Source organism: Serratia silvae, from assembly GCF_023282985.1.
Taxonomy (GTDB): Bacteria; Pseudomonadota; Gammaproteobacteria; order Enterobacterales; family Enterobacteriaceae; genus Chania; species Chania silvae.
In genome coordinates this window covers 1-112539 of the sequence record NZ_JAGQDC010000009.1, presented here as the reverse complement: position 1 = coordinate 112539, position 112539 = coordinate 1, and the positions used below count along the sequence as shown (strand labels likewise).

The 112539-nt window shown below is 51.8% G+C and carries 114 protein-coding genes and 6 pseudogenes (1 of these 120 only partly in view); 73 read left to right on the top strand and 47 right to left on the bottom strand.

Annotation, left to right across the window (positions count from 1 at the left end):
• Positions 1-97, top strand: the final stretch of a protein-coding gene (locus KAJ71_RS13010; protein ID WP_248946118.1) for a substrate-binding domain-containing protein. Its footprint begins 635 nt before the window's first position; only the last 97 of its 732 coding nucleotides appear in the window; its start codon lies beyond the left edge, outside the window; its stop codon occupies positions 95-97.
• A gap of 121 nt (positions 98-218) precedes the next feature.
• Here the strand turns inward: KAJ71_RS13010 and KAJ71_RS13005 are convergent, their stop codons facing one another.
• The 3 genes from KAJ71_RS13005 to yajD all read right to left on the bottom strand — a co-directional run bounded on the left by KAJ71_RS13005 (position 219) and on the right by yajD (position 1806).
• Positions 219-524 (bottom strand): hypothetical protein, encoded by a 306-nt coding sequence (locus tag KAJ71_RS13005; RefSeq protein ID WP_248946117.1) that lies wholly within the window; start codon positions 522-524, stop codon positions 219-221.
• Positions 521-1156, bottom strand: a complete 636-nt coding sequence (locus KAJ71_RS13000; protein ID WP_248946116.1) for a division plane positioning ATPase MipZ — start codon at positions 1154-1156, stop codon at positions 521-523. Before KAJ71_RS13000 ends, KAJ71_RS13005 begins: the two co-directional genes overlap by 4 nt.
• A 308-nt stretch (positions 1157-1464) precedes the next feature.
• Entirely contained in the window at positions 1465-1806 is a 342-nt protein-coding gene (gene yajD / locus KAJ71_RS12995) for an HNH nuclease YajD (protein ID WP_021180444.1), read from the bottom strand.
• 156 nt (positions 1807-1962) lie between these two features.
• On the opposite strand from yajD, the gene KAJ71_RS12990 reads away from it, so the two are divergent.
• Positions 1963-2556: a LysE family translocator gene (locus KAJ71_RS12990; protein ID WP_248946115.1), complete on the top strand. Its 594-nt coding sequence runs from the start codon at positions 1963-1965 to the stop codon at positions 2554-2556.
• Here KAJ71_RS12990 and KAJ71_RS12985 read toward each other — a convergent pair.
• Positions 2532-3347, bottom strand: a complete 816-nt coding sequence (locus tag KAJ71_RS12985; protein ID WP_248946114.1) for an AraC family transcriptional regulator — start codon at positions 3345-3347, stop codon at positions 2532-2534. The two genes, KAJ71_RS12990 and KAJ71_RS12985, sit on opposite strands and share 25 nt — an antisense overlap.
• A gap of 78 nt (positions 3348-3425) precedes the next feature.
• On the opposite strand from KAJ71_RS12985, the gene KAJ71_RS12980 reads away from it, so the two are divergent.
• Positions 3426-3890, top strand: coding sequence for a methyltransferase family protein (locus tag KAJ71_RS12980; RefSeq protein ID WP_248946113.1), 465 nt, complete (start codon positions 3426-3428; stop codon positions 3888-3890).
• 43 nt (positions 3891-3933) lie between these two features.
• Here KAJ71_RS12980 and KAJ71_RS12975 read toward each other — a convergent pair whose 3' ends face one another.
• Together KAJ71_RS12975 and amyA are read right to left on the bottom strand one after the other, a co-directional pair.
• Complete coding sequence (locus KAJ71_RS12975; protein ID WP_248946112.1) at positions 3934-4785, bottom strand: PA4780 family RIO1-like protein kinase; 852 nt, start codon at positions 4783-4785, stop codon at positions 3934-3936.
• Between the two features lie 121 nt (positions 4786-4906).
• A complete protein-coding gene (gene amyA / locus KAJ71_RS12970) occupies positions 4907-6397 on the bottom strand; it encodes an alpha-amylase (protein ID WP_248946111.1) in 1491 nt (496 codons plus the stop codon).
• A gap of 247 nt (positions 6398-6644) precedes the next feature.
• Here amyA and KAJ71_RS12965 point away from each other — a divergent pair, with 247 nt between their 5' ends.
• A complete protein-coding gene (locus tag KAJ71_RS12965) occupies positions 6645-7943 on the top strand; it encodes an SLC13 family permease (RefSeq protein WP_248946110.1) in 1299 nt (432 codons plus the stop codon).
• A 59-nt stretch (positions 7944-8002) separates the two neighbouring features.
• Here KAJ71_RS12965 and bhsA read toward each other — a convergent pair whose 3' ends face one another.
• Complete coding sequence (gene bhsA / locus KAJ71_RS12960) at positions 8003-8260, bottom strand: multiple stress resistance protein BhsA (RefSeq protein ID WP_248946109.1); 258 nt, start codon at positions 8258-8260, stop codon at positions 8003-8005.
• Between the two features lie 431 nt (positions 8261-8691).
• Between bhsA and KAJ71_RS12955 the strand changes: the two genes are divergently transcribed.
• Positions 8692-9339 carry a TetR/AcrR family transcriptional regulator gene (locus KAJ71_RS12955; protein ID WP_248946108.1) on the top strand — a complete coding sequence of 216 codons (648 nt, stop codon included), beginning with the start codon at positions 8692-8694 and terminating at the stop codon, positions 9337-9339.
• 47 nt (positions 9340-9386) lie between these two features.
• Here the strand turns inward: KAJ71_RS12955 and KAJ71_RS12950 are convergent, their stop codons facing one another.
• Positions 9387-9830 (bottom strand): acetyltransferase, encoded by a 444-nt coding sequence (locus KAJ71_RS12950; protein ID WP_248946107.1) that lies wholly within the window; start codon positions 9828-9830, stop codon positions 9387-9389.
• Positions 9831-9937: 107 nt separating this feature from the next.
• Between KAJ71_RS12950 and KAJ71_RS12945 the strand changes: the two genes are divergently transcribed.
• The 4 genes from KAJ71_RS12945 to trpS all read left to right on the top strand — a co-directional run bounded on the left by KAJ71_RS12945 (position 9938) and on the right by trpS (position 13835).
• The gene (locus tag KAJ71_RS12945) at positions 9938-10822 is read left to right on the top strand and encodes an oxygenase MpaB family protein (protein ID WP_248946106.1); all 885 of its coding nucleotides are present in this window, start codon (positions 9938-9940) and stop codon (positions 10820-10822) included.
• A 125-nt stretch (positions 10823-10947) separates the two neighbouring features.
• Positions 10948-12051: a suppressor of fused domain protein gene (locus tag KAJ71_RS12940; RefSeq protein ID WP_248946105.1), complete on the top strand. Its 1104-nt coding sequence runs from the start codon at positions 10948-10950 to the stop codon at positions 12049-12051.
• A 45-nt stretch (positions 12052-12096) separates the two neighbouring features.
• Positions 12097-12624: a cysteine hydrolase family protein gene (locus KAJ71_RS12935; RefSeq protein ID WP_248946104.1), complete on the top strand. Its 528-nt coding sequence runs from the start codon at positions 12097-12099 to the stop codon at positions 12622-12624.
• A gap of 203 nt (positions 12625-12827) precedes the next feature.
• Positions 12828-13835: a tryptophan--tRNA ligase gene (trpS, locus tag KAJ71_RS12930; RefSeq protein WP_248946103.1), complete on the top strand. Its 1008-nt coding sequence runs from the start codon at positions 12828-12830 to the stop codon at positions 13833-13835.
• Between the two features lie 37 nt (positions 13836-13872).
• Here trpS and KAJ71_RS12925 read toward each other — a convergent pair whose 3' ends face one another.
• Together KAJ71_RS12925 and KAJ71_RS12920 are read right to left on the bottom strand one after the other, a co-directional pair.
• Entirely contained in the window at positions 13873-15102 is a 1230-nt protein-coding gene (locus KAJ71_RS12925) for an MFS transporter (RefSeq protein WP_375540737.1), read from the bottom strand.
• A gap of 338 nt (positions 15103-15440) precedes the next feature.
• Positions 15441-16346: a GntR family transcriptional regulator gene (locus KAJ71_RS12920; protein WP_248946101.1), complete on the bottom strand. Its 906-nt coding sequence runs from the start codon at positions 16344-16346 to the stop codon at positions 15441-15443.
• Positions 16347-16490: 144 nt separating this feature from the next.
• Between KAJ71_RS12920 and KAJ71_RS12915 the strand changes: the two genes are divergently transcribed.
• From KAJ71_RS12915 to KAJ71_RS12880, 8 genes are all read left to right on the top strand, one after another.
• Complete coding sequence (locus KAJ71_RS12915) at positions 16491-17516, top strand: zinc-binding alcohol dehydrogenase family protein (RefSeq protein ID WP_248946100.1); 1026 nt, start codon at positions 16491-16493, stop codon at positions 17514-17516.
• 70 nt (positions 17517-17586) lie between these two features.
• The gene (locus tag KAJ71_RS12910) at positions 17587-19044 is read left to right on the top strand and encodes a tagaturonate reductase (protein ID WP_248946099.1); all 1458 of its coding nucleotides are present in this window, start codon (positions 17587-17589) and stop codon (positions 19042-19044) included.
• Between the two features lie 146 nt (positions 19045-19190).
• Positions 19191-20024, top strand: a complete 834-nt coding sequence (gene phnC, locus KAJ71_RS12905) for a phosphonate ABC transporter ATP-binding protein (RefSeq protein WP_248946098.1) — start codon at positions 19191-19193, stop codon at positions 20022-20024.
• Between the two features lie 37 nt (positions 20025-20061).
• Positions 20062-20994, top strand: coding sequence for a phosphonate ABC transporter substrate-binding protein (phnD, locus tag KAJ71_RS12900; RefSeq protein ID WP_248946097.1), 933 nt, complete (start codon positions 20062-20064; stop codon positions 20992-20994).
• Between the two features lie 95 nt (positions 20995-21089).
• Positions 21090-21953 (top strand): phosphonate ABC transporter, permease protein PhnE, encoded by an 864-nt coding sequence (phnE, locus tag KAJ71_RS12895; protein ID WP_248946096.1) that lies wholly within the window; start codon positions 21090-21092, stop codon positions 21951-21953.
• Positions 21953-22840: a phosphonate ABC transporter, permease protein PhnE gene (gene phnE, locus KAJ71_RS12890; RefSeq protein WP_248946095.1), complete on the top strand. Its 888-nt coding sequence runs from the start codon at positions 21953-21955 to the stop codon at positions 22838-22840. Before phnE (KAJ71_RS12895) ends, phnE (KAJ71_RS12890) begins: the two co-directional genes overlap by 1 nt.
• Before the next feature lie 130 nt (positions 22841-22970).
• Positions 22971-23435, top strand: a complete 465-nt coding sequence (locus KAJ71_RS12885; protein ID WP_248946094.1) for a YehS family protein — start codon at positions 22971-22973, stop codon at positions 23433-23435.
• Positions 23436-23570: 135 nt separating this feature from the next.
• Positions 23571-24509, top strand: coding sequence for a cation diffusion facilitator family transporter (locus KAJ71_RS12880; RefSeq protein WP_248946093.1), 939 nt, complete (start codon positions 23571-23573; stop codon positions 24507-24509).
• Between the two features lie 4 nt (positions 24510-24513).
• Here KAJ71_RS12880 and sseA read toward each other — a convergent pair whose 3' ends face one another.
• On the bottom strand, positions 24514-25359 hold the full coding sequence (sseA, locus tag KAJ71_RS12875) for a 3-mercaptopyruvate sulfurtransferase (RefSeq protein WP_248946092.1): 846 nt from the start codon (positions 25357-25359) through the stop codon (positions 24514-24516).
• A gap of 94 nt (positions 25360-25453) precedes the next feature.
• Between sseA and KAJ71_RS12870 the strand changes: the two genes are divergently transcribed.
• Positions 25454-25876, top strand: a complete 423-nt coding sequence (locus tag KAJ71_RS12870; RefSeq protein ID WP_248946091.1) for an NUDIX hydrolase — start codon at positions 25454-25456, stop codon at positions 25874-25876.
• Here the strand turns inward: KAJ71_RS12870 and KAJ71_RS12865 are convergent.
• Positions 25847-26356 carry a 2-thiouracil desulfurase family protein gene (locus KAJ71_RS12865; protein ID WP_248946090.1) on the bottom strand — a complete coding sequence of 170 codons (510 nt, stop codon included), beginning with the start codon at positions 26354-26356 and terminating at the stop codon, positions 25847-25849. The genes KAJ71_RS12870 and KAJ71_RS12865 overlap by 30 nt on opposite strands.
• Positions 26357-26599: 243 nt before the next feature.
• Between KAJ71_RS12865 and KAJ71_RS12860 the strand changes: the two genes are divergently transcribed.
• The 7 genes and pseudogenes from KAJ71_RS12860 to KAJ71_RS12830 all read left to right on the top strand — a co-directional run bounded on the left by KAJ71_RS12860 (position 26600) and on the right by KAJ71_RS12830 (position 32800).
• Positions 26600-27730 carry a Gfo/Idh/MocA family protein gene (locus KAJ71_RS12860; protein WP_248946089.1) on the top strand — a complete coding sequence of 377 codons (1131 nt, stop codon included), beginning with the start codon at positions 26600-26602 and terminating at the stop codon, positions 27728-27730.
• 24 nt (positions 27731-27754) lie between these two features.
• Positions 27755-28054, top strand: a pseudogene (locus KAJ71_RS12855) (fatty acid desaturase); the annotation flags it as partial.
• Between the two features lie 32 nt (positions 28055-28086).
• Complete coding sequence (osmF, locus tag KAJ71_RS12850; RefSeq protein WP_248946088.1) at positions 28087-29016, top strand: glycine betaine ABC transporter substrate-binding protein OsmF; 930 nt, start codon at positions 28087-28089, stop codon at positions 29014-29016.
• A gap of 142 nt (positions 29017-29158) precedes the next feature.
• A complete protein-coding gene (locus tag KAJ71_RS12845) occupies positions 29159-30313 on the top strand; it encodes an ABC transporter permease (RefSeq protein ID WP_248946186.1) in 1155 nt (384 codons plus the stop codon).
• Positions 30310-31245 (top strand): ABC transporter ATP-binding protein, encoded by a 936-nt coding sequence (locus KAJ71_RS12840; protein ID WP_248946087.1) that lies wholly within the window; start codon positions 30310-30312, stop codon positions 31243-31245. The genes KAJ71_RS12845 and KAJ71_RS12840 overlap by 4 nt, the downstream gene beginning before the upstream one ends.
• The gene (locus tag KAJ71_RS12835) at positions 31242-32012 is read left to right on the top strand and encodes an ABC transporter permease (protein WP_248946086.1); all 771 of its coding nucleotides are present in this window, start codon (positions 31242-31244) and stop codon (positions 32010-32012) included. Before KAJ71_RS12840 ends, KAJ71_RS12835 begins: the two co-directional genes overlap by 4 nt.
• A gap of 5 nt (positions 32013-32017) precedes the next feature.
• A complete protein-coding gene (locus tag KAJ71_RS12830) occupies positions 32018-32800 on the top strand; it encodes a phosphate/phosphite/phosphonate ABC transporter substrate-binding protein (protein WP_248946085.1) in 783 nt (260 codons plus the stop codon).
• Positions 32801-32806: 6 nt separating this feature from the next.
• On the opposite strand, the gene KAJ71_RS12825 is transcribed toward KAJ71_RS12830, so the two are convergent.
• Positions 32807-32983, bottom strand: a complete 177-nt coding sequence (locus tag KAJ71_RS12825; RefSeq protein WP_166734524.1) for a YohO family small membrane protein — start codon at positions 32981-32983, stop codon at positions 32807-32809.
• A gap of 240 nt (positions 32984-33223) precedes the next feature.
• On the opposite strand from KAJ71_RS12825, the gene KAJ71_RS12820 reads away from it, so the two are divergent.
• Positions 33224-34144: an Rpn family recombination-promoting nuclease/putative transposase gene (locus tag KAJ71_RS12820; RefSeq protein WP_248946084.1), complete on the top strand. Its 921-nt coding sequence runs from the start codon at positions 33224-33226 to the stop codon at positions 34142-34144.
• A gap of 115 nt (positions 34145-34259) precedes the next feature.
• Here the strand turns inward: KAJ71_RS12820 and yedA are convergent, their stop codons facing one another.
• Together yedA and KAJ71_RS12810 are read right to left on the bottom strand one after the other, a co-directional pair.
• The gene (gene yedA / locus KAJ71_RS12815; RefSeq protein ID WP_248946083.1) at positions 34260-35174 is read right to left on the bottom strand and encodes a drug/metabolite exporter YedA; all 915 of its coding nucleotides are present in this window, start codon (positions 35172-35174) and stop codon (positions 34260-34262) included.
• 134 nt (positions 35175-35308) lie between these two features.
• Positions 35309-35962, bottom strand: coding sequence for a helix-turn-helix transcriptional regulator (locus KAJ71_RS12810; protein WP_248946082.1), 654 nt, complete (start codon positions 35960-35962; stop codon positions 35309-35311).
• Positions 35963-36065: 103 nt separating this feature from the next.
• Between KAJ71_RS12810 and KAJ71_RS12805 the strand changes: the two genes are divergently transcribed.
• From KAJ71_RS12805 to KAJ71_RS12790, 4 genes are all read left to right on the top strand, one after another.
• The gene (locus tag KAJ71_RS12805; RefSeq protein WP_248946081.1) at positions 36066-37520 is read left to right on the top strand and encodes an MFS transporter; all 1455 of its coding nucleotides are present in this window, start codon (positions 36066-36068) and stop codon (positions 37518-37520) included.
• Between the two features lie 30 nt (positions 37521-37550).
• Positions 37551-38396, top strand: coding sequence for an AraC family transcriptional regulator (locus tag KAJ71_RS12800; RefSeq protein ID WP_248946080.1), 846 nt, complete (start codon positions 37551-37553; stop codon positions 38394-38396).
• A 70-nt stretch (positions 38397-38466) separates the two neighbouring features.
• Entirely contained in the window at positions 38467-39174 is a 708-nt protein-coding gene (locus tag KAJ71_RS12795; RefSeq protein WP_248946079.1) for an AzlC family ABC transporter permease, read from the top strand.
• The gene (locus KAJ71_RS12790) at positions 39171-39482 is read left to right on the top strand and encodes a branched-chain amino acid transport AzlD family protein (RefSeq protein ID WP_248946078.1); all 312 of its coding nucleotides are present in this window, start codon (positions 39171-39173) and stop codon (positions 39480-39482) included. The genes KAJ71_RS12795 and KAJ71_RS12790 overlap by 4 nt, the downstream gene beginning before the upstream one ends.
• Before the next feature lie 46 nt (positions 39483-39528).
• On the opposite strand, the gene KAJ71_RS12785 is transcribed toward KAJ71_RS12790, so the two are convergent.
• Positions 39529-40365 carry a GNAT family N-acetyltransferase gene (locus tag KAJ71_RS12785; protein WP_248946077.1) on the bottom strand — a complete coding sequence of 279 codons (837 nt, stop codon included), beginning with the start codon at positions 40363-40365 and terminating at the stop codon, positions 39529-39531.
• Between the two features lie 192 nt (positions 40366-40557).
• Positions 40558-41652 carry a porin OmpC gene (gene ompC, locus KAJ71_RS12780; RefSeq protein ID WP_248946076.1) on the bottom strand — a complete coding sequence of 365 codons (1095 nt, stop codon included), beginning with the start codon at positions 41650-41652 and terminating at the stop codon, positions 40558-40560.
• 367 nt (positions 41653-42019) lie between these two features.
• Between ompC and dinG the strand changes: the two genes are divergently transcribed.
• Positions 42020-44221 (top strand): ATP-dependent DNA helicase DinG, encoded by a 2202-nt coding sequence (dinG, locus tag KAJ71_RS12775; protein ID WP_248946075.1) that lies wholly within the window; start codon positions 42020-42022, stop codon positions 44219-44221.
• A 73-nt stretch (positions 44222-44294) separates the two neighbouring features.
• The gene (locus tag KAJ71_RS12770; protein WP_248946074.1) at positions 44295-44924 is read left to right on the top strand and encodes a LysE family translocator; all 630 of its coding nucleotides are present in this window, start codon (positions 44295-44297) and stop codon (positions 44922-44924) included.
• Between the two features lies 1 nt (position 44925).
• Here the strand turns inward: KAJ71_RS12770 and KAJ71_RS12765 are convergent, their stop codons facing one another.
• Entirely contained in the window at positions 44926-45756 is an 831-nt protein-coding gene (locus KAJ71_RS12765) for a helix-turn-helix transcriptional regulator (RefSeq protein ID WP_248946073.1), read from the bottom strand.
• A 98-nt stretch (positions 45757-45854) separates the two neighbouring features.
• Here KAJ71_RS12765 and KAJ71_RS12760 point away from each other — a divergent pair, with 98 nt between their 5' ends.
• From KAJ71_RS12760 to KAJ71_RS12740, 5 genes are all read left to right on the top strand, one after another.
• Complete coding sequence (locus KAJ71_RS12760; protein ID WP_248946072.1) at positions 45855-47273, top strand: MFS transporter; 1419 nt, start codon at positions 45855-45857, stop codon at positions 47271-47273.
• 247 nt (positions 47274-47520) lie between these two features.
• Positions 47521-48153 carry an FMN-binding negative transcriptional regulator gene (locus KAJ71_RS12755; RefSeq protein WP_248946071.1) on the top strand — a complete coding sequence of 211 codons (633 nt, stop codon included), beginning with the start codon at positions 47521-47523 and terminating at the stop codon, positions 48151-48153.
• Positions 48154-48190: 37 nt separating this feature from the next.
• Entirely contained in the window at positions 48191-49144 is a 954-nt protein-coding gene (gene ybiB, locus KAJ71_RS12750; protein ID WP_248946070.1) for a DNA-binding protein YbiB, read from the top strand.
• 143 nt (positions 49145-49287) lie between these two features.
• Entirely contained in the window at positions 49288-50253 is a 966-nt protein-coding gene (rlmF, locus tag KAJ71_RS12745) for a 23S rRNA (adenine(1618)-N(6))-methyltransferase RlmF (protein ID WP_248946069.1), read from the top strand.
• A gap of 283 nt (positions 50254-50536) precedes the next feature.
• On the top strand, positions 50537-51841 hold the full coding sequence (locus tag KAJ71_RS12740; RefSeq protein WP_248946068.1) for a methyl-accepting chemotaxis protein: 1305 nt from the start codon (positions 50537-50539) through the stop codon (positions 51839-51841).
• Between the two features lie 58 nt (positions 51842-51899).
• Here KAJ71_RS12740 and glnQ read toward each other — a convergent pair whose 3' ends face one another.
• From glnQ to KAJ71_RS12710, 6 genes are all read right to left on the bottom strand, one after another.
• Entirely contained in the window at positions 51900-52622 is a 723-nt protein-coding gene (gene glnQ, locus KAJ71_RS12735) for a glutamine ABC transporter ATP-binding protein GlnQ (protein WP_248946067.1), read from the bottom strand.
• Positions 52619-53278 carry a glutamine ABC transporter permease GlnP gene (gene glnP, locus KAJ71_RS12730; RefSeq protein WP_024527506.1) on the bottom strand — a complete coding sequence of 220 codons (660 nt, stop codon included), beginning with the start codon at positions 53276-53278 and terminating at the stop codon, positions 52619-52621. Before glnP ends, glnQ begins: the two co-directional genes overlap by 4 nt.
• A gap of 230 nt (positions 53279-53508) precedes the next feature.
• Complete coding sequence (glnH, locus tag KAJ71_RS12725) at positions 53509-54252, bottom strand: glutamine ABC transporter substrate-binding protein GlnH (protein ID WP_248946066.1); 744 nt, start codon at positions 54250-54252, stop codon at positions 53509-53511.
• A gap of 337 nt (positions 54253-54589) precedes the next feature.
• Positions 54590-54856, bottom strand: coding sequence for a DksA/TraR family C4-type zinc finger protein (locus KAJ71_RS12720; protein WP_248946065.1), 267 nt, complete (start codon positions 54854-54856; stop codon positions 54590-54592).
• A 146-nt stretch (positions 54857-55002) separates the two neighbouring features.
• Positions 55003-55506: a DNA starvation/stationary phase protection protein Dps gene (gene dps, locus KAJ71_RS12715; RefSeq protein ID WP_248946064.1), complete on the bottom strand. Its 504-nt coding sequence runs from the start codon at positions 55504-55506 to the stop codon at positions 55003-55005.
• 568 nt (positions 55507-56074) lie between these two features.
• Positions 56075-57082 (bottom strand): LacI family DNA-binding transcriptional regulator, encoded by a 1008-nt coding sequence (locus tag KAJ71_RS12710; protein ID WP_248946063.1) that lies wholly within the window; start codon positions 57080-57082, stop codon positions 56075-56077.
• Between the two features lie 245 nt (positions 57083-57327).
• On the opposite strand from KAJ71_RS12710, the gene KAJ71_RS12705 reads away from it, so the two are divergent.
• The 4 genes and pseudogenes from KAJ71_RS12705 to KAJ71_RS12690 all read left to right on the top strand — a co-directional run bounded on the left by KAJ71_RS12705 (position 57328) and on the right by KAJ71_RS12690 (position 61403).
• The gene (locus KAJ71_RS12705) at positions 57328-58569 is read left to right on the top strand and encodes an MFS transporter (RefSeq protein ID WP_248946185.1); all 1242 of its coding nucleotides are present in this window, start codon (positions 57328-57330) and stop codon (positions 58567-58569) included.
• Between the two features lie 18 nt (positions 58570-58587).
• Positions 58588-60021: a glycoside hydrolase family 32 protein gene (locus KAJ71_RS12700; protein WP_248946062.1), complete on the top strand. Its 1434-nt coding sequence runs from the start codon at positions 58588-58590 to the stop codon at positions 60019-60021.
• A 108-nt stretch (positions 60022-60129) separates the two neighbouring features.
• Positions 60130-60417: pseudogene (locus KAJ71_RS12695) on the top strand (carbohydrate porin); the annotation flags it as partial.
• A 23-nt stretch (positions 60418-60440) separates the two neighbouring features.
• Positions 60441-61403 carry a PfkB family carbohydrate kinase gene (locus tag KAJ71_RS12690; RefSeq protein ID WP_248946061.1) on the top strand — a complete coding sequence of 321 codons (963 nt, stop codon included), beginning with the start codon at positions 60441-60443 and terminating at the stop codon, positions 61401-61403.
• A gap of 153 nt (positions 61404-61556) precedes the next feature.
• Here the strand turns inward: KAJ71_RS12690 and nanQ are convergent, their stop codons facing one another.
• Both nanQ and rhtA read right to left on the bottom strand, forming a co-directional pair.
• Positions 61557-62024 (bottom strand): N-acetylneuraminate anomerase, encoded by a 468-nt coding sequence (nanQ, locus tag KAJ71_RS12685; protein ID WP_248946060.1) that lies wholly within the window; start codon positions 62022-62024, stop codon positions 61557-61559.
• Positions 62025-62165: 141 nt separating this feature from the next.
• Positions 62166-63053 carry a threonine/homoserine exporter RhtA gene (gene rhtA / locus KAJ71_RS12680; RefSeq protein WP_248946059.1) on the bottom strand — a complete coding sequence of 296 codons (888 nt, stop codon included), beginning with the start codon at positions 63051-63053 and terminating at the stop codon, positions 62166-62168.
• A gap of 392 nt (positions 63054-63445) precedes the next feature.
• Here rhtA and ompX point away from each other — a divergent pair, with 392 nt between their 5' ends.
• The gene (gene ompX, locus KAJ71_RS12675; RefSeq protein WP_248946058.1) at positions 63446-63964 is read left to right on the top strand and encodes an outer membrane protein OmpX; all 519 of its coding nucleotides are present in this window, start codon (positions 63446-63448) and stop codon (positions 63962-63964) included.
• 128 nt (positions 63965-64092) lie between these two features.
• Positions 64093-64425 (top strand): annotated as a pseudogene (locus tag KAJ71_RS12670) (LysR substrate-binding domain-containing protein); the annotation flags it as partial.
• Here KAJ71_RS12670 and KAJ71_RS12665 read toward each other — a convergent pair.
• The 6 genes from KAJ71_RS12665 to ltnD form a co-directional block, all read right to left on the bottom strand.
• Positions 64408-64938 carry a GNAT family N-acetyltransferase gene (locus tag KAJ71_RS12665; RefSeq protein WP_098928031.1) on the bottom strand — a complete coding sequence of 177 codons (531 nt, stop codon included), beginning with the start codon at positions 64936-64938 and terminating at the stop codon, positions 64408-64410. The pseudogene KAJ71_RS12670 and the gene KAJ71_RS12665 sit on opposite strands and share 18 nt — an antisense overlap.
• Positions 64939-65037: 99 nt before the next feature.
• Complete coding sequence (locus KAJ71_RS12660) at positions 65038-66408, bottom strand: GntP family transporter (protein ID WP_248946056.1); 1371 nt, start codon at positions 66406-66408, stop codon at positions 65038-65040.
• A gap of 111 nt (positions 66409-66519) precedes the next feature.
• Complete coding sequence (locus tag KAJ71_RS12655) at positions 66520-67296, bottom strand: HPr family phosphocarrier protein (RefSeq protein WP_248946055.1); 777 nt, start codon at positions 67294-67296, stop codon at positions 66520-66522.
• 3 nt (positions 67297-67299) lie between these two features.
• Positions 67300-67938 (bottom strand): 3-oxo-tetronate 4-phosphate decarboxylase, encoded by a 639-nt coding sequence (gene otnC / locus KAJ71_RS12650; RefSeq protein ID WP_248946054.1) that lies wholly within the window; start codon positions 67936-67938, stop codon positions 67300-67302.
• Positions 67935-69197, bottom strand: a complete 1263-nt coding sequence (gene otnK, locus KAJ71_RS12645; protein ID WP_283106751.1) for a 3-oxo-tetronate kinase — start codon at positions 69195-69197, stop codon at positions 67935-67937. The genes otnC and otnK overlap by 4 nt, the downstream gene beginning before the upstream one ends.
• Positions 69197-70111: an L-threonate dehydrogenase gene (ltnD, locus tag KAJ71_RS12640; protein WP_141131728.1), complete on the bottom strand. Its 915-nt coding sequence runs from the start codon at positions 70109-70111 to the stop codon at positions 69197-69199. The genes otnK and ltnD overlap by 1 nt, the downstream gene beginning before the upstream one ends.
• 260 nt (positions 70112-70371) lie before the next feature.
• Here ltnD and ygbI point away from each other — a divergent pair.
• Positions 70372-71115 (top strand): annotated as a pseudogene (ygbI, locus tag KAJ71_RS12635) (DNA-binding transcriptional repressor YgbI); the annotation flags it as partial.
• On the opposite strand, the pseudogene KAJ71_RS23640 reads toward ygbI, so the two are convergent.
• Positions 71094-71141 (bottom strand): annotated as a pseudogene (locus tag KAJ71_RS23640) (hypothetical protein); the annotation flags it as partial. The pseudogenes ygbI and KAJ71_RS23640 sit on opposite strands and share 22 nt — an antisense overlap.
• Positions 71142-71577: 436 nt before the next feature.
• Between KAJ71_RS23640 and ecpA the strand changes: the two are divergent.
• The 6 genes from ecpA (at position 71578) to KAJ71_RS12605 (ending at position 78452) form a co-directional block, all read left to right on the top strand.
• Entirely contained in the window at positions 71578-72168 is a 591-nt protein-coding gene (gene ecpA / locus KAJ71_RS12630) for a common pilus major fimbrillin subunit EcpA (RefSeq protein ID WP_248946052.1), read from the top strand.
• 73 nt (positions 72169-72241) lie between these two features.
• Entirely contained in the window at positions 72242-72910 is a 669-nt protein-coding gene (locus KAJ71_RS12625; RefSeq protein WP_248946183.1) for an EcpB family pilus assembly chaperone, read from the top strand.
• A gap of 98 nt (positions 72911-73008) precedes the next feature.
• A complete protein-coding gene (locus KAJ71_RS12620) occupies positions 73009-75516 on the top strand; it encodes a fimbrial biogenesis outer membrane usher protein (RefSeq protein WP_283106757.1) in 2508 nt (835 codons plus the stop codon).
• Positions 75517-75527: 11 nt separating this feature from the next.
• Positions 75528-77165, top strand: a complete 1638-nt coding sequence (gene ecpD, locus KAJ71_RS12615; protein ID WP_375540736.1) for a fimbrial adhesin EcpD — start codon at positions 75528-75530, stop codon at positions 77163-77165.
• Between the two features lie 62 nt (positions 77166-77227).
• Positions 77228-77821, top strand: a complete 594-nt coding sequence (locus KAJ71_RS12610) for a fimbria/pilus periplasmic chaperone (RefSeq protein WP_446033331.1) — start codon at positions 77228-77230, stop codon at positions 77819-77821.
• A gap of 325 nt (positions 77822-78146) precedes the next feature.
• Positions 78147-78452 carry a hypothetical protein gene (locus KAJ71_RS12605; RefSeq protein ID WP_248946049.1) on the top strand — a complete coding sequence of 102 codons (306 nt, stop codon included), beginning with the start codon at positions 78147-78149 and terminating at the stop codon, positions 78450-78452.
• 78 nt (positions 78453-78530) lie between these two features.
• Here KAJ71_RS12605 and KAJ71_RS12600 read toward each other — a convergent pair whose 3' ends face one another.
• Positions 78531-79997 carry a HAMP domain-containing sensor histidine kinase gene (locus KAJ71_RS12600; protein ID WP_248946048.1) on the bottom strand — a complete coding sequence of 489 codons (1467 nt, stop codon included), beginning with the start codon at positions 79995-79997 and terminating at the stop codon, positions 78531-78533.
• A gap of 3 nt (positions 79998-80000) precedes the next feature.
• Positions 80001-80714: a winged helix-turn-helix domain-containing protein gene (locus KAJ71_RS12595; RefSeq protein WP_248946047.1), complete on the bottom strand. Its 714-nt coding sequence runs from the start codon at positions 80712-80714 to the stop codon at positions 80001-80003.
• Positions 80715-80864: 150 nt separating this feature from the next.
• Here KAJ71_RS12595 and KAJ71_RS12590 point away from each other — a divergent pair, with 150 nt between their 5' ends.
• From KAJ71_RS12590 to KAJ71_RS12580, 3 genes are read left to right on the top strand one after another with little or no spacing between them, the layout of a single operon-like run.
• On the top strand, positions 80865-81464 hold the full coding sequence (locus tag KAJ71_RS12590) for a cytochrome b/b6 domain-containing protein (RefSeq protein ID WP_248946046.1): 600 nt from the start codon (positions 80865-80867) through the stop codon (positions 81462-81464).
• A 10-nt stretch (positions 81465-81474) separates the two neighbouring features.
• Complete coding sequence (locus tag KAJ71_RS12585; RefSeq protein ID WP_248946045.1) at positions 81475-82263, top strand: molybdopterin-dependent oxidoreductase; 789 nt, start codon at positions 81475-81477, stop codon at positions 82261-82263.
• Between the two features lie 60 nt (positions 82264-82323).
• On the top strand, positions 82324-82614 hold the full coding sequence (locus tag KAJ71_RS12580; RefSeq protein ID WP_248946044.1) for a pentapeptide MXKDX repeat protein: 291 nt from the start codon (positions 82324-82326) through the stop codon (positions 82612-82614).
• 77 nt (positions 82615-82691) lie between these two features.
• Here the strand turns inward: KAJ71_RS12580 and KAJ71_RS12575 are convergent, their stop codons facing one another.
• Together KAJ71_RS12575 and KAJ71_RS12570 are read right to left on the bottom strand one after the other, a co-directional pair.
• Complete coding sequence (locus KAJ71_RS12575) at positions 82692-83282, bottom strand: helix-turn-helix transcriptional regulator (protein WP_248946043.1); 591 nt, start codon at positions 83280-83282, stop codon at positions 82692-82694.
• Between the two features lie 21 nt (positions 83283-83303).
• Positions 83304-84020 carry an EAL domain-containing protein gene (locus KAJ71_RS12570; protein ID WP_248946042.1) on the bottom strand — a complete coding sequence of 239 codons (717 nt, stop codon included), beginning with the start codon at positions 84018-84020 and terminating at the stop codon, positions 83304-83306.
• 472 nt (positions 84021-84492) lie between these two features.
• On the opposite strand from KAJ71_RS12570, the gene KAJ71_RS12565 reads away from it, so the two are divergent.
• From KAJ71_RS12565 to KAJ71_RS12550, 4 genes are all read left to right on the top strand, one after another.
• The gene (locus KAJ71_RS12565) at positions 84493-85050 is read left to right on the top strand and encodes a fimbrial protein (RefSeq protein ID WP_248946181.1); all 558 of its coding nucleotides are present in this window, start codon (positions 84493-84495) and stop codon (positions 85048-85050) included.
• Between the two features lie 169 nt (positions 85051-85219).
• Positions 85220-85951, top strand: a complete 732-nt coding sequence (locus KAJ71_RS12560) for a fimbrial biogenesis chaperone (protein WP_248946041.1) — start codon at positions 85220-85222, stop codon at positions 85949-85951.
• 74 nt (positions 85952-86025) lie between these two features.
• Positions 86026-88584: a fimbria/pilus outer membrane usher protein gene (locus tag KAJ71_RS12555; RefSeq protein ID WP_248946040.1), complete on the top strand. Its 2559-nt coding sequence runs from the start codon at positions 86026-86028 to the stop codon at positions 88582-88584.
• A complete protein-coding gene (locus tag KAJ71_RS12550) occupies positions 88581-89612 on the top strand; it encodes a fimbrial protein (RefSeq protein WP_248946039.1) in 1032 nt (343 codons plus the stop codon). Before KAJ71_RS12555 ends, KAJ71_RS12550 begins: the two co-directional genes overlap by 4 nt.
• Positions 89613-89711: 99 nt before the next feature.
• On the opposite strand, the gene KAJ71_RS12545 is transcribed toward KAJ71_RS12550, so the two are convergent.
• The 5 genes and pseudogenes from KAJ71_RS12545 to KAJ71_RS12525 form a co-directional block, all read right to left on the bottom strand.
• Complete coding sequence (locus KAJ71_RS12545) at positions 89712-90155, bottom strand: helix-turn-helix domain-containing protein (RefSeq protein WP_248946038.1); 444 nt, start codon at positions 90153-90155, stop codon at positions 89712-89714.
• A 218-nt stretch (positions 90156-90373) separates the two neighbouring features.
• Positions 90374-91786, bottom strand: a complete 1413-nt coding sequence (phoA, locus tag KAJ71_RS12540; protein WP_248946037.1) for an alkaline phosphatase — start codon at positions 91784-91786, stop codon at positions 90374-90376.
• Between the two features lie 144 nt (positions 91787-91930).
• Positions 91931-92632, bottom strand: a complete 702-nt coding sequence (locus KAJ71_RS12535; RefSeq protein WP_248946036.1) for a glutathione S-transferase N-terminal domain-containing protein — start codon at positions 92630-92632, stop codon at positions 91931-91933.
• 56 nt (positions 92633-92688) lie between these two features.
• Positions 92689-92781: pseudogene (locus tag KAJ71_RS12530) on the bottom strand (transcriptional regulator); the annotation flags it as partial.
• 2 nt (positions 92782-92783) lie between these two features.
• Positions 92784-93053, bottom strand: a complete 270-nt coding sequence (locus KAJ71_RS12525; protein ID WP_248946035.1) for a hypothetical protein — start codon at positions 93051-93053, stop codon at positions 92784-92786.
• A 103-nt stretch (positions 93054-93156) separates the two neighbouring features.
• On the opposite strand from KAJ71_RS12525, the gene KAJ71_RS12520 reads away from it, so the two are divergent.
• The 12 genes from KAJ71_RS12520 (at position 93157) to KAJ71_RS12465 (ending at position 103220) form a co-directional block, all read left to right on the top strand.
• Positions 93157-93504 (top strand): antibiotic biosynthesis monooxygenase family protein, encoded by a 348-nt coding sequence (locus tag KAJ71_RS12520; protein ID WP_248946180.1) that lies wholly within the window; start codon positions 93157-93159, stop codon positions 93502-93504.
• 206 nt (positions 93505-93710) lie between these two features.
• Entirely contained in the window at positions 93711-94535 is an 825-nt protein-coding gene (locus KAJ71_RS12515; protein ID WP_248946034.1) for a winged helix-turn-helix domain-containing protein, read from the top strand.
• A gap of 2 nt (positions 94536-94537) precedes the next feature.
• Entirely contained in the window at positions 94538-95026 is a 489-nt protein-coding gene (locus KAJ71_RS12510) for a FidL-like protein (protein WP_248946033.1), read from the top strand.
• A gap of 355 nt (positions 95027-95381) precedes the next feature.
• Positions 95382-95939 (top strand): fimbrial protein, encoded by a 558-nt coding sequence (locus KAJ71_RS12505; RefSeq protein WP_248946032.1) that lies wholly within the window; start codon positions 95382-95384, stop codon positions 95937-95939.
• Between the two features lie 79 nt (positions 95940-96018).
• On the top strand, positions 96019-96525 hold the full coding sequence (locus tag KAJ71_RS12500) for a fimbrial protein (protein WP_248946031.1): 507 nt from the start codon (positions 96019-96021) through the stop codon (positions 96523-96525).
• A 68-nt stretch (positions 96526-96593) separates the two neighbouring features.
• A complete protein-coding gene (locus KAJ71_RS12495; protein ID WP_248946030.1) occupies positions 96594-99077 on the top strand; it encodes a fimbria/pilus outer membrane usher protein in 2484 nt (827 codons plus the stop codon).
• 15 nt (positions 99078-99092) lie between these two features.
• Positions 99093-99812 (top strand): fimbria/pilus periplasmic chaperone, encoded by a 720-nt coding sequence (locus tag KAJ71_RS12490; protein ID WP_248946029.1) that lies wholly within the window; start codon positions 99093-99095, stop codon positions 99810-99812.
• Between the two features lie 41 nt (positions 99813-99853).
• Positions 99854-100399, top strand: coding sequence for a fimbrial protein (locus KAJ71_RS12485; RefSeq protein WP_248946028.1), 546 nt, complete (start codon positions 99854-99856; stop codon positions 100397-100399).
• A 35-nt stretch (positions 100400-100434) separates the two neighbouring features.
• On the top strand, positions 100435-100923 hold the full coding sequence (locus tag KAJ71_RS12480) for a fimbrial protein (RefSeq protein WP_248946027.1): 489 nt from the start codon (positions 100435-100437) through the stop codon (positions 100921-100923).
• Between the two features lie 15 nt (positions 100924-100938).
• Positions 100939-101460 carry a fimbrial protein gene (locus tag KAJ71_RS12475; protein ID WP_283106750.1) on the top strand — a complete coding sequence of 174 codons (522 nt, stop codon included), beginning with the start codon at positions 100939-100941 and terminating at the stop codon, positions 101458-101460.
• A 59-nt stretch (positions 101461-101519) separates the two neighbouring features.
• Complete coding sequence (locus KAJ71_RS12470) at positions 101520-102140, top strand: helix-turn-helix transcriptional regulator (protein ID WP_248946025.1); 621 nt, start codon at positions 101520-101522, stop codon at positions 102138-102140.
• A 69-nt stretch (positions 102141-102209) separates the two neighbouring features.
• Positions 102210-103220 (top strand): fimbrial protein, encoded by a 1011-nt coding sequence (locus KAJ71_RS12465; RefSeq protein ID WP_248946024.1) that lies wholly within the window; start codon positions 102210-102212, stop codon positions 103218-103220.
• A 94-nt stretch (positions 103221-103314) separates the two neighbouring features.
• On the opposite strand, the gene cynS is transcribed toward KAJ71_RS12465, so the two are convergent.
• Together cynS and KAJ71_RS12455 are read right to left on the bottom strand one after the other, a co-directional pair.
• On the bottom strand, positions 103315-103785 hold the full coding sequence (cynS, locus tag KAJ71_RS12460; protein WP_248946023.1) for a cyanase: 471 nt from the start codon (positions 103783-103785) through the stop codon (positions 103315-103317).
• A 24-nt stretch (positions 103786-103809) separates the two neighbouring features.
• A complete protein-coding gene (locus KAJ71_RS12455; RefSeq protein WP_021180560.1) occupies positions 103810-104463 on the bottom strand; it encodes a carbonic anhydrase in 654 nt (217 codons plus the stop codon).
• Positions 104464-104581: 118 nt separating this feature from the next.
• Between KAJ71_RS12455 and cynR the strand changes: the two genes are divergently transcribed.
• The 3 genes from cynR to KAJ71_RS12440 all read left to right on the top strand — a co-directional run bounded on the left by cynR (position 104582) and on the right by KAJ71_RS12440 (position 108004).
• Positions 104582-105469, top strand: a complete 888-nt coding sequence (cynR, locus tag KAJ71_RS12450) for a transcriptional regulator CynR (protein WP_248946022.1) — start codon at positions 104582-104584, stop codon at positions 105467-105469.
• Between the two features lie 387 nt (positions 105470-105856).
• On the top strand, positions 105857-106774 hold the full coding sequence (locus KAJ71_RS12445) for a hypothetical protein (protein ID WP_248946021.1): 918 nt from the start codon (positions 105857-105859) through the stop codon (positions 106772-106774).
• 264 nt (positions 106775-107038) lie between these two features.
• Positions 107039-108004: a PIN domain-containing protein gene (locus KAJ71_RS12440; RefSeq protein WP_248946020.1), complete on the top strand. Its 966-nt coding sequence runs from the start codon at positions 107039-107041 to the stop codon at positions 108002-108004.
• Between the two features lie 89 nt (positions 108005-108093).
• Here KAJ71_RS12440 and KAJ71_RS12435 read toward each other — a convergent pair whose 3' ends face one another.
• The 3 genes from KAJ71_RS12435 to KAJ71_RS12425 form a co-directional block, all read right to left on the bottom strand.
• Positions 108094-110619, bottom strand: a complete 2526-nt coding sequence (locus tag KAJ71_RS12435; RefSeq protein ID WP_248946019.1) for a DEAD/DEAH box helicase — start codon at positions 110617-110619, stop codon at positions 108094-108096.
• Positions 110609-111511: a HamA C-terminal domain-containing protein gene (locus KAJ71_RS12430; RefSeq protein WP_248946018.1), complete on the bottom strand. Its 903-nt coding sequence runs from the start codon at positions 111509-111511 to the stop codon at positions 110609-110611. The genes KAJ71_RS12435 and KAJ71_RS12430 overlap by 11 nt, the downstream gene beginning before the upstream one ends.
• A gap of 89 nt (positions 111512-111600) precedes the next feature.
• Positions 111601-111813: a helix-turn-helix domain-containing protein gene (locus KAJ71_RS12425; protein ID WP_248946017.1), complete on the bottom strand. Its 213-nt coding sequence runs from the start codon at positions 111811-111813 to the stop codon at positions 111601-111603.
• Positions 111814-111966: 153 nt separating this feature from the next.
• Here KAJ71_RS12425 and KAJ71_RS12420 point away from each other — a divergent pair, with 153 nt between their 5' ends.
• On the top strand, positions 111967-112455 hold the full coding sequence (locus KAJ71_RS12420) for a hypothetical protein (RefSeq protein ID WP_248946016.1): 489 nt from the start codon (positions 111967-111969) through the stop codon (positions 112453-112455).
• Positions 112456-112539: the final 84 nt, after the last annotated feature.

Below are 112539 nucleotides of genomic sequence, written 5' to 3'. Positions count from 1 at the left end.
TGAGGAGTGTGTGGCTGCACAGGCGTTGGTGGCCTTTATTCTGGGCGCTCAGGGACAGAGGGTTTTACAACGTATGGGCATGTTGGCGTTAGACTAATGCTTTACTATCAACAACATTAAGTTGCTAGCTTAATAACTTACCTGCTTGGTAACTTGTTTGTTAAGCTTGCCAGCTTGCTGGTTAATTAACTTATTAAGCTGGCAAGTTGTTGAGTTACTCAGATCTTCTTTAGCAGGGCCAGCAACTGGGCCTCGCTCTTCTCGGCCAAACTGTCGATGGCCAATTTGATCACATCGGAACGGGTGATGCGCACGATGCCGTTACGTGCCGCATGACCGATCACTTCGTCGATCATCTCCACGTGATTGTCCGTCAGGCTGACGGACAGCGCTTTATAAATGCGCTTACGGCCTTGGGGCTTTTCGGCAGATGCGGCAGGGGGGGGAACAATCAACGTATGCGAAGTGGCGCTGTTGATAAATTCATCTTCCGACATGCGGTGGGTGGGCGTACGTTTTTTCACAGGATCACCTCTGTTACCAGGCTTTCGATTTCGTGCTGGGCCTTTTCATTGTGTGCTTCGTGCACGGTTAAAGCTTCACCCCAGGCATCGCGGTAAATTTTGCGATCGCACAGACGGTTGTTCACCAACTTCAGTTCCGGGTATTCACTCAGCACTTCGGCCGCTTCGTTAGCCTCGTTAATGAAGATATTGGTTGGGCACAGGTTGAGCACAATGTGGCCTTTTACCTTTTCATTGTATTCCTGGGCGGTGGAGAACATCTCGGACAGGTAGCCGATGGTATCCAGGTCCATCTGCGAAGGGCGCAGCGGCGAGATAAACAGATCGGCAGCCAGCAGACCGGAGCGTAATTCTGCGCTGTCGCGGCCTGCGGTATCGACAATCACATAATCGTAGTGGCGATTCAGTTCCAGCAGTGTTTCTTTGATCTTGCCTGAGGCGGCCACCACTGGGATCTGCGGGACATCTTCGACATTCTGGCGGTCGTTGAACCAGGTCATGATGGATTTCTGGTCATCGGCATCGACGATGATGGCCGTTTTTTTCTTTTTGAGGATCAGATATCCGGCGATGTTTACCGCCATGGTCGATTTGCCGACGCCGCCTTTTTGCGAACCAATCAAAACAATCATGCTGCCATCTCTCAAGTTGCCAAGCGGATAACTCATTAAGCAACTAACTTAATAAGTTAATGCGCTTGTTAGGTTGGTAGTTAAATGAGTTAACAAGTGCGTATGACGACAATATGCCCCATTGGCGGCGGCTTGCCAAGTAGTGAAAGTCTTAACTTGTGGGTTTATTTGTTTGTTAACTTACTAACTTGATAAGTTATTGTTGAGGGGAAAGGAGGCTAGGTTTGATGGTAAAGCAGCTAATCAGGAGCGACATGCCGTTAATCGGGCACAGCATGAAGCGCCCCTACGTATTGCGATCTGCGGTCTTATTTCTTCATCATGTTTTTCAGATTGGCGAAGGGGTTATGTGTAGCTAACCCAACGTCTTTCTGTGCGTCTTCACCGGCGACCACCGTGGAGCCATACTGATCGGCTTCGGTGTATTTGGAGTGTTCATGATCGTGGCAGTACAGGCACAGCATTTCCCAGTTGCTACCGTCTTCCGGGTTGTTGCTGTGGTCATGATCGATGTGATGCACCGTTAGTTCACGCAGATTGGAGTAAACAAATTCGCGTGAGCAGCGTCCGCAGACCCACGGGAAGATTTTCAGTGCTTTTTCGCGGTAACCGGTTTCTAGTCTCGCGTAGTTTTTTGGAATGTATGCCATGTGGGCACCTACTGGATCAGAATAATATTGCGCTCAATATTACCACAAACCACCGACCTAGCTGCCAGATAGATGATTCAGGGCAATTTCCTTCAATACTCCCCTGCTGTAACCCGGCACGCTGGCACCTGTAATTTTCTTCTACAGGTGCTGACTATGACGCTTTACCTCTCTATGGCCGCTTTTGCATTGGCTTCCTCTATTACTCCTGGTCCGGTAAACATCGTGGCACTGAGCTGTGGCGCGCAGTTTGGCTTTACGACCAGCCTGCGGCATGTGACCGGTGCGACCTTGGGTTTCACGTTACTACTGGTGTCGGTTGGCTTGGGAATGCATGAAGTGCTTACCTTATGGCCGGGGCTGACCACCGTGATCCTTTGGGGCGGCGTGGCCTTTCTGCTCTATATGGCCTATCAGCTTGCAGCGGATGACGGGAAACTCAGCCAAGGTAATCGGCAACAAACGCCTTCTTATTGGTATGGTGCCTTGTTGCAATTGTTGAACCCCAAGGCTTGGCTGGCTTCTGTTGCCAGTATGGGAGCCTTTGTCGGTGATGGGGAGATGCGGCTGCTGTGGCAATTTGCCGCGCTCTACTTTGTGATTTGCTACCTGTCGATAGCCTGTTGGGCCTACGCTGGGGCGATGCTTAGCGGCCTGTTGCAGCGGGCGCATAATCTGCGGCGCTTTAACCGTTTGATGGCGCTGCTGCTGGCGTTCAGCGCCTGTTACTTGCTGGCAGAGGGGATCTGATACTGGCCGGGGGTGGCTGCTAGCAACTGCTTGAAGGTGCGCTGAAAGTGCGCCTGATCGGCAAAACCGCTTTCGTTGGCGGCGGCGGCAATGGAGAAGCCCTGTTTCAGTAGCCGCTGGCCGTGCTGCACGCGCTGATTGACCAGGTAGGCATGAGGCGTCATGCCGTAGCGCTTCTTGAAAGCGCGGATCAGATAAGAAGGGGAGAGTGCCGAGGCTTGGCAGATCGCCTCCAACGTCAGCGATTGGGTACAATGAGCACGGATAAACGCCGCAGCCATTTCCAATTTAGGGGTCATATCCTGCTGTAAAACCGGAGACTCGCCAAGTAACTGCGGCAGGTTACTGAAGTAATCCACCAGGGCGATCTGCTTTTCCAGATGGCAACAGAGTGGATCGGTCAGTACCCCATACAGTTGATTCAGGCCGCTAAACAGCGCCTTATCCTGGCTGATAATCTGCTTGAATGGCACAAAGCCGCCGCCAGGCTCTTGTTGCAGCGTTGCCAACCAGTGCTGGTCGATATAAAACATGGTATAGGCCCAGCGCTGGTCGCCAATGGGGTTGCAGCCGTGCGCCTGCTGCGGGTTGATGATCACGACGTCACCGGTTTTAACCTGTAGGTGCTGGTCGCCGTTAACATAGGTGCTGGTGCCGGCGGTGATGGTACCAATACAGAAGAACTCGTGGCTATGCAATGCATAACAGAGCTTGCGGCCATCTTCGACGTGGCGGGCCTCAACGAACGGCAGGCGCTCATCGCGCCAGAATTGTGGGGCGTATTGGTTCATCGTCTCTTCTCTGGCGTCGTTACGGGGAGAGCTTGTTATAGCGCAAATAGCGTTGCGTGGTCGAGAGGGAGCAAGAAAATGGTAGCGTGGTTGCAGCGGCTGGTTTTGCCGCCGATGGTGATGGTGGTTTGTGCTGCGGGGATGGCGGTAACCCGCTGGCTAGCTGTGGGGGGCTGGCAAGATAGCCTGTTTATTCTCTTGGCCGCTGGCGTATTGGTGGTGGCTTCCGTGATAATTATGTTGAGTGCCAGTTATGCTTTTCACCGGGCTGGCACCACGTTGCATCCACAAAAATTTCAGCGGGTCAGCGCGTTGCTGGTTAACGGCGTTTTCCGTTTCAGCCGTAATCCGGTGTATCTGGGGCAGGTCCTGCTGTTGGCGGCTTGGGGACTGTTGCTGGGAGGTATCGGCGTCTGGTTAGGGTGGGGGTTATTTTTTGCCTATCTGGATCGCGTGCAGATCCCGCGTGAAGAGACGTTCCTACGAGCCAACTTTGGGCAAGACTACGATGTGTTTTGCCGTCGGGTAAGGCGTTGGCTTTGAGGCCCCTCACCCTTTGGGTGAGGGGGCATTTTGATGCTGGATCTCAATCTTCTTCTTCGTTACGAGCCATCAGTTGCCGCTGGTGCTCATCGCTGGCTGCCTGGATCTCTTCCAGCACCGAGTCAACGTCGGCCCGCTTGCTGATTTCAACAAACTGACCGGTCAACTCCGTCTCCGGCGTCAGGTTACCTTCCTGATACAGCGCCCAAATCTCTTTGGCATACTTGCTGCCCAGCAGCTGCGGCGCATACTGGCCGTAGTAGTGAGTCATATTGTTGATATCGCGTTCAAACATGCTTTTGGCATGGTTGTTGGCGGCGGCATCGACCACCTGCGGCAAATCGATAATCACCGGCCCGTCTTTATCCATCAGCACGTTGAACTCTGACAGATCGCCGTGAACCAGCCCAACACAAAGCATGCGGACGGCATAGTTCATCATCAAGGCATGATCGTTCAACGCCTGTTCTGGCGTTAACGTGACGTCACTCAGGCGTGGGGCTACCAGACCTTCTTCATCGGTGATCAGCTCCATCAGCAGTACGCCATCCAGGCAGATATCCGGCTGCGGTACACGCACGCCAGCCTTAGCCAGCAGGTATAACGCGTCCACTTCTGTATTCTGCCAAGCCTCTTCCTGCTGTTGGCGGCCAAATTTGGAGCCTTTGCTCATGGCTCGAGCGTCGCGGCTATTGCGCACCTTGCGGCCTTCCTGGTAGTTCACGGCCTGCTTGAAGTTACGTTTTTCGGCTTCTTTATACACTTTGGCGCAACGGATCTCATTACCGCAACGCACGATAAATACGTCGGCTTCTTTGCCACTTTTCAAACGGCGGATGACGTCGTCGATTAAACCATCATCTACCAATGGCTGGAGTCGTTTTGGAATTTTCATGCAGCCTTGTACCCTATTTAGGCTCCGCTGTGAATAATTGCTTACGGTCTTAGCGAAAATTAGACCAAAAAGGCAAAAATGGGTTTTACCGCCGGGGGGTACATTGCCTCCCCAGAGGACCTTACTCTGCTTCGGCCATGACCCAGACGCTAACGCTGCCGCCGTTGACCGGGAAGGCTGCGCTACCGTGCTCATCCGTCATGATATCGTCCTCGCGGTTGCCGAGGAAGTCGCACCAGGATTTATGAGCAAAATTTTCTCCCAGCACGATGGTTTTACTGCTTTCGGCCCCGTTGGTCATCACTACCACGCAGCCCGGCTGCTCGGCAGTGCCGCTGCGGCTGAAGGCAATACAGTGCGGGTCATCAAAATAGTCGTGCTGCTCGCCGTTGGCAAAGCGTTGACGCGCCTGGATCAGCTTATCCAGCTCGGCAATCACCGGCATTTCAATCTGGTATTGCTGGCCGTCATCGCCTTGATCGGTATAACTGGCACCGTACAGGTCCGGGTAAAACAGGCAAGGAACGCCTTGTTCACGCAGCAGGATCAGGGCGTAGGCCAGCGGTTTGAACCAGGGTTCGACCGGCGCTTCGAGCGACTGCAACGGCTGAGTGTCATGGTTTGCCACCAGGGTTACCGCATGGGCAGGATCGACGGCGACCAGTGTATCGGTAAACAGTTGTGACATATCGTAAGCATCGCCCTGTTTTGACGCCAGATGGAATTTCAGCTGTAGCGGCACGTCGAACAGCATCACCTTACCATCGACCCGTGCTAAATACTGTTGTAATGCCGCCAGATCGTGTGACCAGTATTCGGCGACGATAAACAGATCGCGCTGTGCCGCATCGCGCACGTGATCTGCCCAGTCTTTAAAGAACCAGGCAGGAATATGTTTGGTGGCATCCAACCGAAATCCGTCACAAGGCAGGGTTTCCATCAACCAGCGCGCCCAGTATTTTAGCTCTTCGACGACGGCGTGGTTACGAAACTCCACGTTGGCCCCCATCAAATAGTCAAAGTTACCGTTTTCGTCGTCAACCTGATCGCTCCAACCCTCTTCGCCATAGTCATTAGCAATCTTGAAAATGCCTTTATCGTCCGGTTGCTCGATATAATCGACACCGCTAAAGCAGGTGTAGTCCCAGAGAAATTCAGAATAGGTACCTTGCCGCCCAGGGAAGGTAAAGCGGGTATAAGCCTGCGCATCGATGCCAACCTCTGCGATATCGTTACGGTTATTTTCATCAACCTTATAGACATGCACCTGCTCTTTTTCATCAGCGCCGATCTTGTGGTTGAACACCACGTCATAGATCACCCGGATTTGGTGTTCGCGCAGACTATTAACGGCCTGCGTCAACGCCTCTTTGTCACCATATTTGGTGGCACGGGTGCCTTTTTGATCAAACTCCCCCAGATCGAACAGATCGTAGCTGTCATACCCCACCGAATAGCCACCAGCAGCCCCTTTATAGGCCGGTGGCAGCCATAGATCGGTCACGCCTAGCTCGGCTAGGGTGGGGGCTCGTTCAGCGACCTCCTGCCATAGCCTGCCACCATCCGGGTAGTACCAATGGAAAAACTGTAGCAGTGTGGTCTTTTTCGTCATTAGTACAGTACCCCGATTCGTCAGTAAACGTGTGCTAAATGCTCGCCCCTCTAAGCATGGGCCACTTTTGGCAAAAGGGAAAATAGGTAGCGCTAACCTGTAAGCAGAGTAACCTCTTGGCGCAGGGAGAGTATGGCCGATTTGGCCGCCGCCTGTGAATTGTGAGCCGTTTCACCGTTCGGGCGTTTCTGTTATGTGAAGATGTAACTAGTTGATAACAAAATACTAACGATGGCAGGGAGTAGGGATGATGGATTACCCGATGGGTGTTTCTGCACTGGTCACTTTGGTGGTGATCGCCTTATGGGCAACGTCGCGTTTGCCGGAGTATCTGGTTGCGCTGCTGTTTTTTGCTACGGTGATGGTGTTGCAGTTGGCACCGACGGCGGTGGTGTTCTCTGGCTTTGCCTCATCGGCATTCTGGCTGGTGTTGAGCGGTTTTGTGCTGGGGACAGCCATTCGCTCTACGGGGCTGGCCGATCGGTTGGCCAACCGTATTTTGCCGCTACTGGCCGGTTCCTGGCCACGGTTGGTGGGCGGGGTGGTGGCCATCAGCTATGCGCTGGCCTTTATCATGCCGTCGAATATGGGGCGTATTACCCTGCTGATGCCGATCATTATGGCGTTAGCCGAACGTGCAGGGTTGGCGGAAGGATCGCGTGGCCGCTATGGCCTGGCGTTGGCGGTGGGGTTTGGCACCTTCCAGCTTTCGGCCAGCATTCTGCCCGCCAACGTACCTAATCTGGTGATGAGTGGGGCGGCAGAGAGTGCCTATGGCATTCACTTCACCTATCTGGCTTACCTGCTGCTACATGCGCCGATCCTTGGGCTGGCAAAAGGTGCGTTGCTCACGTTTTGCATCTGCTGGCTGTTTCGTGCCAAACCACAACCGGTGGAAAAAAACACCGAGCAAAGTGCGCTTAGCGCGGCGGAATGGCGGCTGATCGCGCTATTGCTGATCACGGTGCTACTGTGGATCACCGATAGCTGGCACGGTATCGCTCCCGCCTGGGTAGGGCTGACTGCCGCTTGCATTTGCCTGTTGCCGCGTATTGGTTTCCTGACGGGGGAGCAGTTCGCTGCTGGTGTCAACATTCGCACTTGTCTCTATGTGGCAGGGATCCTTGGGTTGACGGCTTTGGTGAGCCATTCCGGGTTGGGGGATTGGTTAGGCAGTGCGTTGCTGAACGTCATACCGCAAACCCAGGATCGGCCATTTACCGCTTTTGGCATGTTGATCGGTATTACGACGCTGTTGAATTTTGTCGTGACGGCCAATGGCGTACCCGCGTTGTTTACGCCGCTGGCGCAGGTTCTGTCAGAGGGGAGCGGCTTGCCGCTAACCACGGTATTGATGACTCAGGTCATTGGTTATGCCACGCCGCTGCTGCCGTATCAGGCATCACCGATTGTGGTAGCAATGGGGATGGGTAAAGTTCCACCGCGTGAAGGACTGAAACTGTGCCTGCTGCTGGCCCTGTTAACCTTTGGGTTGTTGGTACCGCTGGATTATCTGTGGTTTGGACTATTGGGTTGGTTTGGTTGAGGGGAGAAAAACAAAAGGCGGCATCTTGGCCGCCTCTTTGCACAAAACCGTTTTAACGATTAGTTATAGATAATCGCTGTGCCGTGCAGTTTATTGCTACCGGTTGTTGCGATGATCTGGAAGGATTTAGCCCCTGCTGCATCCGCTTTGGCTGCCAGTTTGTTTTCCAGTGAGGTCAGGTTAGAAGCGCCACTCACCGAGATCACCCCGGATTTTTGCAGATCAGCAGGTTGGCTGTTGACCAATTCTGCGGCGAAACTACCGAAAGATACAGAAGCGAGTGCGATGGCTGCGATAGTCATTTTCAGGTTTTTCATAATGTTGTTTCCTAGCTCTAGATGAGCAATAAAGGTTTTTGTGTATCCCGTTTAATTACTTAACGGTCGATAATTTAATGGTAGGCTCCTGCTTGGGAGATTGCAAACATTTTTTTAGTGGTTGTTAATTAATTCGTTCGATTCCGCTCAAGCCGCTGGCAGATGGGGAAGGAATGTCAGGATGTGATTTTTGATTAACTTATTGTTATTTAATATTTATTTTTAAATTCACTCGTATTTTCGCAACCGTGTAGCAAGATGAAACCTGGATTGAGCGCTGTTTGCTGCCCGGCAGGAGGCGTCATTGGCAGCATTGCTTACCGATCGCTAATTAAAAGTTGCTCGCTTATCATCGGCGGCGTACTATTTTTTGTACCGATCGATAATTTAATTATTGTGCCCGAGTTGGGCCACCGGGAAAGTGAGGGTCTATGAGTATCAATAATGAAGAAGCATGCGCGAAGAAATCACGCGGCAGGCCGAAGCAGTTTGATCGCGATCAGGCCGTCGAGCAAGCGCTTGAGCTGTTCTGGCGCCATGGCTATGAATCCACCTCGTTGGCCGATCTGGTGGACGCGACCGGGGCTAAAGCGCCTACGCTGTATGCGGAGTTTGGTAACAAAGAGGGGCTGTTTCGTGCTGCGGTTGAGCGCTATCTGAGCCGCTACGTTGAGTGTTACAACCGCCTGCTGGCCCAGGAGTTACCGATCGCCGACATTGTCGAAACCTATCTGCGCACCTCGGCAGAGGTATTTACCGATCCGGAAAACCCAGCGGGTTGTTTTATGGTTTGTGCCAACGCCGCCTTGTCCTCCTCTTCAAACGATCTGGCTGAGATGCTGCGCAACAAGCACCATGCGCAGGAAACCAGCCTGAAAATCTGCTTTGATCGTAAGGTAAAACAAGGGGAGTTGCTGGCGCGAACCGATACCGCGTTGTTGGCAAAATACATTATTTGCCTGATTGAAGGGATGTCCGCCCAAGCGCGTGAAGGGGCCAGCCGTGAAGACTTATTCGGGCTGCTGGATACCACCATGATGGTGTGGCCACGTTTGAGCCAGGTCGGCAATAAAGTTTGATCCGCCGTTAGACAGCCCCTCTCTGATCGTGGGAAAGGGGCCTGTTTTTATTGCGCTGCCAGCAACATATGCAGTAATGGGAAAGGCTTGCCTTGGCCATCCAGCTCGCTGCGGCCCGTCACCACAAAACCGTAATGTTGATAAAACGCCAATGCCTGAGGGTTTTGCTCGTTGACGTCCAGCAGCAGTTCCTGATGTATGGCTTCAACCTCGGCCAGTAGGGCTTTGCCAATACCTTCGCCGCGGCGCTCGGCATCAATAAACAGCATTTCTACCTTGTTTCCATCCAGGCCGATAAAACCGCATAGCTGCCCTGCAGCGTCTTCGGCTACCCAGACGCTTACCGCCGGGAGATAGTCGTTGAGGATCAGCGGATACAGGTGCGCAATATCCTCTTCGGCCAGGAAATGATGGGTGGCGCGCACCGAACGCTGCCAGATTTCTACTAGCTGCACGTTATCCGCAGCCACACGCGTTCTTATCGTTATCATCGACATTCTCAATCTATTGTCATTTAAGCTATCCACATAGCGAGTTGAGCAGTCTCAGACTCAGCCCCTCACTATGATAAACTGCGCCATAGGCCGTGGACAGGGGGATGGAAGTGATACGCGCAGCGATAGAGAAACAGGTGCTCAGCTTGACCGGGCTGGCACTCGGCGGGATCGATTTTGAAAATCCGGCGGGCGATCCGGGGCTGTTTGGCCCGCAGTCGGTCACTTGGCAAGTGCATGGTGACTTCACCTCCATGCTTTGTGGCGGCGTCAGTGCGCTGCTGTTGCAGATGTTGCATCCGTTGGCCTTGGCAGGCGTGTGGGATCATTCCAACTTCCGCGAGGATATGCTGGGCCGCCTGCGTCGTACCAGCCAGTTTATCTCTGTCACCACGTTTGGCCCCAGTGCAGAGGCGCAACGCCTGATCGCCAAAGTCAAAGCCATCCATTTACAGGTCAACGGTACTGATAATAACGGCCAGCCTTATGCCGCCAGCGATCCGCATCTGCTCACCTGGGTCCATGTCGCCGAAAGTAGCCGTTTCCTGGCCTCGCACCTGCGTTACCGCAATCCGCACTTATCCCTTGCGCAACAGGATACTTATTACCGTGAAGCGGCTCGCGTAGCGGAAGCCTTGGGCGCGCGCGATGTCCCAAAATCCTGTGCGGCGGTTGATGATTATCTGCACCAGATGCGCCCGCAGTTGGTTTGCGATGAACGCACGCTGGAAGTGGCGCGCATTCTGCTGGCGGCCCCGGCTCCCAGCACGCTGGCGCGACCGTTTGGCGCATTGGTGATGCAGGCAGGGATCGATCTGTTGCCGGACTGGGCGCAGCAACAGTTGGGATTCACCCCAGGAGCGACCCGGCGGAGGTGCGTGCGTATTGGCGTTGGTGGCGTTGGAAGGGTGCTGCGCGCTTCGGTACGCAATGGCTCCTACCACCGGGCGGTGCGGCGCATGAATAAGAGCATCTCAACGCAATGTTAGCCAGCGCTGCCACTTTTGAGACGATTGCACGTGATCCCGATTGACGATGCGTTCTACACTGGCCCAGAGAAATACTCTATTTTAGTGTGCAGCCTACTTCTGCGCCGGCAATCCCTTGAGGTGATATGAACGAGTCAAACGTACTTGCTGAAGTGAATAACGAGAACCAAACGCTGGTCGCGGTGGTTCAGCAAGATAGCCGAGCCGCCTATTTTTATATCTACCCAACGGAAGAATATAGCGAGCGTTTTCAGGTGCGTGCCTGCTGGCTGCGCAACCTGGCAACGGCTCCGCAGCAGGAAGATCGCGCCGCTCTGGAAGCAGGTCTCCCCCCAATGCTGGCGGCCGAATATTGCCGTAATCTGGAAGGCGAAGCGCCATTGGATCCCGCAGGGCTGATGGTGATCTGGACGGAAAGCGACGACGGGGCTGCCCTGTGGTATCACGGGCAGCTACTAGCCGTGATACCCGGCTGGAGTTTATACATCGATCACTCGGTCTGTTATTCCGCCAGCTGCATCAAAGAGAATCCATTGGCCTATCCGCTCGGCTCCGCGTCCACCAATACGCAATATGCGTTGGCAGAAAATACCCGGCAGTTCTGGCGTAGCTGGCAGCGGGAAGAGGGCAATCCCTGGCCAAAAATGCAGAGTGATTACCAGGCACAATACGAACAACACTTTGGCCCTTCAGTGAAGTATTACGCTATCGATCAGGGCAAATGGCCGCCGATGGCCATCACCCAGCATGAGCGCGACGGGGTTTACTATTTCCTTACCATGGGGGCCAGCATCCGGCCGATGCCGTGGGTAGAGATTATGTTCAGTGACGATGCTGCCAGGTTCCGCCGGATGGAGATGGCGATAGCTATTGATGGTCAGTTTATGACCGAAGAAAATGCGGTGCAGATGGCCAGTGCGCTAGCGGGATTTGCCCATGTGCCCTGGGCAAATATCACCTGGTTTGGCGAAGGGCATACGCTGGCGTCGGCGGTGGCTCCGCAGGGCTATGAAGGCTATGTGCTCTCTTCGTCATTTTATCCCTACAGTGAGCACTTGGTATTGCCTAAACAGTATGGCGATACGGTGAATATCTTCTGGGCCAGCCCGGTGTTTGCCGCCGAACGGGAATTGGCGCAGGCCACGCCTAACGGTGGTCACGATCTGGTGAGGAATATGCGTGAGCAGGGCGTCGATCATATCTTCCGCCCACGCCAGCCTTTTGTTTAACGAGTACCGGCACTGTCTATTTAACGATCGCTTTTGGAGCCAGCTATGAAGTCAGCGTTGTTAGTCATCGATGTGCAGCAAGGGCTGTTTAATCCCCCGCCAGCAGAGGCTGAGCAGGTGCTCGCGCTGATTAATCAACTGAGCGAACGTGCCCGACAGGCTGGCGCGCCGGTGATTTTTATTCAGCATCAAACGGCTCATGAGGAACTGCCGCACGGCAGCGAAGCGTGGCAAATTCATGCTGGGTTACAGGTGGAAAACGGCGATCATCGGATAGACAAAACCACACCGGATTCTTTTTTACGCACCTCTCTGGGCAAGTTGCTGATTGCCGAAGGAGTTACACAACTGGTGATCTGTGGCTACTCCACGGAATACTGCGTCGATACCACCACCCGCCGGGCTGCTGGCCTGGGTTATCCGGTGGTACTGGCGGCAGATGCCCATACCAGCCACGACAAACCCCACGCCAGCGGGCTACAGATCCGTGCCCACCATAATGCCACCTTGTCGAGTATCGAAAGTTTTGGCGTGGCGATCCGCGCTGTGCCTACTGCCGAGGTGAGTTTCTGAGCCGGATTCCGCCCTTGACGTGGTTCTGAGCGGGGTGTAACGTAGCTGGATGAATATCTTCCCGCAGTTCACATCTTGTTTTAGCTGGTGGCGCCTTTTCTAAGGGCGGCACGGGTATTCATCCCTCTTTTTTAATGCCGCCGGTTTTGGCGGCATTTTTATAGCGTTGATCCGGCGGTCTGTTTACTTCCAGGAGCAAGGTTATGAGTTACACCATTCTGACTGGCGATCGCGCCACCGGTTCACTGCATTTGGGTCATTACGTCGGTTCACTGCGCCAGCGCGTTGAGTTACAGCATCATCACCAGCAAACGGTGATGGTGGCCGATTTGCAAGGGTTGACCGATAACGGCAGTAATCCGCAAAAAATCAGTGCCAACGTGCTAAACGTGGTGGCCGATTATCTGGCGGTAGGTATCGATCCCGCCAAAACCACGCTGTGCCTGCAATCGGCGCTCCCGGCGCTGGCAGAACTGACGATGTATTACCTCAATCTGGTCACCGTAGCCCGGTTGGAGCGCAACCCCACGGTGAAAAGCGAAATCATCGAGAAAGACTTTTCACGCAGCCTGCCTGCCGGATTCCTGATTTACCCGGTCAGCCAAGCTGCGGATATCACTGCCTTTGGGGCTACCCATGTGCCGGTTGGGGAAGATCAGTTGCCGATGCTGGAGCAAACCAACGAAATTGTCCGGCGCTTTAACCGCATCGTCGATCGCGAGGTGTTGGTGGAGTGCCAGCCGTTGCTGAGCCGAGTGGGTCGGCTGCCGGGGCTGGACGGGCAGGGTAAGATGTCCAAGTCACGTGGCAATACCATTATGCTGGGGGCCAGCGCTGACGAAGTGCATAAGGCGGTCATGAGCATGTTTACCGATCCCAACCATCTGAACGTCAGCGACCCCGGCCAGGTGGAAGGCAATATGGTGTTCACCTATCTGGATGCGTTTTGCGAGGATGCGGCGTTGGTGGCACAGCTGAAGGATCACTATCGTCAGGGCGGGTTAGGTGACGTGAAGATTAAACGGTTGCTGGAGGAGTGCCTGCAAACGCTGTTGGAGCCTATCCGCACCCGGCGGGCCGAGTACAGCGCCGATAAGGGCGAGCTGATGCGTATCCTGAGAGAGGGCAGCCAGCGGGCAAATCAGGTGACCCAGGGCACCTTGGCACAGGTCAAATCCGCGCTGGGTCTGAATTTTTTTGCCCTGGATTGAAGGCCCCTCTCCGGTTGGAGAGGGGGATATCTGAAGATCAGGCAGCGCTGTCGGTGATCGGGTGTTTGACGATAAACACGTAAGACAGTGCACCGATCAGGGTAACGCAGGAACAAATGGTCAGTGCCAGGCTGAATGAGTTGGTGGTATCCAGGATCCAGCCGGTAATCACCGGGGCAAACGAAGCGAACACAAAGCTGGCAAAGTTTTGAATGCTGCCCACCGAGGCGGTCATACGGGAAGTGACCGCTACGTGGATCAGCCCCCAGCAGGAGGTGCCGGCAAAGTGGATACAGAACAGTGCCATACTGATTAATGCCACCGCGCTGGTGGTGGTGGTCGCCTGTGCCACGACGGAGGTAAAGCCAGCGGAAAGCAGCATACCGGCGACGATACAGATTTTACGGCTCTTGAGCGGAGCCATGCCCCGGCGCACCAGGAAGTCGGTGACAAAGCCGTTTGACAACATCCCCGCCGCACCAAACAGGAACGGGATTGCCGCCAGCATACCGGTACTTTTCAAATCCAGATGGTAGGTGGTCTGCAGGTAGCCCGGCAGCCAGGCCAGATACAGCCAGGCGGTGTAGTTGATGCCGCTAAAGCCGATCATCATTCCCCACATGGTGCGGTTCTTGAACAGCGATCGCCACTCCTTGAAGTCCATCGGCTCACGGCGTGCGCTGACGCTTCCAGCGTTGAGATAGCTTTGCTCCTGCTCGCTGAGCTTGATGTCTTCGCGGTTGCGATACCGCATGTACCAACCGATGGACAGGACAATGCCCAGTAAACCGATGGTGATGAACATCCCGCGCCAGCCTAATAACAGCATCATGGCGGTGAGGATTGGTGGGCTGATGGCTAACCCGATGGTGGAGGCCGAGTTAAAGATCCCCATCGGCATGCCGCGATCTTTGATGTTGAACCAATCGTTGATAACTTTCACACCGCAAGGGTTCATGGGGGCTTCGCCGATCCCCAAGCCAATACGCACCCAGATAAACTGGGTAAAGTTGTGGATCATGCCAGACATCGTCTGGAACGCAGACCAGACAAACATCCCCAGGCCGAGCATGATACGTGGGCCTTTGCGATCCAGCAGTGGCCCACAGGGTAATTGGGCTATCCCATAGGCCAGCGAAAAAGCGGAAAGCAGCAGGCCAATCTCGGTACCGCTCAACCCCATTTCTTCACGAATGGTGGAGTTGGCGACGGAAAGCGAACTGCGATCGAGAAAATTAATCACGGCAGCGAAAAATAACAGGATCATTGCCGTAGTCTGGATTTTTTTAATTCTTGCAGAGCGCTCTGCTATGCCGCCTTTGGGGATGGGATTAATATTGTCTGAATAACTGTCCGCCTGTTCTTTTCCAGTGCTCACGGTGGTTATTTTTTCCATCACTCGCCTCTATATTCCGTATTAATAATAGTTATTTTTCCGGGGCATGGCCCTGGGTCGGTGTTAATAACGGTATGAATCAGGCTTTGAGCCTAGGCGGCGAAAATGTTTCATGGTTCCTTTTTTAACCGGTTCCGTGCGGCGGTTACGATTTTGCTGTTTTTAATCGGTTTTAAATCCCGTTTCACACGGTTTTTTATCAATAAAAATCAGCAGGCATCCTGTTTGATGGAACGGATCATCGACTGTTTGGCGGTATCAAGATGGCGGTGCAGTTCACGGGCGGCCTCCTGATCGTTGCGACAGATCAAGGCGCTCAAAATGGCCATATGCTCTTCAATCGCAATAATATTTCTTTGCTTCAGGTCGGTTTCATCCCATTGATAGTGGAAGTGAAAAATCACCGAAATGATTTCCAGCGACTGATTGAAAAATGGGTTGTTGGCGGCCGACAGAATCAGGGTATGGAAGTCACGATCCAGCTGAGAGAACAGCCGATAATTGTCGCTGATGGTGTCGCGCAGCTCGCGATGGCGGTTCAACAACTCCTTGGCTTGCAACCAGCGGCTATCCTGTGCGGGCAGGTTGATAAAGCGTGACAGCGCGTGAGTTTCCAGCATTTGCCGTAGTTCAAACAGCTGTTCGGCATAGTTCTGATCAAATTTTTTCATGCTCCATTGGCCGCGGCGCACGTTGTCGATAAGGTCAAAGCGGCTAAAGCGCAGCAGGAATTCCCGCACCACGACCGGGCTGACGTTAACTGCGCGCGAAAGCTGCAATTCGGTGAATGAATCCCCTGCGCGTAGCTGCTTTTGGTTAATCATTTGATAGAACGCTTTTTCAAACAGTTTGCCTTGCTCGTCCAGCGATTGGCTCATGCATTCAAAGCCGTCTTCTGCCAGCGGCAGGCGCAGGATCACATAATCATCATTGACCTTCTCCAGTACCCCGCGTTGATGGAGGTGCGCAAGCGTGTGGCGTACCGTGGTGCGGCTGATGTTATACATTTCTGCCAGCGCCGCCTGGGAAGGCAGCGGTGAGCGGAGGTGGCCCTTGATAATGCCGTCGATCATCTGATTAACCACATTTTGGCGGAGGTTTTGCGTTCTGCTCATTGGCCCTCTCTATGAAATGTTTTTTAAGCATTTAAAACCCATTTAAACCGGTTTAATTTGTGCTGACTCACAAATTCCTCTCATCAGCTCAATACGCAGGTTCTTTTTGCGGGATAACAGCGCCACATCACAGGAGGAGGGATCATGACCACAATGAATACGCTAGTTTGTCTGGAGCCGACCCGGCTGGTTTACCAACAAAGGCCGGTACCGCAGCCTGCGCAGGACGAAGCGGTGCTAAAAATAGTGACGGTAGGCATTTGCGGTACCGATATCCACGCCTGGTCTGGTCAGCAACCGTTTTTCAGCTACCCACGGGTACTGGGGCATGAAATATGCGGCGAGATTGTCAGCGTCGGTAGCCAGGTTAGTGAATTGCGCGTCGGCCAGCGTGTGGCGGTGATCCCTTATGTCTCCTGTCATCACTGCGGAGCATGCACTAGCGGCAGGCCCAATTGCTGTGAAAATATTTCGGTGATTGGTGTGCATCAAGACGGCGGTTTTAGCGAATTTCTGAGCGTGCCGGTGAGCAACCTGCTGGCCGTGGATGATGTGGAACCCCAAGCGGCGGCGCTGATTGAACCATTCTCTATCAGTGCCCATGCCGTACGCCGAGCGGCCATCGAGCAGGGCGACCATCTATTGGTAGTGGGCGCTGGGCCAATTGGCCTGGGGGTTGCGGCAATCGCCAAGGCGGATGGGGCAACCGTGATCGTGGCCGATACCAGCGCAGAGCGCCGAAGTCATGTGGAAAAAATGCTTGGGCTGACCACGCTAGATCCGTCGGATGCCGGCTTTGACGCTGCCTTAAGAGCACAATTCTCTGGCATGTTGGCGGCAAAAATCATTGATGCCACAGGTAATAAACATGCGATGAACCAAAGCGTCAACCTGATCCGCCATGGTGGCAGCATTACGTTTGTCGGCCTGTTCAAGGGCGATCTGCAGTTCTCCGATCCGGAATTCCATAAAAAGGAAACCACCATGATGGGGAGCCGCAATGCGACCAAAGAAGACTTTATCAAGGTTGGGCGCTTAATGGCCGCCGGAAAAATAACTGCCGGGATGATGCTTTCCCATCAATTCGAGTTTTCCACGCTGGCAGATATTTATGAAGCGGAAGTAATTAATAATAAACAGCTGATTAAAGGCGTGATTCATTTTAACTAACTCGATTACTCCCCAGGTCTTGCCGAGAGTAATTTACGACCTGGGGGATCACCGGATGCAAGGAGCAATAATGAAACAACTTAATCGTAGCGAATTTCCTGGCGCGCAATATCCCGATCGCATTATCCAATTCGGTGAAGGTAATTTCCTGCGCGCCTTCGTCGATTGGCAAATCGACCTGCTAAATCAGCATACCGGGCTGAATGCCGGCGTGGTGGTGGTGCGGCCAATTGACAGCCAGCAGCCGCCTTCGCTCAATACTCAGGATGGCTTGTACACCACCATTATCCGTGGGCTGAATGAGCTGAGGGAGGCGGTTTGTGAGCCGCGCCTGATCCGTTCGGTCAACCGGGAAATCAACGTTTACCACCAGTACGACAGCTATCTGGCATTGGCACGGGATCCGGCGATCCGCTTCGTGTTCTCCAACACCACCGAAGCGGGGATCAGTTATTTACCGGACGATAAGTTCACCGACGCTCCGGCTGCCAGCTTCCCTGCCAAGCTGACGCGGCTGCTGTTTGAGCGTTTCAGCCATTTTGACGGTGCTGCAGACAAAAGCTGGGTGCTGCTGCCGTGTGAGCTGATCGATTACAACGGCGAAGCGCTGAAAGAGTACGTGTTGCGCTATGCACAACAGTGGCAGTTACCGCAGGCGTTTACCGATTGGCTGAACGATTGCAACACGTTCTGCTCAACGCTGGTTGATCGTATCGTCACCGGCTACCCACGCGATGAAGTAGAGCAGTGGCAACAGCAGTTGGGTTACCAAGATAGCTTCCTCGACACGGCGGAACATTTCTATCTGTTTGTGATCCAAGGCCCGCAGTGGTTGGTGCAAGAGCTGCATCTGGATCGGTTGGATCTGAATGTCCACATCGTCGATGACATCAAACCTTATAAAGAACGCAAGGTGGCGATCCTTAACGGGGCACATACGGCGCTGGTGCCAGTGGCATTCCTGGCCGGTTTGAATACCGTGGGTGAAGCCATGAGCGACGAGCAGATCGGCGGCTATGTGGCCTGCACCATTGCCGAAGAGATTATGCCGGTGCTCGATCTGCCGCAGGAAGAGTTGCGGCCGTTTGCCGAAGCGGTGCAGAACCGTTTCCGTAACCCGTTTATTCAGCACCAGTTGCTGTCGATTGCGCTGAACGGCATGACCAAATTCCGCACGCGTATTTTGCCGCAGTTGCTGGCAGGCCAACAGAAAAATGCCGCGCTGCCGAAACGGCTGACCTTTGCTTTGGCGGCGTTACTGGCCTTTTATCGTGGTGAACGGCAGGCGGGCAGCTATGCGTTGCAGGATGATGCTCATTGGCTGACGCGGTTTGAAACCCTATGGGCTGCGGTTCAGCACCGGGATATGACGCTCGCGGCGTTGGTGGAAAACGTGCTGGCCGATGAGGCGCACTGGGGACAAAATCTCAATGCCGTTCCTGGACTTAGCGCTGCCGTGACCACCGATCTGCAAGCCATTCTTGACCACGGGATGCGTGCAGCATTGAGTGAAATGGAGCGCCGATAAAACCTCCACCCGCTTATTTTAATCCTACCAATCACGGGAAATGGCGTTGAACGTCATTTCCCGGCCATAAAACCATCATCTGCGTGTCATACAGTTATTCGTTAATAGGAGCCCATAAGATTAGCCACTGAAATCAGAGAAATCATATGGCGCAGGCACTGTTAAAACTGGCACCGACCGACTATCCAGGGCAGCAACCGATCCCTTTACGCAAGGTATTAGCGGTGAAAGGATTGGGTAAGGCTTACCAATCCCAGCAACGCGTCCTTGACGACATCAATTTTGATTTGCACGCCGGGGAGTTTGTGGCGGTGATTGGCCGCTCCGGGGCCGGTAAATCTACCCTGTTGCACACGCTGAACGGCACCATTCCCTCCAGCTGTGGCGAGATGCTGCATTTTGAGGACGATGGGGTTGCTCAGGATATCGCGCAGCTCTCAGCCCGCCAGATGCGCCAATGGCGCGCCCGCTGTGGCATGATCTTCCAGGATTTTTGCCTGGTCCCCCGGTTGGATGTGATCACCAACGTGCTGCTTGGCCGCCTCAGCCACACCTCGACGCTGAAATCCTTCTTTAAAGTGTTTGACGATGCTGACCGCGCGCGGGCTATCGAGCTGCTGCAATGGCTGAATATGCTGCCGCATGCGCTGCAACGGGCCGAGAATCTGTCCGGCGGCCAAATGCAGCGCGTCGCCATCTGCCGTGCGCTGATGCAAAACCCTAAAATTTTGCTGGCCGATGAGCCGGTCGCCTCACTCGATCCGAAAAACACCCGCCGCATTATGGATGCGCTACAGAAAGTCAGCGAGAACGATATCGCGGTGATGGTGAACCTGCACTCGGTCGAACTGGTGAGGGAATATTGCAGCCGGGTGATTGGCATCGCCCACGGAAAAATCATTTTTGACGGCCACCCGTCGCAGCTTAACGAACGTATTTTGCAGCAGCTGTATGGCGAAGAAGCCAATCAGATCCATTAATCACTTGAACGTCACCTTTACACACAGGGCATGCGCAATGAAAAAAGTATTCACACTGACCACCATGATGGCCGGCGTAATGATGGTATTTAATGCAGGTGCAGCGGATGCGCCGAAAGAGTTGAACCTGGGGATCCTGGGTGGGCAGAACGCGACTCAACAGATTGGCGATAACCAGTGTGTGAAAGATTTTCTGGATAAAGAGCTGAACGTAGACACCAAGCTGCGTAACTCTTCCGACTACTCTGGCGTGATCCAGGGATTGATCGGGGGCAAGATCGATCTGATGTTGAGCATGTCGCCTTCGTCATTTGCTTCGGTGTATATCAAGGATCCCAAGGCGGTCGATCTGGTAGGGATCGCGGTGGATGATACCGATCAGTCTCGCGGTTATCACTCGGTGGTGGTGGTGAAAGCCGACAGCCCTTACAAAAAGCTGGAAGATCTGAAAGGCAAATCCTTCGGCTTTGCGGATCCGGATTCAACCTCCGGTTTCCTGGTGCCAAACCAGGTGTTCAAACAGCAGTTTGGTGGCACGCCGGATAACAAATACAACAATTTTTTCTCCAGTATCACTTTCTCTGGTGGCCATGAGCAGGACGTACTCGGCGTGTTGAACGGCCAGTTTGAAGGTGCGGTCACCTGGGCCTCGATGATTGGCGATTACAACACCGGTTATACCAGCGGAGCCTTCAATCGCATGATCCGTATGGATCATCCGGATTTGATGAAGCAGATCCGCATTATCTGGCAGTCGCCGCTGATCCCTAATGGCCCGATCCTGGTGAGCAACTCCCTGCCTGCGGATTTCAAAGCCAAGGTGGTCACCGCCATCAAGAAGCTGGATACCGACAACCATCAGTGCTTTATCAAGGCGATGGGCGGCAAGCAGCACATTGGCGAGGTCAAGCTGGCGGAATATCAGACCATTATCGATATGAAGCGTGAGCTGACCAAGGACGGCCGCTAAGGCAGCAACGTTGGCCCCTCACCCCAACCCTCTCTGTGGGAAAGGGTTGGGGTGAGGGGCCAATACTCTCCACTACAAGAAGATGGAAAGCGATTTTGAATACCGACTTCGCACACTACTACCAACGGATCCGCAGTAAGCAAAAGCGTGAAACTTTGCTCTGGTCACTCGGGCTGGTAGCGCTTTATCTTGGCGCAGGCAATATTGCCGAGTTCAACCTGCATACCGTCTGGGTGTCGATCCCGCATTTCTTTGACTATCTGGCAGAGACCATCCCGGTGCTGCACTGGCCACTGCTGTTCGCCGACGGCCATACCGAAGGCTCCTTCGCCTATTGGGGCTACCGGTTGCATATCCAATTACCGCTGATCTGGGAAACGCTACAGCTGGCGCTGGCGGCGACCATCCTCTCCGTGCTGGTGGCGGGTGGGCTGGCCTTTCTGGCGGCCAATAACACCCACAGCCCGGCGGCGCTGCGCTTTGCCATCCGTACGCTGGTGGCGTTCTTGCGCACCATGCCGGAGCTGGCCTGGGCGGTGATGTTTGTGATGGCGTTTGGCATCGGTGCCATTCCCGGTTTTATGGCGCTGGCGCTGCACACCATCGGCAGCCTGACCAAGCTGTTCTATGAATCGATCGAAACCGCCTCCAACAAGCCGGTGCGCGGGCTGGCCGCCTGTGGGGCCACGCCGTTACAGCGCATGCGTTTCGGCCTGTGGCCGCAGGTCAAACCGATTTTCCTGTCCTACAGCTTTATGCGACTGGAGATCAACTTCCGCCAGTCGACCATCCTCGGCCTGGTAGGAGCAGGTGGAATTGGTCAGGAGCTGATGACCAATATCAAACTCGACCGTTACGATCAGGTCAGCATGACGCTGCTGCTGATTATCGTGGTGGTTTCGCTGCTGGATTACGCCTCCGGTGAATTACGTAAACGCGTTGTCGAGGGTAAAGCCTAATGTCCGTTCAGCCGATCTCTGCCACCAACCTGCAACAACTCAAGCAGCAGAACCCGGAAATCTTCTCGCGCCAAGGGCGCTATCTGCGTACCCTCGGCATGATTGCCGTGGCGATTGTGTTGTATTACGTCTTCTTCTTCCTGGTATTTGGCATTTCCTGGCTGCAATTTGCCAACGGTTGCCAACAGATTAGCCGTTACTTTATGCGTATGTTTGTCTGGCACGACTTTGCCAACTGGCCGTTTGGCTACTATTTCCAACAGATCTTTATCACCCTGGCGATCGTGTTTGCCGGCACCATTACGGCGACGCTGCTTGCTTTACCGCTGTCGTTTCTTGCCGCACGCAACGTGATGTCCTCGCCTGTGCTACGGCCAGTAGCGACGCTGGTACGCCGCCTGCTGGATATTCTACGGGGTATCGATATGGCTATCTGGGGCCTGATTTTCGTGCGTGCCGTGGGCATGGGGCCGCTGGCCGGGGTGTTGGCCATCGTGATGCAGGATATCGGCCTGCTTGGCAAACTGTATGCCGAAGGCCACGAAGCGGTGGATAAATCCCCCAGCCGTGGGCTGACGGCGGTGGGGGCCAATGGGCTGCAAAAACACCGTTACGGCATTTTCACCCAATCCTTCCCGACCTTCCTGGCGCTGAGCCTGTATCAGATTGAGTCCAACACCCGTTCGGCGGCGGTGCTCGGTTTTGTCGGAGCCGGGGGTATCGGCCTGGTCTATGCCGAGAACATGCGGCTATGGAACTGGGACGTCGTGATGTTTATCACCCTGATCCTGGTGGTGATCGTAATGCTGATGGACAAGATCTCCGCCATCCTGCGTAACAAATATATCGTTGGTGAAGACATTCCGCTTTACCCGAAAAATCATTAACCTCTGCGGGTAAACCCAGGTTTGCCCGTGGAAATTCCATTGAGAAACCCCCGCCGGATCCCTATACTGCCGCCATGCAAGGTGTGCAGCGCTGCACGCCTCTCCTGATTGACAAGCGAAAGGTTATTCCATGATTAACAATGATGTGCTGCGCAGCGTGCGCTACATGCTGGCTATTAATGACGCGAAGATGGTAGAAATCGTCAAACTGGACGGTTTTGATGTCGATGTCGCAGCCATGGGGACCTACATGATCAAGGAAGGCGAGCCGGGTTTTGAAAACTGCCCCGACGAAGTGATGGCACATTTCCTCAATGGTCTGGTGTTCTTCAAGCGTGGCAAAGACGATAAATTCCCGGCACCGGCGGTAGAGCTGCCGATCACCAACAACCTGGTGCTGAAAAAGCTGCGTGTAGCGTTTGAACTGAAGGATGTCGATCTGCACCAGATTTTTACCGCGGTGGAATTCCGTATCTCCAAGCCTGAGCTGAGCGCACTGTTCCGCAAAGAAGGCACCAAAAACTACCGCCCATGTGGCGATCAGATGCTGCGCTACTTCCTGAAAGGGCTGACCCAGCGCATACGCGGCGCATAATCCCGCGTAGCAATGCATCAGGCGTCCTCATTGAGGGCGCTTTTTTTTGTATACCCTGCATTTGTCGATCATACTCAGTACGATGCCGCCTGACGGTAGAACATGTCCGAACTTTCCGACTGAAATAAGGGAATTATGACGACAGCACCCACCACGTTGCCACCAGTGTTAACCAGCACGGCAATAGAACAAAAAATCCTGCGCAGGTCGATCTTCTGCACGTTGTTTATCGCCAGTGCCGGGATCGTGTTCGGGATTGTCTGTGGTTCCATGTCGATCGTGTTTGACGGTATGTTCTCGGCGTTGGATGCGGGCATGTGTTCATTATCTCTACTGGTATCCCGCCTGCTGGGGCAACCCCATAGCCGCCGTTTTCAGTATGGGTTCTGGCATGTCGAACCGCTGGTGCTGGCATTTAACGGCAGCTTACTGGCGTTGCTGTGTCTGTATGCCTTTGTGAACGCAGTCAAAGGCATTGCCGACGGAGGGCGTGAACTCGAGCTGGGCTGGGCGATTGTCTATGCCGTTACCGTCAGCGCTTTCTGCTTTACCCTCTACGTTAAGCAAAGCCGGCTGAATAAGCAGGTCAAGTCGGAGCTGATCGCGCTGGATAACAAAAGCTGGCTGATGTCGGCCTGTATCAGTTCGGCGTTATTGGTAGCTTTTATTCTTTCCTGGCTAATGGAAGGAACCCGTTATGAATACCTCAACGTCTATGCCGACCCTGTCGCGCTGGCACTGTTGACGCTGGTCTTGATCCCGGTGCCGATCAAAACGGTAAAATCTGCCATTCAGGAAGTATTACAGATGACGCCGGACAGCCTGGATGCCAGGGTGGAAGCCATTATGGCGCAGCTGACGCTGGAATATGGCTTCCTGGATTATTCCAATTACGCCACCCGCGTTGGCCGTGGGCTGTTTATTGAGATCCACATCGTGATCCCGCCAGAGATGGAACACAGCGGCGTACACAAGCTGGATAAAATCCGTGACCAGATAGCCGACGCCATTGGTGAAGATAGCCCGCACCGCTGGCTGACTATCTCTTTTACCCACAACGCCAAGTGGCTATAGGTTTTTAGTCTTGAGCGATGGGTTGCTTGCCACTCAGTGCTCCCCATTCGCTCCAGGCACCGTCATACAGCTTCACCTGCTTGGCATCCAGTGATTGCAGGCCAAAGGCCAGCACGGCGGCAGTGACGCCAGAGCCACAGCTGACGATGGTGGGGGCGTCGATATCGACCCCTTTTTCTTCGAAGGTTTTTTTCAGCGCCTCAAGTGATTTGAAACGCCCGTTCTCCAGCAGATCGCCATACGGAATATTGATGCTGCCAGGAATATGACCACGGTGCAGACCAGGGCGTGGTTCCGGAGCTTGAGCATAGAAACGGGGGGCGGCACGGGCGTCGAGGATCTGCCGCTGGTCGTTCATCGCCTGCTCAACCTGCTGCATATCCACCACCGCTTCGGCATTAAAGTGCGCGCGGAAGGTGGCGGGGGTAGGCTGCGCGGGGCCAGTTTCTAGTGCGTTTCCCCGTGATGTCCAACCCTGCAAACCTTCATCGAGCACGAAAACGTTCTGCGCGCCGAAATTACGGAACGTCCACCAACCGCGCGGTGCAGAGAACTGATTGCCTTCGTCATAGAACACGATGGTCTGCTGGTCATTAATGCCCAGTCTACCTGCGGCAGCAGCAAAGGCGTCTGCCGTGGGCAGCATATGCGGCAGCGTAGTATTTTTATCTGCGACGTCATCAATATCGAAATACACCGCACCTGGAATATGGCCACGCTCAAATTCGGCCAACATGTCTTTCTTTGGCACTTGGCCAACCGGTGACATGCGCACGTCAACTATTGCCAGATTCTCGTCGTTGATATGCTGTTCAAGCCATTGCGCAGTCACTAAAAAGGGAGAGTTCATGGTTATTGTTCGCCTGTCGGGACAAAGAAGGTTTTCACTATACCTCAACGATCTTGCATATTGGTATGCTGCAGTTTGAAAGGGAGCGGTGCAGATGATTGACCAAGAGTTTGATGGGGCGAAAATCGCCTTGCTGTACGGCGGCCTGGTGCTGGTTTACCGGCGCGATGACAACCCGGCGATCCCCTGGCCTGGCTGCTGGGATTTACCCGGCGGCGGGCGTGAAGGCGACGAAACTCCGGTGCAATGCGTGCAACGGGAAACCGAGGAGGAATTCGGTATTCTCTTGCCCGTACGGCAAATTGTCTGGCAACAGCGTTACGCTGGGATCAAGCCTGGCTCGCCGCCCACCTGGTTTATGGTGGGGGAAATCTCCTTCGCACAGATTGCGGCGATCCGCTTCGGTAATGAAGGGCAGTGTTGGCAAATGATGCCTGCGGATGAATTTGTGCGGCACCCGCAGGGCATTGCCCATCTGCGTCAGCGGCTAGCGGATCGCCTGGCCCAGCTCAACTAGCCGGACACGCTCGATCAACGCCTCAAGCTGGTGCTCGGAAAACACTTCGATGCCATGTTGGCGTAGTAGCTCAGCGGTGACACCGCTGCCGGGCTGGGTTTGGCCGTTGAATGCGCCGTTGTAAATGGTTTGGCTACCGCAGGAAGGGCTGCGATCGCTCAATAGGGCAAAACGGCAGCCATGCCGGCGGGCGGTATCCAGCGCCAGATGGGCACCCAACAGATACTGATCGGTGACGTCGTTCCCTTGTGCGTCGATCACTCTGGCCTGGTTGGTTATCACCTTTGCACCATTGGCGGCAGCAATCTCTGCCGGTGGGCGCGGTGTGGGGAAACCGGCGGCCAGTTCGGGGCAGCAGACCACCAAACGTCCCTCTTCTTTCCACTGCTGCAAGGTGGTATCGATAACGGTTTTGCTGGAAGCGTTATAACGTACGTTGAAACCGGCCAGGCAGGCACTTAGCAAGATTTTCGGCGGCATGAGGTGTCTTCTGTTGAGGGGGCGAAAGTGTGGCATCAAGGCCCACACGCGCGGCTTTATAATAGCAGCGCGGTTTAGCTTACCTTCCCACTATTTTGTTAACCACGTGTTCTTTATTAATCGGGTTTTATGAAGGCAGTCACGGATCAGGGGCAAAGTTGATTATCGGCTTGTTAGTGAAATTTAAATTTCATATAAGATTTAATTGAACTTTTATTTCTATTGACGGTTAGGGAGAAAACGATGAAACAGGTGCGTGTTGGATTGATCGGTACCGGCTATATTGGGCGCTGCCATGCTATCGCCTATGCACAGGCTGGCACGGTGTTCCCGCTGAAAGGGGAGCTAGTGTTGGAGATGTTGGCGGAAGTGACGCCCGAGCTGGCAGCCCAACGTGCGGCGGAGTTTGGCTTCACGCGCTCAACCGCCAACTGGCGCGAACTGGTAGCCGATCCTGCTATAGACGTGGTGGATATCTGCGCCCCTAATTTCCTGCATAAAGAGATGGCCCTGGCGGCGATTGCGCAGGGCAAGCATGTCTATTCCGAGAAGCCGCTGGCGCTGAATGCGCAAGACGCCGCCGAGATGGTGCAGGCCGCGCGGGCCAACGGGGTCAAAACTCTGGTTGGGTTCAACTATATGAAAAACCCGACCAGCCAGCTGGCGCGGGAAATCATCGCCAACGGTGAGATTGGTGAGGTGGTGCATTTTTACGGCACACATAATGAAGATTATCTGGCCGATCCGCGCGCGCCGATCGATTGGCACTGTCGTAAAGCGACCGCCGGGCTGGGGGCGTTGGGCGATCTGGCGGCGCATATCGTGAATATGGCGCATTATCTGGTGGGGGATATTGTTGCGGTGTCTGGCGATATGCAAACACTGATCAAGCGGCGGCCCGATCCGAACAATCCGGCCAAGATGTGCGAAGTTGAAAACGAAGATCAGGCCAGCGCGTTGGTGCGCTTTGCCAATGGCGCGATGGGCACCATAGAAACCTCACGCATTGCCTGCGGGCGCAAAATGGGTCTGACCTATGTGGTGACCGGCACCAAGGGCACGCTGAGCTTTACTCAAGAACGCATGGCCGAACTGAAACTGTACCGTCACGACGAACCGGCAGAGCGGCAGGGCTTTAAAACCATCATGGTTGGGCCGAAGCACCCGGATTACGCTGCCTTCTGTGTCAGCGCCGGGCATGGTATCGGCTTTAACGATCAGAAAACGGTGGAGATCCGCGATCTGGTCAACGGTATTGCGGCGGGTGACCGGCTGTGGCCAGACTTTGAGGAAGGCTGGAAGGTATCCTGCGTGTTGGATGCGATTGCCGCCTCCGCCGACCAGCGCCGCTGGCTGAATATCAACCGCGATTGACTTTGGTTGCTTGCGCAGGCGGCTAATGAGGCCTCTTGGCCGTGGCGGCTGCTGTTTCTCAATCTGAACTATCATTTAGTTCAGATTGATTTACCCGGTTTGCCTTGGTACGGGCTGCGCAAAGTCTATCTGGCTGAGCAGCAGGCCTACCGGCAACGTAGCCAGGAGTTTGTGGTGCAGGGCTACGGCAACTGGTTTGTTGACCATGCTGTGACGCCGATTGCTGTTGAAGTGCACCCGTTAGAACAGGAGAGTGTCGGGAAACATCATGTGATACGCTGGGCTCATACCACGCAGGATTTTCCAATCGATCTGGCGAAATAACCGGAAAGCATCATCAAAAAAGAGGATAAAGCATGGCTATTACCCCATTACGCGCACATTTTTTGGCATTGGCTTTGACCGTTCTAGCGGGGGGCAGCGGCGTTGCGCAGGCGGCCGATACGGTACGCGTGGGTTCTAAAATTGATACCGAAGGCTCGTTGCTCGGCAACATCATTGTGCAGGTGCTGGAAGCCAACGGCATCAAAACCACCAACAAGCTGCAGTTGGGTACCACCAAGGTACTGCGTGGCGCGATCACTTCCAGCGAAATTGATATTTACCCGGAATATACCGGTAACGGTGCTTTTTTCTTCTCTGATGAAAAGGATGCGGCCTGGAAAAACGCTCAAGCCGGGTTTGAGAAAGTGAAAAAGCTCGACTATGACCAGAACAAGATCGTTTGGCTGGATGCTGCCCCGGCAAACAACACCTGGACGATCGCCGTTCGCCAGGATGTGGCGCAGGCCAACCAGCTGAAAACCCTGGCAGATCTGGCCAAGTGGATCAACGGCGGTGGTAAGTTCAAACTGGCTGCATCGGCAGAATTTATCGAACGCCCAGACGCGCTACCGGCCTTCCAGAATGCTTATGGCTTCAAGCTTAATCAGGATCAGTTGCTGTCACTGGCTGGCGGCGATACGGCGGTGACCATCAAGGCGGCGGCGGAACAAACCTCTGGGGTGAATGCGGCGATGGCTTATGGTACCGATGGCCCGGTAGCTGCGCTGGGCCTGCAAACGTTGGAAGACCCACAGGGCGTACAGCCGATCTATGCGCCAGCACCGATTATCCGTGAAGCAACGTTGCAGCAGCACGCCAATATCGCCGAACTGCTCAAGCCGGTATTCGCCACGCTGGATGGCCCAACCTTGCAGCAACTGAACGCGCAGATCGCTGTAGAAGGCCAGGATGCCAAACAGGTGGCGGTCAATTACCTGAAACAGAAAGGGTTGATTAAGTAACCTTGATTCGGTGATTGAATCTGATATTGCTCACCCCAACCCTCACCCTGTGGGAGAGGGTTGGGGTGAGGGGACGTCAGCTTACGCGTGGTTATGCATTCTGCGCTTAACTGGCTGATTAGACCCGGGAGTGATTTTGATTATTGTCTTGAAAAACCGCGTATTACTAACCTTGTTTATTTTGCTGCTGCTGGCGGCCTTTGGCCTACCGTTCCTCAGCTATGCTCCCAATCGCCTGCTGTCTGGCAAGAGTATCTCTCTGATTTCACTGTTGCATGGCCCGGCGCTGTGGTTGCTGCTGCCGTTACTGGCGCTGGCTGTGCTTAGTTTGTTGACCCCTACGCGCAATCGGGCGCTGCTGACCGCCTGCGTTGCCGCTGTGCTATTGACCATAATCTTTTGGTTGAGCGGCTATACCGCGCAGCAACTGGCATTGCAGGGCTCCCCGCTGGCACGCACTTCATGGAGTAGTGGTTGTTGGCTGATGGCGGCGTTGAGCGGCCTGATTGCCGCAGATGCCATGACGCGGATCACCCCATCGCACCTGTGGCGCATTCTGGGTAACGCCTTGGTGGTGGTACCTGTCGCGCTGTTGCTGTTTACCCATCGGTTGGATCAGCTTTCCCTGCTGAAGGAGTACCACAACCGACAAGAGGTGTTTGATGCGGCGTTGCTACAGCATTTGACCATCTTGCTGGCTACCCTGGTACCGGCATTACTGATTGGTGTGCCACTGGGGGTGCTTTGCTTCCATGCAAACCGCTGGCAGACACCGATCTTCTCAACGCTGAATATTATCCAGACCGTGCCTTCCATTGCGCTGTTTGGCCTGTTGATTGCCCCGTTAGCCGGGCTGGCAGCGGCGTTTCCCTGGCTGGCCAAATTAGGCATCAGCGGTATAGGCATGGCCCCGGCAATTGTGGCGCTGGTGCTCTACGCTCTGTTGCCACTGGTGCGCAGCGTAGTCGCCGGTTTGCAAAGTGTGCCTGCTAGCGTGATTGAGTCCGCCAGCGGCATGGGAATGACGCGCGGGCAGATTTTCTTTGGCGTACAGCTACCGCTGGCGTTGCCGTTGTTCCTGACCGGCGTGCGGATCCTGGCGGTGCAAACCGTGGGGATGGCAGTAGTGGCCGCGCTGATCGGTGCCGGGGGTTTTGGCGCGATTGTATTTCAAGGATTACTCAGCAGCGCACTTGATCTGGTGCTGCTTGGGGTGATCCCAGTGATTGCCATGGCGGTGATCGTCGATTCGCTGTTTAAATTCATAATTTCAATGTTGGAAGTGACTGCCAGATGATTAACTTTGACCGGGTAAGCAAGATTTTTCAGGGGAAACCGGCGGTGGACAATCTCTCGCTGAACATGGCGGAAGGGGCGTTTACCGTGCTGATTGGCACCTCCGGCTCTGGCAAATCCACCACGTTGAAGATGATCAACCGCTTGATCGAGCATGATGAAGGCAAGATCAGGTTTGCTGGTGAGGAGATCCATAAGTTCAAGCCGCAGGATTTGCGCCGCCGTATGGGCTATGCCATCCAGTCGATCGGCCTGTTCCCTCATTGGACGGTGGAAGAGAATATCGCCACGGTGCCGCAGTTGCTGAAGTGGCCACGGGCACGGATCCGTGACCGGGTTACTGAGCTGATGGAGCTGCTGCAACTGGAGCCGGAGCTGTTCCGCCGCCGCTATCCACATCAGCTTTCCGGCGGTCAACAGCAGCGGGTTGGGGTAGCACGGGCGCTGGCTGCTGATCCAGAGGTGTTGCTGATGGACGAACCTTTTGGTGCGCTCGATCCAGTGACCCGAGCCTCGTTACAGGCTGAGATTGCCCGCATTCATCAACTGTCTGGCCGTACTATCGTTCTGGTGACGCACGATATCGATGAGGCGCTGGGGCTGGCTGATCGGATCGTGCTGCTCGATCAGGGACGTGTGGTGCAGCAGGGCACTCCGTTGGAGCTGCTGACCAACCCGGTGAATGATTTTGTGCGCGATTTCTTTGGCCGCAGCGATCGGGGGATCAAGCTGTTGGCATTGGGCACGGTAGCCGAAAGGGTGCGGCCGGGCGAGGCGGAAGGGGAACCGATCCAGGCCATGCTCAGTCTGCGTGAGGCGCTGTCGGTGTTTGTTGCCCGAGGTAGCGAACGCTTACCGGTGGTCGGCGATCAGGGGCAAGCGCTTGGCGTTTTGCATTTCAGCGATTTGATAGCACATAAGGCGCTGTCATGAACATCAGGCGCTGGTGGCGCGATCCGCTGCCGTGGACTTTTGCTCTGCTATTGGGGCTGGTTTTCGGCATGAACCATCTACATGGCCTGTTTGCCGCCTGGTTCCCACAACTGGACAGGCCGGTGTATCAGCAGGACAGCTTCTTTTCGCTGGTTATTGCGCACTTATCGCTGGTAGCAGTATCGAGCCTGATTGCGGTAATGATTGGCGTAACCGCTGGCATCGCAGTCACGCGTGGTGCCGGGCGGGAGTTTCGCTCATTGGTAGAAACAGTGGTTGCCGTTGGGCAGACTTTTCCACCGGTCGCGGTATTGGCAGTGGCGGTGCCAGTGATGGGCTTTAGTGAGCAGCCAGCGATTATTGCGCTGGTGCTGTATGGTTTATTGCCGATCCTGCAAGGCACCTTGACCGGGATAGAGTCGGTTCCGGCGGGCACACGTGAAGTAGCGCAAGGGGTGGGAATGAGCCGCGGGCAAATTTTGTGGCGCGTTGAGCTACCGCTGGCGGCCCCGGTGATCGTCGCGGGGATCCGTACTTCGGTGATTATCAATATTGGCACGGCGGCGATAGCCTCGACGGTGGGCACCAAAACGCTGGGAACACCGATCATCATTGGTCTGAGCGGCTTCAACACGGCGTATGTGATCCAGGGGGCGGTGGTGGTGGCGCTGTTGGCGATCATTACCGACATGCTGTTTGAACGCTGGGTGTGCTACCTCACCGCCTGGCGTCAGCAGCGGCTGAGCGTTTCATCTTCTACGGGGTAACTTCCATGGCGATAGTCTCTTTACCGATGTACGGTGTTAGCCACCAACAGGTAGAACCGTTCTGGCAAGCGCTACGCGATAAGCTGCGGCAACTGGGTATGGTAGAGGTTCCCCAAGAGTTGAGTTGGCCGCAGGATTTACCGCAACACTGGCAACGGCCTGACCTGCTGTTAAGCCAGACCTGCGGTTATCCGCTGGTGACGGTGTTACCACAGGTACAGCTGGTGGGCACTTACCATTACCGTGTAGAGGGTTGTAGCGGAGCGAACTACAGCAGTTGGCTGGTGGTGCGTGAGGATGAACCGGCTGAACGGCTGGACGATTTCCGCGAGCGTGTAGTGGCGTATAACAGCCGGGATTCGCAGTCAGGATATAACAGCCTGCGAGCCTTGATTGCACCGCTGGCGCGGGAAGGGCGTTTTTTCCGCCAGGCGATCGCCTCTGGCGGCCACTATCGCTCATTGGAGATGATCCTGGAAGGGCTGGCGGATATTGCGGCTATCGACTGCATCAGCTTTGCCCTGTTGAAACGGGCGCGGCCACAAGCCGTTGCTGGCCTGAAGATTATTGGCCGTACCGCTGCGGTACCTGGCTTGCCGTTGATCTCGGCGGCCGGAACGCCAGATTCACAATTGGCAATCCTGCGCGCTGCGGCCAGCGCCATGGTCAACCATCCGGCCAGTGAAAGCCTGCTGATCGGCGATTTTAGTCTGGTGCCGCGTACCGCTTATCAGCGGGTGGCCGAGCTTGAAAGGCAGGCGGCCAACGCTGGCGTAACGGCGTTATAGAGCGGGTTATTTAGCTTGAATAGTTGCCGTTGGGGCACTATCAGCAGCGGCATCGTTAGTGGTCGTGGTCTCTTCTTGTGGCGTGGTGGAACGGGTGTACATATTCAGCCCGGCCAGGAATACGCCGCCCAGAGAGCCGAAGGCGCATAAGGCGATGACGATGAGGAACGCTTTTTTCCGCATAATGATTATTTCGCAGGTTGTCCAGAACAGCGGGAATTATAGCCCCTTCACCGGGTGAAACAACACTCGTTTAAGTGGGGGTATGCGGACTGCACCGATCCTCCGGTCTTTTTGGACAGGATCTTGTTCGCAACTGAGGTTCAAAGGTTTTGCGAGGCGGATTCAGAACCCATTCGCTCATAATGTGCGCCGATGACAGCCTATGGTAGGTTTTTTATGTTAAGTCCAAGGATGACCGACATGAAAAAAGCCACCTCCACCCCTCATGATGCTTTATTTAAGCAGTTCCTCACCCATCCAGACACGGCCCGTGATTTCTTGGAATTACATGTGCCGCCTGCCTTACTGCAGTATTGCGATCTGAACACGCTAAAGCTGGAACCCGGTAGTTTTATCGAGAGCGACCTGCGTGCCCATTACTCTGACGTACTTTACTCGTTGCGAACCGAGAGAGGGGATGGGTATGTGTACGTTTTGATCGAACACCAAAGCTCACCCGACAAACATATGGCATTTCGTTTAATACGCTATGCCATTGCGGCAATGCAACGCCACCTTGAAGCAGGGTACGACCAGCTTCCTCTGGTTATTCCTATGCTGTTTTATCACGGTCAGGTGACGCCTTATCCCTATTCAATGAGTTGGTTAGAGGAATTTAGTGAGCCTGAACTAGCCAGGCAGCTCTATGCGGGGCATTTTCCGTTGGTTGACGTTACCGTCATTCCGGACGATGAAATCATGCAGCACCGCCGCATGGCCATTCTTGAGTTGTTACAAAAGCACGTACGCCAGCGCGATCTGGTTGAGCTGTTAGAACAACTGGTCACATTGTTGTTGGCCGGATACACTACTAAAGAGCAACTCATATCATTGGTGAACTATATGCTGTTGGTGGGGAAAGCAACCGAGCCGGAGACGTTGATCCGTGAGTTGGCTAGACGCGCGCCGCGGCATGAGGAGGAATTGATGACTATTGCAGAATATCTCGAGCAAAAAGGTTTCGAGAAAGGGATTAAGCAAGGCATGGAAAAAGGCATAGAGAAAGGGCGGGAAACCGTGCTGGAAATAGCGAGCTCCATGCTGGCTGAAGGCTTTGATCGTGCCATGGTAATGAAGTTGACCGGCCTTTCCGCGGACGATTTGGCGCAAATCCGCCACTAACATCGGCGGTAGGCCTAGCGGCCCCGAGTTTATTATTCATTAGTGGTTAGGCTGAGGCTGGAATAACAACTAACAGACCTAACCTCCCCCTTGGGTAGAGGTTAGGAGTAATGCCTTACTTGACGGCTGGTTGCACCTTGGCCGGGCGGGCAAACAGATATTTTCCCAGCGTCACCAACACCACCGCCGAGACGATGATCACCAACGCCATCCACTCGCGCGGGCCCAGGGATTCGCCAGCAAAACCGACGCCGAGCAGTACAGCCACCACCGGATTGACGTAGGCATAGCTGGTCGCTACCGCCGGGCGGACGTTCTTTAGCAGAAACATATAGGCGCTGATCGCCAGCATCGAACCGAAAACAATCAGATAACCGAGTGCCATAAAGCCGCTGAAGGTGGGCATTTTATCCAAATGCTCACCGCTCAGTTGGCTGGCGATGGTCAACACCACGCCAGCCACCAGCATTTCGGCGGCACCGGCCATCGGCCCGGCTGGGAGCGAAATGCGTGAGCCGAGTACCGAACCAAAAGCCCAACTGGCGGAGGCCAGCAGGATCAACAGCGCGCCAGTCGGGTTACCCACCAGGTTATTGCCGGTATTGAGCAACACAATGCCCACCAGGCCAAGGGCGATGCCGGCCCATTCCAGCTTAGTGTTGCGGATACCCCAAAACATGCTGAAGCACAGGGTGAACAGCGGAACCGTGGCAACCATCACTGCCGCAATGCCAGAAGGTACATCCTGATGCTCGGCTACCGTGACCAAGCCGTTACCCACGGCCAGCAATAGAATGCCAATAGTGCCAGCGGCGGCCCACTGTTTCAGGGTAGGTAGGGCATGGCCCCGCAACAACAGGAAAACGAACAGAATGATACCGGCAATCAGAAAACGAATGCCTGCCATCATCAAGGGAGGCCAGCTTGCCACCCCCACGCGGATAGCGAAGTAGGTCGATCCCCAGACAATATATAACGTAAACAGCGCCCCGATTAACGGCAGGAGATGACGATTTTGTTGGCTCAGCATGGGTCTTTTATTCGGTAGAGTGAAAAATCGTTAGGACACTCAGTAAACCTTAAGGCATCGTCGATAAGCAATGCTTTTATGCCCGTTTAGTGGTGCCGGGTGAGGCTTGCCAATCCCTGGCTAAAATCAAGGGATTATGATTGAGAGATCTGGTAAGCGCAGCGGCGGGCGCCGGCAAGAATATGTTCGCTGCGCTCAACCTTGGCTTGCAGCACCTCGGTAAATATGTTCAGTTCAGCGCGGCAAAATCCTTGGCAAACCGCTGCGGCGCTGCAAATAGGGCAGTGATTTTCCACCAGCAGAAACTCGCCGTCTTTCTCTTCACTCCACTCGGCCATATACCCTTCACGGCAACGGATGGCCGCCAGACGAGCAACACGTTCACGTAAATCGGCTGCACCGATCATCGCCTGTTTATAATTAATTCGGGTTTCCTGTTCCCGGCTATCGATCAGCAGGTCCATCGCCTGTTCACCCAGTTTGTCACGCACAGTGCGTAACAGTTGGGCGGTTAATTCAGCATGGGCGTCGGGAAAGTGGGCGTTACCTGCGGCGGTCAACTGCCAGAGCTGTACTGGGCGGCCAACGCCGCGGGTTTCGGCCTTGGCTTCCACCAGGCCCTCTTTTGCCAGCTTAACGAATTGCTGACGGGCGGCTTCGCCGGTGGTACCGAGCACTTTTCCCGCCTCAGAGGCTTGCTGCGGGCCGTGGGTTTTCAACAGCTTCAGCAAGCGGTCACTGACCGAATGTGCGGTGCATTCGCCATTTTCCAAGCTAATTCTTGACATATTACAGCGCCTCGCCCTTAATTATTCCAAGATATTGCTTGTTAAATTTAGCCTAATAGCAAGATCAACTCAATGCCATTCCTCTGAAAACAGGACGATAACCGTGATAACCGATGATAACAGCCGTTGGAGCGACCTCTTTTCCGGCAAAAATGCCGCCAGTGCCATCGCACTGTCGCTCGGCGTCGCCTTGCATGCGATCAATATTCTGGTGGCGACCACCATTTTACCTTCGGTGGTGCAGGATATCGGTGGGTTGGATCTCTATGCCTGGAACACTACCCTGTTTGTGGTGGCCTCGATATTAGGCTCGGCGCTGTCGGCACGTTTGCTGAGTGGCTACGGGGCGCGTAGCGCTTATCTGGTGGCGTCGCTGTTCTTCATCGCAGGCGCGATGCTGTGTGCGCTGGCCCCTTCCATGCCGGTGATGCTGATTGGCCGCACGGTACAGGGGTTTGGCGGTGGCCTGATCTTTGCACTGTCTTACGCGATGATTAACCTGGTGTTTGAACAGAAACTTTGGCCACGCGCCATGGCGCTGATCTCTGCGATGTGGGGGATCGCCACGTTGGTGGGGCCTGCCGTCGGCGGGATTTTTGCCGAATTGAACGCCTGGCGCTGGGCGTTCGGTGTTCTGTTGCCGATCATGGTGCTGTACGCCGCCTTTACGTTCCGTATCTTGCCCAAAGGTAAACCGCAGCAGCGGGCAACGCCGTTACCGCTGATGCAATTGCTGCTGCTGGCTGGCGCGGTATTGGTGGTGTCGGCTGGCAGCCTGGCTGATAGCGGTTGGCTAAACGTGGGCGGTATTGTGTTGGCGCTGTTGCTGATGATGGGGTTAATCCGACGTGAGGGACATTCCCGCGCTCGCCTGCTGCCACATCAGGCGTTGCGCCGTGGTTCAGCGCTGGCTTCGTTGTACGTTACGGTAACGCTATTGGTGATCGGCATGACCAGCGAGATCTTTGTGCCTTACTTCTTGCAAACCTTGCATGGTCAGTCACCGCTGATTTCCGGCTATATCGCTGCCACTATGGCAGCGGGTTGGACCCTCTCAGAAATTCTTAGCTCCGGTTGGCGCGGTGTCGGGATCCGTTTGGCGATAATCAGCGGGCCGATCCTGGTGCTGCTTGGTTTGCTGGGGTTGGCAGTGCTGATGCCAATTCCTTCTAACGGCCACTGGCAGGCGCTGGGGCCGATCGTGCTGGCTTTGACGTTGGTCGGTTTCGGTATCGGTTTTGGCTGGCCGCACTTGCTGACACGCATTTTGCAGGTGGCCCCTCAGGCCGATAAGGATATCGCCGGGGCCTCCATCACCACGGTGCAACTGTTCGCCACGGCGTTTGGCGCGGCATTGGCGGGGATGGTCACTAATCTGGCCGGATTTACCACGCCAGGTGGCATTGAGGGCGCAGCTTCCGCTGCTCATTGGCTGTTCCTGCTGTTTGCCTTGGCCCCGCTGTTGGCGATCTACAGCGCCTGGCGCAGTGCGGCCATTAGCCAGCCAGCCGAGGAGTCGAGCAATTTTGTACAAACGTCTGGTTCAGGTGAGTGCTAGAATGCTATTCATTCAGCGGGGAAGGTAAGTATGGCAGAGAGTGTGAGCCGGAAGGGGCACCAGGAAAAGGCTAACTTTATGCACGTCGACGATCTCGGCGGGCTGGAAGTGTTGCAGGCCACCTATCGCCGACAGAGCTTCTCCCGCCACAGCCACGAGGGTTTCTGCGTTGGCGTGATTGACGAGGGGGCCCAGAGGTTTTACCGTACCGGTGGCGAGCATGTAGCGCCGTTGGGCAGTGTGATCCTGGTCAACGCCGATGATATCCATACCGGCAGTTCTGCCAGCGAAGATGGCTGGTCTTATCAAGCCATGTACCCCAAACCAGAGCTGCTGGCGTTCTTATCCCGCGATCTGAAAACCGTCGCCGGGGCCACGCCGTACTTCCCTAATCCAGTCGTGCAGGACGCGGGGCTAGCCGGGCAACTGCGGTTAGCCTTCGGCATGATACGCAGCAACGAAAACCGCCTGGTGAAAGAGACATTGGTATTTTCGGCGCTGACCTGGTTAATGCTACGCCACGGCAAAAGCCGCATAGAGCCTGCCACGCAAAGTAAGGCGCAAAGCCAGATAGCGCGGATCAAAGCCTTTCTGGATGATTTCCCCGAGGCCAATATCTCCCTGCTGGAATTGGCAGAGAAGGCTGGGCTAAGCCCTTATTATCTGCTGCGTCAGTTTCAACAGGCGACCGGTTTACCGCCCCATGCTTATCAGATCCAGGCGCGTTTGCGCAAAGGACGCCAGATGTTAAAAGCGGGCAGTAGCGTGCTGGAAACGGCACTGGCCTGCGGTTTCCACGATCAGAGCCATTTCCACCGTCATTTCCGCAAATCCATCGGCGTGACGCCCGGCGACTATGTTAAAACGCTGAGATAAATACGCAAGCGGGTACAATACTCGCCCCCTTTCCTGCGCTATTCTACTCCTTCGTTCGAAGGAGAAAATAATGACTTACCAATCAACACTCACTGAGCCGCCAACGTTGCGCCTGCGCCCGGCCTTGCAGGGGGCGGTGGCGATCCTGCCGCTGTGCCTGGCGGTGCTGCCCTGGGGGATCCTGGCAGGGTCAATGGCGATCCAGAGTGGCCTGACGGCGGCAGAAGGGTTGGGGATGTCGGCGATTGTGTTTGCCGGGGCCTCTCAACTGGTGGCGATGGGGATGATCAAAACCGGTGCCGGTATGTTGGCGATCCTGATCTCCACCTTTTTTGTCACCGCTCAGCACTTCCTCTATGGCTTGCGCCTGCGGGAATGTATTGCTCCGCTACCGCTGAGGTGGCGTGTCGCGCTGGCATTTTTGCTGACCGATGAGCTGTTTGCCCTGACGGGGGATCATGGCCCGGCGCGTTTCAACCGCTGGTATGCATTGGGGGCCGGGCTGGCGTTTTATCTGAGCTGGTTCTTTGCCACCTTGCTCGGCGTAGTGGCGGCCAGCAGCATTGATCTGGATAGCTACGGGCTGGATTTCTCGATCGCCGCGACCTTTATCGCCATTATCGTACCGCTGGTGCGTAACCTGCCGGTGCTGGCCTGCGTATTGACGGCGCTGATGCTGTCTATTGGTCTGCACCATTATCAGGTGCCGGGGGCTTTGATTATTACCACCGTGGTGGCGATGCTGGTTGGGCTGCTGTGCAGCAGGGGGAAAGAATGATCTGGCTGACCATTGTGTTGATGGGCGTGATCGTCTTCTTCAACCGCTACTGTTTCCTGGCACCTAGCCTGCCGGTGCGTTTATCGCAACGGATGAGAACCCTGTTGAGCTTCTCGGTACCAGCGGTACTGACCGCCATCTGCGGGCCTATCATTGCCTTCAACGGGGATGAGTGGCGAGCACTGCCCGAAAACCCTTATCTGTGGGGAGCCGTGTTTGCCATTGCCCTGGCCGTTTTCCTGCGCAATACGCTGGCGGTCGTGGTGTTGAGTATGTTGATGTTTATTCTGCTACGTACACTGCTGTAACCTGCGCTCCAAAACATTCCCCCTGAATAATTCAAGGGGGAGACCATTACATCGCCATTGTCATTTCAAACTGACGCAACGGAGCTTCACGCCAGCCAAGGTGCTGGAAGAAGGGAGCGACGTCGTCCGGAACAAACACGTTAGCCGATAGCGCCAGTGGGGCAAATTGTGCTTGCAGTGTTTGCAACAGACGGCGCGCCTGGCCCTGACCGCGCAGCGCTGGCGGCACATAAATCATACGCAGATGGCACTGCTGTGCGCCCGGCATCACCAAAGCAAAAGCCTGCTGATCCAGAGTGAAGGCGCGCGGAGTGCCGGGCAGCTTGTACAGCGACTCTGGGGCGATCAACCACGGCAAGCCATGTTGCCCATCTGTGGTCATCTGCTGGGCAAGTGCCAATGGGTCGATCTGTTGCAAGGTTGCCGAGGGGGCCGGGGTTGCCAAGGGAGCATGGAATCCCAATAGCGTACGGGTGATGGCTAAACCAGCCTGTTGATACAGCGCCAGAGCCGCTTGATTACCGGCGATCACCTCCAGCGAAAGCCGGCGATCACCTCGCGTATGGGCATCCGCAATAATGCGCTGCATCAACGTCTTACCTAACCCTCTGCCACGCATTTCCGGGCGGATAGATAAGGCCGCTACACGGCTATGTTGGCCCCGTCGCGCGATCAGGGCCAGCGCCACCGGGTGCTGCTGGTGAGTGACGATAATGCTGTGATTCAGGCTGAGGTCTTCGGCGGCAAAGCGACTGCTGAAGGTTTCGCCGTCGATCACAAAGGGAACAATGTAGTTCTCAAAACAGTGGCTGAGTATTTGCGCCAACTGCATACTGCTGTAGGGCAAGGCGGTGTGAAACTCGAACTGGCTATCGATAGGCATGGCGGTTCCAAAGGCAGCGATGAGACCTCTATATCTAGCTGCGATCGGCTAATCAGGCAAGTATTAAGCTGTTTCTGCCGGATTTGTGAGCAAAAATAGTAATGAAAAAACCGGGCAAATTCGCCCGGCGAAGTAACTTCAGAAATAGCCGCAGCTATAAATTGCAGTAGTGGTTATGTATCACAGCGTAAATCAGAACTGGTAGGTCAGAGCCACGGCAATCACGTTGTCGGTTTTCAGACCTAGTTTATTGTTGTCATCGAGTTGGTTGATTTTATAATCCACATAGGTGGACATGTTTTTGTTGAAGTAATAGTAGGTGCCCACGTCAATATATTTAACCAGGTCGGTGTCACCGATATTTTCAATGTCTTTAGCCTTAGACTGGACATAAGCCAGTGACGGGCGCAGGCCAAAATCGAACTGATATTGCGCAACCACTTCCACGTTCTGGGTTTTATTGGCAAACCCACTAACGGAGGTAGAGGTATTATTAATGGTTGCGGTACCGGAAATTGGCGTCAGGTTATGGGTTTCGGCATAGGTGGCGGCCAGATACACGCTGTTGGCGTCATATTTCAGGCCGGTTGCCCATATATTGGCTTTATCACCCTTGCCGTAACTGCCCTGTTTCTGGCCGGTCGTCCGGTTAGAAGAGGCATATGCACCCGTTACGCTGACGCCATCGATGATCTCGTAGCTGGAAGACAGACCGAAGCCGTCGCCGTTAGCTTTGCTGTTGGCGCGGGCATCGTTTTCGTTCTTGCCCTGATACTGCAACGCGAACTTCAGGCCGTCGACCAGGCCGAAGAAGTCGTTGTTACGGTAGGTAGCCACGCCGTTGGCGCGCCCAGTCATAAAGTTGTCGGTTTTGATATAGGTGTCATCGCCGAATTCCGGCAGCATGTCCGTCCAGGCGGCAACGTCGTAAATAACGCCGTAGTTACGGCCATAGTCGAATGAACCAAAGTTTTTCACTTTCAGGCCAGCAAAACCCAGACGCGTTTTGGTGTCTTTAGTGCCATCTGCTTCGCTATGGTTGGCGGCGATCTGATATTCCCACTGGCCGTAGCCGGTCAGCATATCATTAATTTGGGTTGCCCCTTTAAAGCCGATACGCACGTAGGTTTTATCACCATCATTGCTGGTATCGTCAGAGAAATAGTGCAGTGCTTTTACTCGGCCATAAAAATCAAGCTTATTGCCATCTTTATTGTATATCTCTGCTGCCTGTGCGGTCTGGACAATGAAAAGTGCCGCAATAACGGCAAGAAGATTAGGTTTCATGGTGTTCCCTGCTTTGTACGATTGAAAGACGCTTATCATCTGTTTTATTACGATGCTACTTTGCTGCAGGAGCTAGCGCAGCGCAGATTTTTTACCGCAGTTGTGTGATGTATTTATGACAGGTCAGATAAATGGATATCGAATGGTGAAAAATAATCCAGGAGATGCATTTTTTGTTGCAGATGGGCGGGGGTTCTGTTGTGCAAACATGCGAGGTTATGCGCAAAAAATTCGATGTCCCACTGTGGGAGAAGGGGGGGGCCTTGAGGTGCGTTTCGCAATGTTGACCAGCCAACCGTAACTCGGGCTGACGCCGCAGGCGGTCTGTGGGACAATAGCGCCATCATTTCGTTTAGATAAGAGTTGAATGGCGCTTTCCCCCGCAGTTAAAGATCAGATCGGCCAGTGGTACAAAGCCCTGCAGCAGCAAATACCGGATTTTATTTCCCGTGCCCCTCAACGGCAGATGATTGCCGAAGTGGCGAAGACTCTGGCCGGGGATTACCCGCGCCATCTGGCGATCGAAGCGCCAACCGGCGTGGGTAAAACGCTCTCGTACCTGATCCCAGGTATCGCTGTTGGCCGTGCCGAAAGCAAACCGTTGGTGGTCAGTACCGCCAATGTGGCGCTGCAGGATCAGATCTACAGCAAAGATTTACCGCTGCTGAAAAAGATCATTCCCGATCTGAAATTCACCGGTGCGTTTGGCCGTGGGCGCTATGTTTGTCCGCGCAATCTGGCGGCGATGAGCACCGACGTGGTCGAACAGGGCGATCTGATGCTGTACCTGGACGAAGACGAGCTGGCGCCATCCAGCGGTGAAGAGCAGGCGCTGTGCCAAAAGCTGGCGAAAGCCTTGGCTCGTCATGAATGGGATGGCCTGCGCGATCATTACCAGCTATCGATAGCCGATCCCTTATGGGGCAAGTTGAGTACCGACAAGGCCAACTGCCTGGGGCGCAACTGCCACTATATTCGTGAATGCCCGTTTTACATTGCCCGCAAAGAAATTGAAACCGCCGACGTGGTGGTCGCCAACCACGCGTTGGTGATGGCAGCGCTGGAAACTGAGTCGGTATTGCCGAACCCGAAAGAGTTGCTGCTGGTGCTGGACGAAGGCCATCATCTGCCAGAGGTGGCGCGGGATGCGCTGGAGATTGATGGTGAGATCACCGCGCTGTCAACCAATCTGCAACTCGATATGATCGTGCGTCAGGTAGAACAGTGCATGACGCAGTACCGGCCAAAGAATCCACCGGGGTTGGCTAATAGCGAACGGTTAAAAAACCACTGCGAAGAACTGCGCGAGCTGATCCAGATTTTTGAACATCAGGCTAACGCTTATCTGCCGCCAGACAGCGGTAATGCTGAGTATCGCTTCGAAATGGGCGAACTGCCTGCGGAGATGGTCGAGATCTGTGCGCGCTTGTTCAAACTGACGGATGGCCTGCGCGGCCTGGCCGAATTTATTCTTAATGACCTCAGTGAACAGACCGGCAAGCACGATATTGTGCGGCTGCATCGCGCCATTATTCAGATGAGCCGCACGCAGGGTTATCTGGAGGCGATGAGCAAGCTGTGGCGGCTGGCGGCGATGGATAAATCCTCCAATGCACCGATCTCCAAATGGATCGCGCGTGAACTGCGCGACAATGTTACCCATCTTTATCTGCATTGCGTGGGCATCCGCGTCAGCGATCAGTTGGAAAAACTGCTGTGGCGCAAGGTGCCGCATGTGGTGATCACCTCGGCAACGTTACGTTCATTGAATAGCTTTTCACGGCTGCAAGAGATGAGCGGGCTGAGCGAGAAGGCGGGCGATCGCTTCGAAACGCTGTCTTCGCCGTTTAATCACGTCGAACAGGGTAAAATCGTCATTCCCAAGATGCGTTTTGAACCGGCGATGGCCAACGAGGCCGAACATCTGGAAGAGATGGCGCGCTTTTTCCGTGGCGAGCAGGCCAGCGGCCAGCATAAGGGTATGCTGATCCTGTTCAGCAGCCACCGTGCGATGCAGACCTTCCTCAGCTATGTCACCGATCTGCGTCTGATGTTGCTGGTGCAGGGCGATCAGCCACGTTACCGGTTGGTAGAAGAGCACCGTAAGCGGGTAGAGAAGGGCACTGCCAGCGTGCTGGTCGGGCTACAGTCATTTGCTGAGGGCTTGGATCTGAAAGGTGAATTGTTGACTCAGGTGCATATCCACAAGATCGCCTTCCCGCCGATCGACAGCCCGGTGATCCTCACCGAGGGTGAATGGCTTAAATCCCTCAATCGTTATCCGTTTGAGGTGCAGAGTTTGCCAAGCGCGTCGTTTAACCTGATCCAACAGGTGGGCCGCCTGATCCGTAGCAACGAGTGCCACGGTGAAATCGTGATTTATGACCGGCGCTTGCTGACCAAGAGCTACGGTTCACGGTTGTTGGCGGCGCTGCCGGTGTTCCCGATCGAACAGCGTGAGGTGCCGGAAGCGGACAAAGCCCATAAGGCGGCATTGAAATCTGCGGCAGAGGCCGCCAAGAAAGAGAAAAAGCGCAAGAATCCGTTTGCTCGCCGCCGCACCCGTTAACAAATGTATTCTGGCAAAACAACTTTCTAGCTAATATGGGACTTGCTTTTAAAACCCTTTGTACAGGTGATTTATGGTGGAAATATCTACGTTGTTGCTCTTCGCTGGTGCCTGTCTTGCGCTGACGGTGACTCCTGGCCCGGATATGCTGTTGATCGCTTCCCGAAGCCTAAGCCAGGGGAGAAGCGCTGGTTTCGCTTCGTTAGCCGGGATACAGCTAGGAACCTATTGCCACGCGTTGGCGGCGGCGCTGGGTCTTTCACAACTGTTTGTCGCGCTGCCGCTGGCCTATGATGCTGTTCGTTTGTTAGGGGCGGCCTATTTACTGTATTTAGCATGGAAAACGCTGCGTACAGGCAGTAGTTTGCAGGCATCCGCCGGGTTACAGGCCGTATCAGTAAGGCGGATTTTTCAGCAGGGATTATTGACCAATATTCTCAATCCGAAAATGGCGCTGTTTGTGCTGGCGCTGTTCCCGCAGTTTATCAATCCGCAGAGTGGTTCCGTGGTGGTACAGATGCTGATTCTGGCCACTATCTTGAATGCTATTGGTCTGGTGATTAACGGTGCCGTGATCCTGGTGGTAAACCGTTTAAAAAGTCGCTTTACTGGCCGCCAATTCAGCGCTCGTTGGCCGAATTATTTGTTGGGCGGGGTATTTGCCGGGTTGGCTTGCAAGCTTATTTTCGACAGCCGGAAATAAGCTAGAGCATCGCCTCAAAGGCTGCACTGGTAGGGCAATCAGGCTTTGCGCTGTACATGACCAGCCGCAGGTGGTTTTCTTCGTCGACAATAAACGAAGCGTGTTCAAACGTCACTTCGCCTGCCCCTTCAACGAAGAAAGTGCGTTGCCCCTGGCAGCGGCCATGAATATTGTGCTGCTGCCACAGCTGGCGAAATTGGGGGGAAACATCGCTCAGAGCCTGAATGCGTTGCAACATGGTGGCATCTTGCGGGGCGCGAGCGTAATCACGGCGAAAGCTAGCCAGGATTTGCGGGGCCTGCTCCTGCCATCCCATTAACCGCTGATTGAGTTTGGGGTCGGCAAACAGCATCCACAGCATATTGCGTTGCTGCGGCTGACGCTCAGCGATGGCAAACAGGCGGTCTGCCGCCGGGTTCCAGGCGATAATATCCCAGCTCAGGTTCATCACATAGGCCGGGCGCAGGGTGAGATCGTCCAGCAAACGGCGTACCAAGGGCGTGACCTGGCACCATTGATGGCCCGCGACCACCGGTGGCCGCTGATGTGCCAGTAAAAACAGATGATAGCGTTCGGTCGCATCCAGCTTCAGAACCCGCGCCAGATCCTCCAGAAACTCCACCGAAGCGTTGATTTCCCGCCCTTGTTCCAGCCAGGTGTACCAAGTCAGGCCCACGCCAGCCAAGGCGGCAACCTCTTCACGCCTTAACCCTGGCGTGCGCCGTCGCGTGCCGCTCGGCAGGCCAACGGCCTGGGGAGAGAGTTTTTCACGCTTCATACGCAGAAAGTCTGCCAACTCTTGGCGAGTGCGGTTAAGGGTACGTGGTGGCATTGGCTAATCCTGTTACTCTCAGTAATAGTATAACTGGCTATATAGTAACAGTTTAAAGCATGTTCCATACTGCCGCCATGATGTTATCAGGAGGCGTTATGGAGCATACCTTGTCTGACAGAAAGGCCAGATTACCGGGGCTACCGGTGTTGCTACTCGGTGGGTTTGTCACCATGTTCGATTTGTTTGTGGTTAACGTGGCGGTGCCGGTGATCCAGCAACAGTTCAACGCCAGCTTTGCCGGGGTTGGGCTGATTATCGCCGGTTATGAACTGGCTTTCGGCATTTTGCTGATTGCCGGTGGGCGATTGGGGGACCGTTTCGGCCGGCGGCGTATGTTTAGCTACGGTATGTTGGTTTTTGCACTGACCTCGATGCTTTGTGGTCTGGCGGGTTCGCTGTGGGTGCTGATTGTTGCCCGCTTTTTGCAAGGTGCAGCGGCTGCGCTGTTGTTCCCGCAAATCTATGCCTTATTGCGCGTACTGTATGGCGAAGAGCAGCGGCGGCGCGCCTTCGCTCGTTTGGGGATGACGCTGGGGCTGGCGGCGATTTGTGGCCAGGTGTTGGGCGGTTTTATTATTGAGGCTAATATTCTGGGCAGCAGTTGGCGCATGATCTTTCTGATCAATCTGCCGATTGGTGTGCTGGCGGTGATGGCGGCACGACATATTCCTGAATCCAGGCTGGCACAGGCGCAACGGCTGGATGCTAAAGGCCTGCTGCTGGCCGCTTGCGGTTTGCTACTGTTACTGTTTCCGTTACTGGAAGGCCCATCACGCCACTGGCCTTGGTGGACTGTGCCGATGATGGTGCTAGCGGTGGCGCTGTTAGGCTGGTTTGTCCGTTGGGAACGGCAACTTGCCCGTCACTCCGGTGATGCGGTGCTCGATCCGGCGCTGTTTCGCCAAGGTTATTTTGCCCTCGGCACGGTAATTGTGCTGGCGATTTACTCCACCGCATCCTCATTCTTTCTCTGTTTTGCTCTGCTGTTACAGGCCGGAATGGGGCTGACGCCGTTTCAGGCGGGTTGCCTGTTCGCTCCGGCCAGCGCCGCCTTTATGCTGGCATCTTTTTTGGCACCGGGCTGGGTACAACGTTGGGGGAATAGCGTCTTGGCCGGTGGCGTGGCGGTTTACGCCTGTGGGCTGATAGTGCTGGTAGCACAGTTGCTATGGGGCTCTGCACTCAACCGTCCACTGCAACTTTTACCCGGCCTGATGATTTTGGGCTTTGGTCAGGCATTGAGTATGACGCCCTTGCTTAATTGGGTGCTTGGCCTGGCTAAAGAGCATCAGGCCGGTATGGCGGCAGGCTTGGTGTCAACGGTGCAACAGGTCGGTGGCGCGTTGGGGATTGCGGCCAGCGGCATGTTCTTTGTTCCGCTGCTGGCCGGGGGGGCAGAGCCACAGCACTATGCCAGAGCCTTTGCTGGCGCTATGGGCTACAACCTGCTGGCGATGCTGATTGCTTTGATTTTGCTGTTCTACACCCACCGGCAACTAGGCAGGGGCGGTTAAAGCATTATCGCGCCGGTTTGCCCGGCGCTGCATGGCTAATTACCAACCTAAAGCGGTTATAGGTCATCACGGCCCAGACCCGCACCACGGTGTCGCGGTCAGAGCGAGATAGATTTCCATTTTTCATTCCATGTTTGATGGGGAATACACCATTCCATTGTAAGGTTACGGATACTATCTTAATCCGCTAGGATGGGTAAATCTCGCTATGTCCAGCAAGCCCCAATCCACAAGGAAAATCTAAGCCATGTATCAAATAGAGTCATTCCGCGAAGATGATTTAGATGCTCAGATAGCCTTGGTACGCGCCAATCCGCTGGGGCTGATCGTTAGCCAGGGGCCACAGGGGTTGATGGCCGATCCGATCCCCTTTCTTATTGATACCGATGAGCAGGGGCAGGTGACGCTCAGGGCGCATCTGTCGCGAGGCAATCCACATTGGTCGGTGTTGAAAGCCGGGCAAGAATGCCTGGTAGTGTTTCAGGGGGCCGAAGGCTATATCTCGCCGGGATGGTATGAAACCAAGCGGCGCACCGGCAAAGCGGTGCCGACCTGGAATTATGCCGCCGTACACATGTGGGGAACGCCAACGGTCACGCAAGATAGCGCCTGGCTGCGCCAGCTGCTGACACAGCTGACAGCGGTGCATGAAGGCAACCAGCCGCAACCTTGGCATCTTGACGATGCGCCAGCGGAGTATATTGCCGCCAACATCAAAGGCATTATTGGCATCGAGATCGCCGTCACTCGTCGCGAAGGAAAATGGAAAATGAGCCAGAACCGCACCGCCGCCGATATCGACGGGCTGATCGACGGGCTGCGAACCGGTGACGATAGCCAACAACGGCTCGCAACGGAGGTTGAGCGCCGCCGCGGATAAGGTATGCTTATCGCAAACCGAATCAGTGGAGCGAGCGATGGATTACAGCAAAATTATCAAAGAAATAGGCCGTGGCAAGAACCATGCGCGCGATCTGGATCGGCAAACGGCTTTTGAGCTTTACCAGGCGATGCTGGCCGATGCCGTGCCGGCACTGGAGTTGGGAGCCATCCTGATCGCCATGCGTATCAAGGGGGAGGCCGAGGAAGAGATGCTTGGTTTCTATCAGGCGATGCAACAGCAGGTGATGCGGCTGCAACCCCCGCAGGGCCGCCCGATGCCGGTGGTGTTACCCAGTTACAACGGCGCTCGTAAACAGGCCAATCTGACGCCGTTACTGGCGCTATTGCTGGCCAGGGTAGGGTTGCCGGTAGTGGTGCACGGCGTAGTGAACGACAGCACGCGCGTCACCAGCGCAGAAATTTTCCGCGAGCTTGGGGTGCCTTGGTCTGAAGATCCTCAGGCCGCACAATGGCGTTTGGATGACGGAGATGCGGTGTTTATCCCAGTGTCGGCGCTTGCGCCAGCGTTGGAAAATCAGCTTGGCCTGCGCTGGAAGATGGGGGTGCGTAACAGCGCCCACACCTTGGCAAAATTGGCGACGCCGTTTGGTGAGCATGACGTGCTGCGTATCGCCAGCGTTTCTCATCCGGAATACGTCGATCGCGTTGCCTCGTTTTTCTGCCAGATCGGTGCGCGGGGATTACTGATGCATGGCACCGAAGGGGAGGCCTATGCCAATCCGCAACGCTGTCCCAAAATCCACTATATCGTCGGTGGTGAGCCGCAGATTTTGCTGGAGCGGCCAGAACAGGATGCGTTAGCTGAGGTGCCCGCTGCTAAGGATGCCGCGACCACGGCGCGTTGGACGGAACGTTGTCTGGCTGGTGAGGTTGCCATTCCCGAGCCTATCGCTCGGCAGGTTGCCTGCTGTCTGGTCGCGACCGGCCAAGTGGAAACGTTGGAGCAGGGATTAGACAGGCTGCGTTAATCTGCCCATGGTTTTCCACTTGATCGTACCCCTCTCTTTAGGCAGAAGGTTAGGGTGAGGGGCGTTACTCCACTACCACAAGCGCCTCGCCGGGCTTTATGCTATCTTACGCGCCAGAAAACCCTTTCAGAGAGCCCGTCACGGTGGAAAAAAAGAAAAGTTTCCCGCAGCAGAAAAGCGGCCTGCATCCGCGCAATCGCCATCGCTCACGCTATGATTTCCCTACCTTGATCGCCACCTGTCCGGGCTTGGAACCTTTTGTCAAACCCAACGCCTGGGGCGATATCTCGGTGGATTTTGCCGATCCTGCCGCAGTGAAAATGCTCAACCGTGCGCTGTTGCTACACTTTTACGGCATCGAACATTGGGATATTCCGGCCGACTATCTCTGCCCGCCGATCCCAGGGCGAGCCGACTATCTACATCACCTGGCCGATCTGCTGGCGACCAGCAACGGTGGCGAGATCCCGCGAGGTAAAGGTGTGGCGATCCTGGATATCGGCGTGGGGGCCAACTGCATTTACCCGATCATCGGCCAGCGCGAATATGGCTGGCGCTTTACCGGCTCGGAAACCGATCCGGTCTCGCTGGGGGCCGCCAAGATGATCGTGACCATGAACCCGACGTTAAAAAATACCGTGCGCCTGCGCCAGCAGAAACAGCAGGAGTGTATCTTCAACGGCATTATCGGTGTTGCCGAGCGCTTCGATGCTACCTTGTGTAACCCGCCGTTCCACGGTTCAGAGCAGGAAGCGCGCGCCAGCACACGCCTCAAGTTACATAAGTTGGGCAAAGGGGCTGTGGCGGAAAAGCCGGTGCAGAACTTTGGCGGCAAGAACAACGAGCTGTGGTGTGAAGGAGGCGAAGAGGCTTTTGTACGCAAGATGGTTGAAGAGAGCGTCGGCAAAGCGAAGAACTGCCTGTGGTTCACCTCGCTGATCTCTAAAAACACCACGCTGCCTGCCATTTATTATGCACTCAAGCAGGCCGGGGCCGCAGAGGTGCGCACCATAGAAATGGCGCAGGGGCAAAAGATTAGCCGTTTTGTGGCCTGGACCTTCCTTGATGCCGAGCAGCAAGCCGCCTGGGCGGCAGAACGCTGGCAATAATTGCCGACCGTTGCCAGCGATCGTGCTGGCAACGATTATTTATTCTGTCGTTCCTTTCATTCTGTCTGGCTTGCGTTATCCTCAATACTGTTAATAAAATCCCATGTTGATAATTAGTTAAAAAAACAATAATTACATTGCTGAATAAAATATTTTTATCCAGTTAATCTGGAGCATTGTCGTGCGCCATTTTCAGGGAGATCGCGCGTTTAGTGGTGAGCAAGAGATTGTATAAAAATAGGGGGGCTTGCTGTTAACTCCATCTGCCAGAAGGATTTACCCGATGTTTTTAAACCTAGGTCAGTCAAATAACCCATGGCGTGCCGAATTAGGTGCCATTGAAGATGCAGTAGCGATGATCGTATTTAAACCCGATGGCACCGTATTACGTGCCAACGATCTGTTCTTGCAAACCATGGGGTTCGAGCGTCAGGAAGTGATTGGTCAGCATCATCGTATTTTCTGCGATCCAAACTACGTCGCCAGTCCGGCCTATCAGCGCCATTGGCAAAAATTAAATAGCGGCGAAGCCATTACCGATAATATCAGACGTATTCGCAAGGACGGTGAAGTGGTCTGGCTACAGGGGACTTATACCCCGGTATTAAATAAACACGGCGAGGTAGTGGAGATCATCAAGATCGCCAGCGAGGTGACCAGTCGTATCACTCAGGCCCAGGAACATCAGAGCCTGTTAACGGCGCTGAACCGCTCGATGGCGATGATCACTTTCTCGCCAACCGGCATTATTCTGGATGCCAACGACAATATGCTCGATCTGATGGGCTATCGGCTGGAAGAGGCGTGCGGCCAGGCACACAGCATTCTCTGTACGCCGGAGTTCGCTAACTCTGACGATTATCATCAGCACTGGCAACGGCTGGCCCAGGGGGAGTTTTTGACCGGGCGCTTCGAGCGTATCAACCGGCGTGGGGAACGGGTGTGGTTAGAGGCCAGCTATAACCCAATCATCGACAATGAAGGGCGGGTATTAAAGGTGGTGAAAATCGCCCAGGACATCACTCGCCAGACGTTCCAACAGCAGCATGAAGAGGAAATGGTGCGAAATGTTCACCATCTCTCCATGGGAACCGATAAAACCGCTGCTCAAGGGGCGATCATTGTTCAGCAGGCGGTGCAGGGGATGCAGCAGGTGGAGATGGCCGCCCGGCAGACTTCGGACGTAGTCAGCGACTTGGGGCGCTGTTCGCAACAGATTGGCAACATGGTTGAGGCGATCCGCAAAATTGCCGCCCAGACCAATCTACTGGCGATTAACGCCTCGATCGAAGCGGCGCATGCGGGCGAGCATGGGCGCGGTTTCTCTGTAGTGGCTAATGAGGTGCGTACCTTGGCCGAGCAATCCCGTAAAGCCGCCAGCGAGATTGAGCAAGTCACCAAAACTATTCAGCAAGGGGTGACGGCGGCAATCAACAAGATGGTGACCTGTGTGGAACAGGCGGGCGGCGGCGTGGCGCTAGCCAAGGATGCTGGTGAGGTGATCAATCAGGTCAATGTGGGTATGCAGGATGTGGTCAAGCTGATGCAGGCGTTTACTTCCGTCAAACAAAGCGATGTGATCCACTGAAGTGGGGAGCAGTGAAAGCTGGCAGGCACCAAATATGTGCCTGCCAGGCTTATTTAGATCAGGAAACGTGCTGCAAGAACTCGCGCAGGCGTGGGCTTGGCGGGTTGTTGATCAGGTCATGGGGATTGCCATCTTGGGCGATCCGGCCTTTGTCGATGAAGATCAGGCGTGAGGCCACTTTTTCGGCAAAGCCGACTTCGTGAGTCACGATCACCATCGTCATGCCTTCTTCGGCCAGATCCTGCATCACTTTCAGCACTTCGTGACGCAGTTCCGGATCGAGCGCCGAGGTTGGTTCATCGAACAACATCATTTTGGGCTTCACCGCCAACGCCCGGGCAATGGCAACCCGCTGCTGTTGTCCGCCGGACAGCTCGGAAGGGTAGTGGTGAGCACGTTCAGCCAGACCCACCTTGGCTAACAGCACACGCGCATGCTTCTCGGCTTCTGCCTTCTTCATACCCCGTACACGAATAGGGCCAAAGGCGACGTTTTCCAGTGCTGTCAGATGTGGGAACAGGTAGAACTGTTGGAACACCATACCGGCTTCTTGGCGGATCAGACGATCATCCACCTTCGGATCGTTTACCTTCAGGCCGTCTACCACCAGTTCGCCGCTGGTGATCTCTTCCAGCTTGTTAATGCAGCGCAGCAGGGTTGATTTACCGGAGCCAGAAGGCCCGATGATCACCACCACTTCACCCTGTTTGATATTCAGATCGATATTGTGCAGCACCTGGGTCTGGCCAAAGTGCTTGGAGACGTTTTTAAATTCAATCACAGGATTTTCATCCTTCTTTCCAGACGACGCAGCACGAAGCTAAGCATCAAAGTAATGATCAGGTAAATCACCGCTACGGCGCTCCAGATCTCCAGCGCGCGGAAGTTACCGGCAATAATTTCCTGCCCCTGGCGGGTCAGTTCCGCTACCCCAATCACGATGAACAGCGAAGTATCCTTGATGCTGATGATCCATTGGTTACCCAACGGCGGCAGCATACGGCGCAGTGCCAACGGCATGATCACATAGCGGATGGTTTCGCGGCGCGACAGCCCCAGTGCTAGACCTGCCTCACGGAAACCACTGTGGATCGACAACACCGCACCACGGGTAATTTCCGCAATATAGGCACCGGAGTTGATCATGATGGTGACTACGGCGGCGGTGAAAGGATCAATGCGGAAATCGCTAAAGGCCATTGGCAAGGCGAAGTAGATAAACATCACCTGTACCACAATTGGCGTACCGCGGATCACTTCAATGAATACCAGTGCCACATGGTTGGCGATCCAGCCGCCATAGGTGCGGGCGAAACCGGCAACCAGGCCGATGATCAGGCCGCCAATCAGACCGAGGACCGAAATCCACAGGGTCATCTTGGCACCTTCTAACAAAATTGGGATGGCGGGCCAAATGGCGCTCCAGTCGAATTGCATAGTGTTATCTCCCGGTGATCCCAAGCAAAGGGATCAATAAACAACAAAGCACAGGGGGCGGGTATACCTCCCCTGTGCTCAATCAATTTACCCGTCGTCTTTCAAGCCGTAGCGTTGTTATCTGCACAATCTCACCCCAGTCAATTACGAAAAGTAAGCTCCTGGGGATGAGATAGTTTGTCGCCTAGCTACGACTTGAAATCCATAGGGTAAAATATCAGTTCAATAAATTACTTAGGTTCGGTACCAAACCATTTTTTGTAGATTTCGTTGTAAGTCCCGTTTTCGCGCAGGGTTTTCAGTGCGCCGTTGACTTTTTCGCGCAGCTCGTCGCTGCCTTTCGGGAAAGCGATGCCATACTGCTGGGCTTCAAGGGATTCGCCTACGGTTTTGAACTTGCCAGCACCTGCGGTTTTGATGAAATACAGGATGTTTGGCGTATCGTGCAGCACGGCGTCAGCACGCTTGGTGCCCAGTTCCATATAGGCGTTGTCGATGTTCGGGAACTGACGCAGATCTTTGGTTTTGATGTGCTGCTTGGCGTAGTCCACCGAGCCGGTGCCGCTCTTCACTGCTACTACTTTGCCGTCCAGATCCTGGATGCCTTTCACGCTGTCGTTGTTAGCGTTGACCATCACCAGCAGGCCGCTTTTGTAGTAGCCGTCGGAGAAGTCGATCGCTTTTTTGCGTTCGTCGGTGATGGTGATACCGGCCAGCGCCAGATCGACGTTCTTGGTTTGCAGCGCAGGAATGATGCCGCTAAAGTCCATTGGCTTCAGGGTGTAATCCAGCTTCAGCTCTTTGGCAATCGCTGCCCACAAGTCGATATCGAAACCAACGTATTGGTCACCTTGTTTGAATTCAAATGGTACGAAAGCGGTGTCCGTGGCGACAACCAGCTTGTCTGCTGCGTGAGAGCTAACGGCAAAGGCCAGGGAAAGTGCGGCCAGGGAAACTTTAAAAATAGACTTCATGAGAGAAATTCCTGTACAGGTTGCGGATTACCCATTTTTTATGTTGCATTTTGTGCTATGGAAGAATCGTGCCAAGTTTGCAATCATTATAAAAACAAGGGGTTGTGTTGTGATGTTGGGTTTGGATTGCCCATTATAATTTTTATGCACCACTGATGGGCACCAAAATGGTGCAATGCGACCATGGTGGTGCAACTGAGCTATCATCAACTAAACAATAGCCGGGAAACAACCGATAATTAACAATTATCGATCAATAATGATAACTAACTCTAACTTTATAGCCATAGTCCGATTTCATTTGGTGCAAACCGGTGTGTTTGCAGCAGGGATTTGGCTAACGTAACTGGCTGTCTTTGCTGCCCCGGCGATTGAACAGAGTGCTGTCGGCCTGTTTTTTATCCAACTCCGCCTGGCAGTTGACACAGTAACGCACTCCTTGCAGTGCCAGACGCCGTGCTTGCGGGATCTCTGCGCCGCATTCCTGGCAATATTGTTCGCTTTCGCCGTGGCCGAGGGCCTGACGAGCACGTTGCACGGCATCATCTACCGTTGAGTCGATTTGATCCTGCACCGCGCCGTCCGCTGTCCATCCGCCTGCCATGCCTACCTCATTAGTGAACCTGTGAATGCTGGTTGAATAATATCCAGTGTAATCCAGCGTGTTTTTTATACAACCTGTCTTGCAGATAAAAAAAACAGGCTGGGGCAAGGCCCACAACCTGTTGTTTAGCGTAAAGATACCTGGGTTTATTCGATATTGGATTCGATAAACCACAGGAACTTGTCCAGATCGCGCGATGCGGCGGTGAACATGTCTGCAGTGTCTTCATCCGGAACTTCCGTGATGGCTTTACGGATATCGTTGGCGACGGCCGCATAACGATCGGCCAGCGCTTTCAGGTGATCTTGCACGCTGTGAATATTGGTGGGATAGCTTTTCAGCGGGGTTTTGTCATTCACCACCTGTACCGTTCCCAGCGCGACGCCACCGAGCTGTACGACACGTTCTGCAAAAGTATCCTGATGGTCGGTGATGGCGGTGCGGAAGCCGTCGAGCATTTCATGCACGGCAATAAAATTGGCACCACGCATGTTCCAATGCGCCTGCTTGGTGATCAACGACAGATCGATAAACTGCACAACCTGATAGTTCAGCGCCTTGATTGCGGCTTGCTTGGTTTTCTCATCCACGTCATTCCGTGTGTACAACAGGTCAGAAGATTTCGTTTTCACCAGTTTAGCGGTACTCATAATAGATATCCTCTTCTTGATGGGTGTATACCCGTCGTCTTTCAAGCTGCAGCGTTGTTACCTGCACAGCTACTCGGCCCATCCCTGGACCTCACCCCTTCGGGGCCGCTGTGTACAGCGTTCAAATCTGTTCCCGACAGATTTGTCACACCCCAGTCACTTACTAAACGTAAGCTCCTGGGGATGAGATAGCTTGTCGCCTAGCTGCAACTTAAAATCCATAAGGTATTCTTCCTATTTTGTTACGGGAGAAATTATAGCAGCTTAATTTTATTTTGCAGGGCGAAAAGGGCGATTAAATAAATAGGTAATAACCGCTGGATATTTTCAGTGGAAAGGCGTATGGCATACTTTATGGTCTACTAGGTATTGATAAGAAACGTTTTTCAAGGTTTCAGAGGGTAAGGTTGAGATCCCCCAGTAATAATAGACACCGATTGGAGCGATATTTCAATGCGCAATTATTGTAGAGTGTTTTCGAGTGTTGAAATAGGGCTTATTTTTCCCATTAATTCATATTGATAGCCAATTATCCCTAGGGTGTCCGCCGTAACTCTTTTTTGTACAATCACAGGTTGCTATGGATCGAGGCTCTGTTGAGCAAGGGCGCGGATATTTTGACGGTATCGGTCTGCGTCTTGCCATCGATAATATGCAGCGCAGCATGACGACCTATTTCGTAATGCGGCAGTTGTACCGTTGAGAGCGGTGGTAAAAATAGTTCGCCAATGCCGACCATATTGTCGTAACCCACTACTGCCACATTTTGTGGGATGCGCAGACCCTGTGCCAGTAGCGTCTGATAGACCATAAAGGCGATACGATCGTTGCCGCAAATGACCGAGTCGAACATCGGATTACCCTGCTTGATATGCGCCAGCACAATGGCTGGGATATCACGGTAGTGCTCATCGCCATGCTCCATATAGAAATGTATGAGGGTGTCAGGGTTGATACCCGCTTGCCGACAGGCGCGCTCCAGTCCCTGACGGCGGCGCAAGGTAGCAAGATGGTGTTTTGGCAGATGCAGGCAGAGTGGTTGACGATGACCTGCGGCGAGCAGCGCCTGCACCGCCTCGAACTGACCTTGTTCGTCGTCCGGAATGTAACTGGCGACAGGATCGTGCAAACTTTCACAGTTGGCCAGCACGCACGGAAGGGTGAGCAGTTTGGTCGGCAGCGGCACCTGACGCAGTCCCATCGTGGTGTAGATGATGCCGTCTGGCCGGTGTGAAAGTAAAAGGTCGACAATAGTCTCTGGATTATCGTCAGAGAACATGTTTACCACGAAACTGTTCCAGCCATACGCCCGGGCGGTCTCTTCGATCGACAGCGTGATTTCCACCGAGAATGGCGTGGTAACCGTGTCAAGAGCCAGCACCCCGATAGTGTTCGGTGTGGCATGGGCGCCGCGTATTTTTTTCGCTGACAGGTCGGGAACGTAATTGGTTTCCTTGATGGCGGCCTGTACGCGCGCCAGGGTTTCAGGCTTTAACCTTTCCGGGCTATTGAGCGCGCGGGAAACCGTCATGAGCGACACATTTGCCAGTTTCGCCACATCCTTTAGAGAAGCCATATCTATTACTCCCGTCATTACCTTCAGGGAACAGGCTATACGACGAAGTTGCTGATGTAAAAGGTTCATCGGATATTCTGTCGTAGAAAACGAAACAACCGTAGCGAGTGATTTTTGATCGCGATCTCATTTTTGCATTGTTAACGTTAACTTTTGTGATTAACATCATGAATATCAGCAAAACGACAAGAGTTTTTATATTTGTTAACGTTACCATGCGAGCATTACTCCAACACGAGAATGCCATTATGAAAGCGCATCACTCTCATAGCTACCCAATACTTAGTGCATTACTGTTCTTCTTTTTCGTGTCCTGGTCCTCTACTGGCTCTTTACTCTCTATCTGGTTGCATCAGGAAGTGGGGCTGAAAGCGGGGGATACCGGTATTATCTACGCGGTGCTCTCCGCCTCCGCACTATTGGCGCAAATCTTCTACGGCTTTATCCAGGATAAACTCGGTCTGCGTAAAAACCTGCTCTGGACCCTTACCGGGTTGTTAATCCTTTCCGGGCCTGCCTATTTGTTGTTTAGTTATCTTTTACAAATCAATATATTGCTCGGAAGTATTTTCGGTGGGATCTATATCGGCATAACCTTTAACGGCGGTATCGGCGTGCTGGAATCGTACACCGAACGCGTGGCGCGCCAGAGCCAGTTCGAATTCGGCAAAGCGCGGATGTGGGGATCGCTGGGCTGGGCGGTGGCGACGTTCTTCGCAGGGCTCCTGTTTAACATCAACCCGAAACTAAACTTCGCGGTCTCCAGTTGTGCCGGGCTGGTGTTCTTTATCCTGCTGGCGCGACTGCGAGTGTCTTCTGCGCCGCACGCGATGCAGGAGGCGGTGTCCGGTGGCAAAGTGACGCTGGATGATGTGCTGCGTCTGCTGGCGCTGCCGCGCTTCTGGGCGCTGGTGTTTTTCGTCATCGGTACCTGTATTTACAGCGTTTACGATCAGCAGTTCCCGGTTTACTTCTCCTCACAATTCCCAACGTTGCAAGAAGGCAATGCCATGTACGGTTATCTCAATTCATTCCAGGTGTTCCTCGAAGCGGCCGGGATGTTCTGTGCACCGTGGTTAGTCAACCGTATCGGCGCGAAAAATGGCCTGATTTTCGCCGGGATGGTGATGGCGTCGCGTATGGTGGCCTCCGGGCTGGTGGAAGGGCCGTTGCTTATTTCCATCACTAAGCTGTTGCACGCGGTAGAGCTGCCGATTCTGTTGGTCGCCATCTTTAAATACAACAGCTTAAATTTCGACAAACGCCTCTCTTCCACGCTCTATCTGGTGGGGTTCGCCTGCACCAGCTCGGTTATCGCTTCGGTGCTGTCGCCGCTGGCAGGTTATAGCTACGAGAAATACGGCTTTGCCGAGTCCTATCTGATTATGGGACTCCTGGTGTTCTGCACCACTTTTATCTCCATCTTCCTGTTGCGCTCCAGTAAGTTATCTTCAGACCCTCTGATGTCGCAACCTTCTGCTATATGAATGAAAAGAGTAAAGAATATGACGTATTCAATATCCAAGGCTGAACAGGAACTGCAGGCTAAATGTGAAACGCTGAACTTGCGTTGGTATCCGCGCTACCATCTCGCCGCGCGCGCGGGCTGGATTAACGATCCTAACGGTCTGGTCTGGTTTGACGGTTGGTATCATGCTTTTTACCAGCATCATCCGTATTCCACGCAGTGGGGGCCGATGCACTGGGGCCATGCGCGCAGTAAAGATCTGGTTCATTGGGAGCATCTGCCGGTCGCGCTGGTCCCGGAAGGCTCGGAAGATAAAGACGGCTGTTTCTCTGGCTCGGCGGTTGTTGATGGCGACACCCTGGCGTTGATTTATACCGGGCATAAATTCCACGGCGACGCCAGCGATGAGGCTAACCTCTATCAGGTGCAGTGTCTTGCGACCAGCCGCGACGGGGTCCGCTTCGAGCGCCAGGGGATCGTGGTGGATACCCCGCCGGGTACGCACCATTTCCGCGATCCGAAAGTGTGGCGTGAAGGGGATAGCTGGTACATGATAGTCGGCGCTCGCGATGGCGAGACAGGCCAGGTGCGCCTGTATCGTTCCGCCGACCTGCGTCAGTGGCACGATGTTGGAGTCCTTGACGAAGCGGAAAAAGAGATGGGCTATATGTGGGAGTGCCCGGACTTCTTCACCCTCAGTGATAAACGCATCCTGATGTTTTCTCCTCAGGGGATAGCGGCTGAAGGTTTCAAGAACCGTAATCTGTTCCAGAGCGGCTATCTGCTCGGCGAATGGCAGCCAGGGCAGCCGTTTGTTCGCGAAGGCGAGTTCGTTGAAATCGACCACGGCCACGACTTTTATGCACCGCAAAGTTTCCTGACTCCCGATGGCCGCCGCGTCGTTATCGGCTGGCTGGATATGTGGGAATCGCCGTTGCCCGAACAGCAAGATGGCTGGGCGGGAATGCTCTCTCTTCCGCGCGAACTGAGCCTCAGCGCAGATAACCGCCTGCAAATGCGTCCGGTCAAAGAGGTAGAGGGCCTGCGCGGCGCGTGGTTCCCATGGCCAGTCAGTATGTTGAAAAACCAACAGACCACGATGGTAGAAAACTGCGAAGCAATGGAGGTGATCCTAAACTGGGATTGTGCTAACAGCAGCGCAGAACAGTACGGCATCAGCTTTGGCGATGGTCTGCGTGTTTATGTTGATGCGCAGATGCAGCGCCTGGTTCTTGAGCGCCGTTATCCGCAGTATGGCCTGTGTGGAGTCCGTAGCGTACCGTTGATAACCGGAGCACCGCTGAAACTGCGGTTGTTCTTTGATAGCTCTTCTGTGGAAGTTTTTGCTAATGATGGTGAGGCGTGCCTCAGCAGTCGTATTTACCCGGATGCTGAGCGCCGTGAGCTAATGCTATTTGCCTGGAGCGGTTCGGCTTCCCTATCCGAGGCGGGGGCCTGGCAGCTAGAATAATCTATTCATATACCAGGGATGTAGGAAACAACATCATGCGTATGTTTGTTTCTACTCTCAAATTTATAGGTTTTAAATAGGTTAATAACCCGCTTTTGATGATGGGCGGGTTATTATTATCGTCACTATCGAGTTTTACCCATAAATATAAATTACCTCTTAATTAAAAAGAACAATGGATTGACGATGAAAAATAATAATTGCGCGATTCTGGCGCCGGGAAACTACGATATCCACACTATCCATACGTCCTGGCAGTTACCAAATATTATGGATATGCCAAATTTTAATACCTACCTCGGGGCTTATGCTTCCTGGTTAGATTCTTCAGCGATAAATCCAGGTGACACCGATACGCGCTATGGCATGAGGGTGCGTTTTAAATATTTATTCTAAAATAGGGCGGTTAAGGAAACACTATGAAACTTTGGACAATTGGCGATGCAGTAATCGATTTATTACCTCAGTCAGATAGGCAATATAAGGCTTGTGCAGGCGGTGCGCCGTTAAATGTTGCCGTTGGTGCAGCTCGTTTGGGGGGGAATTGTGGTTTTATTGGCAGAGTCGGGGATGACCCATTCGGTCACTTTCTACAGAAAACACTCTCCTCAGAGGGAGTCGAAACGCAGCATATACAGTTTGATAAGCAATATCATACCAGTACCGTGCTGGTAGCTCTGGGGAATGACAGCGAACGCAGCTTTACATTTCTGGTAAATCCTTCTGCCGACCAGTTTTTATCCTCTGAGAATTTACCAGACTTTGCTGATGATATATTGCACTTTTGTTCGTTGGCTCTGGTTGCCAAGGAGAGTCGTGAGACCTTGGTCAAGGCGATAAGTTTACTAAAGCAACGTGGTGGCACTTTGAGCTTTGATGTCAACCTGCGGGAAAAAATGTGGGGAAATCCCCAGGAGATGCTGGCAACAGTAACTCAATTTGCTCATCAGGCCGATATTTTAAAGCTTTCAGAAGAAGAATTATACTGGATAACCGGTACGACTCATGATGAAAAAGCGTTGGAAAGAGTAAAGCTATTTCCTTCTAGCCTTAAAATTGTCACCCGTGGTATCCAAGGGGCTATCGCCTTATGGCAAGACCTGGTCATACACGTAGACTCGTACAAGGTGAAAAGTGTAGATACGACGGGGGCAGGAGATGCCTTTATCGCTGGGCTGTTGGCAAATATCTCTCTCGGAAATGATTTGCAGGACTTTGAACAATTGAAATTAGCCCTGACGCAAGCCAGCGCCTGTGGCGCGCTGGCGACGACACAAAAAGGAGCTTTATCAGCATTACCCGATGCGGAGGGGGTCAGACGTTTTATTGAATATGAGCATAGACTGACATTTAAGGTTAATTCTATAAACCTTCTTGAGTGAAATGCAGCAGACCTATCCCAATAGGGAGGGCAATAAGTTATGTTAAAATGGATCTGGCGGGACGTTGTTTGGGTTGACTACGGATTTTTTCGCACGTCAGAGGTGGCAGGAAAAGAGGTTATTGAGCCGATCGGCTGACCGGCTCCAGGAAGGTTACAACAGCAGTTCGTAGTGTACTTTCACCACCACTTTCTTGATGTTTTTCGGCTCCGCTATCTGGCAGCCGGGTTTGTGCGGCTCCAGTGGGAAGAAGATCACATACATGCCCGGCGTCAGGTTCAGGGTTTGCGGGCTACGTTTGATATCCAGCCACTGCAGATCTTTGCTTTCATCGTAAGGATCGCTGTTGTCCCAACTGTTTGGCAGACCAAAATCAATCCGCTCTTCGCCACCGATCAGGATCTGGATATCCAGATACTCCTGGTGAAGCTCGGCGCGTTTGCTTTCCGCCGGTTCCGTCATCAGCTCCATCACGTTCATAAACACCCGATCGCCATCGATCTCATGCCGGCCCAACGGCAAGCCAGGCAAATCGTACTGACGCACGGTGTTAAGGATATTGGCTAAAGCGGGTGAGAGGCCGCGCCCGAAGCGGGGATTATACAAACTGCCATAGATCATCCTGATTCTCCCAAATAATTAACAGCCCAAAAGACCTGCTTAGAGTATGCCTATTATTGTTCGGGAAAAAAGTTAACTGGCTTGCAATCATGCAACATGTTGAGCGTGGCGCCGGGGAATTTCCGCCAGACGCCAGCAGGGTTACGAGAGGCTTTCAACCTGTGGTTTGGGTTTGATGGTTAACGTGGCCCCCATGGAGGCGGTAATGATGGCGGCCAATGCCAGCCATTGCGTTTGGTTAAGGTGTTCGTTGAGAAAGATCATGCCGGAAAGGGCGGCCATCGCCGGTTCCAGACTCATCAGGGTGCCAAAGGTGCGGGCGGGGATCTTGGGTAATGCGATAATTTCCAACGAGTAAGGCAATGCGGTAGAAAGCACCGCCACGGCCAACGCCAGCGGTAGAATATCCACGTTCAACAGCGCACTGCCGGCTTGCCAGGCACCGATTGGGCAGAACACGATGGCGGCGATCAATGACCCCACGGCAACGGTGCCTGGCCCGTGATCCCCACCGGCCTTCTGGCCGAAGATAATGTATATCGCCCAGCAGGCACCGGCACCCAACGCACAGGCAGCGCCGACGGGATCGATACTGCCCATATCGTGGCCAAGCGGTAGCAGAAACCATAAACCGGCGATAGCCAGCGCCACCCAGATAAAATCGATCGGGCGGCGGGAAGAGAACATCGCCACCGCCAGCGGGCCGGTAAACTCCAACGCCACCGCAATACCTAGCGGCACCGTGCGTAATGAAAGGTAAAACAGGTAGTTCATCGCCCCCAGTGACAAGCCATAGATCAGCAATGGCAACCGGCTACCGGCGGCGAAACGCATGCGCCACGGGCGGAAAATGATAAACAGGATCAGCGTACCGATGCTCAGGCGCAGGGTGGTGATGCCTTCGGCCCCCACCAGTGGGAACAGGCTTTTGGCTAATGAAGCCCCGCTCTGGATCGAGATCATCGCAATGATCAGTAAACACACGGGCACCAGCGTGGAAGACGCTTTAGTGGTTACAGACGAAGACATCCTTTCAGGCCTTATGGAACTCCCCAGCGTCTGGGAAGGTATTGAGTACAGGTGTTGCACAGTGTAAAGGAATTGACAGCCAGGTGTTGGCGAAAAACGGGGGCCGAGATGAATCTGTCAAAAATATGCGCCAACTTGGTTCAAGTACTCAATAAGTGCGCTTTTTTTAAGAGTATTCTGGAATTCGGGTAGGTGATTAGCGTCACAAAAAAGGATAGAATGCACCGAAAGTATAGGAAAATTAGTATGATGGAGTATTCTTGAAATCTTCTGTTACACGATATAAAGAATTAGACACTCTTTTAAAGGCAGAGTTTCACACTAATTTTTGCTATATTTTCAATGTATGAGAAATTGAAGCACTTTAATAATAAAACGCGTTTGAGGTGGTTATGAAAAAAATTGCATGTCTTTCCGCAGTAGCAGCTTGTGTATTGGCCGTAACAGCAGGTACCGCATTTGCTGGTGAGAGCACCGTATCCGCTGGCTATGCTCAGGGTGATTTCCAAGGCGTTGTTAACAAAGCTGACGGTTTCAACCTGAAGTACCGTTACGAGTACGACAACAGCCCACTGGGTGTGATCGGTTCTTTCACCCACCTGGAAAAGAACAACTCTGAAGACGGTTTCTACAACAAAGCGCAATACAACTCTATCACTGCCGGCCCAGCTTATCGTTTCAACGATTGGGCGAGCATCTACGGTGTGATCGGTGTGGGCTATGGTAAATTCACTTCCAACGCTCAAAACGGTCACAACAACAACAACACCAGCGACTACGGTTTCAGCTACGGTGCTGGTTTGCAGTTTAACCCAATGCAACAGGTTGCTCTGGACATGGGTTACGAACAGAGCCGTATCCGCAGCGTTGACGTTGGCATCTGGAACGTGGGTGTTGGTTACCGCTTCTAAGATTTCCCACGCTTTCGGGCGTGAGCGAGTGGCCTTGTTGGCCATGCTCAATGAAAATCCGCCTTTTAGGGGCGGATTTTTTTTGCCGGTAATTCACATCCGGCTACGTAATTAATCCATTGACGGATTTTCACCGTTTTCCTCTGTTGCAGCTGGAGCCTTCGCGTGGCCGAGGGTTGAGTGAGCAGGCGCTGCGTTTTATTGCCGCTCAGGGGCTGCGGGCCAACGTAGTGCAGCAGGCAGAGGACATCCAAACCTTGTTGGCGCTGGTGGCGGCGGGGATAGACGTGGCGCTGTTGCCGCAAAGCATTGCGTTTATTGCTCCGGCTGGGGTCGATATTTTGCCGTTAAGCGGCGAGCAGACGCAGTGGCAGGTTGGGCTGGCGTGGAACCCGCAGCGGCCTGATGTGCTACGGGATAATTTCATCCAGGGTATCTTGAACTCACAGCGGTCGGTATAACACCACCGTTGGCAGTTGATGGTATTCGCTGCGGTGGCTTGCCACAAAGCCGACTTTCTTCGCCAGGCCAAGCGAAGGGCGGTTATCCGGCGAGATGATACAAACGACTTTGTCCTGTGAGAAATTCTCTTTGGCCCAGACCAGCGCGGCATTCAAGGCTTCGGTGGCATAGCCTTTACCGTGCGCAGCCGTGATCAGCGTCCAGCCCATTTCGGGGACATCGAGTGCGGGTTGAATATCACGGTGAAAATCGGCGAAGCCAATCCCGCCAATATACCTGCCGCTGTTTTTCTCCCGCACCGCCCAGTAGCCGTAACCCAGCAATTTCCAGTGGCCGATGTAACGCAACAGGCGGCCCCAACTGTCTTCCTTATCGCGTGGCGTGCTGCCGATATAGCGCACCACCGCAGGATCGGCCCACATGGCGGCCAAATCGTCAAAATCTTCCAGCCGGTGGGCATCCAGGATCAGACGTTCGGTGATCAAGGTGGGGGCAACGGTGTGAGTGGTCATGGCTTCCTTCCTGAACAAGAGAAAAGGCGCTGCCGGAGCAACGCCTCAAGATACTCATTACTGTAGCCGAACTGCTTTGGCTCTAGCAATACCAGGAAGTTACACCACCAGCCACAGTAACCAGGTAAAGGCGAAACCACTTAAGCCGAGCAGGGTGGTTAATACCGTCCAGGTTTTCAGGCCATCGGCTACTGACAGGCCAAGGTATTTGGTGACGATCCAGAAGCCGGAGTCGTTAACGTGGGATAACCCCAGGCCGCCAAAGCAGGTAGCGAGCGTAACCAGCACCAGTTGCATCGGGTTAAGCCCGATAACCGCTTCAGACAACAACCCACCGGTCGTCAGAATGGCAACGGTAGCCGAACCCTGCGAAGCACGCAGTGCCAGCGAGATAATAAATGCTGCCGGGATCAACGGCAGGCCAATCGTGGTCAGCACATCTGCCAGCGCCTTACCCACGCCGGACTCTACCAGCACCTTGCCAAACACGCCGCCCGCACCGGTGACCATAATGACTACTGCCGCTGTCGGTAACGCTCCTCCCATCACGTCGCTGGTATGTTGCAGACTCCAGCCACGACGGATTGCCAGCAAATAGAACGCCAACGCCAGGGCGATCATTAACGCTACGCCCGGAGAGCCGATTAATGACAAGGCATCACGCAACGCTGAACCAGGTGGCAGCAGGGTAGCAGAAACGGTGCCCAGCATAATGATAGCGATAGGAATAACGATCAGCGCGGTAATTAACCCGGCGCTCGGAGGATTAATCCGATCGCTGAGTGGGGCTTTGCCTTCCGGTGCTGGCTCAGGGGCTGCCAGTTGCAGCTGTTCCAACACCTCAATGGAGAGTGGGTAGGCTTTACGGTTGAGATATTTCGCCGCGAAGTAACCGATAACGCCCACCGGGATACAGATGACCAGGCCGATAATGGTCAGCCAACCGATATCGGCATTCAACAGCCCCGCCGCCGCGACTGGGCCTGGGTGTGGTGGCAGAGCTACGTGGACCGTCAGCATCACACCGGCCATCGGCAAGCCAAACTTCAACGGTGAGACTTTTGCCACTTTGGCAAAGCCATAGATGATCGGGGCCAGGATGATAAAGCCGACGTCGAAAAACACCGGAATGCCAAGGACGAACGCAGCACTGGTTAGTGCGGCAATGGTGCGCTTTGGCCCCATAACTTTACTGAAGCGTTGTGCCAGTGATTCTGCACCGCCCGAATGTTCGATCATCCTACCCAGCATCGCACCCAGGCCGATGATAATGGTCACCGAGCCGAGTACACCGCCCATCCCGGCGGTCATCACTTTCATGACTTCACCGGTTGGGATCCCGCTGGCAAGCGCGACCAGTAGACTGACGACCAGCAGGGCGACAAACGGCTGAACCTTCGCCTTGATGACCATCAGTAGCAGCAGTACGACACCCAGTACGGCAATGATCAGTAGCATAGTTGGAGACATAGCATAGCCTTTAATTCAGGTAAGAGTCCGGCACCGCGATCGCCCTTGGGCGATACGGGTGCGTTTATTTTTTATGTTGTTAAAACTGGTGTTGGCGCTACGAGTTGGTGATTACAGGTAAGGTTTCACCCAACCCAGACCTGCCGTCGTTTCCCCACGAGGTTTATATTCACAACCGATCCAGCCTTGGTAGCCCACCTTGTCCAACTGGGCGAATAGCCAAGGATAATTCAGTTCACCGTCATCGGGTTCATTACGGTCTGGCACCGAGGCGATCTGGATATGGGCATAGCGCCCGGCAAGCGTTGCGATCAGATTGCCGATATTGCCGTCCACCAACTGCGCGTGGAAGAAGTCGAACTGAATAAACACGTTCGGGCGATCGATAGTGGCCACCAGCTCCGCCGCTTGATGCTGGCTGGAGAACAGGTAGTTAGGCTTGATCGGCGGGCTGAGCGCTTCGATCAACACCTTGATACCGTGAGGGGCAAAGGCGTCGGCGGCGTAACGGATATTGCGGATAAAGGTTTCCCGATAGTGGGCAATATCTTCCCCAGGAGGCACTACGCCAGCCATCACATGAACGTTAGGGCACTTGAGGGCGATAGCGTATTGCAGAGCGCGATCGATATCCGCACGGGCATCCTGCTCGCGGCCGGGCAACGCCGCCAGTCCCCATTCACCTGCGCTTACATCACCCGGCGCAGTATTGAACAGTACCTGCTGCAAGCCGTTTTGTTGCAGTTTTTCCGCCAGTTGATCGGCAGGGAAATCATAAGGGAACAGGAATTCTACCGCTTTAAACCCGGCCGCTGCGGCGGCGTCAAAACGATCCAGAAACGCGTGTTCGTTAAACATCATCGATAAATTGGCAGCAAATTTTGGCATGGTTCAGCTCCGTAACTCGGCAATTTCATCATCGGTTAAATAGCGAATGGGGCGGTTGCCGAGGGTGAAAATCAGCTTGGCCGCATCTTCCATTTCTTCGGTATTGTTCGCGGCTTCCCGCAGGCTCTCGCCGGTGACCACGGGGCCGTGGTTTGCCAACAGGAAAGCCTTGTAGCTAGGGGCCAGCTTGCCCAGATCTTCTGCCAGCCGCAGATCGCCGGGGCGGTAGTAAGGCACCACCGGCACCTGGCCGACGCGCATCACCACATAAGGGGTGAACGGCTTTATGGCATTTGCCGTATCCAGCCCTTGCAGGCAGGAAAGTGCGGTCAGGTAGGTGCAATGCAGATGCACTACCGCCTTGCACGCTGGGTTGTTTTGGTACAGCGCACGGTGAAAGCTGATCTCTTTCGAAGGCTTGTCGCCGGAGATCCATTCACCGCTCAGGCTGACTTTCGACAGTTTGTCTGCCTGCAATTCCCCCAGGCAAGAGCCGGTGGGAGTGGCCAGCAGGGTACCGTCTGGCAACAACAGCGAAAGGTTGCCTGCTGAACCGGTAGCATAGCCGCGCTGGAAGAATGAAGCTCCCAGGCGCACCATCTCTTCCCTTGCCAGCCGTTCAGTGTCAGCGGTTATCGTCATACTGGAAACTCCGTCTGTGCTCTGGCGAAAAAGTTTTCATCGCCGAAATTGCCCGATTTCAGGGCCAGTGATACTGGTTGTTCAATGGCGCGTACCCAAGGCACGCCTGGCGAAATACAAGGGCCGATATGGAAACCACGGATCCCCAATGCCTGGGTGACTACGCCAGAGGTTTCACCACCGGCAACGATAAAGCGGCTGAAACCCTTTTGTTGCAGGCGTTTAACCACCTCGGCAAACAGGGCTTCTACCGCCTGGCTGGCGGCCTCGGTGCCGTATTGCTGTTGGGTTTGTTGCAGCTGTTCTGGTTCGGCGGTGGCGTACAGCAACGGGGCCAGTGGCTGTGCGGCCTGTTGTTCAACCCAGGCGCTTAACTCGGCTGCGTAGGCGCTGCGATCGCCCGCGTTGATACAGCGCGAGACATCAATACTCTGTGCCGGAGCCTGTTGGCGGTAATGTGCCACCTGCTTGTTGGTCATGGTGGAGCAGGAGCCGGAAAGCACTACGGCCTTATCCCCTTGCGGCGCTCCGGCCGATTGGGCTTTTTCCTGACCCGGCTGTGCCCATTGGCGGGCAATACCGATCGCCAGTCCTGAACCGCCGGTGAGCAACTTCATGGTTTTCAGCGCTTCGCCCTGCGTCAACAGATGCTGTTCGTTCAGGGTATCCAATACCGCGTAGCGCACGCCCTGCTGTGCCAACTGTTGCAGTTTGTCTTGCACCGCACCAGCTCCACGATCCATCTCTGCCGCGTTGACCAGCCCGCAACGCCCGCTGGCCTGGGCCTCCATCAGCCGCATCAGATTACTGTCGGTCATTGGCGTAACCGGATGGTTGCGCATACCGGATTCCGACAGCAATTGCTCCATCACGAACAGGTAGCCTTGATATACCGTGCGGCCATTTACCGGCAGCGCAGGGGAAATCACCGTTTGCTGTTCACCAAGTGCATCGAGCAAGGCATCGGTAACCGGCCCGATATTGCCCTGAGCGGTGCTGTCGAAGGTGGAACAATATTTAAAATAGAACTGGCGGCAGCCCTGGCGCTGTAACCAGGCCAAGGCCTGCAACGACTGCTCGACCGCCTGATCAACCTGGCAGGAGCGCGATTTCAGGCTGATCACCACCGCCTGCGAGTCGACAGGGGTATCATCCTGCGGCACGCCATTGAGCTGGACCGTAGGCAAACCGTTTTCCACCAGGAAGCTGGCGATATCGGTGGCGCCGGTAAAGTCGTCTGCAATCACTCCGAGTAACATTATGAGTTCTCCTTATTCTTCGGCAGTTCGATCCCGGCGAAGATCTTGATCACTGCGCTGTCATCTTCCTTGCCGAAACCTGCGTTGCTGGCGGAAGTGAACATATTGAACGCCGTGGAGGCCAATGGCAGCGGGAAGTGCAGCGCTTTGGCGGTATCGGCCACCAGCCCAAGATCCTTGACGAAGATATCTACCGCAGATTTTGGTGAGTAGTCGCCATCGACCACGTGGCGCATACGGTTCTCAAACATCCAGGAATTGCCTGCGGCGTTGGTGACCACATCGTACATCACGTCCAGCGGGATACCGGCGCGAGCGGCCAGCGCCATCGCCTCGGCACCGGCGGCAATATGTACGCCCGCCAACAGTTGATGGATGATCTTGACCGTTGCACCCAGGCCGATCTCGTCGCCGATGCGGTACACTTTCCCGGCCACGGCATCCAGCACCGGTTGCAACTGGGCAAAGGTGCTCTCACTGCCCGAGGCCATCACGGTCATTTGGCCAGCCGCTGCCTTGGCTGCACCGCCGGAAACCGGGGCATCCAGCATCGGCAGGTTATACGCCAACAGTTTCTGTTCGATCTCCTTGGCATCCGCAGCAGCAATGGTGGATGACACCATCACCGGCGTATTCGGTTTCAACTGTGCCGCCAGGCCGTTTTCCCCAAACAGGATCTGTTTTACCTGGTTGGCATTAACCACCAACAGCAGCACCGCATCCAGTTCGGTTGCAAAGCCTGCGGCGCTGGTGGCGGCCTGTTTGGCACCGGCCTGCTGTAGTGCCGCCAGTGCCTGTGGGTTGAGATCGACGCCATAGGTGGTCAGCCCGGCATTGATGCAGGATGTTGCCGCGCCCATGCCCATTGAACCCAAACCGACGATACAAACTGCGTAGTTTCCTGGTTGTGCCATGATGCACCTCTGTTAATTTTAGTGATTATTTGTTTTGATGTGTTAAATGTAAGCGTTATTTATCTAGGCGTCGGTGATCATCTTCACAATTATTAACAAATAGAAAGATAGACGATAAATCGGTTACTCCTACTAACATAATGCTTTTAAATGTTTTTTATGATTATGACCGGCTTCACAGCCTGAAAAGCTTTGCTTCCGCTGCACGAAAATTGACGTAAAATCACAATTATTATCATCGCAGTTAGAGAGGGGGAATCGTGATACCTGTTGAACGCCACCAACAAATTTTGGCGCTGGTGTCCGAGCGCGGCGCAGTCAGCATAGCTGAACTGACCGAAAGGCTGGGGGTCTCGCACATGACTATCCGGCGCGATCTGCAGAAACTGGAAGAGCAGGGCAGCGTATTGTCTGTCTCCGGCGGCGTACAGTCGGCCGAGAGAGTGGCGATTGAACCTTCGCATCAGGATAAGGAGGGGATGTTCAGCCAGCAGAAAGCCGCCATCGGGCAACTGGCTGCGCGGCAGATCCCGGCCAACAGTTGTATCTATCTGGACGCAGGAACCACCACGTTGGCGCTGGCTCGCCAGATCGGCGAGCGTGACGACATCACCGTGGTGACCAACGATTTTGTTATCGCCGCTTATTTGCTCGAACATAGCCAATGCAAACTGATCCACACCGGCGGTACGGTATGCCGGGAAAACCGTTCTTGCGTGGGGGCCGCTGCGGCTCAGGCTTTGCGTAATCTGTTTATCGATCTGGCGTTTATCTCTGCCTCTTCATGGAGTATGCGGGGCTTGTCTACCCCCAATGAGGACAAAGTGGTGGTAAAAAACGCCATCGTAGAGGCCAGCCGCCGCTGCATTTTGCTGAGTGACACCTCCAAATATGGCAAGGTGGCCACCTATCTGGCGCTGCCGATTACGGTGTTTGAGGTGATCATCACCGATGACCAGCTGCCGGAAGCGGCGTGTGAGGCGATTATGCAGGCGAATATTACGCTGCTTACGGCGGCAGGTTGAACCATTCCCCTTGCTCGGTGCCGTTATTATCCAGCCGAGACGGGGATTTTAACAACTATAAATAGGACTTAACGCAGAAGAAAGTAAATGGAATAATAGAAGGTGTAGGTCAACAAAAACGGCTGGTTAATAATCGCCCATTCAAGGGTAAAGTATCGCTAGATAATTATCCGGCCATAAATTAAATTTATCGCTTATTTTTTTCAACTGTCAAATCTAAAAATAATAAATAAGAGTTTAACTTCAAATATCGTTAATTTTTCAGTAAATGGTTTTTTTATAGCGTTTTTTGGTTAAGATTTTTCTTGCCTTGTAACGCAGGAATACGTGTGAGTACTCGGTACTATCTCGCAAGATCTGGCCTTGCCCAGCGCGAAGAAGATAACGAAGCACATTGCATTTAATGGATAAATAAAGATTTATAACTTAGGGAGCTTTACCATGAAAAATATCACACTTGCTTTAGCCGCCGTTGCCGCATTCGCTGTCACAGGCACCGCTCAGGCAACTGGCACTACCGCACACGCTTTGGCGACTTGGTCAGCAACCGCAAAGAAAGATGCCTCGAGCAAGTTGATTGTCACGCCACTTGGCAGCCTCACATTCGAGTATGCGGAAGGCATTAAAGGCTTTAATAGCCTGAAGGGATTGTTCGATGTGACTATCGAGGGGGAAGGAACTGCCACCGATTTCAAACTGACCTCAAAACTGGTTTCCAATACCCTGACTCAGTTAGACACCTCCGGATCCACGCTGGAAGTGGGCGTTAACTACAATGGCACCGCCATCGATAAGATCGCTGAAACTACCCTGATCGACGTCAATCGTGGCATTCTTGGTGGTAACCTGGGTATACTGGCCAGCACTTATAACCAGGCTGGTCGCACCAGTGCACAAGATCAGTTCACCTTTAACATCATCGGCGCGACGGCAGATGGTACGGTTGCCGTGACGGATTTCAGCACCCTGCCGGAAGGTATCTGGAGCGGTGAGGTGAGCGTGGAGTTCAACGCCACCTGGACCACGAACTAATCTGCGCCATGCGCCTCAAACAGGGGGGAAACCCTTGTTTGCTTCGCGCCCGTCAAAGATTTGGAATACTGCGATGAATCCTTGCTATTCTGCTGCTCTCTTGTTGTTGGCGATGTGCCAAAGCGCACAGGCGCTGGATGTTGGTGCTATCAGCGCTTTTATGCCCAGCGAGGCGGCAATATTAAGTAAAGAAATAAAAAATGCCACCGAGAGTGGTCGTCTGGTGAATATCAAAATAGAACGTATTTCCAACCCGTCGGAGTCAGGCGTTGTTATTCCACTGGGATCGCCAGATGAAATGCTGTTGTCGCCAGCCAAGCTGATCATGCCTGCCCACAGCAGAGAAGTGATCCGGTTTTATTATAAAGGTCCTGATGACAGTAAAGAGCGCTATTACCGTATTACCTGGCTCGATCAGGCATTATCGGAGGCCGGGGATAATAAGACCAAGCGTCATGGCATAGCGACAACCTCGGCCCGGATCGGCACTATTTTAGTGGTTACGCCGCGCCAGGCTAAATTTAACCACCAATTTGCCAATAACAGGATCACCAACACAGGTAATGCCACCTTTAAAATGGTGGCCTACGGTGCCTGCAAGCAGCGGAAAGAGGGCGCTAACTGTAAAGAAAACTATTTTGTTATGCCGGGCCAATCGAGTGGCTTAGTCAAAGTGGATCTCATTGATAAGAAAAGCCATCTTGCGCTGTGGTATGGCGAGCAGTTTATTCAGGTCAAATAGCCTCCCTGTCGGAGGGGGTTAAGGTTATCGCGTTACCCTAGAAGAAGCCACGGAATGCGCCGTAAAGTAGCGTCAAGGAGTGCGATGTGAAGCGAACGTTGGGCAGCATATTACTCAACATACTGGTGACTTGTTGGGTTGCCGTTATCGCTGCGGCCATACTCTCAGGGCAACCGGCGTTTGCCGCCGGGGTGACCCAAATTAGCGGCATATTGATCCCACCGACTTTCGCCTTGGCGTTGCGTGAAGGAATGAGCATCCCGTTATTGGTACATTTTGAAAACAACAGTGGCGCGAAAGACGATCAACGTATTGGACATGCCTTGCTGTTACTGGAAAATAACCGTTTGAAAATCGGCCATATTATCCTGGAAGAGAACGACAGCGCCCCCCAGTTGACCAAGGCAACCCGTCAACGGCTCATGGCGCTGAATAATGCTGATTTTGACGATCGGCAACGGCTGGTGTTGTCGGATGCAGCCTGGTTAGCGTTGAACTTTCACCAGTTGCACCTGCAACTGGTGGTCAAGGAAGCGGCGTTGGGGACGGTATTTCGTGAACGCTCCAGCGATATCGGTGCCTCAAGCGTGGGGACGGTAAGCAGTACGCTGGCCTATAGCCTGGGGATTTATGACAACCGTCGTCACGCCAGCGAAGGGACGACTTCTAGCTACTTATCGCTGAATAATGTCACTTCGCTGCGTGAGCATCACCTGGCAGTGAATGGTTCTGTTTATGGTATTGGCAGCCCCAATCAGGACTCCACGTTGTATAAGGTGATGTATGAGCGTGATTTTGCTGGCCGCCGTTTTGCCGCAGGCATGCTCGATAGTTGGAATCTGCAGTCGCTGGGGCCAGTGACTGCCATCAATTCGGGGAAAATCTTCGGTATCTCTTATGGCAACCGCGCCAGTTCGACGCGTTTTGATCGCTCACAATCCCTCATTCCAATTGTCGCCTTTTTCCCTTCGGCGGGTGAGGTTCACCTGTCACGCGATGGCCGTTTGCTGAGTGTGCAGAATTTTGCCATGGGTAATCACGAAGTGGATAGCGGCAATCTTCCCTTTGGGATTTACGATGTGCAGGTTGAGGTGGTGGTCAATGGTCAGGCGATCAGCCGTCGCACCCAGCGGGTCAACAAACTCTACAGCCCAGGCAATACGGTGGGGGCACCGCTGTCCTGGCAATATTGGGGCGGCTTGGTACGCAGGGATGAGTGGCGTGGCGATAACGATCGCCGCAGTGAGGCGAAAGATGTCTACCTGTTGGGGGCTTCCGCTGCCGGTTTTTTACCCAGGATGAACTGGGCGCTGTCGGGCTATTCCCTTGACCACACTACGGTAGCAGAAGCCCGTTTCAGCCTGCCGATCACCGAATCGCTCCAGGTGAGCACGCAGAGCATGGCTGCTTCCGATAGCTCATGGAGTTTGGTCAACAGCGTAAGTACCTCACTACCGGGTGGTTTCAGCACGCTATGGGTTAACGAGGAAAAGACGGTGAGCGGCAGCAGGTTACGGCAGAACGCGGCCCATAACCGGGCGTTTGGCGGCTCGTTGAGCCTGGGAGCGCTAGTCTCCAAACTTGGCACACTTAGCGTGAGCTATAACGAAGACAAGAAAAGTGCCAGTCATTACTACAACGTGGATTACTACCAGAGCCTGTTTTCCGGCCGTTATGGTTCGCTGGGTATGCGCACCGGGATACAGCGTTATAACAATGGCTATTCAACCGGCGGCAGCGGTAAATACCTCACCCTTGACTTATCGTTACCGCTGGGGAGCGGGGTCAGTGCGGGAATAGCCAATCAGAATGGTTACACCATGGCCAATATTGCGGCGCGTAAAGAGATCGCCACTGGGTCTATTCGTAGCGTAGGGGCCAATCTGTCACGCGCCATCTCGGGCGGGGGTAGCCGCGTTAACGGCGGAGCCTACGCACGCTTTGATAGTAAATATTCTACCGGTACGGTCAACGTCAGCAGTTCCGCCGATGGTTATGTTAACTCTAACCTGACCGCCAACGGCAGCGTAGGTTGGCAAGGGAGGCATATCGCGGCAAGTGGGCGCAGTGACGGTAACTCAGGGGTCATCATCAATACGGGGTTGGCGCAAGAAAGTATGTTGACCGCTCGTGTGGATGGCCGTCTCGTCAAGCTGATCGGCGACATAAACTACCTGCCGTTGTCACCTTATGGCCAGTATGTAGTGGAATTAATGAATAACCAGCATTCGGCGGAAAGCTTTGAGATCACCACCCAGCGTAAGAGCCGCTTGACACTGTACCCAGGCAACGTAGCCGTTATCGAACCGCAAATCAAACAGCGGGTTACCGTATTTGGTCGACTCCAGGCCGAAGATGGCAGTCCACTGGCCAATGTTACTCTTACCAACCCCAGTGGGCGCACCTACACGGATGAATTGGGGGAGTTTGTAATGGATATCGACAAGAAATTTCCGATGATTGATTCCACCGATCATCAGCAGCAAAGCTGTGAGGCAGCACTGGATCTGAGTCAGGCACAGGGGGCTGTCTGGGTCGGTGATGTTGTGTGCCGTGGCTTGAAAACTACTGCCAATCTGGGGCAAACGGGAGCTATGCGGCTATGAAGGGGGAAAGGATGCGTCTGGCGCTATTGTTCGGCGGGCTGTTGAGCATCGCTCCGGCACAGGCGCTCACTGCGTATAATTGGCCAGATGCATCGGAGGTCAAGTTTGTCCTTGTCGAAGACAATACTGGCGATAACTTCTTTGTGACCCCCGCCGGGGTGCTAAACCCCCGCATGACGGGCGCCAATAGGTGGACCGGTTTGAAATATGGCGGCTCTGGCTCTGTATATCAGCAAAGTCTGGGCTATATAGACAATGGCTATAATACGCTGCTGCTGGCCAACTACCGTTATGATATGTGGTTGGAAAATGCGCCGGTCAAAGACCCACTCCTCGGCCTGCGCTGTATTAACTGGTATAGCGGCTGCAATATGGATAGCAGCCTGATCCCGCCAGAAACCAGCGATGAAAAAGGGTTCTACGGGGTGGTCGTTCCTTCTGGGGGGGCAAAGTGGATGCATGGCATGATGTCACCGAGTTTTTATCAGTACCTCAAACAGATGGGAACCGGCGATTCGTTCAGTATGCAGATCAACGGTTGTCAAACCCCGGTTGATTATAATGCCACCCTAGGCGAGCGCTGTCAGGATCAGAGCCGTGGCAGCTGGTATGCGCGCAACGTTACTCATAGCAAGGCGGCCCACCTGCGCTTTATCAATACCAATGCGGTGGAGGAAATCTTTGTTAACAGTGACGGGGTGCCGATCATCGGTGAGGGTAACGCAGACTGCCGCAACCAAACCATCGGTAGACGCAGCGGTATCATGTGCATGATGGTCAGCTATGAGCTACAAACGGACGGCAGCGTCAGCAACACGTCAATCCGCATTTTTCCCTCGATTAACCATGCGGCACTGGCATCGGCAGTAAGCTCGGCCGATCTGCAATTCAGCCTGGATGGCAATACCTGGCAGTACACATCGGGCAGCAGTTACTACTACACCTTTAATGACATGAAGAGCAGTAATGCCATTTACGTCTTTTTTTCCAGCGACTTTTTCAAACAGATGGTGACGTTGGGGATTGCCGAGAGTGGCAGCCATAATCTGATTAATTTCCGTTTTCGGAACACCACCTCGCCAGAGTCGGGCTGGTATGAGTTTGCGACCTCCAACCAATTACTTATCAAACCGCGGGACTTCAGGATCAGTATCATCTCTGAGGATCACGATAACAGCCCGCATCGGGAAGGTTATGTGGGGCCAGAAGAGTCGCCTTTGACGTTTGGTTATCTTGTCACCACCAGCGGCAAGACCCATGCCGATGAGGTCAAGGTGATGGTCTCCGGCCCCACGCATTCGCTAAACGGGGTCAACTACTGTCTCTTCTCATCGGTAGGCAGTACCACGCAAGTTCCGTTCCCGGCCTACCTCAGTATCACCACCAGCACGGGCAGCGCACAGACTTTTGACGCAGGCTGTGATGGTCAGTGGCATGATATGACCCATGCCCTGTGGAGCAGCACTCCTTGGGATGATATTTCCGGTGACCCGGGGGTGATGAACAAGACCAGAGTTGAATTCACTATCCCGATGAATGCGCCGATCTCACGCAAAACCATCGAGGATGATGATTGGTATGGCGATATCTATGCTGCCGGTGAAATTCATGTTGAGGCGACCTGGCGCGATATTAGGGGGATAAGGTGAAAAGGTTGTTGTTTTGGCTAGCATGCCTGCCGCTTAGCGCCGGGGCGATCGATGTGGGTACTATGACCTTTGTCATGAACCAGCAACAGTCCTTTGTTGCCAAGCGGGTGCTGAACAATAATCACGGTGCCAGGATATACCAGGTAACCATTCGCGCTATCGATCGGCCAGGGCAGCATGAGCTTCGCAGTCGGCCAGCTGACGGGGAACTGTTGTTTGCGCCCAAGCAGTTGGCGCTGCGGGCGGGGCAGGGGGAATATTACAAGTTTTATTATCACGGCCCGCAGGACAATCAGGAGCGTTATTATCGGGTCTCATTTCGCGAAATCCCTACCAACCCGATAGCCCAGGAGCAGCGACAACTGCCCGGGGCCAATCTGGAACCCATTATGGTGATGGATACCCTGTTGGTCGTCAGACCGCGTAACAGCCTATTTGCCTACCAACTGGATAAACAGCGTGGCACACTCAGTAACACGGGTAATACCTTTTTTAAATTCCTGTTAAAACCGGGCTGCAATAGTACCGATGAACAAGGGACCAGCGAGTATTTGCGCCCAGGGGATACGCTTTCGCATCCTGGTATCAGATTGGCAGGGCAGAAGTTTATTATTTATAACGACACCTTTATTAATATAGATAACAGCTGTATGTAGCAAAGGCCCTGTCACCCCTTGCCAGCTCGCTGAAAGGTTACCCAGTGGATTTTACCCTGATGAGTTCACCGATCTGTCCCGCGGTTATGCCGTTCATATCGCGGGTAGCAAGTGGCTGGAGAATTAAAAAACTGTTGATTTGACACGATAGTTGGCTTTGTTGAATAAATCGAACTTTTGGCCGCAATCAGGATCAGATCACCACATTCCTGCCCCTCTGGCGGTATCCCGTGGCAAAGCAAAAGTTCAAAATCACCAACTCGCTCGCGGGTATGCCAAAAAGTGTGCGCGTTGCCTGAGGTATATGCACATTCAAGGGGTTCTTTTGTCCAAATCTGATTTATTCAACAAAGCCCCAAAGGCATCCTTGGTGGTTTTCACCGACCTCATCAACCCGGATATTTTGTCGCTGCTTGCCGCGCAACAACATCTCTCATTAGTGGCCAAGCGCGATAATGTGAATTATCTGCTGGCCGCCATTTCGGCGGCCCACCCTACTGCCCGTTTTCGCAGCCCAGCGATGCGGCAGCTGTTGTTACAGGAACAGTCGCCATTATCAGCTTGTGAATGGCGCGTCCTGGGATTCAGGTTATCGGGCGCAGCTATAAGACCGTCTGCACCCATAAGCTGAATATCATGCGCAAATTGGGGCTGAATCCGGTTGGCTTTATTCAACTGCTTTTGGCATTCAGAACTCGTTACAGCGATTCTAGCTTACCGACACGGAGAAACGAAAGCAGGCTCCAGCATGCTGTTGATCAACTAGCGTAATGTCACTGTCGTGTAACTGCAAAATGCGTTTGACAATCATCAACCCCAATCCCCCCGCATGGCGGCGGGCATGGTTGAGAATTGACGGCCGGATAAACAGATCCGGGCGCAGCTCCAAGGGAATGCCAGGCCCGCTGTCATTGACCTGAACCATCACCTTATTGCCCTGTGGCCACAGGCGTACCTCGATCTCTCCACCGGTTGGCGTATGACGGATCGCGTTATCCAGCAGGTTGGTCAACACCCGTTCCATCATGCTCAGATCGGCAAACACCTGGGGGATGCCCGGTTGAATATCGGCAAGCAGGCGCTGTTGGCGAGCCTCGGCGGCCAGTTCGAACTTCTGGAATACGTCTTGCACCAACTCACTGAGGGAGAAGGGCTCTTTCTGAGGTTTCACTACGCCGTACTCCAGCCTTGCCAGTTCAAAAAGCTCTTGCGCCAGCCGGCCGACTTTGCGGCTTTGCGCCAGGGCGATCTCCAGATAACGTTGACGGTCGGTAGGTGTCAGGCTGGCGGATTTCACCGACAGCGTTTCCAGATAACCATGCAGCGAGGTTAATGGAGTGCGCAAATCGTGAGAGATATTGGCGATAAACTCGCGCCGTTGTTGATCTTGTTGCGACAGCGTTTGCCACTGCTCGGTAATGCGTTGCGCCATACGGCGGAATGCCTGCTGCAACTGGCTGACCTCATCACGGCGATGGCTCTGGGCAGGGGTATTGGCATAGGTTTGCAGCGCTGCGATGCCGTCGCCATCCAGCGCACTTACCTGCTGAGTCAGACGGCGGATCGGGCGTGTCACCCAGTGGAAAGCAATCCCCCCGGCCAGCAGCCCGAACAGTGCCACCAGCCCCATCGACCACAGCGCGGTATAAATGGCAGAATTGATCTGGGCGCTATTGGCCAGCGCATCATAATCCTCCCCAAGCAGCACCACGTACAGATAGCCTTCAATCTCGCCATTCACCCGCAGCGGCGCGGCGCTGAATACTTTTTCGTTATTGAGACTGCGCGGGTCGTCACCATAGACGGGCATTTCGGCCCCGCTCAGCAATGTCTGTACCGGCAATAGATCGACTTTCTGGCGTTTCAAATGCCCGGCAGGTGCCGCATTACCGACGATATTGCCTTGTTTATCCAGCAGATAAACCTCAACGCTCGGATTAACTGCCATCAGTTGATTGAAGAGGGTATGTACCGAGCGACCGTTCCAGCCCTGGGAACTTAACAGTGGGTTGCTGGTGGCGATATGCTGCGCCAGATTGGTGGAAAGCCGTTGGATCACCGCCTGGCTATATTGTTTGCTGCTGTGCACCTGTAACCAACCGGAGATCGAACAGCAGATGAGCAGCAACAGGGCGAAAACCAGGGTCAGGCGTTGCGTCAGCGTGAAATTTTTCATCGTTCAGCCTTGCGGCGAAGCCGCGAATTTATAGCCCATGCCCCACACGGTGAGGATGTGCTCGGGTTCTGCCGGGTTGCGCTCAATCTTGATCCGTAGCCGGTTAATATGGGTATTCACCGTGTGTTCATACCCTTCATGTTGATAGCCCCAAACCTGATTGAGCAGGCTGAGGCGGGAAAACACTTTGCCGGGGTGGCGGGCGAAAAAATACAGCAGGTCGAACTCGCGCGGTGTCAGTTCCACCGTTTGCTGGTTCAAAAGAACTTCGCGGGCGATGGGATCGATCACCAGCCCGTTCATGCTTAACGTTCCCGCTTCCATCCGGAGATTACGGGTCATCGCCTCTTGGCGGCGGAACAGGGCTTTGACGCGGGCGACGAGTTCCAGCATGGAAAAGGGTTTGGCCAAATAATCGTCTGCACCCAGTTCCAACCCCAGAACCCGGTGGACTTCACTAGAGCGGGCGCTGGTGATAATGATTGGCGTATAGCGCGTCATATTGCGGGCGCGGCGGCAGATTTCCAGGCCATCGATGCCTGGCAGCATGAGATCGAGGATCAGTGCGTCCCAACCCCCTTGTTCCAACATTGCCATGCCCTGATTGCCATCGGCCGCGTGGCTGATGTCATAGCCCTCATCGCGCAGATGCAGTTGCAACAATTCAGCGATATGGCCGTCGTCTTCGACGATCAAAATTCGTTTTGCCCTTTCCATTTTCTCTACCGCGGTTAACTGGCTTACCTGAAGTCTACACAACCCCCACCTTGGAAGTGATCACATTTTATTTAACTTTGCGTGAGGTCTTGGGGAACAAATCCGTTGAATACTGCTGGCATCGAACCCATACGGGGCAGGAGAGAAGCGATGATCACGGTGAAACAGACCCTTATCCACCCGCTGTGGCTAAGGTTGACACATTGGCTGAACGCGCTTGCCATGCTGATTATGGTCACCAGCGGTTGGCGCATTTATAACGCTTCCCCGTTGTTTAACTTTAGTTTTATCAACGAGCTGACACTAGGTGGTTGGCTGGGGGGGGCGCTGCAATGGCATTTTGCCGGCATGTGGCTGTTTGGCATCAACGGCCTGTGCTATCTGCTGATCAACCTGTTCAGTGGCCGCTTTAAACGCCAATTCTGGCCGCTCAGCCCCAGGCAGTTTGTGGTCGATCTATGGGCCGCGCTGTGCGGCAAGTTGTCACATACCGACCTGCGCCACTACAACATGGTGCAGCGTGTGGCCTATGTTGTGGCTATCGTAGTCAGCGTCCTGATGGTGCTTTCCGGGCTGGTGTTGTGGAAGTCGGTGCAGTTTCCTCTGCTACGCACCTTGCTTGGGGGTTACGACGCGGCTCGCTATGTCCACTTTTTTGCCATGACGGCGCTGGTTGGCTTTGTGGTGATCCATCTGGTGATGGTGGCCCTGGTGCCACGTACGTTATTAGCCATGCTGCGTGGACGCTAAGGAGACACAAATGAAAACGGAAAAATCACCTCTCAGCCTGAGCGAAGGCCTGGATATCGTTAAAGAGGCGCAACGCCTGTTAACGCGCCAGCTGGCATCGTCGTCGCGCCGCCGTTTTCTGCGCAATGGCTTGACCCTGGGGGGCGTGGCGATGCTGACCGGCTGCGATCTCAGTGATAACGCCCAGGTGGAGCAGGCCTTGAGCCGCGTCTCACGCTTTAACGATCGGGTTCAGGGCTGGCTGTTCAATGCCAACCATTTGGCACCAGAGTATGCCGAATCGATGATCACTCGGCCATTCCCGTTTAATGCCTTCTATAGCGAGGATCAAGCGCCCGATATCAACGGCGACGATTATCGGCTGGAAGTGGCGGGGCTGGTGCAGCACAAGCAGCCCTGGACGTTGGCACAGTTGCACCAGATGACGCAAATCAGCCAGATCACACGGCATATCTGTGTGGAAGGCTGGAGCGCCATCGGCAAATGGGGTGGGGTGCCGTTTGCTACCTTCCTGAAGGCGATTGGTGCAGATCTGAACGCCCGCTATATCGGCTTTAAATGTGCCGATGACTATTACACCAGCATCGATATGGCCACGGCGTTGCATCCGCAAACGCTGATGGCGCTGACTTACGATGGGCAGATTTTGCCGCGTAAATACGGCTATCCGATGAAACTGCGGATGCCTACCAAGCTGGGTTACAAGAATCCCAAACATATTCAAGTGATTGAAGTCACCAACCACTTTCCCGGTGGCTACTGGGAAGACCAAGGTTACAACTGGTTTGGCGGCAGTTGATTGCCGCCAGTGCAGTTTCATGGCACGACGCGTGCCGGTTAACCAAGAAAAGGAAATACCATGAAAAAGTTATTTGCCATGATGATGTGTAGCGCACTGATGCTGGGTATCACTGGAGCCCATGCGGCCGATAGCATGAGCAAGGACGCGATGAAAAAGGACGGTATGAGCCAGATGTCTCACGACGGGATGGCAAAACAGGGCATGAAAAAAGAGTGCATGGATAAAGACTGCATGAAGAAGGACTCGATGGCCAAAGAGGGGATGAAGAAGGACTCTATGGCTAAAGATGACATGAAAAAGAGCTCGATGGCCAAAGACAGCATGAAGAAGGACGCAATGAGCCAGTAAGGGGGCTGGTGGCCGCTAGTTATCCTGTTTCTGATACGGCAAGGGGCGCGCTCAATCGCTGAGTCTGCCCCTTTTGCTTAATTGCCAGCGACGAAAATGGTGCTCATCTTTCTCAGGCGCAGCTTCTTTAATGCACTGTATTTTTGTGAAAAAATGGTTTTTGGATGGGTGCCGCGCTTGGCTGCAATGTTCTGCAGGCTATCGCCGCGCAGGAGGTTGAAGATCACGTCACTTTCCGCTGGGCTGAGTTCGCGGGTTTTCTGCATCTTCAATTGCCCCGACTCTTCGCTCGCCAACAGGTTTTCCACTTTTTCCTGCAGTAGATAAAGTGGCATGCGTGCCGATACCAGCTCCACCGAGATTCCGAGGATCGTCAACAGCTTGGCTACCCGCTCATCATCATAAAACACCAGAATACGCGTTGTGCTCATGTGTTGCTGATGCACAGACACCAGGCTTTCGATCACGTTGACGCTTTGTTCCAGGTTTTGAGAGGTGAAAATCAGCGCAATGTCATGCTTGATAATTTTCTCCGCCTTCGCGCCACCGCGCATAAAGTCCGAAAACAGCTTGATATCGTACTTGCCATAATGCTTTTTCAGCAGCATTGAAAGCCCGACATAGCTGTACTTGCACTCACTGATCACCAGAACATTGTTTTTAGACATATTGGGGATACCCATAATGAGTTAAAAGTACTCAGCAGCAAGCAGCTGATTTAAATCTTTGATGTTGGATTCCTGCCACAGCTTCCCCTGCAGTGCATAATAAGGCATTTCGTCTAGCCATTTTTTTTGTTCGCGCGTTTCAACTCCTTCGATAATCACCCGGTAATGATTCAGTTGAAAAAAGCGCAACAAGGCGCGCATCAACCCCTCACCGCCGGGCTTTTTCATAAAGTCCCACAGCAGCTGTCGATCGAGTTTAACGAAGCGGAAACGGCTGTTGTACAAGGCAGAAAACCCGGCATAGCCAGAACCAAAATCATCAAGCCAAAATGAATAATTATTCAAAGAGGGATCGTTATGGATGCGGTTTTTTACCAGCCTGCTGGCGTTTTCGTTGATTTCGAAATGCAGGCAATTCATCGCGCGGATTTTATCGGCTAATGTACCGTTTGCCAGTGCCTGCAGCGAATGGTCGTCGACATTGATGGTGGCAATGATCTGGTGTTGTTGAAACCAGTCACGGTATTTTTCTATCAATTCAATTTGTTGATGCAGGATCTCGACGCGGGTTTCCCGATCGGCCTGCTGGAAGAATTGTTCTGGAGAGAAATGCGCAAATTCGCTATCGAAAGAGAAGCGCGATAAACATTCAACGGCCAGCAGTTGTCCTGATTTGGCAAACATAGGCTGGAAAACATAATTAATGCCGTTATTTTTACCGTTAAAAGCGCTGCGCATTCCTCAATCCTTTGATTGAAATTTATCTATATGATTTTAAACAATAAACAAAGAAATAAATGGCTGTTTATTGGTAGTAATCTTATTAAAGAAAGAATCATCTTATCTGGTGGTAAATTCCTCTAAAAAGATTGAAATTTCAGAGGGGGCACGCTTGCGCTCAAGATGAATATTTGTGCAATAACAGAGTTATATTCTGGTTTGTCGGCATTTTATCGAATTTTTTGACCGCTAACCTTGGTGAATTAAGATTATTACGAACTGGATAAATCGTCAACATCGATCAATGGGTATTTGTTGATAGTTTTTTCCTATCATGAGTGGCGTTATGAATGTTTTAAACGATTTATCAATGAGAATGATCCTGACCTATATTGCGCCGGGCAATGGATTCATCGGGCTTCATTCCTGACAAGGAGTAGCATCGTTGAATGTACTTAATGGATGTATTAATTCACCGAGAGTCAAAAATATGAAAATCTCTAAGCTGTCTGCTGTATTAGCACTGACTGTATGTGCTACCGCTATTCCTTCTATTTCAGCACAGGCTGCCGATGGTACTATTACTTTCAACGGTAAAGTGACCGACCAGACTTGTACTATCAGCACCCCGGGTGGTAAAGATTTTACCGTTACTCTGCCGACCGTATCTTCTTCTACCCTGAGTGCAGTTAACGCTACTGCGGGCCGTACTCCATTCGCGATTAACCTGACCAAATGCTCTAAAGGCCAGGTAGCAACCTATTTCGAACCAGGTGCAACCGTTGATTTCAAAACGGGTCGTTTGAATAACCAAACCCAAACCAATGCTGCTACCAACGTGCAAATCCAGCTGTTGGGTAGCAACAACCAGTTTCTGCCAATTCTGGCTGCCACCAATAATGGCGCACAGGCTAACTCCCAGTGGGTTACCGTTGCCAATGAAGGTGATTCAGCTGACCTGAACTACTATGCGGAATATTTCGCAACTGCCGCAGCGGGCGCTGGTGATGTGACGTCAAACGTACAATACACCATCATCTACCAATAAGTTATTACCCGTCACTTTTCTAGTTAAATATTGTTTCCTCCCTGTTGTTTGTCAGGGCGAATCGTTTCGCCCTGATGGTATCTAAACTCAGGGGGTGAACATCATCGGGTATATATTCTGGCGGGTGGAAACTTTTCCCCCGCTGTATTTCTATAGTAGTGATATTAAAATGAAAACATCTTTTAAGAAATACAGCGTATTGCTGATGGCCGTGCTTTTCAGCAGCAGCGCTTTTGCCAGCGTTATTGTTAACGGCACACGCGTTATTTATCCGGCCAAACAGCGGGAAGTGACCGTCCAATTATCCAATAATGGGACCTCCCCGGCGCTGATCCAGGCCTGGATCGATGAGGGCAACGCAGAAACGACGCCAGAAAACAGCAAGGCTCCCTTTATCATTTCGCCTCCTATCAGCCGTATTGAGCCTAATGGCGGCCAGGCGCTGCGCGTTTCGCTGACCACTACGGCGTTGACGCAAGACAAAGAATCGCTGTTCTGGTTGAACGTGCTGGAAATTCCCCCTGCACCGACCGGAACAGCCGCCGACACTACGCCAGAAAACTTCCTGCAGGTGGCCTTCAGAACCCGTGTGAAATTGTTCTATCGCCCGGAAGGCCTGAGCGGCGTAGCCAATGACGCGCCAGAAAAACTGCAGTGGAGTTTCGTGGCGGGCGGCGTAAAAGTGAAGAATCCCACGCCATTTTATGTTTCCTTCACCGAAATCAATGCCGTTGCCAACCGCAAGAAAGTCATGCTGGCACCGCATGGCGACATGCTGGCCCCTGGCCAGGAAAAAACGTTGGCCTTTTCCGGTGACAGTTCACGGATTGCTGATGTTGAGTACACCACCATCAATGATTTTGGTGGCCGGGTTAATCGCAGCAAAAATCAGCAAAAGTAACTCTTGGAAAGCCCCATGCCGCGATGTGAAGACAGCCGACGGGGACGCTTAATTTGGTAAAGGAATGCATGGATATGAACGAGTTGCTTATCTCTGCCGCCGTAAAGTCGGCACTTTTCAATTACAGATCCATCCTGCTGTTAACCGGCAGTGCCCTTAGCCTGGCCACCCCGGCATTTTCCCAGGCAGCGGCTCCAAACGATGCCAAGCAGGCCGCTGCGCCGGTCGAAGCCACTTTCAACAGCAATTTCCTGGTTGGTCAGGCGCAGGGCGTGGATCTTTCACGCTTTCGTGATGGTAACCCGGTATTGGCGGGGAAATATTCTCTGGATATCTACGTCAACGGAGAATGGAAGGGCAAAAAGAACATCGAATTCAAGAGCGTGCCGGGTAAAGACAGTGCCGATACCTGCTTTAGCCTGCTGTCTCTGGAAGAGTTTGGCGTCGATACTGCGGCGATGGGCAGCGATCCGGCGGTGACAACTAGCAGTTGTAAGCCGCTGGGGGAATGGGTGCCGGAAGCGTCTTACCGCCTCAATACCAGCACCTTGCGTATGGATGTCAGCATTCCGCAGGTCGCGCTGCGCCGTACCGCGCGCGGTTATGTCGATCCGAAATTCTGGGATCGCGGCATCACCGCTGGCTTTCTGTCCTATAACTTCAACGCCTTTAATTCGCACAGCTCCAATAGCGGCGGCAATTCGGATTCGACCAACGCTTATCTGACGATGAACGCCGGGATGAACATTGCCGGTTGGCAGTTGCACCATGACTCGAACGTGAACTGGCGTAGTCAGGAAAGCACCCATTGGCAGAATACGGCCACCTATGCGCAGCGTGCCATTCCGGGTGTGCGCGGTATGCTGACTTTGGGGGATGCGTTTACCAGCGGCGATTTCTTTGATTCGATCGGTTTTCGCGGTGCGCAACTGAGTACCGACGATCGCATGCTGCCGGACTCCCTTAACGGCTATGCGCCAGTGGTGCGTGGTGTGGCGCAAAGCAATGCTTTGGTGGAAATTCGCCAGAACAATCAGCTGATCTATCAAACGACAGTAGCGCCGGGCGAGTTCGTGATTAACGATCTGTTCCCTACCGGCTACGGTGGCGATCTGGACGTCACGGTCAATGAGGCCGATGGTTCCGTGCGCCAGTTCAGCGTTCCCTATGCTTCGGTGGCACAGATGTTACGCCCGGGGATCCAGCGTTATGCGTTAACCGCTGGCCAAGTTCGCGATGATAATTTACATACCAAGCCCGAGATGTTCCAGGCGACTTATCAGCGCGGGTTTACCAATATTCTGACCGGTTACACCGGGGCGACCGTGAGTGACGGTTACAGCGCGGTGCTGCTGGGAAGTGCGGTGGCAACACCGTTGGGGGCTTTTGCCGTCGACGTTACCCAAGCCAACACCCGCCTGAAACAGGGTGAGATGTCCGGCCAGAGCTACAAGATCAGCTACAGCAAGCTGATGTCGGAAACCAACACCAACTTCACCATTGCGGCCTATCGCTACTCAACTTCCGGCTATTTATCACTGCGTGATGCGGTGTATGCCCGTGATAATGAGAGCCGGGGTCTAAGTGCTGATGCGGTCAACCGCCAGCGCAGTGAATATCAGCTCACGCTGAACCAAGGGCTGGGGGGCAACCTGGGATCGCTGTATATCACCGGTTCGGTGAGCGATTACTGGAACCGTGGCGGTACTTCCAAACAGTATCAGGTGGGTTACAACAACTTTTTTGGCCGCGTGACCTACGGGTTGTCCGCCATGCGTACCTCCGATACTGATGACCACGATGAAACCCGTTACTTCCTGAACTTTTCGATCCCGTTCAACATTGGCTCGCAAAACATCAGTCTGAACAGCGCATTGGCCTACAACGACCAGGGTTACGACAGCAGCCGCATCGGTATCAACGGCTCTACCGGGGAGGATAACAACATCAGCTACACCGCCACGTTAGCCAACGATCAGACCGGTGGAACCAATACTAGCGTGAGTGGGGAATACCGCAGTCGTTTCGCCACCATGAACGGCTCTTACAGCTATGGCCGCGATTTCCGCCAGTCGTCCATCGGGGCTTCCGGCAGCGTGGTGGTACATGGCGGCGGCGTGACCATGACGCCTCAGCGTGGCCAAACCATGGTGTTGATCGAAGCGCCGGATGCCGCTGGGGCTATCGTCACCAACTCACCTGGGGTACGAATCGATGATAACGGCTATGCGGTGGTGCCTTATGTTGCCCCATACCGCATGACCAACGTCACGCTGGATCCTAACGGCATGTCACGCGATGTTGAGTTGGAAAGCAGCAGCCAGCAGGTAGCGCCTTATGCCGGTGCGATTGCCAAGCTGGAGTTCAAGACCATCAAAGGTCAGGCGCTGATTATCCATGCACTAGGCCCGAATAACACGGCGTTACCTTTTGGTGCAGAAGTATTGGATACCCGTAACCAGGTGATCGGCATCGTCGGCCAGGGCAGCCGCATCTATCTGCGTACCGAAGCGTTACAGGGGTTACTGTTGGTGAAATGGGGCACTCAGCCGACACAACAGTGTACCGTGAATTATCGTGCCAAAACACAAAACAGCACTGATTACGAAATTATCGAGGCGAGCTGCAAATGATCAATGTTATCCATAAATTCACCGCCATGCGCCAACGCCCTAAACAAGCCATGCTGTTTTTGTTACTGATGTTGGCTGGGCAACAGGCTTATGCTCAATGTTGGGTTAACACGACCACGCCGCAGGACATCATTATGAACGTCGGCAGGGTATTGATTACGCCAAATACCAATGTGGGCGATGTCCTGGCCACCGGCAAGTTCGATATCAGCCGGGATAACAATATTTCTTGCAGCGGTAGTAGCACTTTGTACGGACGAATTTTGCAAGGAGGCCCGAGCTCCATCAGCGACAAAATCTGGACCACCAACGTACCGGGAGTTGGGTTACGGCTTTATCGCCAGATCGGCACGCAGGAAGGTGCCTATTACCCGCACGAGATCCACCGTTACGGCGCGGTGTATCTGGCTGCAGGGTATTTTGTGGTTGAGGTGATCAAAATTGCCCAGAATACTGGCACCGGTTCGTTGGCTCCAGGGCAGTATTCTACTTACTATGCGGATGGTTCTGGCCCTTCAAGACCAATCCTGATCTCTCATGTGTTGGCGAACAGCATCACCATTGTTACCTCGTCGTGTTCGGTAGATGCGGGTTCCAAAAACAAGGTGATCAACCTGAGCACGGTGGCCACCGCAGCGTTTAAAGGCGTCGGCAGTACCGCCGCAGAGCAGGATTTTTCGATTAATATCAACTGTGTAGGTGGTTCAGGGACGGAACTGTTGCCTGGCGGCACAGGGGAGGGTTTGGTAAACGTACGTTTCGATTATACCAGCGATGCCTCGAATGCGCCGGGTGTGCTCCAGTCAGTACCGGATAGCAATGCCGCCAGCGGCGTCGCTGTCCAACTGCTGACCGGCAATAACTCAACGCCAATTAATAGCGGCACTGCGGTGTATGCCGGGCATACCATTGCCAACCAGACCAATACCATCACCTTGCCACTCAAGGCGCGTTACTATCAGACCGCAGCGAAAATGAAGGGCGGCGTCATCAAGTCGATTGCCACCTTTACCCTCGAATATAACTGATAAGACGTCCGCCAGTTCAATACATAGGGGCGCTGTATACAGCGTCCATTTACCAAACAAAAAGGCCAATGGGTTTATACCCCGTTGGCCTTTTTGCTTTTAACGCTGGCCGACCCAGTTGGTGCAGCCTTCGTCTACGCATTGGCGCTTGTACAGTGAATGCAGGCTCGGTGAGCTGTGCCGATAGCTGTGCTCTGAGGAAAGGGCCACTTCATCTTGCTGCGGCGTGCGGCGATAAACCGCTGGCGTTTCACCAAACTGCTTTTTAAAGGCCCGGGAAAATGAAGGCTGGGAATCAAAATGGAACTGCAAGGCGATATCCAGAATCGGGCGAGGCGTGGCGCGTAGTGCCTGCGCGGCCTTCGACAAACGGCGTTCGCGGATATAGCTGCCGAGCGCATGGCCGGTGGTACTGCGGAACATACGTTGCAGATGCCATTTGGAGTAGCCAGATTTTGCCGCCACGTTATCCAGCAGCAGCGGTTGATCCAGGTGGTTCTCGATCCAGTTCAGCAAGTCGTGAATGATATTGGCGCGATCCATGGGTTTAATTCTCCTACAGCGACGATACTCGGGTCATCGTCAAATGGGACTTAATAATCCAAGTTTATTCTTTGATAATAGGCGCGCAAGGGTGGTTACGCAAGAGTAAACTTGGATAATTGACGTGGCGAAAAATGCTCCGCCAGAGGTAGGGGTTTAGTTAATTGGTGAGGGGGTAGGGAAATAGGTAGGGGCACAGCATGCTGTGCCCGTGTGGATCACTTGATGTTCATGGCGTCGCGCATGGTGAAGAACAGATCGGTCTGATCGGTCAGCCCCACAATGTTGGCGGCATGTGGGCCATAAGCGGCAACGCGCAACTGAGTACCGGTATGGCCCTGTGAGCCTTCTTCCGAGTTGCCGTAGCTGATGGTCATCACCGCGCCGTCTTTGGTGGTTAACGATTGGGTCAGCCCCGGCGCCTTGGCCTTGGCGGCAATAATCTGGCTGGAGTGGGCGTGGTCGGCGGTGACGATCACCAGGGTATTGCCGTCGGCACGGGCGAATTCCAGCGCTTTTTGTACTGCCTCATCCAGATCGACCGTTTCGCCAAACTGGCCGCATGGGTTGGCATCATGATCCTGTTTGTCGATGGACGCCCCTTCTACCTGCAGGAAGAAACCGTTCGGGTTGTTCTTCAGCAGCTCGATGGCTTTCTCGGTCATCGCCGCCAGCGTTGGTACATTGGCGCCGCGCTCTGGGTTATTCTCACAGGTCACCGCAGGCTGATCGAGATTACCGTGGTAGGACGCTTTCGGGCCTTTCCAGCGTACCGGCATATTGCCTGGCGCAAACAGGCCCAGCAGCGGCTTTTGCTGATTGGCGAGGTTAATCGCGTTCAGACTTTCGGCATCCTCCACCCATTGGTAGCCTAACGCGGCGGCCTGGGCTTTCAGTGTTTTCCCCTGCCATTCGCCGCTTTTCGCCAACTGAGCGAAGGATTTTGCCCCGCCGCCCAGCGTGACGTCGGCGCGGGTTTTAATCAACTGCTCGGTGATCGATCCGTGCCCGCCGTTTTCTAGCGCGTTGCTGGCACATTGCTCACTGGTTTCCTCTGGGCCGTAGCACTTGCGCGAGGTGACATGCGAAACCAGTGCTGCCGGTGTGGCATCCTGTAGTTCCGCCGTTGAGACGTTACCGGTGGCTTTACCTGCGGCCTTGGCCAGTTCCAGAATCGTCGGTTGATCTTTGCCGTTCACATCCACGCCCAATGCGCCGTTGTAGGTCTTGACGCCGGTAGCCCAGGCGGTGGCCGAGGCGGCAGAGTCGGTGACATAGTCCGGTTTATGGCTTTTCTTATCCAGCGAGTAGTGGGTGTATTGGCCGGTCAGCGGCAGGGCATCGATCCCTTTGAAGTAACCGCCTGCGCCTTCGGCATAGTTGCGTGCGCCGGTGATTTCCGAATCGCCCATGCCGTCGCCGATCAGCAGGATCACGTTTTTAGCGGTTTTATTCGACAGCGACGCTTGCAGTGCAGCGGTTTGATCGCCCGCCAAACGGCGTGCACCGCCGGGTTCGGTAATATCGCCACGAGCCGCGCGGTTGGTGGGTTGATTATTGTCAGCCAGGGCGGCGGAACATAACAGAACGGATAATACGGCACCGGCGATCAGGGAAACGGACTGCTGCATGGGTAGGGCTCCTTGTCGTCATACAAAAATAGGGTTGGCATTATTTTGTTACACGGGAGAGTAGAGCAGGAAAGTGACATTTTTATGACGGAAGACGTGGGAAAAGGGATAGCCTTTTCTTGCTATCCCAATAGCTTATCAGGCTTAGCGGGCAGGAATATTGATGCCGCGCTGTACGGCTGGCCTTGCCAGTCCACGTTCCAGCCATTGGCCCACGAGCGGGAAGTTGTCGAACTCCACCACGTCGCGCGCTTCATAGAAACCAATCAGGTTGCGTACCCAGCCAAGCAGGGAGATATCGGCAATGGTGTATTCCGAACCGATGATCCAATCACGCCCTTGCAGCCGTTCTTCCAGCACTCCCAGCAGCCGTTTGGACTCCTTCTGGTAGCGTTCAAATGGCCGTTTGTCTTCATATTCACGTCCGGCGAATTTGTGGAAGAAGCCTAGCTGACCGAACATCGGCCCAACGGATGCCATCTGGAAAAACACCCACTGGATGGTTTCATAACGCAGGGAGGGGTCTTTGGGTAAAAACTTACCGCATTTCTCTGCCAGATACAGCAGGATAGCCCCAGACTCGAACAGCGCTAGCGGCTTACCGTCTGGGCCAGCGGGATCGAGGATCGCCGGGATTTTACCGTTAGGGTTGAGCGACAGGAACTCCGGCGTCCAGGTTTCATTTTTGCCGATGTCGATCAGATGCGCCTCATAAGGCAGGCCGATCTCTTCGAGCATGATGGAGACTTTCACCCCATTAGGGGTCGGCAGCGAGTAGAGTTGTAAACGTTCAGGATGCTTGGCGGGCCAACGTTTGGTGATCGGGAATGGGTTAATATCGGACATGATAACTCCTCGGGTGTGGCGGGTTCATCAACAGGCAAACCCATTGAGTATGGCAGTACCCATCCGCGTTTTTCAAATGCGACCAACATGGCAGCGCCTAGTGCGCCACCGAGATGAGCTTTGCGTTCGCTCCAGTCCAGGCACCGCCGGATTAATCGGCCAGACACTGTTGCTGGCAAATCAGCGCCATCAACCGGCAGAAGCGTTGATCTTGGCGGTGTTGCAGCAAACTCCGCCGATCCATACTACCCGCCGGTTTGCGCGACAGGCTACGTGGCTTGATGGCCAACCGCTGGCGGTGGGGCAGAGCGTATTGGTCCAGTTGAAAACGCCGCAAGAGAGTTTTGCCTTTGGTCATGGTGCTCATCGCTGCCCAGGAGAACGTTGGGCAAGGTTGATCGCCTTGGCGGGGATCGATCATTTATCCAAACTCAACCTTAAGCCCGAACTATTAAGCCAGTTTCGCTGGCGTGTTTCGCAAAATGCGCGTGTACCTGAATTTTATACTGCCGAGGAGAACGATGATGATCGCGGTGATTTTTGAACTACGTGCTGCCACTGGGCAGCGGGAAACCTATCTTGAGTTGGCGGCGGAGCTGAAACCGTTGCTGGCGGAAATTGACGGCTTTATCTCTATCGAACGTTTTCAAAGCCTGAGTGAACCGGACAAATTGTTATCGCTGTCGTTCTGGCGTGATGAGGCGGCGGTACAGCAGTGGCGCAACCTGGAGCAACACCGTCAAGCCCAGGCGCGTGGCAGGCATGAGGTGTTGGAATATTACCGGCTGCGGGTGGCCGAGGTGGTGCGGGATTATGGGTTGGAGCCGCGTGAGCAGGCTCCGGCGGATAGCCGCCATTTTCATCCTGATTAAATTCGTATTGGTGGTTATGTTTTGACGTGATACCTCCGCCACCACTAACCGCGCTCAGCGCGGTTTGTTATATTCAGAATGACACTTCAAAGTTCGCGATAGCGATATGAGAATTTTCCTAGTAAATTGTTGATTAATCTATAGCCATACTTTATTCTATATGTGTATAAGTGAAATTTTAAGAATACCCATATAGAAGAGTGAGCATGAGCAGTAAAATTATATTAAATCATCATGTTATCTACGATAAAAGCTCAGGTTCTCTGGTGGATATCGAGAAGAAGCATGATGAAATTGTCCTCACCACGCCAGCGAATAACTGTTTGCAAATTCTGTTAAAAAATAAACCTGAAATTACTACACAGAAAGAACTGTTTGAGGAAGTGTGGGAAAAATATGGCATTCCAATTAACACCAATACGCTGTACCAAAATATTGCCATGATACGAAAGGCCTTTCGGCAGTTAGGTCTTGAGGAGGATATCATTGTCACCATCCCAAGGCGCGGTATGTTGGTGGCAGATACGGTGGAGATTACTGAGTATGAAGAGTGCGTTGATAATAGGATAGACAACGAGGTTCAAATGGCTAATCGCACGTTGTCTACACCTATTCCTGACGATGGGCTAGGTGATTTAAGTAGCCATAATGCTGCATTTCATTATAACTTTAAAAAGATAAGCTTGGTATTTACCTCTGCTATTTTACTTTTTATTGTCATTGCCGCAGTGACGGACTTTATTTACGGTAAATATCTCAAAACACAAAGCAGGTTTTATCATTATTCGTACTGGGGTGACTATAATCAATGTCAACTCTACGTGTATGCTGATAATTATTTTATAAACAAAGTGAAAAGCAATGGCGGTAACATACCCATTAATGCTGATTTACATTGTGACAATAAAGAGCGGGTTTATATCTCACTTTATACTGGACTGCCGCGTGAGTCTTTTATTATTTGTGATGGTGATGCTTTAGATAAAGGAAGCAACTGTAGATCCAGATATCGCTACTTTATTGAGAGCTAATCATGAAAAGAAAATGGTGTTTAATTATTTCCATTCTATCAGTGACGGCAGTAATTGTCGTTGTAATTGACTATATGAATAAAAGACAACTCCGGGATGGCATCAGTTGTTACTCACAGGTGCAATATGATTATGTCTCAGATAAAAAAACGGTTGTTATACAAGCTGGGATATTTTTCTTGTTTTCAAATGGACATGGCGTGATCACCTATAGTGGAACACTAACTGACCAAGGTAATGAATACACCATTAAACGAGATGCCGAGGTAAGCTACACGGTGAGCAATGATAACTCATTTCTCATTCGAACCGACAAGCTCAATGTTGCGCCATTTGATACTCTGCCCGAACCCTTGGCTAAAAAATTCCTTTACAGTTATATCAGAGAACCGAATGGCTGGACGAATATCAGTATTCAACGCAATGGGGACAATGGCTATCTGATTTCGACTAATCCTATCCCGCAACTTTTATGCCGTTCTGTTAAGTAAGCCTAAATCTAACCCTTTTTATCATCGTCTTGTCATCTCTAATTAAGGTCATGCAGATTTCGCTAGCATGGCCTTTTATTTTATGTGTCTTAAATGCTCTAAAATAACGATTTAATACCATTTTTAATTTTTATATCAATTTGATTTATAACAAGTTTATTTTAATTATCCTTACTTTTTGTTTTTTAAGAAGAGTTCATTGCAATATTCACTCATTAGCGAATTAAGATAATCCTCATCGCAGCTTTGTAGATAACGATTACGGTTGTGGTGCATAAATTGAGAAAGGTGTGCGTATTAGCCGCTTCTTGATTAAGTGAAGTTTAAATTCAAAATTAACTGAATGGAAATAGTTATGAAAATGAATAAAATTGTATTGGCGATGGTGATGGCTTCCGGTATTTCTGCGTTTGGTGCGATTGCAGCAGATCCGGTGGTTGATCCGATTAAACCAGCCGATCAGGGTAGCGGTAACATTACTTTTACCGGTTCTATTATTGATGCGCCATGCTCAATTACGCCTGAGAGCTCTAACCAAACTGTCGATCTTGGCCAGGTGTCAAACTCATTATTGGCAAAGGCGGGAACTTCTACACCACGCAATTTCACCATTGATTTGGAAAAGTGTGATACTACGACCAAGCAAAACGTCGTCATCACCTTTGGTGGTTCTAAAGACGTTGAGAATGATAAGTTGCTGGGGATCACTGGTACTGCCAAAGGTGCTGGTATTGCCTTGACCGATGGTAGCGGTACGCAAATTACGCTGGGTGTCCCATCTGCGGCACGTGGTTTACTAGCAGGTAATAACGCACTGAACTTCTCTGCTTATCTGCAAGGTAATAAAGCCGATGGTACCGTAACGCCAGGTGAATTCTCCAGCGTTGCCAACTTTACGCTGACTTACCCTTAATCAATGAGGAGCATAGGGTATATACCCTATGCTTCGTCTTTTATGTGACTTAAATGGCGGATATTAACAATGGAATGTTATGTGTAAGGTCATCCAGACTCTGTTGTTTATAGCTCTGTTTTATTTTAATGCGGTGGTGTGGGCACAGGGTACGGTTAAATTACAAGGCGCTATTCTTGAGTCTGCCTGCGCAATCTCTCCGGATAATGTTTTTCAAACGCTTGAATTGGGGGTTATCCCACTAAAAACGCTTGAGCGCAATGGGATCAGCCAAGCCTATCCATTTAAAATACGACTGATTAATTGCGTTTTTTCCGATGATAGTGGTGACGGGAATAAGTCAATAGAAGTGACCTTTAGCCCTGGCAGTCATGGATCTGTTGAACCTTTGCAGGCGCGTGGTTTTGCCCTCATGGTTCAGGATGAAAAAGGCCATAAAATTACGCCTGGGGTTCCTTTGCCTGACATTCCGATTGATTCAGGTGAAATACTATTAAAATACAATATATTTTTAGTGGCTAATGGCAAGCAAGTGACATCAGGGAACTACTACACCACTATGAATATAGTCGTTAGCTATCGATGACCCTCATTTTTTCTTAAAAGTAATCTTATTTATATTTTGAAAATGGACTTTTATTTCTGGATAGAATTATGAATGGAATCAATAAGATTACTATGGCGATTTTTATTTCACTACTGGGGTTCAGTAAACTATCGCAAGCAATAGAATTCAACCTCGACGTGTTAGACGCGGAAGATCGAAACAACGTTGATTTGTCACGATTTTCACGGTTAGGCTATGTGATGCCGGGCAATTATATTATGGCTGTTTATCTTAATGAACAGAATATTGCCGATCGTGAACAAACCATCCCCTTTTATGCTGACACCAACGTTGCCAATACCACCAAGCTATGCTTTCCAGCCGCGTTGGTCAACCGGTTGGGCCTGACGGAAGAGGCCGCTAGCAAGGTCATTTTTTGGCACCAGAAAGAGTGTGCGGACTTCTCTGCATTACCGGGTTTGACGCTGAAGGGCGATATCGCCAGCGGTACGCTATACGTCAGTGCTCCTCAGGTCTTTCTGGAATACAGCGATCCAAATTGGTTGCCGTCGTCCCGCTGGGATAATGGCATTCCGGGGATACTGCTGGACTATAGCCTCAACGCGGCAACCAGCAAAAGTCACCAGGGAGAATCCTCACGCAACGCCAGCCTTAGCGGTACCGCAGGGGTTAATATCGGGTCTTGGCGGCTACGAGGAGATTATCAGGGCAACTATGAGTTCTCCTCTGCAACACGTCAGGCGCAACGTCGTTTTGACTGGAGCCGCTGGTACGCTTATCGGGCGCTACCTCGTTTGAATGCCACGCTGACGTTGGGTGAAAACTATTTTTATTCCGATATCTTCGATTCATTCCGTTTTACCGGTGTGGGCCTGGCGAGCGATGAACGTATGTTACCGCCTAACCTGCGTGGTTATGCTCCTGAAGTCCGCGGTATTGCTAAAACCAACGCCACTGTGACCGTTTCTCAACAAGGGCGGGTGATTTATGAAACTACCGTTGCCTCTGGGCCGTTTCGTATCCGGGACTTGAACCGTGCCGTCAGTGGCAGACTGGATGTTCTGGTGAATGAACAAGATGGCACCCAGCAAACCTTTGCTGTGGATACCGCCAATGTGCCTTACCTGACGCGGCCGGGGACGGTGCGTTATAAAACTGCCGTGGGCCGTCCATCTACCTATCAGCATCATATAGACGGGCCTTTGTTTGCCAGTGGCGAGTTCTCCTGGGGCGTGGCCAACAACTGGTCGCTTTATGGTGGAGCCGTTGGGGCAAATGATTATCAGGCCGTTTCTGTCGGGTTGGGACGGAATCTGTTTATGTTGGGGGCGTTGTCGGCAGATGTGACCCAGTCGACCGCCAGGCTGCCGGGACAAGAGGGTACCAAGAAAGGCAAGTCCTATCGGCTGAGCTATTCCAAGCGCTTTGATGAATTTGACAGTGAGGTCACGTTTGCGGGATATCGTTTTTCCGAGCGCGATTTTATGTCGATGGGACAATACCTGGATAGCCGCTTTGGGGGGAACGCCATCGCGCACAGTAAAGAGATGTATACCATAACGGCTAATAAAAGTTTTACGGCTGCCCGGCTAAGCCTGTATACCACCTACACCCACCAAAGCTATTGGGATCGCCAGCCGGAGGACAGCTATAGCCTGTCGGTAAGTCGTTACTTTGATTTTATGGGGCACAAGGATCTGTCGCTAAACGTGTCTGCTAGCCGCAGCCAGTATCAGCAGCGTTATAACGATGCCGTTTTTGTCAGCCTGTCTGTGCCGTTGGGCAGTGGCCAGAATTTGGGGTATAGCGGGCAGAGTTCAAATAACCGTTTGAGTCAGGCGCTGAGTTATAGCAATAACGTCGATATCAATAATAACTACCGAATTGCCGCCGGGGTAAATAATCTGGGCGGTCAGCAAACGGCGTCACAGGTTAATGGCTTTTACACTCACCGCGGCGATAACAGCGAAATCAGCCTGAATGCGGCTTACGTACAAAATGGCACCACTTCTGCCGGGTTTTCCATGCAAGGGGGACTAACCGCAACGGCAAAAGGAGCTGCACTGCATCCAGCAGGAACTAATGGCGGTACTCGTTTGATGCTAAGCACCGAGGGAATTGCTGGTGTACCGATCGAAGGGGATGCAGTTCGCAGTAATCGCTTCGGGATCGCCGTGTTGGCGAACGTGAATAGCTATTACCGTACGGATACCCGCGTAGATATTAATCAGCTTGCTGATGATGTAGAAGTCAGCAAAGGGGTAGTCGAATCGACGTTAACCGAGGGAGCCATTGGTTATCGGCGCTTTTCTTTGCTCAAAGGTGAAAAAGCACTGGCGGTTATTGTCATGCCTGACGGCAAACATCCGCCATTTGGGGCCAGCGTGGTTAACCCACAGGGGCGGGAACTGGCCATTATCAGTGATGGAGGCCTGGCCTATCTATCGGGTATTACTGCCGGGGAATCACTCAGTGTGAAATGGAATGGCGCTAAAGGGTGTCAGGTATCACTGCCTAATCCATTGCTGGTTCCGGGAAATTTATTATTACCGTGTCACACTATCAAGTAATCAAGAGATCATATTATGCGTAAATCAGCTTTCATGGTGTTTGTTTTTCTCACTATTACGTCTATTCATACGGCTTTTGCCGCGATTGCTCTGGATCGCACCAGGGTGATTTATGAAGGCGACAACAAAGCGATTAGTTTAAATATCAGTAATGAGAATAAGCAATTACCTTATTTGGCACAGGCGTGGGTCGAGGATCATGAACAGCAGAAAGTTACGGGGCCGTTAATTGTTACGCCTCCGATTCAGCGTCTTGAACCGGGTGCAAAAAGTATGGTGAGGATTTCAGCGTTGCCTGAGGCTAAAGCGCTGCCGCAGGATCGGGAAACGTTATTTTATTTTAATCTACGTGAAATCCCCCCGCGCAGTGATAAATCCAATGTGATGCAAATCGCCTTGCAGACCAAAGTGAAGCTGTTTTATCGCCCGGCATCCATTGTGACGAAACCAGGTACAGTTTGGCAAAACCAGTTGGTGCTGCATAAAACCGCCACGGGTTACCAGATTGAAAACCCGACGCCTTACTACATCACCGTGGCGGGGATTGCGGCGCGGGCAAAAGGGCGTGAAGACAACGGCTTTGTGCCAGTAACGCTGGCGCCGAAAAGCCGTACCGACGTGAAATCAACAGTCTTTGACGCGCCTGTTGTCACCTATATCAACGATTACGGTGGGCGGCCTGAACTGGCATTCACCTGTGTGCAGCAGCGCTGTAGCGTGAACGGCACACGGTGATGAAAACCGTGGATTTCATTAAATGGGGATTGGTTAGCACAATGGCGGCTTGGTCATTGCCAACGTTGGCAGAAAACCGCGCCCAGGTGGATGGCATGTTTGCTTCAATGGCGGTTAAAGGCACGATCGTCGAATCGGCCTGTACGCTCGAGATGGTTTCTGAAGACCAAACCGTCAGCCTGGGGGGCATAGCCAGCCATGTATTAAACCGGTTTGGTGACGAAGCGGCACCCGTCGCATTCCATTTATTGCTGCGCGACTGTGGGCACTGGGGGGGAGTAACTCGCAGTGCAACACATGGCAATAACCTGGTCTTGGGAGCAGGACAGCAAACGGTATCTATAACTTTGCGCAGCAAACAGCAGCAAGGTGGGTTGATCGCGGTAACAGGCCAGGCCAGGGGATTGGCTTTACGGCTGGAGGATGAACAACATCGCCAGTTATGGCCAGGGATACCCAGCCAGGCTCAGTTATTAATGCCTGGTGATAATCGCTTAACTTTTTACGTTATCCCACAGCGTACGACCGAACAGCTGATTCCCGGAGCTTTCTACGCCGTGGTTAATTTTCAGTTGAATTATGACTAATCAGCCTGTGATCCCGCAAGCTGGATGGAGGCCCTATGCTATGTAAATCTTTGCTTGCGATCCCCCTATTCCTGGTGCTTTGCGTATCGCAGGTACAAGCTGATGGTGGAACGGCTATGAATTTCAAAGGGCGAATTTTCGAACCCGCCTGTAAATTTAACGGTGGCAAAGCCATTGACGTCAATTTTGGCAAGGTGGGGATTAAAAAGGTAGATGGCGTAAAGTATTCACAATTCACTGTGGTCGATCTAAATTGTAAAGAAAGCCCGGGTAAAAAACTACGATTGCAGCTGCAAGGCGAAGCCATCGGCGGAGTAGGGAATATATTGACCACCAATATAGCCAACCTGGGTATTGCTCTCCAGGATGCCAACGGAAGGCCGATAGCTTTAAATCACTTCTTTGATGCGGTAGACCAAAAGACGTTCATTTTTATTGCCGTGCCGGTAAAAAGAGATACGACAATCCCTTTGGGGACAGGGCAGTTCAATGCCGTTGCGACGTTGGTATCAAGCTATTTTTAAGTGGAAGAGAACAGGATGTGTTATCGGGTCGTGTTAATTTTTTGCCTGTTGTTAGGGATTAATCGGACTCTCTCAGCACAGGATTATAATATATCTTTACATGGCGAGTTGGTTGAGGAGCCCTGTACTCTAAGTATGGCATCGGCTAATCAGACCGTTAAGTTAGGCAATGTCATTAAGAGTACACTTTATCTACATCAACGTACGCATAGCTATGGTTACTCCATTGTATTGGAGGATTGTGATATTAGCTTGGGGAACAGCGTTGAGATCGGTTTCAATGGCGTTGAGGACTTGCAACAGCCTGGTTTACTGGCAGTAAACGGGATGGCGAAAGGTATTGCAATAGGACTAGAGACCGAGAAGGGAAAACCGCTGGAGATTAACAAGACGATTGAATCTTATTTACTCCATGAAGGTAACCGTACTTTGAAGTTTGCCGCATACGTCAGTGCATCTGAGGCGGCTATTGAACACCAAGAAATTATTGAGGGCGATTTTACTGCGAATGTGGCATTTACCTTATATTACCCTTGATTATAGATGGTAAAAACTGCTGTGGAGTTATTCAAGATTTTAGCTTTGTTGAGGGAGTTATGCTGGGGATAGTGATAAAGGATAATAATGCCGCCTATGCATTGGGGTTGCGACTTGGTTTGGAGCAAGCGCTCTCTTCACGCGCAAAGACGGTTAGATATTTTGATTTGGCCGATGACGCATGGCGCTGTGATATTATCTTTCAACAAATCGGTCCAGGAACAGATTGCTTACTGGCAACGCCTTATATCCAGCAGGGGTTCAAGGGTGTTTTTTTTCCTATTGTGGAGCGTGATTCGAATGAAAAAGGGCACGATGAGGTATGCGAATGCTTAAGGCACTTTCCTATCATCTTCAGAGATGAGCCATTGGGCGCGGTGGTAGATAGAGTGGTTCGTCAACTGGAATGTTGCGAAAGAGTGAAGCATGTTGAGCATGACAGTATTATGACGAAATCATGCTGCGTTTGTGGCAGGCTTAGACTTTCTTCAAATGAAATGAAAGTGATTAAGCTACTATCTAAAGAGTATTCACTAACACGAATATCTTATGTTTTAAATAAAAGTGTAAAAACCATTTTCACGCAGAAAAAATCAGCAATGAAAAAGCTCAACCTGAAAAGTAACCAGGAACTCTATTCGTTTATCATTAATAACAAGGAAATCATCGGGTTGTTTTAATGTTGTGAAAATAGGGTTGGTGTCTTTAATACTTTCACTAAAATTTTATAAAAATAGATAAGGGTGGCTATGATCCTAAAAATGATACTTGCTGTATTACTTCTGTTCCCAACAGTGGTCAATGCTAGTGAGATGAAAAACACCTGTTGGCCGGGTGGGGTGAATAATGATTTCAACATTGGATTTAACCGTGGGGCTTTTTCTAGCAGCAAGGCGGGGGCAACGGCTGATTTTTATTTCATGCTGCCAATTGATTATATTGTGAACTGTTGGATAGACATCCAACCAGGTTCAAGTCCGAAGGTGATAGATTTTTTTAATCAATCCAAGATGGATTTACCACTATCAGAATTCGGTGATGGATTTTATAAGCTTAATGAAGATATTGATGTAAAAATTTCTATTGTTTGGTTTATTAATCATGCTGTTCCCAGCGAAACCGGTATTTGGGATGGAAATAACGATATCGTACCTAACGGAATTCATTCATTTTACGTACGGTTTGGTAGCCGAACAGATAAAAATATTATTACACTGCGTTTGCGCCGCGATCAACTAGGTGGCATGTTGATAATTCCAGCAAATGTAAAATTATTCCGGGCTTTTCGTTCAGTATGGAGTCAGACGGTTTTTAATGACACCCCTTTCGTGAGTGTCTCGACAGCAGGGCAATTTATTCCGGTCCCCATAGTGTGTACCATTAATAACGGTGCCGCTATTGAGGTGGACTTTGGTGATATTGATAATACACAGATCAGTAACGATGGGAGCCGTTATGTCAAAACCGTCCCGCTGCAATACCGTTGTAACACCGCGGTGACACAAGATATTGATATTAATCTTATTGCGACCCCAGCGGTTTTCTCGTCAGACTTTATTGCCACCACGCTGCCTGATGACATTGGGGTAGCAGTCAGATATAACGGCCAAATAGTCAAACCGAACCAAAAATTCGCTACCACGCTACTCAACGGTGTTGGGCAAGATGAGTTACAGGTGGCTCCGGTGATCAGGGATGTGACAAAGGCCATTACCGGCAGTTTCACTGCATCTGCAACCTTGATCATGACGCTGCACTGATTAGCGCCAGGCCGTTGGTTTGCCGTATGAGCCGGGATGGAACTCAGCGTCTGTCATCAGACGCTGAGTTCAGCCTACTTTAATGTTAAATCTCTCAGAATGGCTTGGTTGGCAGATACTTACCATCCAGCGTGATCACCGCGCGTTCACCGCCATCGGGGTCTTGGACCTTTTTGATATCCAGCTTGAAGTTGATCGCGCTGATCACTCCGTCACCAAACTGTTCATGCACCAGCGCCCGCAGGGTTGAGCCGTAGATCTGCACCATCTCGTAGAAACGATAGATGGTCGGGTCGGTCGGCACACCGCCGGGGATACTGCCGCGTACCGGGATGGTTTGCAGCAGGCGCACCGCATCTTCATCCAAATCCAGCTTAGCCGCTACTACACGGGCGGCCTGTTCCGGCAACGGATGCTGGCCAAGCAGTGCGGCGGTAACAAACGCCAAGCTCAAGCCGGTGTCTTGATTAATGGCTTCAAAGGTCAGGCCTTTACGGACTTTAGCCTCCATGATGATGTCGGTCAGGTTTTGGCGTGCTGAAACGCTATTTAGTGATTGTGTCATGTTGACTCCAATAGGTTTGGTAGATTAGAAACGTTGCATAGCTGGGCTGGCGGTGACGCTCGGGTTGCTCGCCAGCGGCACGAAACGGCGGGTATTGCCATCTAATGCATCAATACAGCCGGTAGCGATATCGTAGATCCAGCCATGCAGCCGCAGATTGCCTCGATCGAGCGCCAGCGCGACCGAAGGATGAGTTTTCAGGTTGGTGAGTTGGGCGATGACGTTTTCACGCACCATCGAGTTAATGCGATCGTGCTCGCTGGCGTGTTCATTGGCCTGATTGACTGCCTTGGCGGCATCGGCATAGCGCAGCCAGTTGGCCACGGTGGGCATATGATCCAGGCATTTGCAGGTGGCGATGGCGGTCATAGCGCCGCAATCGGAGTGGCCGCAAATCACGATATCCTCTACCCCCAGCGCGGCAACGGCATATTCCACCGAAGCCGAAACGCCACCAGGTTCAGGCCCGAAAGAAGGGACAATATTGCCCGCGTTGCGGATGACGAACAGGTCGCCTGGTTCGCGTTGGGTGATCAGCTCCGGCACCAATCGGCTGTCGGAACATGAGATAAATAGGGTGCGTGGGTTCTGGCTGGTGGCCAGACGTTTGAACAGCTCTGTACGCTCAACAAAAGCCTCGCGCTGGAACTTCAGAAAACCGTCAATAACCTCTTGCATGGTGACTCCATCAATGTGTGGCTCGCTTTCAATGGAGGCAAGAATGGACTTTTCTAGCTATAGGTTCCAAGACTCATTTATAATTGTCACGATAGGGATAACTAATAGTTGAGGCGTTATGTTACTGCGGCACATACGTTACTTTCTGGCGGTGGCGGAGCAGGGGAACTTCACCCGGGCGGCGGAGGTGCTGCATGTTTCTCAGCCGACCTTGTCACAGCAGATCAAACAGTTGGAAGAGACGTTACAGGTAGAGCTGTTCGACCGTTCCGGGCGTAGGGTGCAACTCACCGATGCGGGTCAGGCGTGGATGCGCTATGCCCGGCTGGCGTTACAGGATCTGGAGGCTGGCAAGCGGGCCATTCAGGATGTTGCGACGTTGGAACGCGGCAACCTGCGCTTGGCCATGACGCCGACCTTTACCTCTTACCTGATTGGCCCGTTGGTCGACGACTTTTTCAGGCGCTACCCAGGGATTACCCTGAACATCCGTGAGATGACGCAGGATAAGATGGAGGCGTTATTGTGCGATGACCAATTGGATCTGGGGATTGCCTTCGAGCCGGTTCATTCTACGGATGTAACCGCTACCAGGCTGTTCACGGAGCGGCTGCAACTGATGGTGGGGAAGGGACATCAGCTTGCCAAGCGCCGCGCTGCCTTGAGTGTAGCGGAGGTGCAACAGGTATCATTGGTGCTACTCAACGGCGACTTCGCCACGCGTCATTATGTAGATGAATATTGCCAGCAGCACTCCATCCATCCTCAGGTAGCCATGGAGGCGAATGCGATTAGCGCCATCGTCGAGATTGTGCGTCACGGCCAGCTCGCGACCATTCTGCCGCAGGCCATCGCACGGAGTAACCCGCTGCTGCTGCCTATCAAGCTGTCGGTTCCCATGCCCGAGCGCCACGCAGTGGTGCTGCAACGCAAAGAGGGATATCGCAGCGCCGCTTCACGGGCGTTGATTGCGATGTTGCAAGATCAGGTCAAGGAAATGGGCTAAAAAAGTGACTGGTTTAGTTATCTGTTAATGCGTTCTGCAGGAGATATTTAGCTGGCGAATATCTCCACACCCCGAGCGCCGAGCAAATCTTCACCAAAACTTCCCACGATCTCTGTGTTGCGTTATGGCATAATGCGCGCCAAATCACATTCCCAATCAAATTAAGAGCGAGTGCTGTTTTAAGCACTAACAACATCACAATGTTGTTTCATATGTAAAATAAAATGCATCTTATTTATTATCAATAGCTTATTATTTTTTTATCAACTATTAACGTGAAAATTAATTTAAGTGTTCAGATTGCAAAGTTGAGCATACAATATTGACTTTATAGTGTGGTGTTGGTAGATCTATTTGTAGCATAAAGTTATGGAGAGATTACCAATAATGGAAGACTTAGGGACATTTAGAATTAAATTTGCTTATTTTCATAGAGCTTGGGATCGTGAATCTGATTCTGTTCAGGTGTTGAAATCTCAAGGAAGGAGAGTGCTCCCACATGAATTTACCTTAGAAATGGATGGATTTATTTTTTGTCCTGAATGTCACACACCAATATCTAGAAGACCCAAGAATAAAGAAAAAATGACAAACGGCAGAAATGCTAGTTTTGTACATCTGCCGTCTTATAGACATATAGGGTGCAATTTAAGAGTAAACAAAGGTGGTGGCAGAAGATTTGAAACAGAGGAGGAAGCCAAAAAGGCTATTGCGGATGAGCAATTGGCCATTATCAGTGCATTTATAGTTGAACGGCCAGAAATAAAGGATGTTAAAAAAGGGAATTTCGATCATTCATTTATTGAAGATATAAATGGTGAAGTTAGTGATGTACCAATAAGCAGGCATACGGGGGAATCATTTAAATTACCAAGTAAAATTACAACTGTATCAGGATTGTGCAGAAATTTTGATGATAACTATTATAAGTATTTTGTTTTTCCAGGAGATACGAATGCTAGAAGATTGGACAGTATACTTGTAGATGTTAATAGAGTTAATGACATATGCGATATTCCTAAGTTATATTTTGGAAAAGTGCAAAGTAGTGTTAGTGGTCCATGGGATCATTCAATCAGAATGACTAAGATTTTTTGGAACAGATCAGGGGATTTTTTGGATTTTTATTTTAAACAAAATAATAAAGACTCAAAAGATCATGGGATTGATGATAATTGCCGAGGGAGAATTATTCTGATGTATGGCAAGGTTGAAAGAAATGGCCTTGGTTTATGTTTGAGTAACGTAGGATGGGGCGAGTTCTCACTTCTACCAGAAAAATACAAATACCTTTTTGAACATTGATTTTTAAGAAATTGAAAATAATATTATTGGAATATACTCGGAATTGTGCATTATAAGTTTTCTTTAAAAAAAGTAAAAAATTTGTTCCCAGCATAATTTATTTCTATACTTTATATCCATTAGGTATTTTGCGTGAAAAATCGTGTTGCTTGAGATAGTAGAGTAAATTCTAAGGGTATAACAATATATCTTATATTTGTAATTTCATATCAATTATAAATGGGTTAAGAATAAGGCTATTTTTAATATTACGGAGAGAAGATAATGGCAGATCAAACACTGAATGTTTTTATCGATACGAACATGCTTCTGAATTTTTATAGATTCCATAAAGATGATTTGGAGGAACTAGAAAAAATATTTGCATTACATCAATATGGAAAAGTGAAAATATGGATGCCAAAATTAATAAAGGATGAGTTTTGGAGAAATAGGAGTAAGGTTGTAGCAGAACATGTTCAAACAATTACGGAGGGAAATAAACTTAATATTCCTAATATTATAAAAAAGCACGATAAAACAGAAGAGTTAAAACAGGTATATAAAGAGTTTAATAGGTTGAGAAGTGAGATACTAGATAGTATCAAGAAAGAATTTATTGAAGAGAAACTCCCCGCAGATCTAGTTATAAAAAAGATTTTGGAAAATTCAGTGGTAATAGAAGCAACTCCCGAGCGTATAGCTAAAGGTATCCAGCGATTCGACCTCGGCAATCCCCCAGGTAAAAATAAATCTTATGGCGATGCTGTAAACTGGATCTGTTTACTTGAGGGCCTTCCAAAAGGTGAAACACTTTACTTAATTTCTCAGGATAAAGATTATAAGAGCGATTATATTGAAGATGGAATCAATGAATTCTTACGACATGAATGGCAAAGCCGTAAAGAGTCAGATGTGATAATCTATTCCCGACTATCAGAGTTTACATCAAAGCATTTTCCACAAGCAAATAAGCTCGCTGAACTTGAAACTAACATCCTTATTGATGAACTTTCTGAGTCTGGAAGTTTTACTTCTAGCCATGCTGCGGTCGCAAAGTTGAATACGATCAACGAGTTTTCTACAACACAAATTGAAAATATTTTAACTTCCTATACTAATAACAATCAAGTGCGTTGGATTGCATCTGATAAAGACATGCGCGAGTTTGCTGAAAAACTGCTAGCAAAAGTACCCAGCGGTTTCAACCAAGAGCTTATCGATAAGGTAAGTAAGTATATTGAAGGTTGATGTACATTCTCTCGTTGATATGATATCCAAATCAATGTACTAGTAAGCCATTCCAATTTGAGGAATGGCTTACTATACAAATTACATTACTAATTACCCAAGTGTTCAATTTGTTTTAATATCCAATAATTATTATGATGTACATCATTCTGAACTTTTTTGATAACTTGGTTCATTGAGAATTCAGGACTATTTTTAATGTACTGAGTATTAAGATAAATAGCTGTATCTCTCGGTATCCCTTGGTTTGTCAGGTTTTTGGATACAACTGTATAAGTTCCATTTTCAATATGACTCAAAATATTATTTTCTTTATCTCCAAGATCTGCTAATGGTTTCAAAAACATAGGTAAACCATAACTAACTGTTCTTGTTATTATTTTAATTGCATCATCTATTGATTTGCTTACATCTTTAGAATTAGAAAAGTCACGTTCTTCTAATATATCTTTTAGCGGGATTTCTCTACACCACTTAGTTGCGTTTATACAAACAGAGTAGATGAATATCTCATTTATTTCTTTTGAAATATATTTTTTAAAATAATATGGGAATATTTTTGCCATTTTCAATATTGCACTTTGTAATTGTGATGTAAGGTTTTTACTCCATATGGTTGATGGGAGAGTTAGAAATTTATCTTTATTCTTCTCGATGAATAAAAGCTCGAGATCAAATGGATCCCAATACCTATTATTTAGTATATAATGTCTAGGCGATTGCAATTTAGATATATAGTGTAAGGCGTGCGTTGCCACTTCCGAAGAAATATTTATACCTACTTCTCGCAGCATTTTTATTCCACTCATACCATTTTTATAAAGAGTATTTCTGATGTATGTCAATAAGTGCTTATATTCTCCATCTATTAAAATATTATTTGTCATTAATATTCTTTCAATTTCGGTCTGAGAAGCTCGATATGAACTTCCGTAACCTACAGTTATTTCTTTCTCAAATGTTTTAATCGTGTTCTTGAAGTTATTATCATTTTCTTCACTTAGGAAGGTGGGTTCATCAAGAACGATCGTTCTTCCAATAAACTCTTTTAATAACCTTCCAGCACGACCTCTTAAATTAGAAAACTCATAGTCAGAAAGTTTTGATTGTGCTATTCCACTCTTACGTCTTATGTATAAATTAGGGTTCCTAATAATTACATTTGAAGCAGGGAAGTTAACTCCTTGCATTAAGGTTGTCGTACAGACAACATTATCAATAACGCCATCTACAAAAGCATTCTCAATCGACGATCTTATATGTAAAGGTAAGCTACCGCTATGATAAGCAATTTTTTTTGTTACGGTACGAGCAAGATCATATTCTGTATGAACGAAGTCTTTTATATAATCAGATAGACTATTAATTAACACATCATCATAATTATTAATATCTCTCTCGAAAAGAGCTATTGCAGTCTTTCTCGCTTGATCTGGAGTTGGAGAAAAAATAATATTTTTAGGTTTTCGACCTATATTAATTATTAAGTTGCTAAGGAAATCATGAAAGTAATCGTTGTACATTACTTTTTTTGATGGGGGCAGCATACTATCATTAGATATCAGCACTCTATTATGACTATCTAAGAATGGTGTGTATTGGTTAAGATACGCAGTTTTTTCATGATAACTTATTGAGTAAGTTATATTCAAAACAGGAGGGACAATATCTTCAACTACGTGACATTTACCTTTAAATATACTATTACTCAAATCCCCAATGTTTCTTAGCCCAGGTCCGCTTAATATTACTTGTTTTACCGAGTCTGTCCTGTCTATTTCTTTTAGTACATCATATAAAATCTTGGATCTTTGGCTATCATCATTAGCAACTCTTTCAATATTTTGTATTTCATCGATAATAATGATTTCACAGGTGAAATTTGTATCTTCTTTATTGAAGAACGAAATTAACCGCTCCTGAGTGAGTATGTATATTTTGTTATCAAAGTCGTCGTCGTATAAATTATTCAACACTTTTATATGAGACAACTGCATTTTCTTTAATAGAAGGGACAGATCTTTTGTTACCTGGTTAATCAAACTTATTGTAGGAACTATATAGACAAATCTTGAAAATCCTGAAAGTATATCTTTTATGATTCTCAAATAAATAACAAATGATTTACCCGCAGACGTTGGTGCTGATATTGCGACATATTTATATTTCTCAGAGGCATCCCAAACGTTTCTTTGGAAATTTGATAAAACGTAATTTTCATCACCGATGCTTACTGTATGTTCTTGTTGTGATATGGCAACTTGTAACTGATTTAGATAACTATTGAAAGCATAATATTTTTTATTCTCAGCGTAATTACTATCTAATAAAATTGTTGATGGCGAGAAACCAATCCTTGTTAATTGTAAAATGAATATTTCTCGCAACGAACTCTTGTAGTTATCGTCACAATACTCCCAGCATAATGCTATAATAAGTATAGTCTTTTCTTTCGATTCTATAGTTCCTTGTCGAGATAGCTTTTCTGATGTACTGACAATTTTTATTAAGTCATCATATTCAATATTCGATGGCTTTTCATCTATGAACTGAAGATTCGCGGCAATGTTGAAAAGTTCAATCGTTAGCAACTTTTTCAGTACATTATATTCCATTATCAAATTCCTTTAACAATTCATCCAAACGCCAAAATGGAAATATTAGATAATGTATTTTTGTAACCAGAAACTTATCTATCCCTCCATTTATTAAAGTTGGGCATTTTACACTTTTAGCTCTTTCAAGAATGACAGATTTAATTTTTTCTTTTATCTCATCATCATTTATACTCGAAATGTCTTTGTTTTCTTGATAAGCTATACAACAAACTAGCTCTATATTTACCTTGGGCAAGGAGCCTTCTTTTAATTTCTCCGCTATATCCTGTAATTCTTCGTCTATAAATTCATCATAAACGTATAGCTCTAATTCTTTATAAAATTTCTGATAGGTGTTAAATATACTATTAATCGATTCTTCGAATGCCTCATTGAACTTATATTTCGATTTATAGCATTTTGATTCACCCAAATAAAATGTATTATTATTATCTTTAAGTGTGTAATGAACAGCATCTGCGCCAAATCTTTCAAGTGATGTATTTGTTGTTATCCTCATTTTCCTTAATAATGGTGGTGCTTTAAAAAAATATTGTAATAAATTAAACAGTATTAGTTCTCCAAATTGCCCTTGAGGAGCACCACTTCGGAATTTAGAGAATGCCAGTTGTTGTATGTGGGATGTGACGCTCTGAATATCATTATCTCTTTTAGGTAATTCTTTTTCTAAAATTTTTTGGTATCTCGATTTACTATATACCCAATTGCATACGGTATTTTTTAATTCCCGCAAAAAATCTTCTTTCCGTTCTTGTAATCCATTATAGTTTATTGCCAATCCTCGATGGCTTGCCCCTTGTGGATGGGGTAACGTATCTTCAAACCAATACATATACTTTGCCAGAGAGCTAACATTAGAAAGGAGAGTTGCAATCTTTTTTTCGTCCATGTACATGCAGTATCTCGAAAGAGCAAATTTGCTACCATCTTAGCTCTTATGTATTAGATTTTATAGTGTATAAAAATACAGTTAGATCATTAGGGTTTGAATAAATCATACACCTGAATATCAAAGCCTGTTGCTAAAATTCCAATGACCACTAATGTCGGATTCCTCACCCCTCGTTCTATCCCACTTACATAGGTGCGGTCTAGCCCGCACTTATCAGCGAACTCTTCCTGTGACCATCCACGCTTTTTGCGCAGTTCTCGAACACGTTGGCCAAATTTGATTTGAAGTTCATTTTTCATCTAACAAGCATCATGTTTTGTTGCTTATCAGACCACGGACTATGAGTCACATTTTGTTTGTGTTAATGTGACTCATAGGCATCAATAAATTGTACGTAAAACACTCTTTTTGTTAATATTCATGCTGTTAGTAATTGATAGGAGCGTATAGTAATGAAGAAATGTATGTTGCCACTTTTAGTGGTATTTCCGGCTACAGTCTTGGCATGGGCTCCGGCAGACCCTTTCAAGTATCCTGATGAGTATACAAACCCTTATAACCAGAGTGAGTGGAGCAAAGATGCCCCATACGAAATGGCTCTCTTCTACAACAACAATACTGATCAGTTCTCAATGGCATTCCGCGCTCTTCGTAGCGATAGACTCATCAGATTTTCGAGTGGTGATACGCCGAACAATGTGGAGATTTCTGGTTGTAAGAAAGAAATCAGAGGTTCCTTAGAGTATGGAGCAGGGCTACCAAGACTCACGCTGAAAACTGCAGGAAATCGCGAGCTGAAAACTCTTTTCCTTGACTGTGCGGATGTCTTCTTCCGTGTTTCAGAGCGGGGAAGTCAACAAACCTATAAACCAGTAGCAGGAAGCATAAGCCGGATGCAATGGAGAGACTTAGTTAAAGACGGCACTATTTCTGTTAATTGATAGGGATTGACCTGCTCCCCGTTGATTAGTACACCCCGATGTTAGTAATGTCTTCATAAGCCACATGAGGACATCCCCATGAAG

Excerpts from the sequence above, each read along its gene's own strand:
- KAJ71_RS12500 (WP_248946031.1), top strand. The coding sequence starts at position 96,019 with ATGTGTAAGGTCATCCAGACTCTGTTGTTTATAGCTCTGTTTTATTTT.
- KAJ71_RS12940 (WP_248946105.1), top strand. The coding sequence starts at position 10,948 with ATGAACGAGTCAAACGTACTTGCTGAAGTGAATAACGAGAACCAAACG.
- cynR (WP_248946022.1), top strand. The coding sequence starts at position 104,582 with ATGTTACTGCGGCACATACGTTACTTTCTGGCGGTGGCGGAGCAGGGG.
- phoA (WP_248946037.1), bottom strand. The coding sequence starts at position 91,786 with ATGCAGCAGTCCGTTTCCCTGATCGCCGGTGCCGTATTATCCGTTCTG.
- KAJ71_RS12585 (WP_248946045.1), top strand. The coding sequence starts at position 81,475 with ATGAAAACGGAAAAATCACCTCTCAGCCTGAGCGAAGGCCTGGATATC.
- otnC (WP_248946054.1), bottom strand. The coding sequence starts at position 67,938 with ATGACGATAACCGCTGACACTGAACGGCTGGCAAGGGAAGAGATGGTG.
- KAJ71_RS13000 (WP_248946116.1), bottom strand. The coding sequence starts at position 1,156 with ATGATTGTTTTGATTGGTTCGCAAAAAGGCGGCGTCGGCAAATCGACC.
- KAJ71_RS12525 (WP_248946035.1), bottom strand. The coding sequence starts at position 93,053 with ATGATCGATCCCCGCCAAGGCGATCAACCTTGCCCAACGTTCTCCTGG.
- glnP (WP_024527506.1), bottom strand. The coding sequence starts at position 53,278 with ATGCAATTCGACTGGAGCGCCATTTGGCCCGCCATCCCAATTTTGTTA.
- KAJ71_RS12950 (WP_248946107.1), bottom strand. The coding sequence starts at position 9,830 with ATGATAACGATAAGAACGCGTGTGGCTGCGGATAACGTGCAGCTAGTA.
- KAJ71_RS12785 (WP_248946077.1), bottom strand. The coding sequence starts at position 40,365 with ATGCCTATCGATAGCCAGTTCGAGTTTCACACCGCCTTGCCCTACAGC.
- dps (WP_248946064.1), bottom strand. The coding sequence starts at position 55,506 with ATGAGTACCGCTAAACTGGTGAAAACGAAATCTTCTGACCTGTTGTAC.
- KAJ71_RS12720 (WP_248946065.1), bottom strand. The coding sequence starts at position 54,856 with ATGGCAGGCGGATGGACAGCGGACGGCGCGGTGCAGGATCAAATCGAC.
- KAJ71_RS12550 (WP_248946039.1), top strand. The coding sequence starts at position 88,581 with ATGATCAATGTTATCCATAAATTCACCGCCATGCGCCAACGCCCTAAA.
- KAJ71_RS12665 (WP_098928031.1), bottom strand. The coding sequence starts at position 64,938 with ATGACCACTCACACCGTTGCCCCCACCTTGATCACCGAACGTCTGATC.
- KAJ71_RS12965 (WP_248946110.1), top strand. The coding sequence starts at position 6,645 with ATGATGGATTACCCGATGGGTGTTTCTGCACTGGTCACTTTGGTGGTG.
- yajD (WP_021180444.1), bottom strand. The coding sequence starts at position 1,806 with ATGGCATACATTCCAAAAAACTACGCGAGACTAGAAACCGGTTACCGC.
- KAJ71_RS12445 (WP_248946021.1), top strand. The coding sequence starts at position 105,857 with ATGGAAGACTTAGGGACATTTAGAATTAAATTTGCTTATTTTCATAGA.
- KAJ71_RS12920 (WP_248946101.1), bottom strand. The coding sequence starts at position 16,346 with ATGAGCAGAACGCAAAACCTCCGCCAAAATGTGGTTAATCAGATGATC.
- KAJ71_RS12575 (WP_248946043.1), bottom strand. The coding sequence starts at position 83,282 with ATGTCTAAAAACAATGTTCTGGTGATCAGTGAGTGCAAGTACAGCTAT.
- rhtA (WP_248946059.1), bottom strand. The coding sequence starts at position 63,053 with ATGTCTTCGTCTGTAACCACTAAAGCGTCTTCCACGCTGGTGCCCGTG.
- KAJ71_RS12465 (WP_248946024.1), top strand. The coding sequence starts at position 102,210 with ATGATCCTAAAAATGATACTTGCTGTATTACTTCTGTTCCCAACAGTG.
- KAJ71_RS12625 (WP_248946183.1), top strand. The coding sequence starts at position 72,242 with ATGAATCCTTGCTATTCTGCTGCTCTCTTGTTGTTGGCGATGTGCCAA.
- yedA (WP_248946083.1), bottom strand. The coding sequence starts at position 35,174 with ATGCTGAGCCAACAAAATCGTCATCTCCTGCCGTTAATCGGGGCGCTG.
- KAJ71_RS12565 (WP_248946181.1), top strand. The coding sequence starts at position 84,493 with ATGAAAATCTCTAAGCTGTCTGCTGTATTAGCACTGACTGTATGTGCT.
- ompC (WP_248946076.1), bottom strand. The coding sequence starts at position 41,652 with ATGAAACCTAATCTTCTTGCCGTTATTGCGGCACTTTTCATTGTCCAG.
- KAJ71_RS12490 (WP_248946029.1), top strand. The coding sequence starts at position 99,093 with ATGCGTAAATCAGCTTTCATGGTGTTTGTTTTTCTCACTATTACGTCT.
- KAJ71_RS12610 (WP_446033331.1), top strand. The coding sequence starts at position 77,228 with ATGACCTTTGTCATGAACCAGCAACAGTCCTTTGTTGCCAAGCGGGTG.
- KAJ71_RS12440 (WP_248946020.1), top strand. The coding sequence starts at position 107,039 with ATGGCAGATCAAACACTGAATGTTTTTATCGATACGAACATGCTTCTG.
- phnC (WP_248946098.1), top strand. The coding sequence starts at position 19,191 with ATGGCGCAGGCACTGTTAAAACTGGCACCGACCGACTATCCAGGGCAG.
- ecpD (WP_375540736.1), top strand. The coding sequence starts at position 75,528 with ATGCGTCTGGCGCTATTGTTCGGCGGGCTGTTGAGCATCGCTCCGGCA.
- KAJ71_RS12560 (WP_248946041.1), top strand. The coding sequence starts at position 85,220 with ATGAAAACATCTTTTAAGAAATACAGCGTATTGCTGATGGCCGTGCTT.
- KAJ71_RS12475 (WP_283106750.1), top strand. The coding sequence starts at position 100,939 with ATGTGTTATCGGGTCGTGTTAATTTTTTGCCTGTTGTTAGGGATTAAT.
- KAJ71_RS12810 (WP_248946082.1), bottom strand. The coding sequence starts at position 35,962 with ATGTCAAGAATTAGCTTGGAAAATGGCGAATGCACCGCACATTCGGTC.
- KAJ71_RS12760 (WP_248946072.1), top strand. The coding sequence starts at position 45,855 with ATGGAGCATACCTTGTCTGACAGAAAGGCCAGATTACCGGGGCTACCG.
- KAJ71_RS12925 (WP_375540737.1), bottom strand. The coding sequence starts at position 15,102 with ATGATCCTGTTATTTTTCGCTGCCGTGATTAATTTTCTCGATCGCAGT.
- glnH (WP_248946066.1), bottom strand. The coding sequence starts at position 54,252 with ATGAAGTCTATTTTTAAAGTTTCCCTGGCCGCACTTTCCCTGGCCTTT.
- KAJ71_RS12840 (WP_248946087.1), top strand. The coding sequence starts at position 30,310 with ATGATTAACTTTGACCGGGTAAGCAAGATTTTTCAGGGGAAACCGGCG.
- KAJ71_RS12710 (WP_248946063.1), bottom strand. The coding sequence starts at position 57,082 with ATGGCTTCTCTAAAGGATGTGGCGAAACTGGCAAATGTGTCGCTCATG.
- KAJ71_RS12870 (WP_248946091.1), top strand. The coding sequence starts at position 25,454 with ATGATTGACCAAGAGTTTGATGGGGCGAAAATCGCCTTGCTGTACGGC.
- KAJ71_RS12600 (WP_248946048.1), bottom strand. The coding sequence starts at position 79,997 with ATGAAAAATTTCACGCTGACGCAACGCCTGACCCTGGTTTTCGCCCTG.
- KAJ71_RS12430 (WP_248946018.1), bottom strand. The coding sequence starts at position 111,511 with ATGGACGAAAAAAAGATTGCAACTCTCCTTTCTAATGTTAGCTCTCTG.
- KAJ71_RS12795 (WP_248946079.1), top strand. The coding sequence starts at position 38,467 with ATGACTTACCAATCAACACTCACTGAGCCGCCAACGTTGCGCCTGCGC.
- KAJ71_RS12915 (WP_248946100.1), top strand. The coding sequence starts at position 16,491 with ATGACCACAATGAATACGCTAGTTTGTCTGGAGCCGACCCGGCTGGTT.
- otnK (WP_283106751.1), bottom strand. The coding sequence starts at position 69,197 with ATGTTACTCGGAGTGATTGCAGACGACTTTACCGGCGCCACCGATATC.
- KAJ71_RS12660 (WP_248946056.1), bottom strand. The coding sequence starts at position 66,408 with ATGTCTCCAACTATGCTACTGATCATTGCCGTACTGGGTGTCGTACTG.
- sseA (WP_248946092.1), bottom strand. The coding sequence starts at position 25,359 with ATGAACTCTCCCTTTTTAGTGACTGCGCAATGGCTTGAACAGCATATC.
- KAJ71_RS12860 (WP_248946089.1), top strand. The coding sequence starts at position 26,600 with ATGAAACAGGTGCGTGTTGGATTGATCGGTACCGGCTATATTGGGCGC.
- KAJ71_RS12865 (WP_248946090.1), bottom strand. The coding sequence starts at position 26,356 with ATGCCGCCGAAAATCTTGCTAAGTGCCTGCCTGGCCGGTTTCAACGTA.
- KAJ71_RS12835 (WP_248946086.1), top strand. The coding sequence starts at position 31,242 with ATGAACATCAGGCGCTGGTGGCGCGATCCGCTGCCGTGGACTTTTGCT.
- ybiB (WP_248946070.1), top strand. The coding sequence starts at position 48,191 with ATGGATTACAGCAAAATTATCAAAGAAATAGGCCGTGGCAAGAACCAT.
- KAJ71_RS12825 (WP_166734524.1), bottom strand. The coding sequence starts at position 32,983 with ATGCGGAAAAAAGCGTTCCTCATCGTCATCGCCTTATGCGCCTTCGGC.
- nanQ (WP_248946060.1), bottom strand. The coding sequence starts at position 62,024 with ATGATCTATGGCAGTTTGTATAATCCCCGCTTCGGGCGCGGCCTCTCA.
- KAJ71_RS12880 (WP_248946093.1), top strand. The coding sequence starts at position 23,571 with ATGACGACAGCACCCACCACGTTGCCACCAGTGTTAACCAGCACGGCA.
- KAJ71_RS12520 (WP_248946180.1), top strand. The coding sequence starts at position 93,157 with ATGATCGCGGTGATTTTTGAACTACGTGCTGCCACTGGGCAGCGGGAA.
- KAJ71_RS12510 (WP_248946033.1), top strand. The coding sequence starts at position 94,538 with ATGAAAAGAAAATGGTGTTTAATTATTTCCATTCTATCAGTGACGGCA.
- KAJ71_RS12800 (WP_248946080.1), top strand. The coding sequence starts at position 37,551 with ATGGCAGAGAGTGTGAGCCGGAAGGGGCACCAGGAAAAGGCTAACTTT.
- KAJ71_RS12480 (WP_248946027.1), top strand. The coding sequence starts at position 100,435 with ATGCTATGTAAATCTTTGCTTGCGATCCCCCTATTCCTGGTGCTTTGC.
- KAJ71_RS12655 (WP_248946055.1), bottom strand. The coding sequence starts at position 67,296 with ATGCCAAAATTTGCTGCCAATTTATCGATGATGTTTAACGAACACGCG.
- KAJ71_RS12820 (WP_248946084.1), top strand. The coding sequence starts at position 33,224 with ATGAAAAAAGCCACCTCCACCCCTCATGATGCTTTATTTAAGCAGTTC.
- KAJ71_RS12595 (WP_248946047.1), bottom strand. The coding sequence starts at position 80,714 with ATGGAAAGGGCAAAACGAATTTTGATCGTCGAAGACGACGGCCATATC.
- KAJ71_RS12485 (WP_248946028.1), top strand. The coding sequence starts at position 99,854 with ATGGCGGCTTGGTCATTGCCAACGTTGGCAGAAAACCGCGCCCAGGTG.
- KAJ71_RS12765 (WP_248946073.1), bottom strand. The coding sequence starts at position 45,756 with ATGCCACCACGTACCCTTAACCGCACTCGCCAAGAGTTGGCAGACTTT.
- KAJ71_RS12910 (WP_248946099.1), top strand. The coding sequence starts at position 17,587 with ATGAAACAACTTAATCGTAGCGAATTTCCTGGCGCGCAATATCCCGAT.
- KAJ71_RS12700 (WP_248946062.1), top strand. The coding sequence starts at position 58,588 with ATGACGTATTCAATATCCAAGGCTGAACAGGAACTGCAGGCTAAATGT.
- KAJ71_RS12985 (WP_248946114.1), bottom strand. The coding sequence starts at position 3,347 with ATGAACCAATACGCCCCACAATTCTGGCGCGATGAGCGCCTGCCGTTC.
- amyA (WP_248946111.1), bottom strand. The coding sequence starts at position 6,397 with ATGACGAAAAAGACCACACTGCTACAGTTTTTCCATTGGTACTACCCG.
- ompX (WP_248946058.1), top strand. The coding sequence starts at position 63,446 with ATGAAAAAAATTGCATGTCTTTCCGCAGTAGCAGCTTGTGTATTGGCC.
- phnE (WP_248946095.1), top strand. The coding sequence starts at position 21,953 with ATGTCCGTTCAGCCGATCTCTGCCACCAACCTGCAACAACTCAAGCAG.
- KAJ71_RS12545 (WP_248946038.1), bottom strand. The coding sequence starts at position 90,155 with ATGGATCGCGCCAATATCATTCACGACTTGCTGAACTGGATCGAGAAC.
- KAJ71_RS12435 (WP_248946019.1), bottom strand. The coding sequence starts at position 110,619 with ATGGAATATAATGTACTGAAAAAGTTGCTAACGATTGAACTTTTCAAC.
- KAJ71_RS12455 (WP_021180560.1), bottom strand. The coding sequence starts at position 104,463 with ATGCAAGAGGTTATTGACGGTTTTCTGAAGTTCCAGCGCGAGGCTTTT.
- ecpA (WP_248946052.1), top strand. The coding sequence starts at position 71,578 with ATGAAAAATATCACACTTGCTTTAGCCGCCGTTGCCGCATTCGCTGTC.
- KAJ71_RS12690 (WP_248946061.1), top strand. The coding sequence starts at position 60,441 with ATGAAACTTTGGACAATTGGCGATGCAGTAATCGATTTATTACCTCAG.
- KAJ71_RS12990 (WP_248946115.1), top strand. The coding sequence starts at position 1,963 with ATGACGCTTTACCTCTCTATGGCCGCTTTTGCATTGGCTTCCTCTATT.
- bhsA (WP_248946109.1), bottom strand. The coding sequence starts at position 8,260 with ATGAAAAACCTGAAAATGACTATCGCAGCCATCGCACTCGCTTCTGTA.
- dinG (WP_248946075.1), top strand. The coding sequence starts at position 42,020 with ATGGCGCTTTCCCCCGCAGTTAAAGATCAGATCGGCCAGTGGTACAAA.
- KAJ71_RS12885 (WP_248946094.1), top strand. The coding sequence starts at position 22,971 with ATGATTAACAATGATGTGCTGCGCAGCGTGCGCTACATGCTGGCTATT.
- KAJ71_RS12590 (WP_248946046.1), top strand. The coding sequence starts at position 80,865 with ATGATCACGGTGAAACAGACCCTTATCCACCCGCTGTGGCTAAGGTTG.
- KAJ71_RS12945 (WP_248946106.1), top strand. The coding sequence starts at position 9,938 with ATGGAAGTGATACGCGCAGCGATAGAGAAACAGGTGCTCAGCTTGACC.
- cynS (WP_248946023.1), bottom strand. The coding sequence starts at position 103,785 with ATGACACAATCACTAAATAGCGTTTCAGCACGCCAAAACCTGACCGAC.
- osmF (WP_248946088.1), top strand. The coding sequence starts at position 28,087 with ATGGCTATTACCCCATTACGCGCACATTTTTTGGCATTGGCTTTGACC.
- phnD (WP_248946097.1), top strand. The coding sequence starts at position 20,062 with ATGAAAAAAGTATTCACACTGACCACCATGATGGCCGGCGTAATGATG.
- KAJ71_RS12425 (WP_248946017.1), bottom strand. The coding sequence starts at position 111,813 with ATGAAAAATGAACTTCAAATCAAATTTGGCCAACGTGTTCGAGAACTG.
- KAJ71_RS12470 (WP_248946025.1), top strand. The coding sequence starts at position 101,520 with ATGCTGGGGATAGTGATAAAGGATAATAATGCCGCCTATGCATTGGGG.
- KAJ71_RS12570 (WP_248946042.1), bottom strand. The coding sequence starts at position 84,020 with ATGCGCAGCGCTTTTAACGGTAAAAATAACGGCATTAATTATGTTTTC.
- KAJ71_RS12420 (WP_248946016.1), top strand. The coding sequence starts at position 111,967 with ATGAAGAAATGTATGTTGCCACTTTTAGTGGTATTTCCGGCTACAGTC.
- KAJ71_RS12495 (WP_248946030.1), top strand. The coding sequence starts at position 96,594 with ATGAATGGAATCAATAAGATTACTATGGCGATTTTTATTTCACTACTG.
- KAJ71_RS12555 (WP_248946040.1), top strand. The coding sequence starts at position 86,026 with ATGAACGAGTTGCTTATCTCTGCCGCCGTAAAGTCGGCACTTTTCAAT.
- KAJ71_RS12955 (WP_248946108.1), top strand. The coding sequence starts at position 8,692 with ATGAGTATCAATAATGAAGAAGCATGCGCGAAGAAATCACGCGGCAGG.
- KAJ71_RS12515 (WP_248946034.1), top strand. The coding sequence starts at position 93,711 with ATGAGCAGTAAAATTATATTAAATCATCATGTTATCTACGATAAAAGC.
- KAJ71_RS12935 (WP_248946104.1), top strand. The coding sequence starts at position 12,097 with ATGAAGTCAGCGTTGTTAGTCATCGATGTGCAGCAAGGGCTGTTTAAT.
- KAJ71_RS12755 (WP_248946071.1), top strand. The coding sequence starts at position 47,521 with ATGTATCAAATAGAGTCATTCCGCGAAGATGATTTAGATGCTCAGATA.
- KAJ71_RS12790 (WP_248946078.1), top strand. The coding sequence starts at position 39,171 with ATGATCTGGCTGACCATTGTGTTGATGGGCGTGATCGTCTTCTTCAAC.
- KAJ71_RS12975 (WP_248946112.1), bottom strand. The coding sequence starts at position 4,785 with ATGAAAATTCCAAAACGACTCCAGCCATTGGTAGATGATGGTTTAATC.
- KAJ71_RS12740 (WP_248946068.1), top strand. The coding sequence starts at position 50,537 with ATGTTTTTAAACCTAGGTCAGTCAAATAACCCATGGCGTGCCGAATTA.
- trpS (WP_248946103.1), top strand. The coding sequence starts at position 12,828 with ATGAGTTACACCATTCTGACTGGCGATCGCGCCACCGGTTCACTGCAT.
- KAJ71_RS12580 (WP_248946044.1), top strand. The coding sequence starts at position 82,324 with ATGAAAAAGTTATTTGCCATGATGATGTGTAGCGCACTGATGCTGGGT.
- KAJ71_RS12980 (WP_248946113.1), top strand. The coding sequence starts at position 3,426 with ATGGTAGCGTGGTTGCAGCGGCTGGTTTTGCCGCCGATGGTGATGGTG.
- KAJ71_RS12505 (WP_248946032.1), top strand. The coding sequence starts at position 95,382 with ATGAAAATGAATAAAATTGTATTGGCGATGGTGATGGCTTCCGGTATT.
- ltnD (WP_141131728.1), bottom strand. The coding sequence starts at position 70,111 with ATGGCACAACCAGGAAACTACGCAGTTTGTATCGTCGGTTTGGGTTCA.
- KAJ71_RS12770 (WP_248946074.1), top strand. The coding sequence starts at position 44,295 with ATGGTGGAAATATCTACGTTGTTGCTCTTCGCTGGTGCCTGTCTTGCG.
- KAJ71_RS12535 (WP_248946036.1), bottom strand. The coding sequence starts at position 92,632 with ATGTCCGATATTAACCCATTCCCGATCACCAAACGTTGGCCCGCCAAG.
- KAJ71_RS12830 (WP_248946085.1), top strand. The coding sequence starts at position 32,018 with ATGGCGATAGTCTCTTTACCGATGTACGGTGTTAGCCACCAACAGGTA.